This is a genomic window from Rhodococcus rhodochrous (assembly GCF_900187265.1).
Lineage (GTDB): Bacteria > Actinomycetota > Actinomycetes > Mycobacteriales > Mycobacteriaceae > Rhodococcus > Rhodococcus rhodochrous.
The window spans coordinates 4,541,322-4,655,729 of sequence record NZ_LT906450.1; the positions used below are offsets into that span (position 1 = coordinate 4,541,322).

Genomic DNA, 114,408 nt, shown 5'->3' on the forward strand with positions numbered 1-114,408 from the left:
CCGGGCAGGTCGTGCGCGTGTGCGGCCAGTCCATGCTGGGGGCCTAGATGGCACGGATCGAACTGCCCTCGCTGCCGTCGACCTTCGACATCTACAGCCGGGCCGTGCTCGGGGCGCTGCCCGTCGTGGGCGCGTCGGGCGACAGCCTGCCCGACGACGTCCTGGTCCTGCGGTCGCTGAAGGTCGATCCCGACAATCTCGCCGAGTACACCAAGGTGTGCGGGCTGCGGTTCGGCGACAGCCTGCCGCTGACCTATCCGTTCATCCTCACGTTCCCGCTCGTCATGAAACTGATGGTGTCGAAGGGCTTCCCGTTCGCTGCCGTCGGTTCGGTGCACGCCGAGAACGTGATCGAGCAGTTCCGGCCGATCTCGGTCACCGAGCCGCTCGACATCGCGGTGCACGCGGAGAACATGCGCGAACACCGCAAGGGGCTGCTCGTCGATCTCGTCAGCGAGGTCAACGTCGGACGCGAGTTGGTCTGGCGGCAGACGTCGACCTTCCTGCACCAGCAGCGCACGTCGCTGTCGGGTCAGCCCAAGCCGGAGCCGAAGGAGGAGGAGGTTCCCCCGGTCCCCACCTCCACTCTGCGGGTCGACCAGAAGGTCATCGACCGCTACGCTGCGGTCTCCGGTGACCGCAACCCGATCCACGTCTCGACCCTGGGCGCCAAGGCCTTCGGATTCCCGAAGACCATCGCCCACGGCATGTGGAGCGCGGCGGCCACCCTGTCGGCCGTCGAAGGACGGATCCCCGGCAAGGTGACCTACGCGGTGCGGTTCGGGAAGCCGGTCCTGCTGCCGTCGTCGCTGAGCCTGTATGCGCAGCACGTCGCCGACGGATGGGATCTGGCACTGCGGCATCCGAAGAAGCAGTACCCGCACCTGACCGCCACGCTGCGGTAGGGCGGGGAACCACCGAGACTTCGGGCGGGGCGGGACGCGATGGGGGCGTTCCGCCCCGCCCGAACCCTCGTGTGGCGAATACCCTTGTGGCCGAGGCGTTCTCAGTGAGACGGTTCAGTGCATCTGATCGGAACGCTTGCGTCCCGCAAGACCACGCCAGGCGAGGTTCTCGAGCAGATCCGCTGCCTGCTGCACGTCGATCTCACCGCCGGCGATGCGGTCGGCGACGGCCTCACCCGCACCGACGAGTGCGACGGCCATGATCGTGAAGTTCGTGTCGGGTTCCGGATCGCGCGTGCTCGATTCGAGCAGGTGCGCGGTGAGTTCGATCAGCCGGTCGCGGCTGCCCTGCACCTGGGGTGCGAAGGCCTGCTGCGACAACGCCTGACGATAGAGGACCATCCACGACGGCCGGTGCTCGTCGACGAAGCCGAGGAACGACTCGAGCGCGACCCGCAGTTGTTCACGCGGGGCGAGGGTGGGGTCGCCTGCCGGTGTGAGCGCCTCGACGAACCGCTGCCCCTCGCGCGCGATGCACGCCGCGAACAACTCGTCCTTCGACCCGTAGTACAGGTAGAGCATCGGCTTGGAGATCGACGCCCGCGCCGCGATGGCGTCCATGGACGTGTTGTGGAAACCGTGCTCGGAGAACACTTCGACGGCGGCGTCCAGCATCTGTTGCTCGCGGACCGCACGCGGCAGTCGCTTGGTTCCGCCCGCCATGACTCCTCCCAGACTCCTCGAATGAAGTTCTTACTCTACGGTAGGTAGCCTGCGGTCGAAGCAACCTGCGTCATTTCAGCAGTCCAGAGCGCCCTTCGCGCGTGTCACGGTCCGCACCGATTCGTCGACCCATTCGGGTGAGAGCGTGCCCTCCGCGACGACCTGCTCGAGATGGTCGAGCACGGCGGGCACCTCGTCGGTGGTCAGCCACAGCGCCTGGTTCACACCCGCCACCATCGCGGCCTCGACGGCCTCGGTGATGCCGTAGGTGTCGGTGATCGCGCGCATCCCCGACAGGTCGTCGGTGAAGATCACGCCGCCGAAGGCGGGGCCGCCGTAGGCACCCGAGCGGAGCAGGTCCACCGCCGCCGGGCTGATGCTCGCGGGCAGTCCGCCGGTCAGTCCCGGCACGTCGAGGTGGCCGAGCATGACACCCACCTCGGGCGAGACCAGACTGCGGTACGGCACGAGATCGCTCTGCTGCAGTTGTTCGATCGGCGGGGTGGTCACGGCACCGGTGTGCGAATCGCCGGAGGCCGAACCGTGGCCCGGAAAGTGCTTGAGCACCGGCATGATTCCGGCGTCGATCAGTCCCCGCGCGTAGGCGCCGGCGTACTGCGTGACGACCTCGGGATCGTCGGAGAACGAGCGGTCGCCGATGACGGAGTCGTCGGGCTGACTGCTCACGTCGACGTCCGGCGCGAAGTCGACGGTGATGCCCAGCGACTTCAGTTCCTGTCCGCGTTCGAACGCCATCCGGTAGGTCTCGTCGACCGTCATCGTCTGCGCCGTCTCCCGCGCGGACGGGTCGGGCCCGAACAGGTCGCCGACGCGCGACACGCGGCCGCCCTCCTCGTCGATCGTGACCATGAGCGGCAACGCGCTCTGCGCAGCGACCTGCGGCACGAGACGGTCGGTGAGCATCGACGCGTCGGTCCAGCTGCCGATGAAGATGCCGCCGATCTGCTCCGACTCGACGACGGCCTGCGCGTCGGCGGCGCTCGTGACCCCGACGTTGAGCAACTGGGCGAGCTTCTGCCGCAGCGTCAGCCGGGCGAGCAGATCGTCGCCGCAGGTCGCCGACGTCGCAGCTGCGGTCGCCTCGGTGGTCGTGGCGGTCGCGGTGGTGGACGGGGCGGTCGCCGAACTCGACGTCGCCTCGACCGGGTCGTCGCCGCCCGAATCGGACGAACCGCATCCCGCGGTGGTGAGGGCGACCGCGAGCACGGCGGCGACAGTGTGACGGATCCGCATGGTGCCGACGGTAGCGGACGAACCTCGGAGACCCACAGCTCGAACCTCCCCCAGGGACGCTCCGGCGGGTTAAGGTGCACCCGAGCATCCGAATCCGACCCAGGGGGTACGCGGTGGGCGCAGATCTGATCCTCATCGCCTACGACGGTTCCGAGAACTCGAAGCGTGCCGTGCAGTATGCGGGTCGTTTCCTTGAGTCCTGCCGCGCCGTCGTCGTCACCGCCTGGGAACCGATGGTCCGGCAGGCCGCCCGTATGTCCGGCCTGTCCGGCGTCATGCAACCCGACTGGGTGCCCGACGAGGACAGCGAGGACGTCGCATTGTCCGACGCGCGCATCACCAACGACGAGGGCCTCGAGTTGGCCCGCTCGACGGGTCTGCACGCCGAGGGCCGCACCGTCGAGGTCGTCAACGCGGTGTGGTCGGCGATCATCGAGGCCGCCGACGAGCTCGACGTCGACATCATCGTCACCGGTACCCGCGGCACCACCGGTCTGCGGTCGCTGTTGCAGTCGTCGGTGGCCGATCATGTGCTCCGGCACAGTCACAGACCGGTCCTGATCGTGCCGCCGGGTCGCTGACGCCCCGCACCGGGTCACCGGCGCGCCGGGTACAGGCAGGGATATTGTCGATCCACCATGGACGGATTCCTGCTCTCGCGCGCCGAACGCTCGGTGCACGCCACCGGCACCCGCCGGTTCTTCGACGACGTCCACTCCGCCACGCAGGCACTCCGCAGCGGCAAGGCGACGATCGTCGTCGGTGCACTGCCGTTCTCGCGGCACCGTCCGGTGGCCCTCGCGCAGCCCGACGACGTCGAGATCACCGACGGCCCGTGGCAGGCCCCGTCCGACCTGTCGGACCTGCCACCGGTGCGGATCTCCGCCGAGCTGCCACTGCCCCGCGTGCACGTCGAGCGGGTGCGCCGGCTCGTCGAGCGGTTGTCCCTCGGGGAGATGGAGAAGGTCGTCGCCGCCCGGCGGGTCGCGCTCGAGGCCGACGACCCCCTCGACCCGCTCGCGCTCGCGGCCCGCATGATCGAACGCCATCCCGACGCGGCGACGTACGCGCTGGACCTGAGCGCGGCGGGTGAACGCTACTGGGGGCACACGCTGGTCGGCGCGACCCCCGAACTGCTCGTGAGCCGACGCGGTGACACCGTCACGTGCCGTCCCCTCGCCGGGACCGCCGCACGCCGGGCCGATCCGGACGAGGACCGTCGTGCCGGTGAGGAACTGCTGACCTCGGACAAGAACCTCACCGAGCACGGTTTCGTCGTCGACTGGATCCGCACGCGACTGGCCCCGTTGTGCAGCGACCTCGACATCCCCGACAAGCCCGAGCTCACCGCGACCCCCGATGTCTGGCATCTCGCCACGCCGATCACCGGCACCCTCCGCGACCCCGGTACCGACGCGCTCACCCTCGCCCACGTCCTGCATCCCACCCCGGCCGTGGCGGGCACCCCGACCGAGGCCGCGCTGGACGTGATCTCCCGGGTCGAGGGCGACCGGCGCTTCTACGGCGGCGCGGTGGGCTGGTGCGACGAACAGGGCGACGGCGACTGGTTCGTCGCCATCCGGTGCGCGGAGCTCAGTTCCGACGGCCGACGCGCCGTGGCCTGGGCCGGAGGTGGCATCGTGGCCGATTCCGATCCCGTCGCCGAACTCGACGAGACCACCGCGAAACTGCGCACGCTGCTCGGCGCGCTGGGCGTGTAGCGCACCGCCGCGACGGTGAAGATCGACTCGGAGGCTCGCACCGTCCGCCGACGCCTTCCGGGGTGATAGTTTGGCGCGGACCGATAGACAGCGTGGCGGCCGGCGATGACTGCCTGCGTCACTGGAGATGGGGAGACGGAATGGGGAAGTTCCTGGGACCGGGCCTGGGTAGCGTGGTCGTCGGTGCCGTACTCGGCGCCGTGGCGGTCTTCGGCGTGACGGCCGCTGTACAGGAGAATTCGCGCCCTCAGATCGATCGCAGTGGCAACGCCGATTCGTCCCTCCTGAACCAGGTTGAGTACGGCAGCCGCTGACGGCGCCGGCAACGCTTCGAGTTCACGCACGTACCGAGGCGAGACGGAGCTCCCGTCCGCCGAACCGCTGTCCCGTCGGTGGCTGTACGCAGTCACCGCGGTGGCGGTGGTCCTGTCGTTCGCCCAGGTTCCGGGCCTGGTCGTCGCCGACACCAAGTACGACCTGACGCAGAACCCGATCGGCTTCCTCACGCGCGCCGCTCACCAGTGGAGCAGTGTGGCGCCGCTCGGGCAGGTGCAGAACCAGGCGTACGGCTACTTCTTCCCGCACGGATCGTTCTTCGCCGCGGGACAACTGCTGCACATCCCCCCGTGGATCACCCAGCGGGTGTGGTGGGTGCTGCTGCTCGTCGCCGGATTCTGGGGCCTCGTCCGCCTCGCCGAAGCTCTCGGCATCGGGAGCCGTAGCTCCCGCCTGATCGCGGCGACGGTGTTCGTGCTGTCCCCGCGCGTCCTCACGACCCTCGGTTCCATCTCGTCGGAAGCACATCCGATGATGCTGGCGCCGTGGGTGCTGCTGCCGTTGGTGCGGTATCTGAACACGCAGAACCCCGGCTCGGCCCGCCGGCTCGCTGCGCAGTCCGCCCTGGCGGTGGCGCTCATGGGCGCGATCAACGCCGTCGCGACCGCCGCGGCCTGTCTCGTCGCGGCCCTGTGGTGGGCCGCGCACCGCCCGAACCGGCGCTGGTGGCGCTTCACGCTGTGGTGGCTGCCCCTGTGCGTCGTCGCGGTGACCTGGTGGATGGTGCCGCTGCTGTTGCTCGGCCGCGTCAGTCCGCCCTTCCTCGACTTCATCGAATCGTCCGGTGTCACCACCGAGTGGACGTCGCTCACCGAGGTGCTGCGCGGCACCAGCAGCTGGACGCCCTTCGTCTCCCCCGAACGCATCGCGGGCGCCGTGCTCGTCACGCAGCCCGCCGCCGTCCTCGTCACCGGCGCCCTGGCCGCGGCCGGTCTCGCCGGTCTCGCGATGCGGTCGATGCCGGCGCGCGGTCGCCTCACCCTGATCCTCGTGGTGGGCCTCGTCGGCATGGGCGTCGGCTACGTCGGCCAGCTCGACTCGCCGTTCGCCGAGCAGGTCCGGTTGTTCCTCGACACCACCGGTGCGCCGCTGCGCAACGTCCACAAGCTCGAACCGCTCGTGCGACTGCCGATCGTGCTCGGGCTCGCGCATCTGCTGCGCGCCGTGCCGCTGCCCGGATCGGTGCCGTGGACGCGCGCCCGGAACGCCTTCGCACATCCAGAACGCAATCCGATGGTCGCGGTGACGACGTTGATCCTCGTCGCGATGACGCTCGCGACCTCGCTCGCGTGGACCGGCCGGCTCGCCCCGCGCGGCGCCTACGACGAGGTCCCCGAACACTGGCACGCCGCGGCTGCCTGGCTCGAGGACAACACGAGCGAGCGCGGCGAACGCGCCCTCATCGTTCCCGGCGCGCCGTTCGGCAGCCAGCTGTGGGGCCTCACCCGCGACGAACCACTGCAGGCCCTCGCGTCGACGCCGTGGGCCGTGCGCGACGCCGTGCCGCTCGTGCCGCCCGGCGCCATCCGCGCCCTCGACGCCGTGCAACGCGACATCGCCGACGGCCGCCCGTCCGACGGTCTCGCCGCCACCCTGCGCGGCCAGGGCATCGGATTCCTGGTGGTGCGCAACGACCTCGATCCCGACACCTCCCCCGCTGCGCGACCGGCCCTCGTGCATCGCGCGCTCGACGGTTCGCCGGGCATCGAGCGGGTCGCCGAGTTCGGTGACGACATCGTCTTCGACAACCCGGAGGATTTCGTCACCGACGCCGACCTGCGACCGACCTATCCGGCCGTGGAGATCTACCGTGTCGCCGAACCGGCCGCGGCGCCCGTCGGTCCCTATGTCGTGGACGCCGCCGACGTGCCGGTCGTGCAGGGTGGCCCCGAGGCTCTGCTGCGCCGCAACACCGCGCAGCCCGATTTCGTCGGTCCCACACTCCTCGCGGCCGACGCGGCCCGCGCCGGTCTCCCCGTCGACGAGGTGACGGTCACCGACACCCCGACGGACCGCGAGACGGACTACGGGCAGGTCGATCATCATTCGTCGACGATCCGCACGGCCGACGACCCGCGCCGCACCCACAACGCCGTCCCCGACTATCCGGTGCCCGACACCGAACTCGTCCGGGCCGAATGGGAAGGCGCCCGTATCAGCGTGTCGAGCGCGGCGTCGGATGCCACCCAGCTCGGTGGCACGTCGGTGGCGAGCAGCCCGGCCGCGGTGGTCGACGGAGACCCGACGACCGGCTGGCACAGCAACGGACTCGAATCGGCGGTCGGCCAGTGGCTGCAGCTCGACCTCGACCGGCCTATCGAGGCGGGTCTGCTGCACCTGACGACGAGCTCCGGTGCTCTGGGCGATCCCGTCAAGTGGCTCGAGGTGTCCACCGACCGGGGCAGCACGGCGGTGCGCGTCGACAAGCCGGGACGCGAGCAGACGGTCGCGCTGCCGCTGGGCACCACCTCGTGGATCCGCATCACGTCCGTGCACACCGAACGCGGCACGGTCGGCAACCAGTTCGGTCTCACCGAGGTGGTCGTCGAGGACTTCACCGACCGGAACGATCCGCGCCCGATCGACATCCGGCGCCGCATCGTGGTGCCGGGCCCTGCCGAGGACGCCGCGGTACGCGGATGGCAGCTCGGACAGGAGTTCCCCGGCCGCGGCAGCTGCGTCGACACCGACGACCGCGTGCGCTGCGCGCGAGGGCTCGCCACCTCCGCGGAGGAACCCGGCGTGTTCACCCGCACCCTGGATGTGCCGCAGGAGACCTGGGTCCGCCCGGAACTGCTCCTGCGCGCACGTCCCGGGCCTGCACTCGAAGATCTCGTGGACCGCTCGGACCGGGTCGTCGCGCGCGGTGACGCCGACGTCGTCGACCTGCAGGGCTCGGCGTTCGCCCTCACCGACGGTGATCCCCGGACGTCGTGGACCGCGGAGGAGAGCTCGCTCGAAGCGGGTGCGCCGAGGCCGTCGCTCACGTTGGAACTGCCCGAGGAACGACGCGTCACGGGGTTGGACATCAGGGCCGCGCTGGGAGCGCTGCCGGTCGCGCCGTCGCGGGTCGCGGTGAATCTCGGCAACGGACCTCAGGTGCGCGAACTCGACGGTGACGACACGATCGTCGACCTGACCCCGCACGCCACGGACCGGATCGAACTCACCGTGGTGCGCTGGCGCGACACCCTCGACCGCACCGTGCTGGGTTTCTCGAAACTCACCCCTCCCGGGCTCGCCGAGGTGTCGGTGCTCGGCGACGACGGGCCGATCGGCGCACAGGGATCCGTCTACGACGAGACCGTGACCGTCGACTGCGAGCGCGGACCCGTCGTGGAGATCGACGGGCGCAGTTACCGCACGTCGCTCACCGCGCGGGTCGCCGATCTCGCCGCGGGCGTGGAGGTTCCTGCGACGCTGTGCGACACCGACGTCGTCGGCATGAATCCGGGCCGGGTCGACATCGACGTCGATCCCGGCGCGGCCTTCGTCGTCTCGGGCCTGCGGCTCGACGTCCCCGGTTCCGATGCGCCCGTCGCGGAGCCGACGGAACTCGACAAGGGCCGCTGGACGGAGAACCTGCGCGAGGTGACGGTTCCGGCGGGCGACGAGGACCGGCTCGTGGTGGTGCCCGAGAGCACCAACGTCGGCTGGGTGGCCCGCACCCCGGACGGCACCGTGGCGACGCCGGTCGTCGTGGACGGCTGGCAGCAGGGCTGGATCGTGCCGGCCGGCCCGCAGCAGACGCTGACCCTCGAGTTCGCTACCGACCGCTGGTACCGGCTCGGGATCTTCGGCGGGCTGTTGTTGCTCGTCCCGCTGTTCGCGGCGGCCGTGTGGCCCCGCAGGCGCGACGAGGATCCGGGTCCGACGCCGCGCACCTGGGGTTCGTCGGCTCTCGCACTGGCCGGTGTGCTGGTCGCCGCGACGCTCCTCGCGGGATGGGTCGGTGCCGCCGTCGCGGTCGTCGGCGCGGTGGGGATCGGTGCGCTCGTGCTGCGCCGCGGCCCCGTCGTGACGTCACGTGTGCTCGTGGGCACCGCGGGCGGCGCAACGATGCTGGCGATGGCGCTGCTGTCCACCGGGCCGTGGCGATCACCCGACGGATATGTCGGGCACTCGTTCCTGATTCAGTTCGCGGCGCTCGTCGGCGTGGTCGCGGTGGGCCTGGCCGCGGTGCCGCGCCGGGCCTTGTCCCAGCGGTGGAAGGCGGCGCGCGCCGGCTCCTCCACGAGGGCGTAACTGACGGACGCGACCGCCAGGCTCAGCACGACCGTCACCGTCAGCACGAACCAGAAGTGCCCCGCGAAGGCCAGGATCCCGAAGACGGGGAAGACGATCGACAGCACCGCGAGGTGCCAGATGAACAGGCCGTACGACCAGCGCCCGACGGCCAGTGCGACCGGGCTCGCCAGAACGCGGTGCTGCCGGCGCGGCGCGAGGGTCAGCGGGGCGAGCAGCGCGAAGCTCATGATCGCGCCCAGGGCGATCTTGGCGAAGTACTCGGAGGGTGCGAGATCGGTCAGCGTCTCCGGTCCGGCCAGCGGGGTGGCCGCGGCCGCGAAGGCGCCCACCGCGATCGCTCCCATCACCGCGCGTCGCGCCGCGAGCCGGTGGATCCATGTCTCCGGTCCGGTGACGAGTTCGGCGAGGATCATGCCCGCCGCAAACCAGGGCAGATAGCCGGGCAGCCAGTTGGTGTGGTTGATGTGGTCGGGGGTGCCGACCGGAATCCACGCCCACAGCAACGACAGTCCGCTCACGGCGAGCAGCAGCGGGACGCGGTATCGGGCGGCGTCCCCGCGCAGCCCGCTCACCGCCAGCGCCAGCAGTGGCAGCACGAGATAGAAGGCCACCTCCACCGACAGACTCCACATCTGGGTGAGGCCCTCGGTGAGAGTGAGTGGGACGAACACTTGCACGAGCGTGAGATTCGACCACCACACCTTCGCGCCGCCGCCCGCGCCGGGCAGCAACCACAGCACCAGGATCACGACGGTCCAGTAGGCGGGGAGGATGCGGGTGGCGCGGGAGAGGAAGTAGCGGGTCGCCGAGGGGGACGGTCCGAATCCGCGGGCCGCAGCGGCGTGCGGACGCCACAGCAGGAAGCCGGACAGGGCGAAGAACAGGGCGACGGCGAGGTCGAACCGTGCCCACACCCGGCCGATCGGCGAGTCGTGCACTGCGCCGGTCTGGAACGCGACGTGGGTGATCAACACGCCCACTGCGGCGAAGCCGCGCATCCCTTCGAGTGCCGGAAGGAATCCGCTCACGCTGCGGTTCCGGTCGGTGGTGGTGGTCATCGCGCACCAGTGTGCCGTGTCGTCGGAGCGGCGGACAGAGCAGGATCGTCCGGAACAGGACGATCCCGGCAGCGACGAAGATCGACTACGGATCCGTCCCAGCGGTGAGCGGGCGCGCATATTGCCATACCGGGCTGTTAGTGTCTGAGCTCACGTGGTGTTCGCGGGCCGGATGCCAGGCGATCCGTGCAGCCCTGCTGCTGCCGGTGGGGGTACTCGATGACGACCGTTGAGTGAGGAGAAAGCATGGCTGAGCGTTCGAGCTCCGGCCGGATACTGGCAATGATTCTGGTGGGCCTGGGGGCCTTCCTCCTGGTGATCGCGATTCTCGTGCCGACGTACACGCTCGGGAAGCTGAGGACGACACCGCTCGATCTCGAGGTGACCACGGTCGCCGAGGGCACGGGCGACATCCTCAACTCCCGCCAGCTGCTCGCCGGCAACGCGCAGGTCGATCGCGACGTGCCGATCGTCGCGCAGCGCTTCGTCACCGTCGAGGATCCCTCGGATGCCGAGATCATGACGCTGCAGTCCGGTCAGACGGTGCGACGACTCGACATGCAGGGGGACACGGGTCTCGTCTCCGCCATCGTCGACCGCGTCACGGTGAACCGCAAGACGTCCATGCCCGTCTCGGCGGAGGAGTACCCGGATCGTGTGAGCACGGTCCAGGTGAGCGCCGACCAGCCGCCGGTGGAGATCGACAACCGCGAGGGACTGCAGTACAAGTTCCCGTTCGACGTCCAGCAGGAGTCGTACCCGTACTACGACATCAACGCTCGCGAGAACTACCCCATCGACTTCGTCGGTGAGGAAGAGATCAACGGCATGAAGGTCTACCACTTCCATCAGGAGATCGGCCCCGTCGACCTGTCGAAGGCCGACCCCGAGGTCCAGACCTACAAGCTCAGCCTGCCCGCCTCCACCTGGGGTGTCGGTGAGGGCGACGAGCCGATCACGATGACCCGCTGGTACAACAACATCCGCGACCTGTGGGTCGACCCGGTCACCGGTGTCGTCGTCAAGGGCCAGGAGCAGCAGGACCAGTACTACGCCCGCGAGGCCGACAAGCCCGAGGTAACGGTCCTCAACGTGACGTTGCCGTTCGACGAGGAGACGATCGAGTACCAGATCGGCCAGGCCAAGGACGGCCAGGACACCATCTCGCTGTTCGGCCGCACCCTGCCGATCATCCTCGGCATCCTCGGCGTCATCCTGCTGATCGTCGGCTTCGTGCTCGGCATCCGCGGCGGCGGCAACCGTCGTCCGGCCACCGCGACCGGCGGCCCCGCTCCGGCAGGCCCGGCCACGACCACGGTCGGCCCGGCGCATTCGGCCGGCGCGCAGCACGATCACACCGATGACCGCACCGAGGTCATCCCGCGCCAGACCGACCCGAACGCGCAGCAGCGCGACTGGACGACCGATCAGACGCAGGAGATCCCGCGCACCGATCTGCGGAAGCCTCCGACGCAGGAGTGATCGTCCGTTGGACGAATCGAACCGCCCCTCACCGATCCCGGTGGGGGGCGGTCTCGTTCGTGGGTGACCCGTCGGTGGACGGGGCCGCTGCAGCCCCGCGCAGAGCGAGCACCGCGACCACCGCGGCCGTCGCCGCGGCCACACCGACGGCGACGGCGATGAACTGCCGCAGGGTCGACGCCACCGTGAACATCAGCACCGCCTCGAGGACGAGGCCCGCCCACGCGACGAGCGCGAGATGGGTGCGTTCCCCGGCGATCGCCGACAGCAGCGCGCCCTGCAGGACCGCCAGACACGCACCCTGCAACGCGAACAGCCACAGCAGCGACTGCACCGGCCCGTAGGCGTCGCCGACCAGCATCGGGACGATCGGTGCGCAAATCGCCGCGCCGGCGACGAGCACCGCGCCGATCGCGACGAGGACGGTGAGCGCCGACCGCACCGCCGCCGCCGACTGGGCGGGGTTCGCCATCCGCGGATAGAGCACCACACCGACCGCCTGCGGCAACCAGAAGGCGACCTTCGTCGCCACCGCCCCCAGTGCGTACAGGCCGGCCGAGTCGGGGTCGAGCAGCATGCGGGCGAGCAGCAGGTCGAGCGACGTGAGGGCGATGAGGGCCAGCTGCACCTGGGAGGCACGCAGCACCGCCCCGGCGGTCGGGACCGGCTCCGTCCTCCCACCCGACGTCCGGCCCACGAGCACGCTCGCGGCCAGCGCGACCACGCCCGTGCCGAGCGCCCCGGCGAACAGCGCGGCGCCGGGACCTCCTCCGACGGCGAGCACCGCCACGGCCGGCACCACCTTCGCGATGCCCGCGGCGGCCAGGACGACGCTGAGCGCCGCGAACCTGCCCCGCCCCTGCAGCAGACCCTGTTCGGCAGCGAGGAGGACGAGCAGCGGCGCGGTGACGAGCGATCCGAACGCTCCCCCGACGCTCGTGTCGAGCGCCCACGCCACGACGGGCACGAGAAGCATCGCGACGACGAAGGCGAGCACGGCGCAGCGATAACCGAGACGGCGCAACGCCGCGGCACCGGTGCCGTGCACGGCCTCCCGGGCGACGACCGTCTGCAACGCCAGCGCCGGCACCGCGAGGACGAGCTGCGCGGCGAGCAGGCTCGCGAACTCGCCGTATCCGGCGGGCCCGAGCCAACGTCCCGCCGGCAGGTGCAACAGATAGGACGCGAGGTTCGCGGTCATCGCACCGACCGTCACCAGCGTCATGCCGGCGACGGCGGTACCCGTCGAACCACGGGTGGTCTCGGTGCCCTCCGACGCGGGTCGGGGTGTTCGCGGCATCCGCTCATCCTCCCATCCGGAACGACACCGTATTCTGCCGCCATGCCACGCCCGGAGTCGTCCCGCATCTCCACGACGGCGGCTCTCCCGGCGGTCTGGTCCCTCGTCCTGACGGTCGCGGTGCTCGGCCCGTTCCTCGTCTCCCCCGGCTACCTGCTCTTCCGCGACGCGGTGAGCACTCCCCGATCGTTCCCCACCGACTCCGCACTCGGTCTGTCCGACGCCGCCGCCCGCGCGGTTCCGCAGGACGCCCTGCTGGCGTGGGTGAGCACCGTCGTCGACGGTGGTGTCGCGGTCACGGCGCTGCTCGTCGCGTCGTTGTGGGCGGCGGGGTGGGGTGCGGCGCGGCTGGTCGCGGTGGTGCTGCCGACGAGCGGAACCGGTGCCCGGCTCGTCGCGGCGACGGTCGCGATCTGGAATCCCTATGTCGCCGAGCGGTTGCTGCAGGGCCACTGGAGTCTGCTCGCCGGGTACGCCGCGCTGCCGTGGACGATCTGCGCGGCCGTCGCGATCCGGCGGCGGAGACGCGGCGGGTGGGCGTCGTCGGCGGTCTGCCTGGCCGCCGCGGGGCTGACCCCGACCGGGGCCCTGCTGGCGATCGTCACGGCCTGCGCCGTCCTCGTCGCCCCCGGCGGCCGGACGCGGGTACTGCCGCGCGTGGGCGGCACGCTCGCGCTGGGTGTCGCGGTGTCGTTGCCGTGGCTGGTCGCGACGGCACTCGCCGGTGGCGGCACCGAAGCCGACCCGGCCGGTGTGCGCGCCTTCGCCGCCCGGGCCGAACCGCTGCTCGGCACGATCGGTTCGGTGGCGGGACTCGGCGGGATCTGGAACGCCGAATCCGTCCCCACCTCGCGCACCACCGCATGGGCGCTGATGGGCACCCTGCTGCTGCTCGCCGTGGTGGCGTGCGGGGTGCCGGCGCTGTGGCGGCGACGCAGGAATCCGGTGATCGTGGCGGTCGTGGTGCCCGCCGTCCTCGCGGTGCTCGTCGTCGCCCTCGCCGCGACCGGACCGGGACTCGCCGTCGGTGAATGGGCGATGGTGAACGTGCCCGGCGCGGGACTGCTGCGCGACACCCAGAAGTGGGTCGCGTGGGCGATGCCCGCCTACACGCTCGCCGCGGCGGCCGGCACGACCGTCCTCGCGCGGCGCTTCGCGGCGCCCGAACCGGTGTGGGCGCTGGCCGCGATCGCCGTCGTGCTGGTCGCGCTGCCCGACCTGGTGTGGGGTGTGGGCGGGCAACTGCAGCCCGTGCGCTATCCGCCGGGCTGGGAACGGGTGTCGCAGATCGTCACGGTCGACGACGGCGACGTGGCGGTGCTGCCCGCCGGCATGTTCCGGGTCTTCGACTTCTCCGGGCCCGTGCCGGTGCTCGATCCGTCCCCGCGCATGCTGCGCGCCGACGTCCTGCAGACCGGAACCCTGATCGTCGCCGAGGGCAGTGTCGCCGGGGAGGGTCGCCGCGCGGAGGACGTCGAAGCCTTGCTGCTGTCCGGCGCGGACCCGAGTGCGCTCGCCGCGCGCGGGGTGGGCTGGGTGCTCGTCGAGCACGGCACGCCGGGCGAACTCGGCGACTCACAAAGCACACTCGACACGCTCGAACCCGCCTACCGCGACGAGGATCTGAGCCTGTACCGGGTGGAGGGCGTCACCTCGACCCCGTCGCCCCACCGCGCCCTGGCGATCGGGGCGCACGTGGCGTGGTTACTGGTACTGGCCGGCGGCGCTGGGTGCGCGCTCGGGCAGCGGGTCGGCGAGAGTCGACGGCTCGTCGGCGCGCGGGAACAGCCCTGAGACGGTGTGCCCGAAGGTCGTGACGGACAGGACCTCGTGCACGCCCTCCCCCGTGGCCTCCCACGAGAACTCGCCGGCGCGGATGCGGGCCTTGTTGCCGAGCTGACGACGACGGTCGGCGTCGGCGAGCAGATCGGCGACGGCGGCGGTCAGTTCGGCGGGTGAGTCCACGAGCACTCCGGTCACGCCGTCGATGATCGAATCGGTCAGTCCCTTGGAACTGCGGTAACCGATGGTGGGCACACCGTGCTGGGCGGCCTCGACCACCGCGAGACCCCACCCCTCCTTGCGTGAGGGCATCACGTGAACCCAGGCGCGGGCGAGCAATTCGTGCTTGCGCTGTTCGTCGACGTGGCCGTGGAAGGTGACGGCGTCGCCGATGCCCAGTTCTGCGGCCGCATCGCGGAGGTTCTGCTCCCACCAGCCGCCGCCGATGACGTCGAGATGCAGACCGGGGACGGTGCCGCGCAGCGCCGCGACCGCGGCGAGGGCATCCTCGATCTGCTTGTGCGGCACCAGCCGTGAGAGCACGCACACGCTCGGGTGGGCCGTGCGTGTGTCGTCGCCCCCCACTGCGACACCGGTGGGGACGGCGTCGACACCATTGCGGACCACGGCGATCCGTTCCCGGTCGACGCCGAGAGCGCGCAGCTCGTCGGCGGACGGAAGGGAGACGGTGAGGTACTGGTTGCGGCGGTGCACGCGCGGCGACAGGGACGACTCGATCCACCAGCCGAGCTTGGCCATCAGCCTGCCTGCGACCGGCCACTGCTCGCGATGACAGTGGTGCACGAGCACCGTGACGGGGGCACCGGCGACGAGCCGGGCGAAGAACGGGATGCCGTTCTGGGTGTCGATGACGGCGTCGGGACGGATACCGGCGAGGGGGCCGACACCGAATCTGCCCGCGAGGATCGCGGCGAGCGCGCGCGGATAGACGGTGAGCCGTCCCCCACCGCGACTGACGGTGATGCCGTCGATCCGGTCCCGCTCGGGAGCTCCGGGATAGGAGGCGGTCCTCAGGACGACGCGGACGCCGCGCGCCGCGAGTTGCGCCCCGACCTGTTCGAGATACCGCTCGCTGCCACCGCCCTGCGGATGCCCGCTATCGCGCCAGCAGAGCAGCAGAACCTCCCGCACGCGGTGACCCCCCTGTATGTCGACTCGACCACCCGGCCGGGCAGATGTGACTCGGACGATGACAAGGACACAGTAGCGGGTGCCGGTCGGCGACAGGTGAGGGACGAGCGCGGGGCCCGCACTAAGGTGACTGGACGTGCCATCGACGACCCGACCCCGCACCGACGTGACCCGGCTGTTCGCCCGCCGCGCCACACTGCGCCGTTCCGTGGGGTTGCTCGGCAGCTTCCGGTTCGAACAGACGGAACCGGAGAAGTTCTACGGTGGTCTCGCGCGCGACACCGTCGACCTCATCGGCGATCTCTACACGGGGCTGACCGGCGCCGATCTGACGGGCACCACGGTCGTCGACGTCGGCGGTGGACCGGGTTACTTCGCGGATGCGTTCACCGAGGTGGGTTCGCGGTACGTGCCGATCGAGCCCGACCCGTCGGAGATGCACGCCGCCGGTCTGCAGGTGGGCGGTGCGATCCGCGGCTCGGGCCTGGCACTGCCGCTGCGTACCGGATCGGTGGACGTGTGCTTCTCGTCGAACGTCGCCGAACATGTTCCGACGCCGTGGGTGATGGCCGACGAGATGCTGCGCGTCACGCGTCCCGGCGGACTGATGGTGCTGTCGTACACCCTGTGGTGGGGGCCGTTCGGCGGGCACGAGACCGGTCCGTGGCACGCCTTCGGCGGCGAGTACGCGGCCCGGCGCTACGCCCGCAAACACGGCCGGGAACCGAAGAACCGGTACGGGGTGTCGCTGTTCGACGTCGGCGCGAGCGACGGTCTGCGCTGGGCACGTTCGACACCCGACGGTGAACTGCTCGCGGCGTTCCCCCGCTACCACCCGAACTGGGCGTGGTGGCTCGTGAACGTGCCCGGTGTCCGAGAGTTCCTCGTCAGCAACCTGGTCCTGGTCCTGCGGCGACGCTGACCCGTCGCTTAATGTCGTCGCCATGACCGCACTGGCCCTGGACGTCGGCGGCACCAAGCTCGCCGCGGCCGTCGCCGCCGACGACGGCACCCCGCTCGAAGCCCGTTCCGTGCCGGTCCCCCGCAAGGACGTGTGGGACGCGTGCGCGGGGCTGCTCCGGGAGGTCGCGGAGGTCGGTGAGGAACCGGTGACCGCCGTGGGTATCGCCGCGGCAGGACCGGTCGACACGAACGCCGGGACGATCGGCCCGATCAACATCTCCGAGTGGAGTTCCGGCTTCGCACTCGTCGACGCCGTGCGTTCGGTGTTCCCCGAGGCGCGTGTCGATCTGGTGATGGACGGTGCGGCCGCGACCCTCGCCGAACAGCGCTTCGGTGCCGGACGTGACGTCGCCGACCTGCTCGGGGTCGTGCTCGGCACCGGCATCGGCGGCGGTCTCGTGCTCGGCGGCCGGATCGTGCGCGGCCGCACCGGAAACGCCGGCCACATAGGGCACGTCGTCTCGCCCTACGGCACGACGGTGTGCGCGTGCGGAGGCGTCGGCTGCATCGAGACCGTGGCGAGCGGCCCGTCGGCGGTGCGCTGGGCCCGTGCCCACGGCTGGCAAGGCCCCGACGGTGTCGCACTGGCCGCGGACGCCGAGTCCGGGGTCGGCGTCGCCGCCGCGGCACTCGAACGGGCCGGGACGGCGCTGGGGCAGGTCATCGCGTCGGCAGCGGCACTGGTGGATGTGGGACGGGTGGTCGTCGGCGGAGGCTTCGCGCAATCGGGCGGGCACCTGTGGCGGCCGATGCTCGCGTCGGCGGCCCGGCACGCCCGCCTGCGGTTCGTACAGGACCTGCAGATCGTCCCCGCCGAACTCGGCGCACTGGGCACTCTCACCGGCGCATCGATCGTCGCCGCAGGTCACGACTGGATAACCTGACCCGGCACACCGGGCTTTCCGGCCTACCCTGAGGACCACATCGGAGTCCCGGCGGAAACCGGTAGCGGGCCGCCGGGATGCTCTGCGAGCAGATCGGCGGTACCGGATGCGGATTGCTGACATTTTGCGGAACAAGGGTTCGGCGGTGCACACGGTCGGGCCCGACACCACGGTATGCGAGCTCATCGGCGACTTCGCGCGGTTCAACATCGGCGCGATGGTGGTGTGCGAGGGCAGGAGCGTCGCCGGGATCGTCACCGAACGCGACGTCGTACGCGCCCTCCACGAACGGGGCCCCTCGATCCTCGCCGCGCCGGCACACGAACTGATGTCCCGGACGGTGACGACCTGCCTGCCCACCGATTCGGTCGACAGTCTCGCCGAGACCATGACCGAACAACGGATCCGGCACCTGCCGGTCGTGGTGGACTCTCAGCTGGTCGGGATCGTCAGTATCGGCGACGTGGTCAAGAGCCGCATCGACGAACTACAGACCGAACGCGACCAGCTCGCCTCGTACATCCACGACGGTGGCTGACTTGTCGTTCCACGACGGTGGCTGACTTGTCGTTCCACGACGGTGGCTGACTTGTCGTTCCACGACGGTGGCTGACTTGTCGTTCCACGACGGTGGCTGACTTGTCGTTCCACGACGGTGGCCGATCTGTCGTTCCACGACGGTGGATGAAGCCTGATCAGTTCTCGCCGGTCGCATCGTCGGGAGCCGTGTCCCCGGTGGCACTGTCCTCCGCGGCACTCTCGTCTGTGGCACTCGGGCGGTCGAGGATGCTCACGCTCATCCCGTAGGGCAGGAACCGCACCGAACGTCGCGGGTCGGTGTTGCCCTTGAGCGTGCGCAGCGCGTCGAGTTCGGTGCGATGGACCTGGTCGACGCGGGCCACGCCGTCGTCGTCGGTGGTGTAGACGACCCAGACGCCGTCGCCCTTCTCACCGGTGGTCTCGGGCCGCGGCTGCGTGCGCGTCGGCGCTACCGGCGGCTCGAGGAACGAGAAGATGCGGTCCTTCAGTTCCCGCAGTTCCTCACCGGCTTCCCGCACCACGCGGTCGAGATCGTCGGGGTCGAACCCGAACGGATTGTTCTCCGCCATGTCATGTCTCCTGACCGTTGGGCACCCTCCAGTGTGGTGACGGTCGCCGATTCGCGCCACCCGGCTCCTCCCCCGCCCCTACTGTGCAGCCGAGGGAGGAAGAGACATCGATGGTGAACGACACGGATCTGCAGCATCTGCGGCGGTGCGTCGAACTCGCGGAGGAGGCGGTCGCGGCCGGCGACGAGCCGTTCGGGTCGGTGCTCGTCGATGCGGACGGCAAGGTCCTGGCCGAGGACCGCAACCGCGTCGCAGGCGGCGACAGCACCCGGCATCCCGAGTTCGAGCTCGCACGATGGGCCGCCGAACATCTCGAACCCGACCGGCGCGCCACCGCGACCGTCTACACCTCCGGTGAGCACTGCCCGATGTGTGCGGCCGCGCACGGCTGGGTCGGCCTGGGGCGGATCGTCTACGCGGCGTCCTCCGAGCAACTCGTCCGGTGGCTCGACGAGATGGGCGTGCCACCGGCACCGGTCCGTCCACTGCCGATCCGCGAGGTCGTGCCGGATGCCGTCGTCGACGGGCCCGTTCCCGAACTCGAACAGGAGATCCGCCTGCTGCACCGGCGCTGCCACCTCGGGGAGTGAGGCCGTCCGGTCCCATTCGATCTGGTGACCCTCTGGCCTCAGGCTGTAACGTGTTCTAGTGTTCGGGGTCACAGCACCGCGGCGCGCTCGACGGCCGCGCGATCCGAGACGTGAGCACACAGCAACGGATGAGGAAGACATGACCGACTACGACAAGTTGTTCATCGGCGGCGAATGGGTGGCACCGTCGACCGACGAGAGACTCGAGGTGTTCTCCCCCGCCACCGAGGAGCGCGTCGGCTCCGTGCCGGTCGCGGGACCGAAGGACGTCGACGCCGCGGTCGCCGCCGCCCGGCGTGCCTTCGACGACGGGCCGTGGCCGCGCACGTCGCCGGCCGAACGCGCCCAGGTACTCGCCAAGGCCATCTCGCTCATCGAGCAGCGCAACGACGAGATCGCCGGCGTCATCGCCTCCGAACTCGGACAGCCGGGCCCCTCCGTCCAGATGGTGCAGATGACCCCGGCCCTGGGCACGCTGAACTACTATGCCGGACTGGCGGACTCGTTCAACTGGGTCGAGGAACGGACCGGGTCCTTCGGCCGCACCCGCGTCACCCGCGAACCGGTCGGCGTCGTCGCCGCCGTCATCGCGTGGAACGTGCCGCTGTTCCTGTGCGCCAACAAGATCGCACCCGCCCTGCTCGCCGGATGCTCGGTGGTGCTCAAGCCCGCACCCGAGGCTCCGCTGGCCGTGAACCTCATCGCCGAGATCTTCACCGAGGCAGGTCTTCCCGAAGGCGTGCTGTCGGTGGTTCCGGGCGGCGCCGAGACCGGCGAGAACCTCGTGTCCCATCCCGACATCGACAAGATCACCTTCACCGGTTCGACCGCGGTGGGCAAGCACATCGGCGAGATCGCAGCACGCAACCTCAAGCGCTGCTCACTCGAACTCGGCGGCAAGTCCGCGGCCATCGTCCTCGAGGACGCCGACCTCGACTCCACCATCGCCATGCTCGTGATGTCGGGGCTCATCAACACCGGTCAGGCATGTGTCGGCCAGACACGCATCCTGGCTCCGCGCTCCCGCTACGACGAGGTCGTCGAGAAGGTCGCCGGCGCAACCGCATTCTTCCCCGTCGGCCCTCCCGGCGACGAGGCCGCGCAGATCGGTCCGCTGATCTCCGCCAAGCAGCGCGACCGCGTCGAGGGCTACATCGCCAAGGGCAAGGAAGAGGGTGCCCGCGTCGTGATCGGCGGCGGCCGTCCGGCGCACCTCGACAAGGGTTACTTCGTCGAGCCGACGATCTTCGCCGACGTCGACAACTCGATGACGATCGCCCGTGAGGAGATCTTCGGTCCCGTGCTGTGCGTGCTGCCCTACGACAGCGTCGACGAGGCCGTGAAGATCGCCAACGACTCCGACTACGGCCTCGCCGGTTCGGTGTACACCACCGACATCGAGAAGGGCCTCGAGATCGCGTCGCGTGTGCGCACCGGAACGTACGGAATCAACTGGTACGCATTCGATCCCGGTTCGCCGTTCGGCGGCTTCAAGAACTCGGGCATCGGGCGTGAGAACGGCCCCGAAGGACTCGAGGCGTTCTGCGAACTGAAGTCCGTGCTCTACCCGCCCGGCTACGAGGGCTGATCCCCGACGACGAGGGGGAGGATATGTGCGTTCTCGACGGAGAACTCGCACATATCCTCCCCCTCGTTCGTGTTTCGGGAGGACGCGACCTCAGATGTACATCGCGGGATCGATGTACGTCGTCGGATCCACGAGCGGTTCGTGCTTCTTGCGGGACCGGACGGTCGCGGGGATACCAGTGGCGATCGAATCCTCCGGCACGTCGTGGGTGACCACGGCGTTGGCGCCGATCGCGCTGTCGTCGCCGATCACCACCGGGCCGAGGACCTTCGCCCCCGTCCCGACGGTGACACGGTTGCCCAGCGTCGGATGACGCTTCTCCTTCGCCAGCGACCGGCCGCCGAGCGTCACGCCGTGGTAGAGCATCACGTCGTCGCCGATCTCGGCCGTCTCACCGATGACCACGCCCATGCCGTGGTCGATGAAGAACCGCCGGCCGATGGTCGCGCCGGGGTGGATCTCGATGCCGGTGAGGAACCGGGTGAACTGCGCGAGGATCCGCGCAGGTCCCTTCAGGGCGGGCACCTGCCACATCCGGTGCGCGATGCGGTGCGACCAGATCGCGTGCAGCCCCGAATAGACGATGGCGTTCTCCGCGTCGCTGCGCGCGGCCGGATCGTGGCCGCGCGCCGACTGCAGATCCTCCCGGAGAGTGTGCAGGATACCCACGACGGCGATCAGTCCCGGATGTGCTCGAAGAGCGGGGTGGAGATGTAGCGCTCGCCGAAGTCGGGAACGACGACGACGATCAGCTTGCCGGCGTTCTCCGGACGCTTCGCGATCTCGAGTGCGGCCCACACGTTGGCGCCGGCCGAGATGCCGCCGAGGATGCCCTCGTCGGTGCCCAGGCGACGGGCGACCTCGATGGCGTCGTCGAACTTCACGTCGACGATCTCGTCGTAGATCTCGCGGTCGAGAACCTCGGGCACGAAGTTTGCGCCGATGCCCTGGATCTTGTGCGGTCCGGGCTCACCGCCGGTGAGGATCGGCGAGTCGGCGGGCTCGACACCGACGATCTTCACGTCGGGCTTGCGGGCCTTGAGGGTGCGGCCGACACCGGTGAGCGTGCCACCCGTGCCGATACCCGCGACGAAGATATCGACGGCACCGTCGGTGTCGTTCCAGACCTCTTCACCGGTGGTGCGCTCGTGGATCTCCGGGTTCGCCGGGTTGCCGAACTGGCGGGCCAGGATGGCGTTCTCGGTGTTCGCGACGATCTCCTCGGCCTTCGCGACGGCGCCCTTCATGCCCTCGGAACCCGGGGTCAGGACGATCTCGGCACCGTAGGCGCGGAGCATGACGCGACGCTCGGTCGACATCGTCTCGGGCATCGTGAGGATGACCTTGTAGCCGCGGGCAGCGCCGACCATGGCGAGCGCGATACCGGTGTTGCCGGAGGTGCCCTCGACGATCGTGCCGCCGGGCTTCAGCTCACCGGACTTCTCGGCGGCGTCGATGATCGCGACACCGATGCGGTCCTTGACGCTGTTGGCCGGGTTGTAGAACTCGAGCTTCGCGGCGACGGTGGCGCCAGCGCCCTCGGTCAGACGGTTGAGCTTGACGATCGGGGTGCGCCCGACCAGCTCGGTGACGTTGTTGTAGATGCCGCTCATACTGGGCCGATCCCTCCTTGCGGTCGTCGCGACGACCGGGTCGTTTCCGTCACACCATTGCATCATCTGCTGGTACGTGCTGTGCAGCCGGGGAGCCGTGCGCTCACCCGGCCACGCGCATGCGCGGGCACAGTGCAGCGGCGACGGTTTGTCGGTCCGGCGTACACGGGTACTCAACGTCATCGGCCGCCTCGATCTTCCCGACAGCCACTGTGGCGTACGTCCTCGATCCGGCGACCGGCAGATCTGTCCGTCCGTACCGGTGAGGAGACGACGGTGGTCGACTTCAGCAGGGTCGTGCAGAACGCGGGCCGAGTCGTGGAGAACGCTAACAGGGCGATCGACGACGCCGGCCGCTCGGTGGGTGGCTTCGTCCGGCGTGCCGTCGACCGGCCCGTCGACGCCCGGAGACCGCAGACGGTGACCGTCGCGGCTCCGCGCGCACAGGTCATGCAGTTCTGGCGTGATCCCGAGAACCTGAGCAGAGTCTTCGGCGACCACGTGCGGGTGGAGACGGTCGAAGCGAACCGGCTGCGCTGGACATGGGAGGGCCCCGGCGGAACGACGACCTGGGACACCCGCGTCGACGTCACCTCGGAAGGGCTCGCATTCGTCGGTGAGGACGACGCGGACACCCCGGGTCCGCGCGTGGTGCTCGCGGTGTCCGACGCGCCCCGGGGCGGTACCGAGATGACCCTGCGCGCCGAGGTTCCCGTCCCCGATCTCGTCACCGGGGCCCTGACCTTCACCGCGCTCTACCGTGCGCGGGCCCTCATGCAGACCGGTGAGATCCCCACCCTGCAGGGCAGTCCGAGTGCCCGCGAATCGGAAGGAGACGCCTGATGCGAGCGCTGTGCTGGATGGGTGTGAACGAGTTGTCGGTGGAGACGGTCGACGATCCCGGCCTGGTCAACCCGCACGACGTGATCGTGCGGGTCCGACTCACCACGACCTGCGGTTCCGACCTGCACTTCCTCGGCGGATACCTGCCGGGGATGCGGGAGGGCGATGTGATCGGCCACGAGTTCATGGGCGAGATCGTCGACACCGGCCCGGAGGTGACCTCGGTGCGGGTCGGCGACCGGGTGGTCGTGCCGTCGTTCATCGGATGCGGGAAGTGCCCGTACTGCGCCGACGGCCTGCACGCGGTGTGCGACACCACCAACCCGAACGCGGCGATGCAGCAGCCCGTGCTGGGCTATCCCACCGGCGGAATCTACGGCTACACCCACCCGTTCGGCGGGTACCAGGGTTCGCACGCCGAGTACATCCGCGTGCCCTTCGGCGACGTCAACTGTTTCCCGATCCCCGACGGAGTGGGCGACGAGCAGGCCCTGTTCCTGTCCGACGCGGTCCCGACGGGCTACATGGGCGCCGACTTCTGCGACATCTCCCCGGGCGACACGGTAGCGGTCTGGGGCGCCGGCGCCGTAGGCCTCATGGCCGCGGCGAGCGCGAGGATCATAGGCGCCGAACGGGTGATCGTGATCGACCGTTTCCGCGACCGGCTCGACCGTGCCGCGAAGAGGATCGGCGCCGAAACCGTGGACTACACCGAGGTCGACAGCGTCTACGAGACGCTCCGCGAGAGCACCGGCGGACGCGGACCGGACGCGTGTATCGACGCGGTCGGCATGGAAGGTCACGGCACCGGCGTCATGCAGGCCTACGACAAGGTCAAGCAGGCATTGCGGATGGAGAGCGACCGCGCGACCTCCCTGCGTGAGGCGATCCTGTCCTGCGGCAAGGGCGGAGTGGTGTCGGTGCTCGGCATCTACGGTGTCACCGACAAGTTCCCCATGGCGGTACTGACGAACAAGAGCCTGACCCTGCGGACGGCACAGCAACACGGCCAGCGGTACATGCCCACCCTGTTCGAGCACGTCCTCGAAAGCCGCCTGGATCCGAGTTGGCTCATGACGCACGACCTTCCACTCACCGAGGCGGTGCGCGGATACGAGATGTTCAAGAACAAGGAGGACGACTGCCTGCGCGCGGTCTTCCGTCCGTAGATCACTGCAATCGAGAGATCACTGCAATCGAGCGATCGCAGAACACCTGACGGTCAGGGCGTCACGGGTGCGGCGGCCCCGACGAAGGCCACCATCTCGTAGCCGCCGGGGTTGGTCTGGATCGGGATCTCCTTCCAGTTGTTGGCCAACCACACGTTCCCTGCCTGGTCGATCGTGATTCCGGTGTTGCGGACGAGGCCGTCGAAGCCGTAGCCGGTGACGTCCGGGGAGATCGGTGCGCCCGTGGTGGTTCCGGGACGGCAGGCCACCGCCCTGCTGCCGCAGAACTGGGAGACGGCCCGGCCGGCGAAGTTCGCGACCCAGATGTTGTCGTTGCCGTCGACGACCACACCCCACGGAACCCGCAGACCGCCGCCGGTGATGGGGAACGGTGTGAGATTCCCGTCGATCATCGTGAGGCTGCCCTCGAGGGTGGGGGTCAGCGCGGGGTCCGGGCAGGGGATGCCGATGACCCGCGAGTTCGCGACCCACGCGGTTCCCGCGGAATCGACGGCCACCCCGAGGGGCTTCTCGAGACCGGCCCCACCGATGGCCGGAGCGATCGGAGCGCCGGAGGCATCGAGCACGGCGACGGTGTCGCTGCCGTTGCCGGTGACGAACACCCTGCCGTCGGTGCCCTCGGCGAGGGCGAAGGGCTTGGTCACGCCGAGGTCGGTGAGGTTGCGTGCGGCAGCCGGGTTTCCGCCCGGATAGATCGTGACGCTGTCGTTGCCGCAGTTGGCCGTCCAGATGTCGCCGCTGCTGTGGGAGATCAGGCCCTGCGGCCAGTCGATCCCGCCCTGCGTGAACCCGGTGTCGGGTGAGATCGGCTGCCCGTCCGCCGTGAACACCGACAGGCTGTTGTGCGGGGGTTGCCGGTCGTCCGGGCAGCCGGGGGCGGGAGCCGCGAACCCGAAGTTGGCCACCCACACGTTGCCGTCGCGGTCGATGTCGATACCGAAACCTGCCCCGCTCAGTCCGCCGCCGGTGTACGGCGATCCGGGATAGAACTCTCCTGTGGGAGTGAGGCGGATGAGGTTCTCCGCACCGCACACGGGAGTGTCGGTGCCGGGCGCATATTCGTAGTTGTTGGTCACCCAGATGTTGCCGTCGCGGTCGACGGTCATGTTGCCCGGTCCGTCCATCGACACACCGTCGCCGACGAAGCGCAGCGCCAACGTCCATGCGCTCGGCGGGAGGACGCGGTCGGGGACGATCGGGGACGGACCGGCCTTCGACACCGCGAACAACTCGACGACGTTCTGCCAGGGATGACGGGCGGTGTTCACCAGGGCCTGCCAGGTGTCGGAAGCCGGTGCCCCACCGGGCGTTCCGGCGAGCCGCACCAGCTGGTCGCACACCTGCTGCAGGGCGATGCAGTTGGCGACCATGTCGGCGAGAGAACCGAAGGTGGCCAGCGCTTCGGTGTCGGGGCCGTTCGGGGAAGTTCCGAGTACCGGGGCGATGTCGCCTGTGACGGGGTCGACGAGATTGTGTGCCATTCGCGCCGCGTTCTGCAGACCGGGCGCCGGCCCGGCGACCCTCCCGCCCTCGGTGAACTGCGCCAGCGCGTAAGCCGCTGCCACCGTGGTCTTCTCGTCGAGGATGACGTCCGTCGGCGAATCCCCCACGCCCAGTACGCCGCTCAACACCACCGGAGAGCCCGGTTTCTCAGCCACCGCATAGATCACCGACGACGCCGGCTGCGGTGCGTATCCGATTGCGAAATCGCCCGCCGGCCCCGAGGTCCCGCGCCCCAGCAGGGCGGGACCGTCGTCCGACGTCGCGATCAGCGATATCTCGTAGCCGGGCAACGGAACCGCGGACGTGAGGACACGCCCACGGAGTTGCTCGTCGCTCTGTGCGACGGCGGGTCCCGCCAGGAGCCCCCAGGTCAGCGCCGTCGCTCCCACCAGTGCCGCACACTTCCGACCGATACGACCCGAACCACGCACGAGACGACCCTCTCGCCGACGGAAAGCAGTTGCAGTGCATCGTCGAACTACGTCATCGGTCAGCGTGGCACAACCGAGATGTCCGCTGTGGACGATTTCCCGGATTTCACCCCTGCGTCCCAGGACGGCTGCATCCCAGGACTGCGCACCCCGCAGACGGCGAATGCCGCCCCCGGAAACCGGGAGCGGCATTCGTCGTGGTGTAAGGGATCAGCCCAGGCGCTGCTTGAGGGCCTCGAACTCGTCGCGGATACCCGAGGGCACCTTCTCGCCGAGGAACTCGAACCACTCGGCGATGCCGTCGATCTCGGACTTCCACTCCTCGACGTCGACCTTCAGGGCCTCGTCGACGTCGGCGGGATCGACATCGAGACCGTCGAGCGTGAGGTCGGCGGCGGTGGGCACGTAGCCGATCGGCGTGGACTGCGCGCCGGCCTTGTGCTCGATGCGGTCGACGATCCACTTGAGCACGCGCGAGTTCTCGCCGAAGCCGGGCCACAGGAAGCGGCCGTCTTCGCCGCGACGGAACCAGTTGACGTAGAAGATCTTCGGCAGCTTGTCCTGGTCGGCGTTCTTGCCGAGCGTGATCCAGTGGTTCAGGTAGTCGCCGGCGTTGTAACCGAGGAAGGGCAGCATCGCCATCGGGTCGCGACGGACGTTACCGACCTTGCCCTCTGCCGCGGCGGTCTGCTCGGACGACAGGGTCGCGCCGAGGAAGGTGCCGTGCTGCCAGTCGAAGGACTCGCTGACGAGGGGAACCGTCGTCTTGCGGCGGCCACCGAACAGGATCGCGGAGATCGGCACACCCTGCGGGTCGTCCCACTCGGGGGCGAGGATCGGGCACTGCGACATCGGGGTGCAGTAGCGCGAGTTCGGGTGCGCGGCGTTGGTGCCGGACTCGGGGGTCCAGTCGTTGCCCAGCCAGTCGGTGAGGTGCGCCGGGGTCTCGCCGCCGATGCCCTCCCACCAGACGTCGCCGTCGTCGGTCTTCGCGACGTTGGTGTAGATGGTGTTGCCGGCCTCGATGGTCGCCATCGCGTTCGGGTTCGAGTCGGCGCTGGTGCCCGGCGCGACGCCGAAGAAACCGAACTCGGGGTTCACGGCGTAGAGGCGGCCGTCCTTGCCGAAACGCATCCACGCGATGTCGTCGCCGAGGGTCTCGGCACGCCAGCCCGGGATCGTCGGCTGGATCATCGCGAGGTTGGTCTTACCGCAGGCCGACGGGAACGCCGCGGCGATGTAGTACGCCTTGTCCTCGGGCGAGATCAGCTTGAGGATCAGCATGTGCTCGGCCAGCCAGCCCTCGTCGTGGGCCATGGCCGACGCGATACGCAGCGAGTAGCACTTCTTGCCGAGCAGCGCGTTGCCGCCGTAGCCGGAGCCGAAGCTCCAGATCTCACGGGTCTCGGGGAAGTGGGTGATGTACTTCGTGTCGTTGCACGGCCACGGGACATCCTGCTGGCCGGCCTCGAGCGGCGCACCCACGGAGTGCAGTGCCTTGACGAACGGGCGGTCGGTGCCGAGCTTCTCGAGCGCCGCGGTGCCCATGCGGGTCATGATGCGCATCGAGACGACGACGTACTCCGAGTCGGTCAGCTCGACGCCGAGCTTCGGGTCCTCCGCACCGAGCGGGCCCATGCAGAAGGGCACGACGTACAGGGTGCGTCCGCGCATGCTGCCGCGGTACAGCTCGGTCATCGTGGCGCGCATCTCGTCGGGCGCCATCCAGTTGTTGGTCGGGCCGGCGTCGATTTCGTTCTCGGTGCAGATGAAGGTGCGCGACTCGACACGTGCGACGTCCGACGGATCGGAGCTCGCCAGGAACGAGTTCGGCTTCTTCTCGTCGTTCAGACGCGTGAACGTGCCGGCCTCCACCAGCTGAGAGGTGAGACGGTCCCATTCCTCATCGGATCCGTCGGCCCATACGACGCGATCGGGCTGGGTGAGCTCGGCAATCTCCTGGACCCAGGCAAGCAACTCGGCATGCTGGGTCGGGAGCTTGTCGTCGGAACCGTTCAAACCGGGAATGGTCGCTGAGGTCATCAAAACTCTCCTGGGGTGTGCCCGGAACCGGATCCCGCCGCCGACCTGCACGTTCTTTCTGTGCGGACGATGGCAGACCCGGGCTTTCCCCTCTCGGCAGGGGTACCACCTACTTCGTCCGTGGCCGGACAGACGAAGTAGGCGCCGGATGTCCTTTTCATAGAGGTTAACGTCGGAATGCCGACCGGCGTCACTCGGGGCCGGTCGGAAATATCACAGAAACGATTCAGAACTTGCGCACAATACCGTCCCCTCCCCCTGCTGCGCAGCCGGATATGAATCACTTCGACTCTTCTCCGTGGTGTACGTCGTATTCAAGGCTACCTGTGTCCAGTCGGCTCCACCGACCCGATCCGTCGAGCTCACGACAGTATTCCCACACCCCGTAGCGGCCGTCGTCCGCGATCACCGACAGGCGGTCGCTGCTGCCGTCGAGATCGGTGTCGGTGGCCACTACCAGGCCGTCGCCCCAGTCGCCGCCGACTCCCCAGCGTTCGGTGTCGGCGACGACGGTCTCGGCGGCGCCGTCACCGTCGAGGTCCGTGGTCGGGCCGAGGGTGTCGGCCCAGGCGGCCACCTCGGACGGATCGAAGCCGGACGGATCGAACGGATCGGTGAACGGCTGGGGTGCACCACCCGAGCCGGCGAATTCGGCCATCGTCTCCCCTTTCCGACCCGGCCCCCCGCCGGATCGCTCCTATCCGGTTGGACGCACGCGGACGCCCCGTGGTTCCGGGATGTGGCCGAGTGCCGCCAGGTCGCGCTCGCACGCGGCGATGCGGGCGCGTCGTTCACCGCGCCGCCGGGTGATCTCCGCGTCGATCGCCGCGACGCGTTCCCGCACGCGGGTGGCGTGCCGGTCGCGGGTGGCGACCGCGAGCGCGGTGGACTGCAGTTCCGTCTCGTGGATGCGGGTGCGGATCCACGTGTCGAGTTCCGCGCGCACGGTCGCGAGCTCGTCGGCGATCCACCGCCGCATCCGGTCCCGATAGGCGATGCGCCTGCGGATCCGCATCAGCCATCCGGCTGCCGGGACCGCGCACGCGATCGCGACCACCAGCGACATCCAACCCGGCAGGTCGCCGAACGGGGTGACGAGCAGTCTGCCGAGACCGGCACCCGCCGACGCACCGAACACCACCGTCAGCGTGTCCTCCATCGACCGCGCGGTCTCCGGTGGGCGGGACGTGCGCGCGGGTTCCGGAGCCGGCGTGCCCGGTGCGATCCGGGCCGTCTCCTCGACGAGCCGCGCGCACATGTCGTCGACGTGGGCGTCGATCGTCGTGACCACCGCATCCGCGTCCGCGGTCTCGAGCACCTCCACCGCGGCGGTGGACGCCGACCGCACGCGCACCGCGACCTCCTGCAACAGCGTCACCTGCAACCGGCGCAGGTCGGGGCCGGAGGTTGCCGGTGGTGCCGCAGCGGTGAGGCGGGAGCGTTCCGCACGCAGGTCCCCTTCCTCGTCCTCCGCGCTCAGTCGCTCGATCTCCTCCGCGATCATCGGCCGGGTGGCGGCAACGACCGCTGCGCGTGCTCGCCGCGGGTCGTGCGACGACCGGACCGTGGCGGCCAGGACGTCCCGCAGTTCGACGAGTCCGGACGCCGTGAGCAGGGTCTGCCGGACCGCCTCGCTCGCGTCGTCCCGGAGTTCGCGTGCCCTCCGCGCGGCCGCGGCGCTCACGGGCAGGACCACGACGCACGGCAGCCAGGATGCGTGCCGTTGCAGGATCTCGACGTCGGCGTCGCGCACCGCACGCCAGTCGGGGAAACGGTCGATGCCCGTCAGCGCACAGACCACCTCGATCGACTCGGTCGCCACCGCGCGGACGAGGTCGAGTTCGGTGCGGCCGATCGTCGCCGACGGATCGAACACCACGAGGGTGACGGCGCGGCCGTCGTCCGTGAGACTCGTACTGCGGCCGTCGTCCGTGAGGTCGATCCCGCCCAGATGCCGTAACTCCGCTGCCAGCGTGCCGGCGCCGGAACCGGGCACTCCGACGACCCGCACGCCGGTCGCGGCCGGCCGGTGCAGTCCCCTCCATCCTCGCGGGTTCCATCGGCGCAGGACGTCGTCGGCCGGATCCACGATTCCCGGCGGTGTCACCGCGGCCCTACGGCGACGAACTCCACCGGGTCGCGTTCCACCAGGTCGAGGGTCCGTTCGACGAGTTCGCGCACCTGCGGGGTGGCCGGAATACCCGCAACGACCCGGGCGAGTTCCTCGTCGCGCAGGCGGCGGGCCACCACCGCACGCATGGCGAGCGGTTCCGCGAGCCGCCCCTCGCCACGGACCGCGACCACCTGATCCGGCGGCACCCCCATCGCCCGCCCGACGAGGGCACACCCCGCGTCATCCGTCTCGCCCGGCACCACGAGGACGACGCGACGCGGATCGACGGCCGTCGACGCGGCGCGGTCGGCCGGATGGACGACGGCCGGGTCGAGGCGACGCGGCACGACGTAGACGACGAGATCGCCGTCGAGAACCGCATCGGGACCGTCCGGGGTGTCCACTGCCACTCCGGCCACGGCCGCGTCTACTTCCCCACCCTCGATATCGAGCCTGTGGAGCAGTACTCGGCGCACCTGCGTCTCGACGCTCTCCCGGCCGGTCCCCGCCCGCCCCGCGACCTGCACCCGCAGCGCGGCCGTATGCTCGGCCAGCGCCCTGCGAATCAACCGCCCTGCCTGCGCATCGAGTTGTTCGACCTGCGCGGCGAGGTGGTGCCAAAACTCCCCCGTCATGATCCCCCGATCGTCGGCGGAGATTGTCGCAGAGAGACCGCTGACGGGCAGCCGAACGAATGCTTCCCTGAGAAAACACTGTGGCCACTCAGGTCACTCCCGCCACACACTCTCGGAATACGCGACAATGGACGGGTGAACGAAGCCGATCAGCACACCACCGAGACGCTCGACGAGCGCCCGACCCGCGGGAACCGCCTGTACCCCAGGGTGACGAGTTTCCGGTCCCGCCGTGGATCGCTGACCGACCCCCAGCAGCAGTGCTGGGACCGTCGTTGGCCCGAACTCGGCAAGGAGGTGGGCGACGAACCGCTCGACGTCGACGCATGGTTCGGCCGCTCCGCGCCGCTCGTCCTCGAGATCGGATCCGGAACGGGAACCGCCGCGGTCGCCATGGCCGCGGCCGAGCCCGAGGTGAACCTCATCGCCGTGGAGGTCTACAAGCCCGGCATCGCCCAGACACTGCAGGCCGTCGAACGCACCTATGACACCGACGCGCCGATCGAGAACCTGCGGATCCTGCGCGGCGACGCCGTCGAGGTGCTCGAGAAGATGCTGACCTCCGAGTCGCTCACCGGCGTGCGGGTGTTCTTCCCGGATCCGTGGCCCAAGGCCCGTCACCACAAGCGCCGGCTCCTGCAGACCCCGACGTTCGCCCTGATCGCCGACCGTTTGAAGCCCGGCGGAGTGCTGCACGTGGCCACCGACCACGCCGAATACGCCGAGGCCATCGCCGAGGTGGGCGACGCGGAACCGCGCCTTGCCCGCTTCACCGGCACCGCCCCGATCAGCCTCGAACGCCCCGTCACCAAGTTCGAGGACAAGGCACACCAGGTGGGTAGCGCGATCAACGAGTTCGTCTGGGGGAAGATCGGAGCATGAGTGTCCATGAAGAGCTTCCCGGCGTGACCGACTCCTCTGCTGTCGACGGCGTCGAGCCGGTCCGTAAGGTCCTGCTCGTCTGGGACGCCCCCAACCTCGACATGGGCCTCGGCGCGATCCTCGGCGGCCGGCCCACCGCCGCCTACCGTCCTCGCTTCGACGCTCTCGGCCGGTGGTTGCTCGGGCGCACCGCCGAACTGTCGCGTCTGCACTCCGCCACCCTCGAACCCGAGGCCACGGTGTTCACCAACATCGCACCCGGCAGCGCGGACGTCGTCCGCCCCTGGGTCGAGGCCCTGCGTAATGTGGGCTTCGCGGTGTTCGCCAAGCCGAAGATCGACGAGGACAGCGATGTCGACTCCGACATGCTGCGCCACATCGAGCTGAGGCACCGGGAGGGTCTCGCCGGTGTCATGGTGGCCTCCGCCGACGGGCAGGCGTTCCGTGAGCCCCTCGAACGGCTCGCTCAGGAGGGCATCGCGACCCAGGTGCTCGGTTTCCGCGAGCACGCCAGCTGGGCGGTGACCTCCGAGATCATCGAGTTCCTCGATCTCGAGGACATTCCCGGTGTGTTCCGCGAACCGCTGCCCCGCGTCAGCCTGGAATCGCTGCCCGACGAGGGTGCCTGGCTGCAGCCGTTCCGACCGCTTTCTGCTCTCCTGGTGGGGCGCAAGAGCGTCGCCGAATAGGAGACTTACGTGTTCGACCGTTGGGGAGGGCTCGTCTACCGCGCGCGCTTCACCGTCATTGCGGTGATGGTCGCGGGGTTGCTCGCGCTCGCCGGGTACGGGCTGAGCCTGAACGATCACCTCAGCCAGAGCGGCTGGGACGATCCCGGTTCGGAGTCCGTCGCCGCTGCCAAGCTCGCCGACGGCACCTTCGGCCGCGACACCGCGGGCGACGTGCTGGTCCTGTACACGGCACCCGAGGGCAGCACGGTCGACGATCCCGCGTTCTCCGCGAAGATCACCGACAGCCTGAACTCGTTGGTCGCCGAGCACCCCGACGAAATCCTCAAGATCAACGGCGCGTACTGGCCCACCGACAACGCACCGTCGCTGCCGACACTGGCCGACCCGTCGCGCCAGCACGCGATCGCGTCGATCGCCATCGCCGGTGAGGACGACACGGAGCTGACCGGCAACTTCCGCGAGGTCAAGGACGCGTTCTACATCGACGGCGTCGACGTGCAGCTCGCCGGTCTGCAGCCGATCTCCGGCGCGCTGAACGACACGATGGCCAACGACATCAAGCGCATGGAGATCCTCGCGATCCCCGCCGTCGGCATCCTGCTGTTCTTCGTCTTCGGCGGCGTCGTCGCGGCCGCTCTCCCGCTGATCACCGGTGGTCTCACGATCGTCGCGGCGAACGGCATCGTCCGGTTGATCACCAACTTCACCGAGGTCAACTCGTTCGTCGCGCCGGTCGTCTCACTGATCGGCCTGGGTCTGGCGATCGACTACGGCCTGTTCATGGTGTCGCGCTTCCGTGAGGAACTCGCCGAGGGCTACGACACCCCGGCGGCGGTGCGCCGCACCGTCGTCACCGCAGGTCGCACGGTGGTGTTCTCGGCAACGATGGTGGTCACCAGCCTCGGTGGCCTCGTGCTGTTCCCGCAGGGCTTCCTCAAGTCGGTCGCCTACGGCGCGATCTCGGCGGTCTCGCTGGCCGCCCTGCTGTCGATCACGATCCTGCCCGCCATCCTGAGCATCCTCGGCAGGCGCATCGACATGTTCGGCATGAAGCGCTTCGGACAGATCCAGTCGAACGAGCAGGTCGAGAACAGTTTCCTCGGCCGCCTGTGCCGCTGGGTGATGGTCAATCCGATGAAGGTGACCATCCCGACGGTCATCGGCCTGCTGCTGCTCATCATGCCGCTGACCGGCATCAAGTTCGGCGGCATCAACGAGACCTACCTGCCGCCCGAGCACCCCACGCGCGTCGCGCAGGAGACCTTCGACGAGCTGTTCCCCGGCCAGCGCGCCGAGCCGGTCAAGCTCGTCGTCCGCGGCGCCGAGGGCGGCGATCTCAACAAGATCATCACGACGGCGAGCGAGGCCCCCGGTCTCGTCGAGAAGTTCACGATCACCGGCCCCGCCAAGGACGGCGTCCGCGTGCTCAAGGCCGGTCTGACCGACCGCAACGAGTCCGCCGACACCATCGAATACCTGCACGCGGCCGACTGGCCCGAGGGTGTCGAAGTGCTCGTCGGCGGCACCCCGGCCATCGAGCAGGACTCCATCGCGGCCCTGCTCGACACCCTGCCGCTGATGGTCGTGGTCGTCGTGCTGCTGACGACGTTGCTGATGTTCCTGGCGTTCGGCTCGCTCGTGCTGCCGGTGAAGGCCGTATTGATGAGTGCCCTGGGTCTCGGCTCGACGCTGGGCATCCTCACCTGGATCTTCATCGACGGCAACGGCGCCGACCTGCTCAACTTCACCCCGGGGCCGATCATGTCGCCGGTGCTCGTGCTGATCATCGCGATCGTGTACGGCCTGTCGACCGACTACGAGGTGTTCCTGCTCTCCAGAATGGTCGAGGCGAGATCGATGGGGGCGAGCACCACCGAGTCGATCCGGATCGGTACCGCCCACACCGGTCGCATCATCACCGCGGCCGCCCTGATCCTCATCGTCGTCACCGGTGCCTTCGGGTTCTCCGACCTGGTGATGATGAAGTACATCGCGTTCGGCATGATCGCCGCGCTGATCATCGACGCGACCGTCATCCGCATGTTCCTCGTGCCCGCCGTGATGAAGCTGCTCGGCGACGACTGCTGGTGGGCTCCGGCGTGGATGAAGCGCATCCAGGAGAAGATCGGCCTGGGCGAGCCCATCCTCGCCGACGAACTGATGCCCGAGGACGTTCCCGAACTCATCACCGTCGGCATGTTCGGCCCGGCGACCGTCGCGGCCACGGGCGCGCACCGCTTCCCGGCCGGTGCCTTCGAGGGTGGCTCCGACCTCACGCAGCCGCTGCCGAAGATCGCTCCGCCCAGGCCGGCCGCCGAACAGCGCAAACTCCGCGATCTCACGCCGCCGCCGGCGCGACGCCAGGTTCCGGGCCGTCCCCCGGTCCGTCCGGCCGCGCCCGCATCCGGACGTCCGCCTGCTGCTCCTCGCAACGGCGAACGGGTGCCGCCCGCAGCCGGGCGTCCGACGCCGGCGAGCCGTCCGGTGCAGCCCGGTACAGGTCCGGGACGTCCGTCGCGTCCGGTCCCGGAGCCGCGTCGTCGCCCGGAGGATCGGCCGCAGGTGGACGAGCGCAACGGCTCGGCTCTTCCCGAGCGTCGTGCCCCGGAGACGCCCGAACGTCGTGCCCCCGAGGTGCCGCAGCGCGATGCTGCACAGCGGGGTCCGCTCGATCCGACACAGCGGGGTCCGCTCGATGCCACACAGCGGGGAGCTTCCGACCCGTCGTCGCCTTCGTCGGTGCCGCCGCTCCCCCGCCGCCGGCGCGGCGAGGTTCCGCCGCCGCTGCCACAGTCGTTCGTCCGCCCGCCGGCCGTCCCCGGCGATGCGGAGGCTCTGCCCGGCACCCAGGCGTCGCGCCCGGGCGAATCCGGCACCGGTCGTGCACGGGATCCGCAGGCGATCGAGAACTGGCTGTCGCAGTTGCGCCGCACGTCGCCCGGCGGGGACTCGCCCGCGCAGCGTCCTCGGCCTGCATCCGACGCACCGCGTCCGTCCGCATCCGACGCACCGCGTCCGCCGGCACCCGGAGCGCAACGATCCCCGGCACCGGAATCGCAGCGGCCCCAGGGACCGGAAGCGCAACGTCCCCCCGCGCAGGCACCTGCCCGTCCGCCCGCGCCGAGCACTCAGCAACCACCCACACAGGGCATGCAGCCTCCGGCTCAGGGCGTGCAGCCTCCGGCACAGGGCGGTCCTCGTCCACCTCTGCCCTCCCGATCCCGAGGTCAGGAGCAGCCGCCCCGTCCGGCCGGCGAGCGACCGGAAGCACCGGCGGACGAGTCGCAGCCGGAGCAGAACGACGCGGAGTCGCGGAGCCGTGGACGCCACGGCCCCGACAGCGGGCGTTCGATCAGCGTCAGTGAGCTGATCGCCCGACAGCGTCGCGACTGACCTCCCGAACGAACTCGAGGCGACCCGCAGAGCGGGTCGCCTCGAGTGTTTCGGGGGTCAGTTGCCGTTGAAGAACTTCCGCAGACGCGTGGACAGCGGATGGGTGACGTTGAAGCTCCCGCCGCGGACCTTGCCCGTCACCACGACGTGCAACGGCCCGTACGGCGCTCCGCCGCGCACCTTCGACGTCACGCTCGACGCGACGTTCTCGACGCCGTTGACGTCGGCCGTGGCCTCTGCGGGGAGCACGATACTGATCGAGCTGAGGTAGTCGCTCACGTCGATCCGCACGACCTGCGTCTGCATCACCGCCTCGGTGAAGTCGAGGGTCACGGAGGACGCGACGGTGTCGAGGACGATGGCGGGCGGCACGTGCCAGCGGCCCTTGCGTTCGATGCCGGAGACACGACCCTTGATCACGAGAGGAGCGCCCTGGCCGGTCGCGGGGTAGGCGGCTGCACTCGGCGCCGGGTAGCCGGCTGCGCTCGACGCCGGGTAGCCGGTCGCGCTCGGCGCGGGGTAGCGCGACTGCGACATGCCCGGCAGGTTCTGTTCCTGGAACTCGGGTCGGATCTGGATGCCCGGCAGGTCGACGAGCACCTGGTTCAGGTCGCCCCGGGTCTTGGCCGCGAGGACGGTGTCCATCCGTTCGGTGAACTCCCCGAGCGAGAGCATTCCCTGCCCGACCGCCCGCTGCAGAAGTTCGCCGACGTGCTCGCGCTCGGCGTCCGACACCCGCAGATCCCTCGGTTCCATGCCCCCGAGCTTAACGGGACGATCGGTATGCCTCAGAAGTCGTCAGGGGTGTGAGCGGGACGCTATTCGAGGCCCTGTTCGATGACGTAGCGGGTGAGTTCGACGCGGTTGGCAAGTTGCAGTTTGCGCAGTGTCGCCTGGACGTGGTTCTCCACCGTGCGGTGGCTGAGCGTCAGCCGCGCGGCGATCTGTTTCGCCGACAGCCCTTTCGCGACGAGACGCAGCACTTCGGTCTCCCGACCGGTCAGGGTCGGTGGAGGTCGACGGTCGGCGACGTCGTTCGACATCCGGCGGTACTCGCCGAGCACGAGCCCGGCCAGTCCGGGGGTGAAGACTGCCTGTCCCCGCGCGGTCGCGAGGACGGCGTCGACGAGTTCGTGCACCGAGGCGCTCTTCACGAGATAGCCGGACGCGCCGGCCTTCACCGCGCCGAGGACGTCGTCGCGTTCGGAGGACGCCGACAGGACCAGCACCCGGCTGTCCGGGGAGACCTCGAGCACCGCGCGGGTCGCCTCGGTGCCGGTGCCGTCGGGCATCGCCATGTCCATGAGCACGACGTCGGGGCGGACGACCGCGGCACGACGCGCGGCGCTCGCGACACCGTCGGCCTCCGCGACGACGATGAACCCGGCCTCCTCGAGGTCACGTCCGACGGCGTTGCGCCAGATCGGATGGTCGTCGACCACCATCACGCTGACGGTGCCGCGTTCCTCCGTGGTGTTCTCGTGTGCTTCCGCGTTGATCTCGGCCACTCATTCCCCCTTCGGTACCCGGATCTCCCATTCGGTTCCTTCGCCTACGTCGCTGTCGAGCAGTGCGACACCGCCGAGCCATTCCGCTCGCCCGACGATCGACTTGGACACCCCCATGCGTCCCTGTTCACGAGCTTCGTCGAGTCTGCCCGGCGCGATCCCGGCGCCGTCGTCCCGGATGCTGAGCACGATCTCGTCGCCGAGGTCCTCGAGGAGGATGTAGGCGGCGGCACCGTCACCGGCGTGCAGTTGCGTGTTCGACAGCGCCGCGGTCGTCAGCGCCGCGAGTTCCTCCGCGCGATCCCGCGGGATCATGATCGGATCGGCGGGCGCGGACACCGTCGCGGTCGTCCCGGCACGGGCCCGGACGAGCGCGGTGAGGTCGGCGTTCTCACCACCGCGGTCGACGCCGGTGTCCTGTTCGGAGATCAGCTGCCGCAGCGCGGTCTCCTGTTCGCGGGCCAGCTCCGCGAGCTCCGCCGCATCACCGCCCAGCTCGACTCCGCGCCGCTGCACGAGCGCGAGCACCTGCAGGACACCGTCGTGCACCTGGCGGGCGAGTCGGTCCCGTTCCTCGGTGGCCGCTGCCACGCGCACGGCCTGCTCGAGTTGCCGGTGCGCACTGCGCGCGGTGGTGGTGGCGAATCCCATCGCCACACCGCACGCGACGAGCACGGGTGCCGTCGCGTCCCGCCACAGGTCCAGATTGATCTGGTCGCGCACCACCGCGCTGACGACGGACATCAGCAGCGCCGAGCCGATGCCGGTGAGCGGACCACCGAGGATCGCAGCCGACAGCACGGCGTTGGCGACCCACAGCGTGGTGGGCATGGTCTGGTGGTTGCTGTACCAGTCGTGGTCGGCGACCAGCCGGGTCGCCGCCATCAACGCCACGGCGAGGATCTGATCCATCACGGTGACCGTGCGCCGCAGTCGTGCCTCGCGGGAGAGCAGCACCGCCGAGACGAGCGACCACGTCACGAGCACCCCGACGAAGAACCACGACAGGCCCGGACGGGTGTAGTTCACGACGGTCGAGAACTGCGATCCCACCGCATATGCGACGGTCACGAGCCGGAAGACCTGGGCGGCCCGCCACAGGGGCGCATCCGCATCGGGACCGGTCGGAGACGGCCTCATGTGTACGTTTCGCACCTTTCGTCACCGTGGGTGGGGCGAGTGAATCCAACCACTCCACACCCCCAACGGTGACCGCCCCATCCTGTGACCGTCCGCACAGTGGTTTGATTTGAAGTCGTGCTGAGGTCGTACCGAGCTGTCGCCGCCACGTTGCGGAGTCGTTGGCCGCTCTACATGGTCTCGATGGGCGCGTCGAATCTGTTCGGGGCCCTGCTCGTGTTCGCCTTCGTCCGGTACGGCATCCCCATCGCCGAGACCGACGCCATCATCGCGGATCGGGTCCGCAACTTCGCGGTGTTCGCCGTGTACCTGGTCTTCGCCGGCATCGTGAGCCTCAGCGCGGCGGCGATCATGCTGCGCTCGGTCGTCCGGTGGCAGCTCCGCGGCGGCCCACCCACCCGGGCCGAGCAGATGGCCGCCCTGCACGCCCCGCTGCGACAGGCGATCGTGCATCTCGGCCTGTGGCTGCTCGGCGGCGTGCTCTTCGTCTTCCTCACCGCCGAGGAGATGCCCTCGCTCGCGGTGGCGGTCTCGGTCACCGTCGCGATGGCCGCGACCAGCACTTTCGGTTTCACCTACATGCTCGGCGAACGTATCCTGCGACCGGTCGCCGCGCGGGCGCTGAGCGAGGGGAACTTCGACCGGACGATGGCTCCCGGCGTCGGCACGCGCCTGGCCATGACGTGGGGGCTCGGCACGCTCATGCCGGTCGCCGGGATCGTGCTGCTGTGCGTGACGCAGCTGAGCGCCGACACCGACTTCGACGCCGACGCGCTCGCCCTGTCCGTGCTCGCGCTCGCGGTGACGTCGATCGGCCTCGCGCTCGTGTTGTCGCTGCTGACGTCGGCGCAGATCTCCGACCCGATCAAGCAGCTCCGCTGGGCGATCGAACGCGTGCAGCGCGGCGCCTCGGGAGTGCAGGTCGAGGTGTTCGACGGTAGCGAGATCGGACGCCTGCAGGTCGGCTTCAACCGGATGATGGCGGAGTCCGACGAGCGTCGGCGTCTGCGGGAGTTGTTCGGTCAGCACGTCGGCGAGGACGTCGCACGCCGGGCGCTGCAGTACGGCACCGAACTCGGTGGTGAGACGCGCTACGTCGCGGTGTTGTTCGTCGACATGGTGGGTTCGACGGCGACGGCCGCCGAGCGCCCGCCGAGCGAGGTCGTCGAACTGCTCAACGAATTCTTCCGTGTCGTCGTCGAGGTGGTCGACCGTCACCACGGTTTCGTCAACAAGTTCATGGGCGACGCCGCGCTGGTGATCTTCGGCGCTCCCCTCGACCGGCCGGACGCCCCCACGGCGGCACTCGCGGCGGCCCGCGAACTGCGTTTCGCCCTGGACGAGATCACCGGACTCGACGTCGGGATCGGCGTGTCGGCGGGGCTCGCGGTGGCCGGCAACATCGGTGCGGCGGAGCGCTTCGAGTACACGGTGATCGGCGACCCGGTCAACGAGGCATCGCGTCTGACCGAGCTCGCGAAAATGCGCCCGAGCAGGGTTCTCGCGTCGTCGAGTGCGCTGTACTTCGCGGACGACGAGGAGCGCAGCCACTGGGAACTCGGTGACGAGGTGCAACTGCGCGGCCGCCGGCGGATGACCCATCTCGCGTGGCCGGTGCGCTATCCCGGGGCCCCCGGAGAGGCGAACGAGAGGGACGAATCGGGCACTTCGGCGGAGGAATGACAGTCCGTCCCGCGACACCCGTGAACGACGCGGAACGGCCATAGCGCCCTCTCCGTGACCCTGTGGTCGGTTACGGTGAACAGCGTGGCGCAGCCGCACGACGATCCTCCATGCCCCGACGCCACGCCGCGTCGGGGCTCGTTCCGGTGGATCAAGTGGGTGTCGGCGATCGCTCTCGTGGCCCTGTTGACGGTCGAGGCGATCTATCTGTGGCCGACGATGAGCGACTCGTGGCGCGCGGTCACGGAGATGCACTGGGGCTGGTTCGCGGCGGCCGTGCTGGCGCAGATGATCTCCCTCAGCGGCTTCGCGGGAGTGCAGCAGCGACTGCTCCGCGCCGGTGGGGTGCGCGTGGGGCACTGGCGCTCGGCATCGGTGATCTACGGCAGCACGGCGATGGCGGTAACCCTGCCCGCAGGACCGGTCTTCTCCACAGCCTTCACCTACAAGCAGACCCGCAAGTGGGGTGCGACCCCCGTGGTCGCCTCGTGGCAGCTCGCCGTGTCGGGCGTCATCGCGGCGGTGACCCTGGCGTCGGTGGGCATGATCGGCGCCTTCGCGGTCGGCAGCCGGATCAGCCCCGTCACGCTCGTGTTGTCGCTCGCCGGCGCGATCGCGTTGATCTTCGGCCTGCGGTACGTCGCGAAGAACCCCACGTCGATCGAAGCGGCGGGCACGTGGGTGCTCCACCGGGTCAACCGCATCACAAGGAAGCCGAGGGGCACCGGCTTCGACGTCTTCGAACGCACCCTCGCTCAGCTCGAGGCCGTCGAACTCGCTCGTCGCGACGGCGTGGCCGCCGTGGCGTGGTCGGCCGTGCACCGTGCAGCGGACGTCGCGTGCCTCGGACTGGCGTGCTGGGCCGTCGGTGGCTCCCCCTCGTTGGCGGGGTTGTTCATCGCGTTCGCGGCGGCGAAGGCCGTCGGCAGCGTGCCGCTCGCGCCGGGTGGCCTCGGATTCGTGGACGGTACCCTCATCGCGACGCTCACCGCCGCCGGGCTGAGCGCGTCGCAGTCGCTGGCAGCGGTCTTCGTGTACCGGATGGTGAGCTTCGCGTTCGTCGCCCTGACGGGCTGGGCCACCGTCGCCGCGATGTACCGGGGCAACGGGCCGGACGAGATCGATCCGATCGCCGAGCGCGAGGAACACGAGCGCAGCACCCTGGAACGCCGACGGCGACCTCTGGAGAATCCCGAACCGGCGTGATTCACATCACATAGTAGTTGCGTACGCAACCATTTGGTGGCATGGTCGTAGACAAGCAGTTGAATGTTGAATCACTTTGAGGAGAGCCACCATGACGACCGCCACCACCACCTTCCCGGGCCTGACCGCCGGCACCTGGGCCATCGACCCCGTCCACTCGAACGTGGGCTTCACCGTCCGCCACCTCGTCGTCAGCAAGGTGCGTGGCAGCTTCGAGAACTTCTCCGGCGCCATCACCGTCGCCGAGGACGGCACCGCATCCGTGAACGCCGAGATCGACGTCAAGTCCATCAACACCAAGAACGCCGACCGTGACGCGCACATCCGCTCCGCCGACTTCTTCGACGCCGAGCAGTTCCCCGTCGCCACCTTCACCTCCACCGACGTGCGTGCCGACGGTGACGACTACATCGTCACGGGCGACTTCACGCTCCACGGCGTCACCCGCCCGGTCGACCTGAAGCTCGAGTTCAACGGCGTCAACCCCGGTATGGGCCAGGGCCCGGTCGCCGGCTTCGAGGCCACCACCGTCATCAACCGCAAGGACTTCGGCATCAGCATCGAGATGCCGCTGGAAGGCGGCGGAGCCGTCGTCGGCGACAAGATCACCATCACCCTCGAGATCGAGGCCGGCCTGCAGGCCTGACCCCTCTCGCACCGACAGCGCCCCTGCTCCGGCGGGGGCGCTGTCGCGCTCCACACGCTCTACCGGCCCTGATCGTGCTCGAGAGCACGCGCCGGAGGTTCCGACGGGCCCCGCGCCGCCGCTACTCTGGACCCGTGAAGAAGTACACCCCGGCGTTGGCGATCGACGTCGTTCTCGTCGTCGTATTCGCCGTGCTCGGTCGTTCCAGCCACGACGAAGTGCTCGATCTCGTAGGGCTCGCAGGAACGGCATGGCCGTTCCTCGGCGGCCTCACCGTCGGATGGTTCCTCACCGCGTGGCTCTACCGCGACAAGTTCGACGCCTTCGCGGCCGTTCCTACCGGACTCCTCGTGTGGGTGAGCACCCTCGTCGTCGGGATGCTGCTGCGTGCCGTCACCGGCCAGGGCACCGCGACTGCCTTCATCATCGTCGCGACGATCTTCCTGGGCCTGTTCCTGGTGGGCTGGCGCGTCGTCGTCGGACTGCTCCAGCGCCGCAAGGTCGACGCCCACTGACCCCGCCGAGGTCGACCCGCACCGACCCTCCGGTCTCGTTTCTCACAATCGCACCCGAAGTGTGATCTGCGACCGCAGGATACGCGAATTTTTCGCGCTCGCGCCCCGTGCGGTGGAACAGTGGGGACCATGTCCACGCTGGAACCACCTACTCTGACCGGGTCGAGATCCGACCATCGGTTCTTCGGCCAGCCGCTGCCCCTGGCCAATCTGTTCGGTGTCGAGATGTGGGAGAGATTCTCCTTCTACGGCATGCAGGGCATCCTGATCTACTACCTGTACTACTCGGCATCCGAGGGCGGGCTGGGGATCAGTCAGGCGGCCGCGACCTCCATCGTCGGCGCCTACGGCGGCACGGTCTACCTGTCGACGATTCTCGGGGCGTGGATCGCCGACCGGTTACTGGGTTCCGAACGAACCCTGTTCTACAGCGCCGTACTCATCATGTTCGGCCACATCGCTCTCGCAGTGCTACCCGGTTTCGTCGGGGTGGGTGTCGGCCTCGTGCTGGTCGCGTTCGGTAGCGGTGGCCTGAAGGCCACGGCGACGTCGATCGTCGGCGACCTCTACGACGAGCAGGACCCGCGGCGCGACGCCGGCTTCTCCATCTTCTACATGGGCGTGAACCTCGGCGCGCTGGTCGGCCCACTGCTCACCGGCTTCCTGCAGACGCGCTACGGCTTCCACTGGGGCTTCGGTCTCGCCGCGATCGGTATGTTCCTCGGCCTGCTGCAGTACACGATCTACCGCAAGCATCTCGGCGACATCGGCAAGGTGCCGCCGCATCCCCTGCCCGCCGAGACCCGTACGAAAGCGGCCGGGATCGGTCTGGTCGCCGTGGTCCTCATCGCGGTCGCCGCGCTGACCGGCCTCGTCACGACGAGCAACATGTCCGACATCGTCGTCGCCCTCACCATCATCGCGACGATCGCCTACTTCGTCATCATGCTGTCGAGCAAGCAGATCACGCCGATCGAACGCAGCCGGGTGCTGTCGTTCATCCCGATGTTCATCGCGAGCGCGGTGTTCTGGTCGCTCTTCCAGCAGCAGTTCACGATGGTCGCCGTCTACGCCGACACGCGCCTGAACCGCAGCCTGTTCGGATGGGAGTTCCCGCCGTCCTGGGTGCAGTCGATCAACCCGGTTTTCATCATCCTGTTCGCAGGTGTCTTCGCCGCCGTGTGGACCAAACTCGGACCGCGTCAGCCGTCGTCACCCATCAAGTTCGCCGCGGGCACGATCATCATGGGCATCGCCTTCCTGTGCTTCATCCCCATGGCGGGCGGCGGCGCCAACAGCGCTCCGCTGCTCGGACTGGTGTTCATCCTGCTGCTGTTCACCTTCGCCGAGCTGTTCCTGTCCCCCGTCGGACTGTCGCTGTCGACGAAGCTCGCACCGAAGAACTTCCACACGCAGATGGTCGCGCTGTTCTACCTGTCCGTCGCGTGCGGCACGGCCATGGCCGGCACCCTCGCCGGGTTCTACGACGAGAACGACGAGGTGCCGTACTACCTGTGGATCGGCGGAGCGTCGATCGCAGTGGGCATCGTGCTGGCCCTGTTCGCGCCGCGCATCAAGAAGCTCATGCACGGCGTGCAGTAGCCACCGCTGCACAGAGTGCTGTGCAGTAGCACCGCTGCACAGAGTGCTGTGCAGGAACACCACTGCACAGCACTCAGCGGAGAGCGAGCCATACCGCCAACCCGAACCCTGCGAGCGCGACACCCACGCGCAGCAGGTTCGGGGGTATGCGCCGCACGAGCGGCGGACCGCAGTACCCACCGGCGAACGCGCCGACGGCCATCGCGGCCGCCGCACCCCAGTGCACGGGTCCGAAGACGGCGAACCCGATCGCCGCGACCAGGTTGGCGACGCCGAGCAGGTAGCTCTTGAGGATGCTCGCGCGCCAGATCTGCTCGGACGTGCAGATCAGCACCAGCGCGTAGAAGACGACGCCCGCGCCGGCACCGAAATATCCGCCGTAGACCGCGACGACGAAGACCGCCACGGAAAACACTCGCGGCAGGTCGCGGCCGCCGGCCAGGGTGCGGATGCGTGGCTGGAGCAGCAGCGCGAGAGCGGCGAGTGCGACGAAGCCGGGGACGACCGCCTCGAACGAGTCGGGTGGGGCGACGAGCAGGACGGCCGCCCCGACCACGCCGCCGAGCGCGGCGTAGAGCGTCCACCACCACACCCGGGGGCCGGTGTCGACGACCTCCCGCGCCGAATTGGTCAGCGCCCCGACACCGACACCGACCATTGCGACGGTGTTGGTGACGTTCGCCGCGACCGGCGGGAGGCCGACGGCGAGCAACGCCGGATACGAGACGATCGACGCCAGGCCGGTGACGAACCCGACGACACCCGCGAAGAATCCGGCAACCACGAGCAGGGCCAGATCGAGGACGGTCACGGTCGCTCAACGTACCCGGGTGCCGTGGACCGTCCTCCGGCGGATCAGTACGCCGTGGACCGTCCTCCGGCGGATCAGTGCACCATGGACCGGCCTCCGGCCGATCACTCCCCGAGCAGGGGTTCGCCGAGCTTGCGCAGGAAGGTGTCGGCCATCTTGATCGCGCGGTCGCCGCCGTCGGCATCGGCGACGAAGACCGCGAAGGCCAGGTCGCCGCCGGTGTAGCCGAAGAACCAGCGGTCCTCGCCGCTCGCCGCGGCGATACCCGCGAGACCGGCGTGTCCGCGGAGGAAGGACGCCGGACCGTTCTGCACGTTGTCGATCATCATGCCGCGCAGGGCGTCGATCACCGAGCCGGGCAGCGCCTCGGGGGCGTCGTGGACGACCGTCTCCTGGCCCTGCACGATCGTCGGGACAGCGGCACTGCCGCGCGCAACCGAGGCGGCCAGCACCGCTGCGCCGAGCGGCGTGATCAGGTTCTCGTCGGAGTCCGATCCGGCGAACTGGACCACTCCGGACCGGTTGTGGCCGATCTGCGAGGTCTCGAACTCGAAGCCCGGCACGTCGTAGTCGACGCCGAGGCCGAGGCGACGGGCGGTCGAGGCGACGTCATCGGATCCCACGTCGTTCGGATCGACGCCGCGCTCGAGACCGGCCGCGAGCCGGACCGGATCGAGAACGCCGCCGGCCGGGTAGAGACCGTGGGTGATGACGGGACCGAGTTCCATGGCCCAGTTGTTGACGTCGGCGGCGAGGATGCCACCGGTCGAGGGCTGGATGGCGACCACCGCGGCCGGGGTACCTGCGGTGACGACCGCTTCCTTCGCGGCGAGCTGCACCTGGGAGTCGACGGTCGCCTGCAGGTCCGGAGGCGGCGGGCCCTGGAAGCCGGCCACCTGGATCGGGCCCTCCTCGGGATCCTCGAGGGTGACCGCCCAGCCTGCCGTCCGGTCGCGTTCGAGCTGCCAGGCCGAGCGCAGCGAGTCGAGCAGCGGCGTGGAGATCCGTCGATCGGCGCTGATCAGGGTGGGTGTCGTGAGCACCTCGACCCCGGGGATCGACACGATGCCGTCCTCGAGGAACTGGTAATCCTGGTCGCGGAGCTTGACCGCGGTGATCCGGTTTCCGGGGTTCTCCGCCATCCGCTCCTGCATCAGCTGGGCGGTGATGACGGGCGCGACCGGCTCGAGAACCGCCGCGAGACGAGTGGTGGTGTCGACGGGGTCGGGCATCGCCGCCGGGTCGAGCACCACGGCGTTGATGGTCTGTTCCTCCATGAGGAGGCGGCCCGTGCGGTCGAAGATCTTCGGCGGCGCGGCGTCGGTGCGCACGTGGTGGACGGTGCGTCCGCCGGACAGGTCGGGGACGACGACCTCCGGGTCCCAGGACACACGCCAGCCGACGGCGAGCTTCCGCACCGAACCGGTGACCTGATAGGACCAGTCCTTGCCCTCACCGAAATTCCAGCCGGCGGAGAGCGTGAAGTATCCCGAGTCGTCGTTGAGTTCGACGAGCTGGGTGACGTCGTAGTCGACGGTGCCGTCGGACAGACCGTCGTACATCTGCGAGATCGTTTCCTCCGCCGCGTTCGGGTAGGAGGTCAGGGCCGCCGCTGCGCCCGCATCACGATCGTCGAGGGCGGCGACGAAGTCGTCGACGAGGCGTTGCGCCTCGCTTCGAGAATCCGAGAACACAACCGTCGTCAGAGCGACGACAGCCACGACGAGGCACGCGGCCAGCGCGACGATGCGCCCCCGCTTCCCCCGCCAATCACGAAATCTCATATGTAACAACCTTCACTTCAGTCACACGAGATACCAGCACGCGTTGTGCACGAACACATCACAATTGCGCCACGCGTACTACCCCCTCAGCCATCGCCCCGCCGCCTCGACGGCAGGGGCGGAGCCGTCCGCCCCCGACACGAACACCGCAAAGGCAAGATTATCCTGTGATCCGATAAACCAGCCGTGCGCCCCGACGTTGTCACCGTACTCCGCCGTCCCCGTCTTCCCCATCAGATCGGGAATGTCGCGCAACGTGCCGGCTGTACCCTCGATCACAGTCTCGCGCATCATCTCTCGCAGTGCCGCGAGCACGTTCTCGGGCATCGGTTCGGCCTCCCGATCCGCGGTCGCCGGCTGCCCCTCCACGATCGTCGGAACCGGCGTGCGGCCGTTCGCCACCGCGGCTGCGACCAGCGCCATCCCGAACGGCGACGCCGTCACCTGCCCCTGTCCGATCGCTGCCTCCACGCGGGCAGCATCGGTGTCGGCGACCGGCACGTCACCCGTGACCGTGACGAGACCGGGCGTGACGTAATCGATGCCGAGACCGAAGCGTTCCGCAGTGGCGCGCAGGGCGTCGGGCGGCAGGTCCAGAGCGAGCTGCCCCATCGTCGTATTGCACGAGAACGCGAACGCGGTGTGCAGCGGCACCGGGCCGAGATCGAAGTTCTCGTCGTTGGGGATCGTGCGCGAACCGATCGAGGCGATGCCCGGGCACGGCAGCACGGTGTCGGGTTCGGCGAGCCCGGCATCGAGCGCCGCCGCGGTCGTCACCACCTTGAACGTCGACCCCGGCGGATAGAGGCCGGTCGCGGCGATCGGCCCCTCGGCGTCGGCCGCGTCGTTCTGGGCCATCGTGCGGATCGCGCCCGTCGAAGGTTCGATCCCGACGATCACCGCGGGCGTGTCGAAACCTGCGAGGACCTCCTCGGCCCGTCGCTGCAGGTCGAGGTCGATCGTGCTGGTCAGGTCGGGTGCCTCCGGTCCCGCTTCGCCGGCGACCTGGCTCGTCGTGCCGTCCGCCGCGACCCGCCGGATCACCCAGCCGGCCGAGGCATCCTGCCCCTCCTGCCAGAGTTCGGCGAGACCGGACCACACGGGCGAGGCGAGATCGCGCTCGGTGGTGAGCAGGCGGGTCTGCGGCACGAGCGTCACGCCGGGCAGCGCGGCGAGGCGATCCTCGATCGGCGCGAGGTCCTCCTCACGGAGCGTGATCACTCCCGCAGTACCGCCGGCGGCCGCCGCGACCTGCTCGGCGAGGCTCTCCGCCGTGATCGTCGGGACGACCGTGGCCAGCACGGGAGCGACCGCGGCGGGATCGGCGGTGGCATCCAGGTTCACGACGGTGACGACCTGCTCCCCCATGAGCGGCTGCCCGGCCCGGTCGAAGATCGTCGGCGGGGCGCCGACGGTGGTCAGATACTCCAGCGACGCGCCGCCCGCCAGTTCCGGCGACAGCACCGCGGGATCCCAGCGGATCCGCCACGCGTCGGCCTCCGGATCCTCCGTCGCGCTGCCGGTGGTGCGGTACGACCAGTCGCGGCCCTCCCCGAAGGTCCACGTCACGTCGAGGTCGAAGGTGTCGCCGTCGCCCGTCCCCGCGACACTCACGGTCGGATCGTCGTGGCCGAGCCCGGCGAAGAGGGCGTCGATCGCGGACTCCGCGGCCACCGGATCGGTGGTCAGCGCCGCCGCCCCGGAGACGTCGCCGGCGTCGAGAGCGGCAGCGAACTCCTCCGCGATCGTCTCGGGCTGATCGGGGCCGGTCGCACACGCCGACAGCGACAGCACCGTGGCTGCCGCGACACCCATACCAATCAGTCGGATCCGCACGGTCCCGATCATGCCTGCACTTTCGAGCCCGTGCCTGTTATTGCAGGTAGAAGTCGGGGTGAAATATTCGGTTGCATACCGGACGGTGCGGGATCACCATGGTGTTCGCATCCCGTACCCGTCGATCGGAGAAGTCCGTTGCTCCTGTGAGAGGTCCCGTCCCCGCGCACTCGCGCAATCGAGCCTCACCCTTCTGGAGCCATCATGTCTTCATCCGGTATCACGCTGTCCGCACTCTCCTACGTCCATCCGGACGGCACCGTCGCCGTGCAGGATCTCGACGCCGTCGTCCCGGCCGGGCGGATCGGCCTGGTGGGCCGCAACGGAAGTGGGAAGACCACCCTGCTCCGGCTCATCGCGGGTGAACTCCGCCCGACCTCCGGTTCGTCGACGGTGCGCGGACGAGTCGCCTATCTCCCTCAGGACGTGACCCTCGATCCGACGGTGCCGGTCGATTCCGTCCTCGGCATCGGAGAGATCCGGAAGTCGCTGCGACGCATCGAATCCGGATCGTTCGACGATCGGGACTTCGAGGTCGTCGCCGACCGGTGGGACATCGAGGACCGCGCCCTCGCGCTCATGCATCGCGTCGGCCTCGACCGGATCCTGCACGACGCCGGGGATTTCGATCGCACCGTCGGTCAGCTCTCCGGCGGCGAGACGGTGCTGCTCGCCTTCACCGCACGCCTGCTCGACGAGCCGGACGTGCTGCTGCTCGACGAGCCGACGAACAATCTCGACGCCGACGGGCGTGCGCGCCTGCAGGATGCGCTCGACCGGTTCCCGGGCACGGTGCTCGTCGCCGGGCACGACCGGGAACTGCTCGACCGCACGGACTCGATCGCCGAACTGCGCAACGGCGCGTTGCGCCTGTTCGGCGGCGGATTCGGCGAGTACGAACGGATCGTCGCGGAGGAACAGGAGGCGGCGCGGGCAGCGGTGCGGGACGCCCGCAACGACGTGCGACGCCAGGCACGCGAACTGGCGGCGGCACACGTCACGATCGCCCGGCGGCAACGCTACGGGCAGAAGATGTACGAGCAGAAGCGCGAACCCAAGATCGTCATGGGCGCGCGCAAACGGCAGGCGCAGGAATCCGCCGGGCGTTTCCGCCGCGAACACGAGGAGGATCTGACCACTGCACGGGAGAACCTGGACCGCGCGAAGGACGCGGTGCGCGACGATCCGGAGATCCGCATCGACCTGCCCGGGACCGCGGTTCCGCCCGGCCGGCGTGTGGCGGACGCACCGCTCGAGATCGTCGGGCCGGAGCGGATCGCGCTGCGCGGGCCCAACGGATCGGGGAAGACGACCCTGCTGCACCGCATCGTCGAGGCGGAACCCCACGTTCCCTTCGCATTGCTCCCGCAGCGGCTCGACATCTTCGACGACGACCGTTCGGTCGCGGAGAACGCCGAGGATCGGGCGCCGCACCTGACTCCGCAGCAGGTGCGGGCGCGTCTGGCGCGCTTCCTGTTCCGCGGCCGTCACGCCGAGGTCGCCGTGGGAGCGCTGTCGGGTGGGGAACGACTGCGGGCCGCGCTCGCGATCGTGCTCGCGGCCGATCCCGCTCCGCAGTTGCTGCTGCTGGACGAGCCCACCAACAACCTCGACCTGGCAGGCCTCGCACACCTGATCCAGGCCCTGCGCGCCTACAGCGGTGCGCTCGTGGTGGTCTCGCACGACGAACGATTCCTCGAGGAGGTGATGGTGGATCGGTCGGTCGAACTCGAAAGATGAGCCGTTCGGAGATACTGCTGGGATGAGCCACGCGACGAATCCCGCCGACGGCACCCGGATCCGGTTCACCACGGCAGGCCCCGAGGGGGCACCGGTCGTGCTGCTGGTCCACGGCAGTGCCCTGTCGTCGGCGGTGTGGCGGGCCTTCGGCTACGTGAAGGCGCTCGGCGGGGATTTCCGGCTGGTCATGCCCGATCTGCGTGGCCACGGCCGCAGCGACACCCCGCACGACGAGGACGCGTATGCGATGGACGCGATCGTCGGGGACCTGCTCGCCGTACTGGACGCGGCGGGAGCCGACCGGGTGCACTACGTCGGCTATTCGTTCGGCGCCCGTGCGGGTCTCGCGCTCGCCGTCGCCGCCCCGGAGCGGTTGGCGAGCCTGACCCTGCTCGGCGGGAGCGCACGCCCCCAGCAGGGATCGATGGACGCGATGTTCTTCCCCGGCACCGTCGACGTGCTCGAGCGCGAGGGCATGGACGGTTTCATCCGTGCCTGGGAGGAAAGGCGTCGCACACCGGTCGATCCCGCGACGCGCTCGGCCTTCCTGAAGAACGACGCGCAGGCTCTCGCCGCCTATTTCCGCCGGTCGGATCGGGAACCGGGGATCGACGACGAGATGCTCGCCGGCATCGACGTGCCCGTGCTCGCCGTCGTCGGATCGGACGATCGCCTGCGCGTGGAGGACACCCGCGCGTTGTCGCGCACCGTCCCCGGTGCGCGACTCGCGATCCTGCGCGGGGTGGACCATGCCGAGACGGTCTCGGCCGCACTGCCTGCGGTCGAGACCTTCCTCTCGGCACGCGCCGGCCGGAAACCGACCGACACGCGCTGATACTCGGTTCGGGCGCTCAGGCCGGGACGACGACCTGTTCCCGCGGTGTCATCGCCGGCACCGCCCGGGACTGCTGCGCCCTCCGGTGCGGTGCGACCACGGCCTTCTCCTGCGCAGCACGGGCCACCGCCTGCTGCCGGCCTGCTCCGGATGCCTCCGCGAGCAGCGCCGACACCGACCGCTTCATGACCTCGACGGCCTCGGGCACCGACAGGCGCAGTACGTCCCGCAGCGATACCCAGGTGGGCCAGGTCGTCGACACTCCCAGCAGGTTCTCGATGTGGGTGCGGACGGTGTCGTCGACGCCCTCGAACTGGTCGGAGAACAACGCCCTGATCTCGTATCGTGCCCGGTCGAGATAGCGCAGGCGGTTGCGCTGCAATTCGCGCGAGAACGGCGCGCGGATCTCGGACGACCGCGCGAACGGCGCGATGTATTCGAGCAGTTCCGCCCGCTGCCGGCAATAGGCGTCGATCCGTTCGTCGAGCGGCAGCGACGGATCGATCGGCTCGTAGGCGTCGTCCTGGCGCCGCATCAGTTCGGCACCGGTGGCGGCGAACAGCGTCTCGAGATCGCCGAAGTGTCCCCACAACGATCGCAGGGACACCCCCGCCCGCGAGGCGATCTGCGCCCCTGTGGGTTTGAGCTCTCCCGCCCTGATGAGCGCGATATGAGCTTCTATGACGGCCTGCCGGGTGCGCTCTGCGCGAGCGCTCCTGCCGTCCGTCGTGACCGACGGCTTGTCGCCGTCCTTTCGTTCCGCGTACATCGCTCCCCCGATTTCCGCTCGGATTCCCCTCCGGACCGGTCACTCCCCTCGTCGGTGACCGGCATAACTTTTCTCATGGCGAACAATAGTCGACACAGCAGGGGAATTGTCATCCCCCCTCCGGAAATTGTCCTATTTGCGAATATTGAGCGGCCGTATGCAGGGCTTACTGGGCGAGCAATCCCTTCGCGATATGTGTTACTTGAATTTCGTTACTACCGGCGTAGATCATCAGCGATTTCGCATCGCGCGCGAGTTGTTCGACGCGATATTCGGCCATGTATCCGTTTCCCCCGAACAGCTGCACGGCCTCCATCGCCACCTCCGTCGCCGCCCGCGACGAGTACAACTTCATCGCCGATGCCTCCGACAGGCTCACCGGTTTCCCTGCCTGCGCGCGCTCGATCGCGCTGAAGACCATGTTGCGGACGTTCACCCGCGCGATCTCCATCTCGGCGAGCTTGAGCTGGATCAACTGGAACTGCGCGATCTCCTTGCCCCAGAGCTTCCGCGACTTCGCGTACTCGGTGCACAGCTTCAGGCACTGCTCGATGATGCCCAGAGCCAGATAGGCGATGCCGATACGTTCGGTGGCGAAGGACTCGCGCGCGCTGTCCTTGCCGTCGCTGCGACCGCCCTCCTCGGTCTCCCCCAGCAGCCGGTCGCGGGTCAGGCGCACATTGTCGAAGAACAACTCACCCGTCGGCGAGGAGTTCATGCCCATCTTCTTGAAGGGCGGGCTCTGGGTGAGCCCCTCCATGCCCTTGTCCAGCACGAATGCGAGCACCTTGCGGTCGCGGCGATCCACCGAGGGATCGCCTTCGTCGAGCTTCGCGTACACGATGATCACGTCGGCGTACGGACCGTTGGTGATGAAGGTCTTCTGGCCGTTGAGGATGTAGTCCTCCCCGTCGCGGCGCACCGTCGTCTTCATCCCGCCGAACGCATCGGAACCCGAATCGGGCTCGGTGATCGCCCACGCACCGACCTTCTCGAAGGTCACCAGCTCGGGCAGCCACCGCTTCTTCTGCGCGAGAGTGCCGCGGCTGCGGATCGTGCCCGCCGTCAGGCCCAGGCTGACGCCCAGCGAGGCGATGAGTCCGAGACTCACCCCGGCGATCTCGATGTTGAGCAACGCCGCCATCCCCGGAGAACCGCCGGTACCCCCGGACGACCCCGAAGGCTTCTCTCCGCGTTCCTCTTTCGCGAGGGCACGTTCGAGCGACTCGCGGGCCATCTCGTCGATGCCGAAAGTCGCGTACAACTTCCGGATGATGTCGTACGGCGGCAATTCTCCCGACTCGAGACTGTCGACGTGCGGACGGATTTCCTTCTCGATGAATCCGCGAAGTGCGTCGCGGAACATGAGGTCTGTGTCGGACCACTCGTACATGCACCGAACATAGAACAGGTGTCGATTCCGTCCCGGCCTTTCGTCCCACTGGGCATCCGAAAACGCTCCACGTACAGCGTGCCGGTACTAGCCTTCGCCGCAGAGCACTCCGTCGGCGAGAGGGACATCGGAGATGGTCGATTCGAGTGGGTTTGCCGGCACGGACGTCCTCGCCCTGCACATGGGCGACGGCCTGATCGCCGACCGCGCATCCGCGTGGTTCTTCGTCATCGCCGTGATCGGGGTCAGCATCGCCGCCTGGTACGCACGCAGCGACCTGAACAAGAGGTCGGTGCCCACGGCGGCGGCGGTCTGCGCCCTGTTGTTCGCCCTGCAGGTGGTCGACGTTCCGGTGCTGCCTGATGTCAGCGGCCATGTCGTGGGCGGCGCGCTCGCGGCGATCCTGCTCGGCCCGTTCGTGGGTGCGGTCGCATTGACGATCGTCCTCGTGGTGCAGGCCTTCGTCTTCGCCGACGGCGGCCTGTCGGCGCTGGGTGCCAACGTCACCAATATGGTGCTCGTCGCCATCGCCGCCGGTTTCCTCACCGCGACGGCACTGCGCGCACTGTGCGAACACCACGGTGTGCGGCGGTTCGTCATGCTCGGCCTGGTCTCGTTCGTCGCCGGATTCGTCTCGGTCCTCGCCGCCGTGACGGGTTTCGTCGTCGAGTACGCCCTCGGCGGCACCTTTGCGGTGCCGGTGTCGAACATCGGATTCCTCTACGCGACGCACATTCCCGTCGGGCTGGTCGAGGGTGTGGTGACGGCCGCCGTCGTGCTCGCCGTCGCGCGGGTCTCGCCGGAGTCCGTCCAACTCACGCGACTGCCGGTCAATCCTCTCGACGCGACCACGTCTCCGCCCCCGCCTCCGCGTCCGCGCGCTCGCGGGACGCTGTTCATCGGTTTGGCGTTCACCTCGCTCGTGGTCGCGGGGATCGTCGCGCCGCTCGCCGTCGACACCCCCGGCGCTCTCGAGGTGGCCACCACGCGGGGCTGTGAGATCGACTCGTTCGCCGAGGATCTCACGGGCGACTGCATGGCCCGGGACGTCGAGGAACACCGACTCGCCGACAGCGCGCTGGCCGACTACACGATCGACGACCGCCCCGGTTCCACGGGTGTGGCCGCGGTGCTGGGGACGCTCGGCACCTTCGTCCTGGCCAGCGTGTGTTTCCGCGCTCTCGTGCCGCGGCCGGCGAGCACGTCCACCTCCGCCCCGAAGGCACCGCGGAGTACGCCTGCCGGCTAGGTGTCGCGTCCCACGAGCGGCAGCCCGCTCATCCGCCGATCGGTCGACCGAACGAGGGACCCACGTCATGGCACGTCGCACCACCGTCCGTCTCCCCCGTCGTCTCGTGATGGTCGCAGCGCTCGTGCTCGCCGGTGCCGTCGCTGCAACGGGCACCACCGCTGCACAACCGGTACAACAGATCCCGCTGCCGTCGGCGGACCCGTTCTACACCTTCGACGGAGCACTCGACGATGTCGCTCCGGGTACGGTGCTGCGGACGCGGGAGATGCCGTACGCAGCGCCGGATCTTCCGACACCGATCACCACCACGCAGGTGCTGTACCGGACCACCGACCAGCAGGGCGCACCCACCGTCACGGTCGCCACGGTGATCCGTCCCCTGCTGCCCGGTCCGGCGAAACTGTTGTCCTTCCACACCGCCTACGACGGTCTCGGTACCGAATGCGACCCCTCGTACACGCTCACCGGACACGGATCGAGCCGCGCCGCACTCCTCGAACAGGGCGTGATCACCGGCTACCTCGCCGCCGGGTACAGCGTGGTGGTGCCCGACTACGAGGGAGAGGACCTCGCCTGGACTGTGGGACGGCAATCCGCCCATGCTGCGCTGGACGGGATCCGGGCCGCCGAGGCCGTACTGTCGCTCCCGGCGTCCACGCCGGTGGGGATGATCGGGTATTCCGGCGGATCGGTGCCGACGCAGTGGGGTGCCGAGCTCGCGCCCCGATACGCACCGGAGTTGAACCTCGTCGGCGCGGCGGCCGGTGGCCTGCCGGTCGACCTCGCCCACAACCTCCCCTATGTCAGCGGCAGCGCCCACTGGGCCGGTGTGATCCCGGCACTGATCGTCGCGTATCAGCGCGCCTACGGCTTCGATCCCGACACCTTCCTGTCCGATCGCGGCCGGCAGGTCGTCGGGCAGGTCGAGTCGAACTGCATCGGTAACTTCGCCTCCGACTACCCCGGTCTGACCGACGCGGAGATGGTCCGTGCGCCCTACACGTCACTGCTCGACGTTCCCGAGGTGGTCGCCGCGATCGACGACAACATCATGGGAAGTGCAGGCACACCTGCCGTTCCTGTCCTGCTCGCCGTCGGCAATGTCGACGGCACCGGGGATTCGGTCATGATCGCCGACGATGTGGAGGGGCTCGCCCGCGAATACTGCGATCGCGGTGTGGCCGTGTCCTACGACGAGTACGCCGGACGGAACCACGCCGACGCCTTCTTCCCGTTCCAGGCCCAGGCGGCGCAGTTCCTGACGGAACGTTTCGCCGGCCTCGCGGCCGGAAGCGATTGCGATGCGGTCGGGCCGGGCAACGAACTGACGCCGACACCCGTTCCGTGAGTCAGATCCGGTCGACCTCGATCCAGCTCGCCCCACCGAAATGCACGGTGTTCCGGCTGAGATAGGGCGGGACAGGAAGATCGAAATGTACCCACCCCTCGGAGGGGCTGGAACGCAGAAGATCTGTGCGGCTGCCGATATCGAAGCGGAGGGTGTCGCCCGGGAGCAGGCGGGTCGGCGCCGGGGTGAGGGAGAAGTGCAGGTCGACGGGTTCGTTCGGTATCAGGGGCGTGCGGATTCCGGAATCGATGGCGACTTCGGCGCCGGTACAGTGTTCGGCCTCGATCGTTCTCGCCGCGGGCCGGATCGCCCCCATCGACAGCTGGTGACGACGGCCGGCACCGTCCACCCGGGACAACCGGGCGACGACATAGGAGTCGATCTCGTTGCAGCCGAACGACAGATGGGCGGTGATCGCTCCGGTGAGCTGCATCTCGGTCTCGATCGTCAGCTCGAAGGTCAGCGTCTGGACGGCAACGTCGTCGAGGCCACCGAGCACGGGCACACCGATGGGCACCGCCACCCACGTGTTCGATCCGGCCTCCGTCACATCGCGGGAGAGTCGGTGGATGGCGGAATCCTCACCACCCGAGCCGAGGTGGAGCCGCAACGGCGCTGCTTCGCGCGGTGGAAAGGCGTCGGCGGCGCCGAACCGGTCGGCGCCTTCGATCCAGTACCGCACCGGTGCCTGCCCGTCGTAGCCGTTGTCGGTGCCGCGCAGGACGTGGTCGAAGAAGGCGAGCGCTTCCTCCTGCCACGAATAGACGGGCAGATCGTAGGCGGGAGGAGCGAGGATCAACCACTTGCTGTCCTCGGGTGTGGAGGCGTTCTCGAACAGGTCGTAGCTTCCGAACTGGTGCAGGTTGAAGTAACTCAGGTTCTGCACGACGACGAACGGCACCTCGATCTCCCCGAGTCGACCCGCCGGACTGTCCGGGACGGAATCGTGATCGCGGGTCTTGGCATCGAACATCCAACCGGCGTAGATCTCCCGGACCTTCTCGACCGGTGTCGCCGACATGAACTTGCGGAACATCCGGTCGACCTGTTCGTGCACCACCTTCTCGACCACCCCGTGCAGCGGTCCGTTGGTGAGATGACTGATCAGGGCTCGGGTGTCGGGCGACATCCGGGTGTCGTAGTTGTTCTCGGTGAAGTTCGCACCCATCCAGATGTTCATGAAGTACAGCCCCGGCACCCCACCGAAATAGAGCAGGTGACGGTAGAGGTCGGTGCAGATCTCGTTGGCGAAGAAGGCCTTCAGGGCCGGGGGCCGGCGGATCGCGACGGCGGGCTGTGTCATCCCGTAGTAGGACGTTCCGAACAACACGACTTCACCGTTGCACCAAGGATGTTCGGCTGCCCACTCGATGACCTTCGCATGGTCGTCGATGTCCTGTGGGTCGAAGAAGGTGACCTGTTCACCGGTGGAACGGCCCATACCGCGACGTTCCACGACGACGGGCGCGTAACCGCGGTCGGTGAATACCGGTGGGGATCCGATCTCGTTCGATCCGGTCGGGATTCCGGCGGTGTGGTACTCCGTGGAGTACGCGGCGAACGAGACCACGGCCGGATATCGACCCTCCCGCTCCGGCAGGTAGACGTCGGCGTGCAGGGTCACACCGTCGTCGACGGGGATCTGCCGGTCCGGAAGCATGCGTTGCCCGAGACCGTGCATCGCAGGCGGTCCCGGAGTCCATCCGGCGTACTGGATCCCGGACGTGGAAGGGGTCAGGCGCATGTGGGAGCGTCCGGTCATGACGCGAATTCCTGTCGTCCGGTCGAGCACGTCGCGGTGACCCAATTGTGCACCGGCCGCGCACACGCGCACCGGAGTTTCCTGTCACTCGACGACGGGGATATTTTCCGCCCGGCCGTCCGTGACCGCCGGAAACGCTGTCGAAGTCGTTTTCGACGACCGCGCCGGACTACAGGTGCGACCCGATCACGTCCCGGGCCATGTCCCTACCGAACCGGATCGGCTCCACCGAGTGCTCGAACTTGCTGCCGGACAGGGCACCGTCGTAGATCAGCTGCACGCGCCGGGCCACGGCCTCGGGTTCGGACACCCCGGCGAGGTCGAGCAGTTCGACGAGCGTCGTCTTCAGCCATTCCCGGTGCGCGAGTACCGGTTCGAGAGGTTCCTGAGGGAACTCGGTCGCAGCATTGGCGTACTGGCATCCGCGGAAGTTCTTCTTCGGCGCCGACTGCATCGCGAGATCGAAGAAGGTGAGGATCTTCGCGATCGGATCGTCGAGCGGTTCGACCGCGGCGTGCCACCGCTGCCGGTCGCGCTGGTCGAGGTCCTCCAGATAGGCGAGCACCAGTGCATCCTTCGACCCGTACGACGAGTAGAGGCTCGCGCGGGCGACGCCGGCCTCGGCGAGGATGCGGTCGATGCCCACTGCACGGATACCGTGCTCGGCGAAGAGCGTGCTCGCGGTGTCGAGCAGACGTGTGGCAGGTGAGGGCTTGGACGGCGATCGCTCGGCTTTCCCCTTCGGACCGGCCGTGCCCTTCGGAGTGCCGGTTGATTCACTCTCGACGAACGTACGCACGTGCCCAGAGTAACGGACAGGGCGCGATAGACAGACCGTTCTATTCACAGTACGGTGGAGCACGTGACACACAGCCTTCTGACTCGCCGCCTGCACGTGGATCTCGTGCGGGTGTCGACTGCTGCGTGTTGTCGCTCCTCTCTCTGACCGGCCTCGTCTGCGTGCGCCGCATGCCGTAGTCGCCCCGTCCGAAGACGAAACGGCGCCCCGTCGCGCCCGGACCGGTCACAGTTCCAACCCGCTTTCCCGGAAGGTGACCCCATGTCGCTGTATCTCTACGAACTCGTCCCCACCGAGGGCCAGGCCGAAGCTGCCATCAAGGCCTTCGACGATGCTGTCGTCGCCGCCGGCGGCGAACTGATCGAATCGCAGGTCACCACCGGTGGCACGCGCGTCTTCGCGATCGCCGAGTTCGACGCCTGCCGTCCCGCCCAGCTCGAATCGGCCTCCCTCGATGTCGCCGAGATCGTCGGCCCGAACGAGGTCCGTCTCGTCGGCGCCGAGCTCGACCAGATCAAGGCCACCCGCCCCGAGGCCGGTTACCTCGTCGAGTGGGACATCCCCGACACGATCGACATGGAAACCTACCTCGCGCGCAAGAAGGCGAATTCGCCGAAGTACGCCGACGTCCCCGAGGTGAGCTTCCTGCGCACCTATGTCCGCGAGGACATGGACAAGTGCCTGTGCTTCTACAACGCCCCCGACGAGGCAGCCGTCGTGCGCGCCCGCGAGGTCGTCAGCACGCCCATCGACCGTCTCCACTCCCTCGAAGGATAAGCATCCGATGACCGCGGCCATTGACCGGACGAGCGAGGAACAGCGCGTGGCGATCGCAGAATTCGTACGCGATCGCGCAGCTGCTCTCGATCGCGGAGAAACCGATATCCGCACCGACATCGCCCGCACGGGCGAGCTCGGCCTGCTCCGCAAGGGGCTGAGCGGGGAGTGTCTCTCCGAGATGGTCGCGGTCATCGACGAGGTCGCCGCCGAATCGCTCACCGTCGGCTTCTCGCTGTGGGCGCAGCGCATGGCGCTCGAATACATCGATCGCGCACCGCAGTTCCTGCGCGATCGTTACCGGGACGACCTCGCGTCCGGCCGCACGATCGGCGTCACCGCCATGGCCGCGGCCCTCAAGCATCTCGCCGGTCTCGGCGAACTCCCCCTCGTTGCCGATCGGACCGACGACGGCATCACCGTCACCGGTCCGATCCACTGGGCGTCCAACGTCTTTCCCGACTCGGTGATCGTCTTCCCGGCCCGCACCGCCGACGGTGATCGCCTCGTCGCCGTCGTCCGCGCCGATGCCGAGGGCATCACCATCGCGGATTCACCCGAACTGCTCGCGCTCGGCGCCACGTCGTCGACCTCACTGAAGTTCGACGGGGTGCGGATTCCGCAGTCGCACATCCTCACCGAGGATCTCGCGAACTTCTGCGGTTCGATCCGGCCCACCTTCATGATGCTGCAGACCTCGTTCTGCGTCGGCATCGCACGCGCATCGCTCACCGAGGCCGCCGGCCGTCTGCACGGACTGGGCGAGCAGTTCACCGGTGAGTACGAAGAGCTTTCGGCGCAGTACGAGTCGCTGCGCGAACGGCTGTACCGCTTCGCCACCGATCCCACCTCGATCGCTCCTGCGGAGTTCATCCGTCTGCGCCTCGACGGTTCGGTCGTCGCCGTCGCCGCGACCCGCCTCGAGGCGACACTGCGCGGCGGTGCCGGATACGCGACGGCCAGCGCCACCAACCGCCGATTCCGTGAGGCGGCCTTCCTGCCCATTCAATCGCCGTCGGAAGGACAGCTTCGGTGGGAACTGTCGCAGTACGAATAGCGAACGGATACAAGAGTTTCGCCGGTCGCCGTAGCCCGGTCCTCCAGGGGGTGGATCTGGATATCGCGACCGGCGAGTTCCTCGTCGTGCTCGGCAGCAGCGGTAGCGGCAAGTCGACGCTGCTGCGGATCGTCGCGGGTCTCGATCACCTCGATCGCGGTTCCGTCGAGTGGCCCGACACCGAGGGCGACAACCGTCCGCACACCGGGATGGTCTTCCAGCAGCCCTTCCTGATGCCGTGGCTCACCGTGCGCGAGAACATCGCCTTCGGTGGACGGTTCGCCGCGCACCGCGAACGGTTCGACACCGCCTACGCCGATTCGCTCCTCGAGCGTTTCGGCCTCTCCGCGCTCGCCGGCTACTACCCCGACCAGCTGTCCGGTGGTCAGGCCCAGCGCATCGCCGTCATCCGCGCCGTCGCGGTGCGTCCGCGACTGCTGCTGCTCGACGAACCGTTCAGCGCCCTCGACCCGGCCACCCGATCCGATCTGCGGTCGTGGCTCGGCGAACTCGCGCGCGATCTCGGTTTCACGACGGTCCTCGTCACCCACGACATCGACGAGGCGCTCGAACTCGCCGACCGCATCGCCCTGTTCGGAAGTTCGGGTGTGGTGCAGCAGGAATGGACGCTCGGCGGCATGTCTGCGCTCGACCGCGACGCGCTGCGTCCGGCCATCCTGGCGCACTACCGCGATTCGTCGCTGTCCGCGACATGACCGATCCGGGCCTGTTCAGCCGTCGCACCCTCATGCGCGGTGCGCTCGGCCTCGCGGCAGCCGGGGGTATCGCCGGCACGATCGACCTCGCGCGCACCGCGACCACCGACCGCGCCAATCGCACGGGGCAACTGCGCATCGGCTACCTGCCGATCACCGACGCCGCGCCGCTGCTCGTCGCGCACGGGTCGAGCCTGTATCCCTCCGGCGTCGTCGATTCCGCGAAGCCGGTGCTCTTCCGCAGTTGGGCGTCGCTCGCCGAGGCCTTCATCAGCCGGCGCGTCGACGTCGTGCATCTGCTCATGCCCATGGCGGTCCAGTTGCGGTACAGCCTGGGTAGTTCCGTGCGGATCCTCGGCTGGAACCACACCAACGGCTCGGCGCTGACGGTCGCCCCGCACATCACCGACCTGAGCGATCTCGCAGGTCGGACGGTGGCGATCCCGTTCTGGTGGTCGATCCACAACATCGCTCTGCAACAGCTGTTGCGGGCGCACGGACTGACACCGGTCGTGCGGGAGGCGCCGTCGAAGTCCGCCCGTACCGTGGGCCTTGTCGTCATGGGACCGTCCGACATGATCCCGGCCCTGGCGAACGGCTCGATCGCCGCGTTCACCGTCGCCGATCCGTTCAACGCCGCCGCGGAGGTCCGCGGGGTGGGGCGGATCCACCGCTTCCTCGGCGACATCTGGCGCGACCACGCGTGCTGCGCCCTGCTCGTGCACGAGGACCTGATCGAACGCGACCCCGTCGCCGTACAGTCCCTCACCGACTCGGTGGTCTCCGCCCAGTTGCAGATCGGCGCCGACCGTCAGGCCGCGGCCGCGATGTTGTCCGCCGGATACCTTCCGCAACCGTTGCCCGCGATCACGAAGGCCCTCACCTATCCCGACCGAGAGGCCGGCACGGTGCACCCGCAGTGGCAGCCGCAACGCATCGGATACCAGCCGTTCCCCTTCCCGACCTTCACCGCGGCACTGATCGAGGCGATGCACGACACCGTCGTCGACGGCGACACGCGGTTCCTCTCGCGCCTCGACCCTGCGACGGTGCACGACGACCTCGTCGACGACCGGTTCGTCCGCACGTCCCTCACCCGCGTCGACGGCACCGATGCCTTCGGCCTTCCCGCCGATCTCACCCGCACAGAGGAGGTCGATCCTTCGTGAGCGCCCCGACCAGCACGGCGCCGGAGACGGCCCGCACCGTCCGGCAGCTGCCCCTCGTCCCCCAGGCCGTCGCCATCGTCATCGCGATCGCCTTGTGGTGGCTGGTGACGACAGTGCTCGTCGCGCCGGATTCGCTCGTGCGGGACTTCGCCCCGCAGTACGTCTTCCCGGCGATCATCGACCTGTTCGCACGCGGCGTCCTGCTGCCCGACACCCTCGCGAGCCTGTGGCGGTTGCTGGTGGGTCTGCTGATCGCCGCGACGCTCGGCATCCCGCTCGGGTTGCTGATCGGACTCAACCCGTTGGTCGAGCGCGCGACGATGCCCATCATGCAGTTCCTGCGGATGATCTCGCCGCTGTCGTGGGCGCCGATCGCCGTGGCGCTGTTCGGCATCGGCCACCAGCCGGTCTTCTTCCTCATCGCCGCCGCCGCGATCTGGCCGATCGTCATCAACACGGCGGCCGGTGTGCACGGCATCGACCAGGGCTATCTGATGGTGGCCCGCTCGTTCGGTGCGACGCGACTCGAACTGCTCACCACCGTCGTCCTGCCGGCCATCCGCGCGCAGGTACAGACCGGTCTGCGGGTCGGTCTCGGTATCGCGTGGGTCGTGCTCGTCCCCGCCGAGATGCTCGGCGTGCGGTCCGGTCTCGGCTACCAGATCCTCAACGCCCGCGACCAGCTCGCCTACGACCAGGTCATGGCCGTGATCGTCGTGATCGGTTTCCTCGGGTTCTGGCTCGACTGGGCGGCGCGGCACCTGCTGCGCGAACGGCGCAGACCGGTGAGCGTCGAGGAAGCCGACCGCCCGCTCTGACCTGCGATCAGGACTCGAGCGGCGTCAGTACGAAGACGGGGAGCACCCGGTCGGTGCGCTTCGCGTACAGCGCGTAGTTCGGCCACGTCTGCAGCAGCACCTGCCACAGCCGCTCGCGTTCGTCGCCCTCCGCGATCCGCACCGACACCGCGTACTCGTGCCCGTCGTACAGCACCTGCGCCCGGTCGGCCGCGCGCAGGTTGATCGCCCAGGACGGGGCTTTCGGGTGTCCCCAGTTCGACCCCACCACGAGCCATCCCCCGTCGTGCGGCACACACAGCAGCGGTGTGGACCGCGGCACCCCGGTCTTGCGGCCCTTCACGGTGAGCACGAGCGAGGGCAGTCCCGCGATCGCGAGCAGCGTGACCTTGCCGCGCGTGACCCGTTGGATGGTCTTGTCCACCGCGATGATCGGCTGTGAATACCGCGGCAACCACGGCAACGCTCCGATACGGACGGCGACCGGTCGGAGCGGATTCATGCGGTCATCTCCCCCAGGCTGCCAGCAGCGTCCGGGCTGCGGCGACGACGGCCAGCGGCTGATCGATCATCGGATGGTGGCCCGAGGCCGGGAGATCGATCAACAACGCATCAGGACCCAGATTGTCGACCATCCGCCCGTAGAGCGCGTCGTCGATGATGCCGCGTTCGCAGCGGAAGTAGGCGACGGCGCATCCCGGACTCATCGCCTCGAGGCTACGGCGCCCCTCACGTCCCATGCGGAGATTGTCGAATTTCCACGACCAGCCGCCGTCGACCTGCTTCAGCGATCCGCGGGCGATGTGCTCGAGCACGTAGGGTTCGGCGTCGTCCTGCGGCGGCACGAGGCGGAATCGGGCGACGGCGTCCTCCGCCGCGGCGTACACCTTCGGCGGTCCGGCGTTCGCGACGGCTTTCGCGCGCATCTCGAGTTCCTCGGGCGTCATGTCGCGGATCGGCGAATCGATGATCACCACACCGGCGAGTTCGTCGCCGTGGAGATGCGAGGCGGCGAACGAGACGATCCCGCCCATGCTGTGACCGATGAGGACCGGTGGACCGCTGATGCCGCCGGCGCGGGCCGCAGCGACGACCTCCGCGGACCACGCTTCCAGGGTGTAGTGCTCGCGGTGGTCGCTGTCGCCGTGACCGCTCAGGTCGAGCGCGACGACGCGACGTCCGGCGGCGAGCTGCGGGCCGATGTGGTCCCACCACCCCGAATGGGCCATGCCGCCGTGGACCAGCACGATGCCCGGCAGACCGGATTCGCCCCACGCCCGGTAGGCGATGGTCGCACCGGCTGCCTCGACCTTCCCGGTCTCGACGGGTGTGGCCAGGGCGTCGACGAACCACTGAGGAGCAGATCCGTTATTGCTCATTATTCGAACTTATGTCAGATGTGACGAGCGCCAACATCCGGGCCATCAGTTCGATCCGTCGCACCTCGAATTCCGGCTGCGGATGCACCGTCGACGCCAGCGCTTCGCCATCGAACATGTGCACGAGCGACAGCAGGAGGGTGTCGAAGACGTCGGCCGGGAACCGTGCCGCGACAGGCAGCGACCTGCCGAAATCGACGATCTGGGCGTGGTAGCGCTCGGCCATCGGCGTCAGATGCTCCCGCAACGCCGGGTCGGTGCGCGCCGCGCCGAGCAGTTCGTACCAGGCTGCGTTCATCGGGGCCCGGCAGGCGGTGCGCAGCAGCTCGAGGCACACCCGCAGCGACTCGGAGATGTCCGCGTGCTCGTCACCGAGCGCCGCGAGACCCGCTTCGAAATTCGCGAACTGGCGTTCCCGGACGGCGTCGGCCGCCGCGATCATCAGGTCGAGTCGCGTGGGGAAGTGCCGGAACACCCCACCCGACGACACCCCCGAGCGCCGGCACACCTCACCGATCGTGGTCGCGGTGTAGCCGAGCTCGGCGAGGGCAGTGATGGTCGCGTCGAGGATGCGACCGATCGTCTCCTCCCTGCGCTCCTGCTGGGTACGACGTACTGCGGGTGCACTCACGCGACGGGCTCACCCGCCGGGACGCGCATCGGCGCGGGTCCGCGCTCCTCCACCCCGGCGCGCAGGAACCGGCCGGTGCCGACGGTGCGTCCGTAACCGGACACGAACTCGCCGTCGCGGAAGACCACCCGGCCGGCGACCGCCGTCGCCGTCACCGCGCGGTCGTTGCGGTTGACCATGCGGCGGATTCCGCCGAACTCCTCGAGCGGCGACTCGTGATAGGCATCGACGTCGGCGTTCAGCCCGGCAGGATCGACGACGACGAAGTCGGCGCGGTCACCCACCCGCAGGTGGCCGGCATCGATTCCGTAGAAGTCGCCGAGTTCGCCGGTGAGCTTGTGGACGGCTTCGGGCAGCGTGAGGAACGGCCTGCCCGCCTTCTCGGCGTCGTGGACGCGGCGGAGCAGGCAGATCGCGAAGTTGTAGAAGGCCATGTTCCGCAGGTGGGCGCCGGCATCCGAGAACCCGACGGTGACGCCGGGCGTGCGGATGAGCCGGTCGGCGACCTTGCTTCGGTCGTTGGCGATCACGGTGTGCCACCGGAACTTCCGGCCGTACTCGACGACGAGGTCGAGGAAGGTGTCGACAGGATGCAGCTTCCTCTCGCGCGCGACGTCACCGATCGACCGGCCGACGAGCGAGGCGTCGGGGCATTCGACGATCCGAGTGTCGTCGAAGTCGCGGTGCCACACGCGCGGCGAGAACTTCTTCTCGAAGTCCTGCCGGAACCAGCGGCGGTAGGCCTCATCGCGCAACAGGTCGTTGCGGACGAGTTCGTCCTGCAGATGCAGTGCGGCACGGCCCGATCCGAACTCCTCGAAGACGACGAGGTCGATGCCGTCGGAGTACACCTCGAAGGTCGTGGGCAGATGTTGCCAGCGGAAGGCACCCTTGCCGATCCGGTTGGCCGCAAATGCGATCGGACCGAAGATGCGGTTGACCCACCGTTCGGCCTTCGTGTCGGCCGCTGCGAGCACCGACGCCTTCATCGGCTTGCGCCCGATGCCCGTGCTGGCGAGGGCGAAGAACGCGACGTCGTACTTGGTGTTGAGGTTCGGCACTGCCTGCAGGGTACGACCGCGCCGGCGCAAGATCTTGTGCAGGCGGCGGAATTCCGACCACGACGCGTGGGTGGACGGCAGGGTGCGCGAGCGATAGCGGTCGCCGTCCATCTTGTCCCACGGGTTCGTCATCGTCGACACGCCGAGGAAGCCCGCGTCGAGGGCGTCCTCGACGCGCGCGTCGATCTCGGCGAGTTCGGCCCGGGTCGGGCGGTTCGCCGACTCGGTGGAGCGCCCGAGCCCCATCACCGACGCGCGGAGGTCCGAATGTCCCACGAAGGCCGTCACGTTCGGGCCGAGCGGAAGCTTGTTCAGCGCCTCGATGTATTCGCGGGGCGTGTTCCAGGTCTTGGACTTCTCGAGGGCCGAGAGGACGTGCTCGCGCGGGAGTGCTTCGACGCGACTGAACAGGTCGGCAGCGTCGACCGGCGGCACGAAGACCGTCGAGATCGAGCAGTTGCCCATGAGCACGGTCGTGACGCCGTGCCGCACCGACTCGGACAGACCCGGACCCACGAGCACTTCGGCGTCGTAGTGGGTGTGGGTGTCGACGAAGCCGGGCATCACCCAGCGGCCGTGCGCGTCGACGACCTCGGTGTTCGGACCGGTGGGAAGGTCGTCGGAGGTCGCGGTGACGACGACTCCGTCGCGGATGCCGAGGTTGCGGACGACGCCGGGTGCGCCCGTCCCGTCGAACCAGAGACCACCTCGGACGATGACGTCGAAATCCCCATTATTGTGATCTACACCACTCATGGCGCGAGGGTAACACGAGAAAGAGGTCGCGCACTCTCTAAATTCCCGGTCCCGACGGTCTACGGTTCGGCCATGGACCTCGACACCACCCCGGCACTGCTCGTCGACCGCGACATCCTCGACCGCAACATCGCGCGGATGGCGCAGTCCGCCGCCTCACGAGGCCTGTCGCTGCGACCCCACGCGAAGACGCACAAGTGCTCCGAGATCGGACGACGCCAGCTCGGTGCGGGAGCCCGGGGACTGACGGTCGCGACCGTCTCCGAAGCCGAAGTCTTCGCCGACGAGGGTTTCGACGACCTGTTCGTCGCGTACCCGCTGTGGGTCGACGCTGCCCGCGGTGCACGGCTGCGCGCGCTGGCCGACCGGGTGCGCCTGACGGTCGGGATCGATTCCGCGACCGGAGCCCGGCAACTCGTCGAGCACGCCGGCACCGCGATCGGGGTGCTCATCGAGATCGACAGCGGGCACCACCGCACCGGCGTGTTGCCCGAGCAGGCCGGAACCGTGGCGTCGACGGCACGCGAGGCGGGCCTCGACGTGCGCGGCGTCTTCACCTTCCCCGGCCACTCGTACGCACCCGACGCGCCGGACAGCGCAGCACGGGAGGAAGCCGACGCACTGGCGGCAGCAGCGGCATCGCTACGAGCAGTGGGGATCGAGCCGACCGTGATCAGTGGGGGCTCCTCCCCCACGGCACTTCTCGACGTGCCCACGGTTGCAACCGAACTGCGTCCCGGCGTGTACGTCTTCGGTGATGCGCAGCAACTCGAACTCGGCGCGGTGAGCGAATCCGATATCGCGCTGACCGCCCTGGCGACCGTCGTTTCCGCTCGCGACGAGGTGGTCGTGCTCGATGCCGGTTCCAAGGTGCTCGGCGCCGACCGGGCCGCGTGGGCCACGGGGTACGGGCGCATCCTCGGAGAACCGGACGCACGCATCACCGCGCTGTCGGAGCACCACGCGACGGTGCAGTGGCCGGAGGCGTCGACGCGCCCGCGGCTCGGCGACAGGGTGCGAGTGATCCCCAACCATGTGTGCAACGCCGTGAACCTCGCGGACGAGTTGATCACGGTCTCCGGCGACGCGGTAGTCGAGCGATGGAAGGTCGCGGCAAGAGGGTGTAACACGTGATCCCGAGACGGTCCCCACACGATCACCTCGAATTCGGCGTGTAGGTCACGAACACGACACCGATCCTCCCCGCGCGCCGCTACGCTGCGTTGATGCCGCTGAACCCCGACCTTGCCGGACGCATCTTTCCGCCGACGTCCTATCTCGTCGGCCGGGAGAAGATCCGGGAATTCGCCCGCGCCGTCCGATCGACGCATCCGATCCACCTCGATCCGGAGGCAGCCCGGGCCGCCGGCTTCCCTGATGTCGTGGCTCCTACGACCTTCACCACCGTCGTCCAGAGTCCGTCGGTGACACAACTTCTGGAGACGCCGGGTACCGGTCTCGAGCTGCACCGGGTGGTGCACGGGTCGGAGAAGGTCGAGCACCGGCGCCCGATCGTGGCCGGCGACGACCTGACCGCGACGCTCACCATCACGAAGGTCACCGAACGCGCCGGCAACCACATCCTGTCCACGATCTGCGAGATCCGGGACGACACGGACGATCTGGTCGCGGTGGTCACTTCGACACTGCTTCACCGAGGAGACGACGCATGACACTCGGCACCGCACTACGATTCGACGAACTCGAGGTCGGTGCGATCATCGCGAAGACCGAACTGACGGTGACCCGCAACGATCTGGTCCGCTACGCCGGTGCCTCGGGCGACTTCAACCCGATCCACTACGACGAGGTCGTCGCGGCCGGCGAAGGGCTCCCCGGCGTGCTCTGCCAGGGAATGCTCACCGCAGCCCTCGCCCTGCAGACCCTCACGGAACGGCTCGGCGATCCCACCGTGGTCGTCTCCTACGAGACACGGTTCACGCGACCCGTTGTGGTCGACCCGATGCACGGTGCCGTCCTGTCGGTGTCTGCGAGGGTCGCCCGCCGCGACGAGGCGGAGCGCATCGCACGGATCGATATCACCGTATCCGTCGACGACCGGCGGGTGCTCGGCAGGACCCAGGTCCGGCTCGCGTTCTCGTCCTGACTCCGAACGCCGGGAATTCGCCGACGGAACGGACCTCGGTAAGAGAGGATCGACCCATGTCGCGGACACTTCTCGTCGGCTTGGCCGCCGCAGCAACAGCTGTGTACCTCGGGGCATGTGCGTCCCCGTCGAGTCCGTCCGTCGACGAGGGTCCCGCCGGGGTGAGCCGTACCATCGTCGAGCACTCGGCGTCCGAGACGGCCACTCCGCGCGTGACCGGCATCGTCGCGTCCGGTCTCGACACTCCGTGGGGAGTTGCTTTTCTTCCCGGTGGTTCTGCACTGGTGACCGAGCGCAACACCGGCCGGATCGTCGAGATCACCGACGGCGAGGTCCGCGAGGTCGGTCGCGTCGGCGAGACCCTCGCGCAGGGCGAATCGGGACTGCTGGGGATCGCGGTGTCGCCGACCTTCGACACCGACCGCTTCGTGTACCTGTACGTGACAACCGGCAGCGACAACCGGGTACTCCGAGCCGTTTTCGACGGCACCACGCTCGCCGAACCGGAGGTGATCCTCGACGGTATCCCGGCCGGGCGGATCCACGACGGCGGGCGGATGATCTTCGGTCCCGACGGGATGCTGTACGTCGCGACCGGCGAGGCGGGCCGACGCGAACTTGCCCAGGACCCGAATTCACTCGGCGGCAAGATCCTTCGCATCACGGGCGACGGCGAACCCGCGCCCGGCAATCCCGATCCGGCGTCGCCGGTGTACTCGCTCGGTCACCGCAACGTACAAGGACTCGCATTCGACGACCGGGGACGGTTGTGGGCGTCGGAGTTCGGACAGAACGACGTCGACGAGCTGAATCTCGTGACGGCCGGTGCGAACTACGGCTGGCCCGTGGTCGAAGGCGCCGGCGGGTCCGACGAATTCGTCGACCCGGTGCTCACCTGGCCGGTCTCGCAGGCGTCGCCGTCGGGCCTGGCGTGGTTCGAGGGCAGCCTGTGGATGGCGACTCTTCGTGGAGAACGATTGTGGCGCATCGACGTCCAGGACACCGATGTCCAGGACACTGACGTTCAGGGCACTGCAGCCACCGCGACCGACTTCTTCGTCGGCGAGTACGGAAGGTTGCGGACCGTCGTCGCCGCACCGGACGGCTCACTGTGGCTGACGACATCCAACCGGGACGGTCGCGGCAGCCCGGCCGGCGACGACGATCGCATCCTCCGGATCGAGATCTCCTGACGATCAGGGGACGAGAACGACGACCGTCTCGGCGACCAGTGCCGGACGCTCTCCGCCCTCGATCTCGATGGTGTATCCGACGACGAGGTTCGCGCCCTTCGCCGTGCGCTCGAGCGACTTGAACTCCGCGCCGGCGCGGATCCGCGAGCCGACGGGGACCGGCGCGGGGTAGCGAACCTTGTTGCTGCCGTAATTGACCTTCATCTTCAGGCCCTCGAGGGAGAAGATCTGGGTGCCGAGCACCGGCAGCAGCGACAGGGTCAGGTAGCCGTGGGCGATGGTCTTGCCGTACGGGCCGTCCTTCGCGCGCTCGGGGTCGACGTGGATCCACTGGTGGTCGCCGGTGGCCTCGGCGAACAGGTCGATCCGCTTCTGGTCGATCTCGAGCCAGTCGCTGTGGCCGAGGTGCTCGCCGACGGCCTTCTCGACCTCGTCGATTCCGTTGAAAACCCGCATTGTTGCTCCTGTCGATGTGCGGCGACGGTCAGAGACCGGCTCGCCTGAGGGTGACGCGATAGGTGTAGTGCTCGGGCAGAAAGTAACTCACCGACAACTCGGTGGGCACGCCGTCGTCGTTCGAGTACAACCGGTCGACGCGCAGCAGGGGATGTCCCACTTCGCAATTCAGTTCGGTCGCCACCTGTTCGGTGGCGAGCGCGACCGTGATGGATTGCGCGGCCTCGACGATCGGGCTGTCGAGATGCGGTTCGAGCAGTCCGATCATCGTGTTGCGGCTCGACGCACCCGCTTGAAGTTCCGGCGCGTCGAGCACGTGGGCGGCGACGGATTCCGGAAGGTGAACGGTGGTGAGCACGAACGGGATTCCGTCGTGCAGACGCTTGAAGACCGCCGTGTACAGCACGTCGGTGTCGAGGCGCAGCCGGCTCGCGGCGTCGATGTCGACTCCGCGTCGCAGCGGCGAGACGATCTGCATGACCGTGTCGGCCGACAACGCGAGCAGATCCTCGATCGAGCCGAGCTGACGCCGGTAACGCCGGCCCGACTCGTTCGCGAACGTGCCGCGGCCGGGAACGCGGTAGACGATGCCGTCGGCGACGAGATCCTGGAAGGCGCGCCGCACCGTCTGCCGGCTCACGCCGTGTTCCTCGGCGAGTTCGGCCTCCGTGGGCAGCCGCGTGCCGTCGCTGTACCGCCCCGCCTCGACGGCCTCCCGGAGCTGGCGCGCGAGTTGCGCGTAGGCCGGTTCCGTTTCCCGCACCTTGTAGTCCATGACGGACCGATCCTAGCGGCCGGTCGTCACAGTCCGCCGCGTGCTACGAGCTGGCTCGCGATGACGTTGCGCTGGATCTCGTTGGTGCCCTCGCCGACGATCATCAGCGGCGCGTCGCGGAAGTAGCGCTCGACGTCGTACTCGGTGGAGTAGCCGTAACCGCCGTGGATGCGCACCGCGTTCAGGGCGATCTCCATCGCGATCTCCGAGCAGTACAGCTTGGCCATGCCGGCCTCCATGTCGCAGCGCTCACCGCTGTCGTACTTCTCCGCCGCGTAGCGCGCCAGCTGCCGCGCGGCGGTGAGCTTGGTGGCCATCTCCGCCAGGTAGTTGCCGACGGACTGGTGCTTCCAGATCGGCTGGCCGAAGCTCTCGCGCTGCTGCGCGTAGGCGAGCGAATCCTCGAGCGCGGCGGTCGCGACACCCAGGGCGCGGGAGGCGACCTGCAGACGACCGGTCTCGAGTCCCTTCATCATGTGGGCGAAGCCCTTGCCGGGCTCGCCGCCGAGGATCGCGTCGGCGGAGATGCGGTAGTTGTCGAAACTCAGTTCGCACGACTCGACGCCCTTGTAACCCAGCTTGGGCAGGTCGCGCGAGACCGTCAGGCCCGGGCCGTGCTCGACGAGCACCACCGAGATGCCCTTGTGGCGCGGCTGCGCGGTGGGATCGGTCTTGCACAGCAGCGCGATCAGCCCCGAGCGACGCGCGTTGGTGATCCACGTCTTGGCACCGTTGATGACCAGCTCGTCGCCGTCGCGCTTGGCGGTCGTCGTCATCGCCTGCAGGTCGGAGCCGCCGCCGGGCTCGGTCAGCGCCATCGTCGCGCGGATCTCACCGGTGGCCAGCCTGGGCAGGTACTTGCTCTTCTGCTCCTCGGTGCCGAACAGGGTCAGCAGCTTGGCGACGACGGTGTGCCCGCCCATCGCACCCGACAGCGACATCCATCCGCGGGCGAGTTCCTCGGTGACCTGGACGTAGCAGGGCATCGACACCGGCGATCCGCCGTACTCTTCCGGCACGGCGAGCCCGTAGATGCCGATCTGCTTCATCTGCTCGATCCACTTCTCGGGGTACTCGTTGGCGTGCTCGACCTCCTGCACCGACGGCTTGACCTCCCGATCGATGAAGTCGCGGACGGTCTTGACCAGAAAAGTCTCTTCGTCGTTCAGGTAGGTCACGGGGGCACCCTTCGTCGGGGACGGGCCACACGGACCCGGGAAACTTTGTACGGCCATTTTGTGGACCAAGTTCGGGCGTTGTCAACGCGAAGACACTCATTCGACGTCGTGATTGCAGAGTTTTAGCCGATACGAACGACTGCACCTTCCTATGGGCACACCTCTCCGTGGGGTGGCATACCGCCAACAATGGCCGTACATTTGGCGCCGTCATTGCCGACCGAACTCCCCGAGGTCCCCGTGTCTTCCGAGCAACACCTCCGCCGGCGCGCCGTTCTCGTCGCCCCCGGCTCCGACGAACGCAAAGCCGGTAAGGCCCTCGCCTCCGCCGCCGACGAGGTCGTCCTCGACCTCGAGGACGCCGTCACCGCCGCCCAGAAGGACGCCGCCCGCGAGCTCGTGGCTCCGCTGGTCCGCGAGCACGGCGCCACACGCACCGTCTCCGTGCGCATCAACGGACGCGGCACCCCCTGGTTCGAGGACGACCTGCGCGCGTGCGCCGCACTCGGCGACGCCCTCGCCTCGATCGTGATCCCCAAGGTCGAGAGCGCCGACGATCTCGTCGAGGCCGACCGCATCCTCGGTGAATCGACCGTCCCGGTACAGGCCCTCATCGAGACCCCCGCCGGCGTGCAGCGCATCGACGAGATCGTCGCGGGCTCCCGGGTCGCCGGCGTGATCATCGGCTACGCCGACCTCGGCGCCTCCCTGGGCCGCGCCCGCACCGCCGCCCCCGAGCACTGGCTCTACGTGCAGGACCGCGTACTGCACGCCGCCCGCGCCGCCGGTGTCCAGGCGATCGACGGGCCGTTCCTCGGCATCGCCGACGACGACGCCTTCCGCCATTCGGCGCAGTGGGTGTCCGATCTCGGATTCGACGGCAAGTGGGTCATCCACCCCGCGCAGATCACCTCTGCCGCAGCAGCCTTCACACCCACCGACGATCAGGTCGACGCCGCCCGCAAGGTCCTCACCGCACTCGAGGAAGCCGAGAACCGCGGCGCCGGAGCCGCCCAGCTCGACGGCCAGATGCTCGACGAGGCCGTCGCTGTCGCCGCCCGCCGCACCCTGTCGAAGATCGGAGCCTGAAAGCCATGACCACCTCGTACGTCGGCGGACCCTACTTCGACGAACTGACCGTCGGCCAGGTCTTCGACACCGCCCCCGCCGTGACGCTCACCGACGGTCTCGCCGCCGCGCACCAGAGCATTCTCGGTGACCGCCTGCGTCTTCCGCTCGACAAGCACCTCTCGGCCGCCGTCGCGGGTGGGCCGGTCGCGCACGCCGGCTTCGTCACCGACATCGCGATCGGGCAGTCCACCCTCGTCACGCACCACGTCAAGGCCAATCTCTTCTACCGCGGTCTGCGTTTCCGCCGCTTCCCGCACATCGGCGACACCCTCTACACCACCACCGAAGTCGTGGGGCTGAAGGAGAATTCGGCCAAGCCCGGACGCAAGCCCACCGGTCTCGCGGCGCTGCGCATGAACACCGTCGACCAGGACGGCAACACCGTCCTCGACTTCTACCGCTGCGCAATGCTGCCGTTGAGCGAGAATCCCGACCCCGACCGCGTGGTGCACTCCGACGACCTCTCGGCCATCGGGCCGCAGGACGAACCGCAGTGGTCCGCGCCCGCCGACTGGGATCTGAGTGTCTACCGATCGAAGGTGCCGGGTGAGCACTTCGACAAGTCCCTCGCCGGCGCCGTGCTGCAGTCCAGCGGCGACGTCGTCTCGAGCGCACCGGAACTCGCGCGCCTGAGCCTCAACATCGCGGCGACGCACCACGACGAGCGGGTCGGCGCATCCGGTCGTCTCGTCTACGGCGGCCACACCATCGGCCTGGCCTTCTCACAGGCGACGCGCGCCCTGCCGAATCTCGTGACGGTGCTGGGCTGGAAGTCGTGCGACCACACCGGCCCGGTGCAGGAGGGCGACACCCTCACCAGCGACCTGCACGTCGAATCCGCCGAGCCCCTCGCCGAGGGCGGTGGCGTGCTGAACCTGCGGTCGCTCGTCTACGCGCACCGCGGAGATGCCGAGCCGGCTCCCGTCCTGGATTGGCGGTTCACCGCACTCATGGCCTGACGGCCACTGCTGCCGAGACCGACGTCGTGTGCGAAATCCTCCGGGAAATCGCGCACGACGTCGGTTTCGCCGTTACGCGTCGACCCGCTTGACGAGGCGCTCGTAGCGTTGCCGGGCCGCCTGGGTGCTTCCCAGGCCGAGGCCGAAAGCGATCTCCTGCCAGGTCATCCCGCGTTCCCGTGCGATGCGGAGGATCAGCGCCTCGAGTTGGTCCATCTCGGCGCGTGCCTTCGGGACCAGACCGAGCGCGGCGATGACGTCGGCGTCGTCGACCTCGGGTTCGCCGGGGCCGGGACTGTGCACGCCACCCGCCAGAGCCGCGACGAGACGGATGGCGCCGAGCGGGTCGAGCATCTCCGGGTGCGACTGCCTGGCCCGCTGCTCGGGAGTGTTGCCGTGCCGTTCGGCGATCCGGAACAGCCCCGCGTACTCACGGTGCGCGCGTTCGCGACTCGGATTCGGTGGGGTGAAGCCTTCCTCGGACATGAACCCAGGATGGCGTGTGAACAACTCGTTGTCAACAGATTGTTCACATGTCGCGGATCTCGTCCACCAATCCCCAGTCGAGTGCGCGGGAGGCGTCGAGGGGCGCGGCCGTGACGAACAGGTGCAGCGACCGCCACCTGCCGATCCGCCGCGGGATGCTGACCGTCCCGCCGGCCCCGGGGATGAGACCCATCGAGACCTCCGGGAGCCGGAAGACCGTGTCGGGAGTCGCGGCCACCCACCCCGCGAAGGCCGGGATCTCGATACCCGCACCGATGCAGTGACCGTGCAACCGCACCTCGATACGACCGGCGAGTTGCGCGACGAGACGCCCCGCTCCCCCGCGCGTCCGGACGAAGTGCGCGAGCGTGATGTCGGGCGTGCGACCGAACTCGTCGAGATCACCGCCGGCGCAGAACGACGATCCCGCCCCGTCGAGCACGACCCGTTCGATGCTGTCGTCGAGGATCGCGAGTCGCAAGGCGTCGACGAGAGCGTCGCGCAGCACCGTTCCGTAGGCATTGCGACGCTCGGGCCGGTTGAGCGTGATGTGCAGGAGGTCGCCATCGCGGGCGATCAGCACCGGTTCGTCCGAGGGCGGCGGCAGTGGGCGCGGACCGCGTCCGGCGAGCCACGCGGCGAACTCCGGTCCGCCCTGCAACGTCGAGTAGCCGAGCGACTCCACGTCGATCGCTTCCGGGACCGCGAGCGTCTCGGATGCCCGCACGACCTGCCGTGCCACCAGCGCGGCCTGCGGGTTCGCGGCGACGGCCTCGGCGAACGCCGCGATGCTCGCGTCCGGATCCGGCGTCTCCACCACGCCGCGGGACTGCGCGACCGGCGCGTAGGTGAGGTCGAGCGCGTCGATCAACGGACGGACCTCGGAGGGAATCTCGCGGGTCGCGCGGCCGACGAGGATCCGGTCGGCCCGTGCCGCCTGTTCGACGGCACGCTCGAGCAGGGGAAGGCCTCCGTCGAGATCGACGACGACCATCGGCCGGGACACGGCACCGCCCTCACAGAGAAGGGGCTCTCCCGCCGTTCCGTTCGCCAGGTCCGCAGCGGAGAGAAGCATCGTTCGTGCCGTATCCATGTGGTCCGTCCTTGTACTCCACCAGGCCCCATCCGGCACGAAATGTAACATCACGGTCGTGGCCCCCGACCTCGCCGCAGACCCGGTACGCGACTGGGCCGACAGCGGAATTGCCTCTCTGACCGGCAGAGTCGACGGTCCCCCACTGCTCCCATCCGGTCGCGCCGCCACCGTCGCCCGCGAACGCTCCGCGTGGATCTCCGCGGCGTCCGGTGGCGTCGTCGACGTCGACGGTGCGCGCCTGCTGTCCGAACGCGCCGCGTTCACCGGTCATCGTCGCAGTGGAGCGGTCTCCGCCGGAGGTGCATGTCGTCTGCTGCCGACGATCGACGGGTGGGCTGCGGTCTCCTGCGCACGTCCCGACGACCCACTCCTGCTCGGCGCCCTGATCGGCGAGGAGATCCCCGGCGATCCGTGGCCTGCCGTCGCCGACTGGCTCGTCGAACACACCGGGGCGGAGCTGGCCGAGCGTGCCGAACTGCTCGGAATCGCGGCAGGACCTGTCGTCCACGGTGTCGCCGCTCCGCCGACGCCGTCGGAACCCCGTCCGGTCGACGGGTTGCTCGTCGTCGACTTCAGCGCCCTGTGGGCCGGCCCCCTGTGTGCGCATCTGCTCGGTCTCGCCGGTGCGCGCGTCGTCAAGGTCGAGACGCCGTCGCGGCCGGACGGTGCGCGTCGCGGCAATGCCGAGTTCTACCGACTGCTGCACGGCGGGCACGAATCGGTCGTGCTCGACCCCGCCGACGACACGCAACGACGCGAACTCGCGGAACTGGTGGCAGCGGCCGACATCGTGATCGAGGCGTCGCGACCGCGGGCACTCGCCGGTTTCGGCCTCGACGCGGTGAAAGCCGTGGACGACTGCACCACATGGATCTCGATCACCGCGCACGGACGGGATTCGCACCGCGTGGGTTTCGGCGACGACATCGCCGCCTCCGCCGGACTGATCGCGTACGACGCGGAAGGTCCTGTCTTCGTCGGCGATGCGATCGCCGATCCTCTCACGGGTCTCACCGCCGCGGCGCTGGCCATGTCGGCACCACCCGACGGGCGCGGAAAACTCTGGGACATCTCGATGTCCGCCGTCGTCGCGGCGACTCTCGACGAACCCACGACCATCTCGCAACCCGCCATCCGTGACGGCGAACAGTGGGTGCTGCAGACAACGGACGGTGCCGTTGCCGTCGCCGAACCCCAGAGGCGTGAAATCTCCGGTGAGGTCGCCGAATCCGGGCGCGACACCCGGCGCGTACTCACCGATCTGGGCATCCGGCCGTGAGCGTCCTCGTCGTACGCGACGTCGAGGTCGACGGCATCGGCGGAACCGATGTCCTCATCCGTGACGGGGTCGTCGCAGTCCTCGGATCGGAAGTGCCGGTACCCGCGTCGGCCGACGTCGTCGACGGTCGTGGAGGCGCACTGCTTCCGGGCCTGCACGACCACCACATCCACCTGCACGCCCTCGCGGCCGACCGCACATCGGTCCGCTGCGGCCCACCTGCCGTCCACACCGCCGACGACCTCGCCCGCGCACTCGCAACCGCGGCCGGTAACGGATGGATACGGGGTGTCGGGTACTCGGAGGACGTTGCCGGCCTGTTGGATCTGGATTCTCTCGACATGCTGCACGCCGAGCGTCCCGTGCGCATCCAACACCGAAGCGGTGCAGTATGGTTCCTGAACTCCACCGCCGCCGCACTCACGGGACTCGCAACGGCCGATCACCCCGGCGTCGAACGCGACGAGAAGGGACGACCGACAGGACGCGTGTGGCGCGCCGACACATGGCTCCGCGACCGGCTACCCGACTCCGGCCCACCATCGCTCGCAGACGTGGGTGCCGAACTGGCGTCCTACGGCATCACCGGTCTCACCGACGCGACGCCCGACCTCACCCCCTCGACCCTGGAACACCTCCGCGCCTCCCACGTCGACGGGTCCGTCCCGCAGCGCATCCGACTTCTCGGTGCACCACTGGATTTCGTGGACTCGGAGACGTTCGCCGCGGGGCCGCACAAGATCGTGCTCGCCGACTCCGGACTGCCCGACCTCGACGATCTCGCGACGACGATCCGCCGCGTCCACGATGCGGGTCGCGCGGTGGCGGTGCACTGCGTCAGTCGCGAGGCGTTCGCGATCCTGCTCGCCGTTTTCACCGAGGTGGGCACCGCCCCCGGCGACCGTATCGAGCACGGCGCGCTCGTCCCGGCCGAGTCGATCGGCGACCTGCGACGCCTCGGGCTGCAGGTGGTCACCCAACCCGGCTTCCTCGCCGACCGCGGCGACACCTACCTCCGCGACGTGCCCGCCGTCGACCTGCCCGACCTCTATCGGTGCCGGAGCCTCCTCGACGGTGATGTGCCGGTCGCGCTGTCCAGCGACGCCCCCTACGGCCCCGCCGACCCGTGGGCGGTGATCTCCGCGGCGGTCTCCCGTACGTGCCCGACCGGCGACGTCGCCGGGGTGGACGAACGGATCCCTGCCCCGACCGCGCTCGACCGGTGTCTGGCCCCGCTCGACGATCCCGGTGGCACTGCTCGTCGCGTGCGGGTCGGCGCGCCGGCCGATCTCGTCCTGCTCGATCGACCCCTGGCCGACGTCCTCGCAGCACCCACCGCAGAGTTGGTCCGCGCGACCGTCATCGCCGGTCGCGTCGTCCACCACGCCTGATCCGCTACAACGTCGGTCATCCGCTACCGCAATTCGTTGGTTGTCAGGATGGTCGTGAGACATCCTGACAACCAACGCGGGGATCGGAGCGACACAGATGTCCGACCTCATGACCATCCCCGTAGGACGAACCCAACAAGGCCACCGCGCGTTCTCCATGGCCTACAAAATCGAGTTCTTGCGCCGATGGGACACCTGCGTCGAACGCGGCGCCAAGACCCGACTGCTGCGCGAGAACAATCTCGCCCAAGGCACCGTCCGCCGCTGGCTGCAGGCCCGCGATGAGGGACACTTGCAGAAGTCGATGGTCGAAGCAGCAGACAAAGCGAGGGACCGATTGGACAGTCGAGACCGCGCGGAGCTCGCCGAACTCCGCCGCGAAAACGAACGCCTCCGCGACAAAGTCGCCCAGAGCGACGCCGCCGTGGAGATCCTGGGAAAAGCATTCGAGCTCTTGCAGGGGATCCACAAGACCTCGACCGACGAGACCACCGAGATCCCGCCGGCATTGATGAGCGCACGCGAGTACGCGCTGTGGCTCGAGCGCAAAGCGTTGTCCTGACCGACATCGTCACCGAACTGACCGAGGCGGGAATGTCGGTCACCCGGGGATGTGCGCTCGTGGGGATCGCCCGGTCGAGCTATTACCGGCGGGCCCACCACTACCGGCACTATCGGCCGGTCACCGATCCGATCCCGCAGCGACAGCGGCAGCAACCAGCGGCACTGTCGCCGGCCGAGAAGGCCACCATCGTCGCGTTGATCCTCGCCGAGGAGAACGCGGATCAGTCTGTGTGTCAAATCTATTGGCGTTCGTTCGATGACGGATTGGTGGACTGCTCGGAGGTCACGTTCTATCGGGTGGCCCGGGCCGAGAAGCTCACCGGGGACCGGCGTCGCAGCCGCACCGGAGGACCGTCGACGCCCCGCTGCGCACCGGTCGTCGAGGCCATCGACGTCGGGGACCTGTGGTCGTGGGACATCACGACACTCAAGGGGCCCCGCACGCAGGACCAGTTTCGGTTGTATCTGGCAATCGATGTGTACTCACGGTTTCCGGTGGCGTGGCGCATCGAATACCACGAGGACAAGGCCAAGGCGGTAGAGATGTTCACCGAAGCGTTCACCGCGTTCGGGGCGCCGGGGGTGTTGCATGCCGACAACGGGGCATCGATGCGGTCGGGGTTGTTGCTCGATGCCCTCGCCGCGGCGGGGGTCGTGTCGTCGTTCTCCCGTCCGCGGGTCAGTGACGACAATCCCTTCTCGGAGTCATTGTTCAAGACCATCAAGTACGACCTGACATGTCCGGATCGGTTCGATGATATCGATCATGCTCGGCGGTGGACCGAAGACTTCATGAACCGGTATGCGCTCGAGCACCGGCACGCAGGGCTGGGGCGGTACACGCCGGTGTCGGTGTTCCTCGGCAGTGCCGCCGAGGAACACCGACGTCGGCAGGAGCGTCTCAACCGGATCCACGAAAAGTATCCGCATCGGTTCCGGCGTCGACCGGCAGCGCCGGCGTTACCGCAACCGACGGGAATCAACACACCTGATCTGTCTCAGACAGGTTGACAACTTCCGAATTGTCGTAGCGGATGACCAGGACGGTAGCGGATGCGAGCGTCAGGGAACGGTCCACGTGTTGTCGCCCCGCAACAATTGCTGCAGGTCGGCGGCGCCGGACTCCTGCGCGACCCGCACCCGAGCACGCTCGGCGTCGTCGTAGGTCGTCCGCCCGACCTGCCGCACGATCCCCGTGACGACGTAACGGAGGTCCTGGTCCGACAACCGCGACAGCGCGTACGCGTATTCGGGGTCGTCGGTGTGCGCGTCGTGCACGACGATGTCGGCGGCGTCCACCTCGGAGCGTTGCACCACCCGCAGGCCGAAACCCTTTCGGACGACGCAGAGCTCGTTGTCGACGCCGAAGATGATCGGTTCGCCGTGCCGCAGCCGGATCAGGTGCGACGGCGCTTCGTCCTTGCGCAACACGTCGAACGAGCCGTCGTTGAAGATCGGGCAGTCCTGCAGGATCTCGACGAAGGCCGTGCCGCGGTGGTGCGCCGCCGCGCGCAGGACCTCTGTCAGTCCGGCGCGATCGGAGTCGAGAGCACGTGCGACGAAGGACGCCTCGGCGCCGAGCGCGAGCGACAGGGTGTTGAACGGTGCGTCGACCGACCCGCCGGGTGAGGACTTGGTGACCTTGCCGACCTCCGAGGTCGGCGAGTACTGCCCCTTGGTCAGGCCGTAGATCCGGTTGTTGAACAACAGGATCCGCATGTTCACGTTGCGACGCAGGGCGTGGACGAGATGGTTGCCACCGATCGACAGGGCGTCGCCGTCGCCGGTCACGACCCACACCGACAGATCCGGACGCGTCACCGCCAGACCGGTCGCGAGTGTCGGGGCGCGTCCGTGGATCGAGTGCACACCGTAGGTGTCGAGATAGTAGGGGAAGCGCGACGAGCATCCGATGCCGGAGACGAACACGAGATTCTCACGCCGGACACCCAATTCGGGCAGCAGGCTGCGGACCGTCGCGAGGATGACGTAGTCGCCGCAACCCGGACACCACCGCACCTCCTGGTCGGAGGTGAAGTCCTTCGCCTTCTGCGGAACGTCCGTGCGGGGCACACCGTCGAGCGCATCGATGTGCGGGCGGAGTCCGAGATCGTGGCCGAGGAGTCCGGTCATGCTCGTGCCCTCTCTGCTGTGGGGTCGAGTTTCGTCGACGAGGCGACCGCGTCCGGAGTCCGGGATCGTTCGGTGTCGGCGAGTGTTCCGGCGAATTCGGCTTCGATGGCGTCGTGGAGTTCGTCGGCGCGGAAAGCCATGCCCGCCACCTTCGTCACCGGCTGGATGTCGGCGTCGAACCGCGACCGCAGAAGGAACGACAGCTGACCGAGGTTCATCTCCGGGACCAGCACGCGCCGGTAGCGTCCGAGTACGTCGCCGAGGTTCTTCGGCATCGGCGCCAGGTGACGCAGATGTGCTCGGGCCACCCGATGACCGGCGCGTCGAGCACGACGCACGGCCTCCCCGATCGGCCCGTACGACGACCCCCAGCCGAGCACGAGCACCTCGGCGTCACCGGTGGGATCGTCGACGTCGAGATTCGGGACGTCGATACCGGCCACCCGCGCGACCCGTAGTCGGGTCATCAGCTCGTGGTTGGTGTGGTGGTACGAGATGTCGCCTGTGCCGTCGGCCTTCTCGAGTCCGCCGATCCGATGCTCGCGACCTGCGGTTCCGGGTATCGCCCAGTCGCGCGCGAGGGTGTCGGCGTGGCGGGCGTAGGGCAGGTAGCCGGGGTCGTCGTCACCCGGCGACGCGGCGAAGCGCGGGTCGATGCGGGGCAGGTCGTCGATGTCGGGGATCCGCCACGGCTCGGATCCGTTGGCGATCGCGCCGTCGGACAACAGCATGACCGGGGTGCGGTAGGTGATCGCGATGCGCGCGGCCTCGAGTGCGGCGTCGAAGCAGTCGGCGGGTGACTGCGGAGCGACGATCGCGACGGGTGATTCGCCGTTGCGGCCGAACATCGCCTGCATCAGGTCGGCCTGTTCGGTCTTCGTCGGCAGTCCCGTGGACGGTCCGCCGCGCTGGACGTCGACGACGATCAGCGGAAGCTCGGTCATCACCGCCAGACCGATGGCCTCGGATTGCAGGGCGATTCCCGGACCGGACGTGCTCGTGACCCCGAGCGCACCGCCGTAGGACGCGCCGATCGCGGCGCCGATACCCGCGATCTCGTCCTCGGCCTGGAAGGTGTGCACGCCGAAGCGTTCGAGCCTGCTCAGTTCGTGGAGGATGTCGGAGGCCGGCGTGATCGGGTAGGTGCCGAGGAAGACGTCCATCCCCGCCGCGCGACCTGCCGCGACGAGACCGTAGGCGAGGGCGGTGTTGCCGGTGATCTGCCGGTAGGTCCCGGACGGCAGCGACGCGCGGGCCACCTCGTAGGTCGTCGCGAACGCCTCGGTGGTCTCGCCGTAGTTCCAGCCGGCGCGCAGGGCGAGGATGTTCGCGTGCGCGATGTCGGGTTTCGACGCGAACTTGCGCTCGAGGAACGTCTCGACCGGCGCGATGGGCCGCCCGTACATCCACGACAGGAGACCGAGCGCGAACATGTTCTTCGAGCGCTGCGCGTCCTTCTTGCCCACGCCGGCGGGTTCGACGGCTCCGGCGGTGAGCGTGCTCATCGGCATGGCGTGGACGGTCAGGTGCTCCACGGCATCGGTGCCGAGCGGATCGGCGTCGTAGCCCGCTTTGCTCAGGTTCCGTTTGGTGAACTCGTCGCTGTTGACGATGAGGGTGCCACCTCGGGGCAGGTCGCCGACATTGGCCTTGAAGGCCGCCGGGTTCATCGCGACCAGCACGTCGGGCCGGTCGCCTGCGGTGAGGATGTCGTGGTCGGCGATCTGGATCTGGAAGCTCGAGACTCCGGGAAGAGTGCCCTGAGGTGCGCGGATCTCGGCGGGAAAGTTGGGTTGTGTGGCCAGGTCGTTGCCGAAGGCGGCTGCCTCGGCGGTGAACCGGTCACCGGCGAGTTGCATGCCGTCGCCGGAGTCGCCGGCGATGCGGATGACGACCTGTTCGAGTTTCGCGCTCGACGCCATGCGCTCCATCGTGGCCCTCACGCGCGCATGTGCAACCGTTTCTCCCGAAAAATTCTGCCCATCCGCTACAAGATCGGCTTTCCGCTACAGCAATTGCGGTAGCGGAAAGCCGATTCTGTAGCGGATGCGTCAGGAGCGGACGGTATCCCCGATGAAGCTCAGCGCCTGGGGCCACGACACCGCGTAGGCGTCGGCGTTGACGGGATTGCCGTGCCGGTCGCGGGAGGAGAAGCCGTGTTCGGCGCCCGGATAGACGTGGGTGATGGTCGCGCCGGTCTCGCGCTGTTGCAGCGTCGCCTGCAGGTTCGCGAAGGTCTCGGCGCTCATGATCGTATCGGCGCCGGCGTGCAGCACCATGACGGGTGCCGCGACGTGACCTGCCTGTTCGACGGCGTCGATCGTATGGTTCGGGGCGGGCGGCACCGCGATCGACGGGTGGTAGGCGACGACGTTCGCGACGCGCGTGTCGCGGGCGCCGAGGATCAGGGCGAGGCGTCCGCCGAGGCACCACCCGATCACGCCGACCTTCTCCAGGCGTAGTTCACCGAAGGCGTGGTCGAGCAGGGTCGCCATCTCCGCGAGGCACTTCTCGTCGTCGAGGCCCCGCATCAACTCCACGAGTTCCTCGCGCGAGCTGTCGTCGGCGCTCGGTCCGTGCCAGGGATCCCAGACGAGCGCGGTCACACCGGTTCCGGCGATGTCGTGCGCGTACTCGCGGACCTGGGCGTCGATGCCCGTGATCATGGGCAGCAGCAGCATTCCTCCGGTGGCACCGCCGAGCGGCCTGGCCAGGTAGGCGCGCAGACCTGCGATGTGAACGAATTCTGCCTCGATGTCGGTCATCGACCGTCCTTCCACTTGCGTCGTTTGTTCGTCATGATCTTCGTACGAAGTCGTTCAGCGGGCAGCGCATCCACCCGTCGCCGCAGCTCAGGGGCCGTCCGTCCCGACCACCGAAAAAAATGAGAACATCATTTCCGTTTTGCGGTATCGTTCCTCTCGCGCACCGACGTACGGTCGGAGCACGGCAGACGGCTCGCTCGAAAGGGATACAGGCAGATGGCTCGCACCGTATTGGTCAGTGGTGGCACCGGCGGACTCGGCAGCGCCGTGACGAAACATCTCCTCGACACCGGATGGCGGGTCGTGGTGCCGTGGCTGGTCCGTGACGAGCTCGAGCGCGTCGGCACGCATCCGAACCTCCGGCTCGTCCAGGCCGACCTCTCCGACGAGCAACAACTCGAAGACGCCCTGAACCTGGCGTGCGACGACCCCGACGCCCCCCTGTTCGGCGTCGTCAACCTCGTCGGCGGCTTCACCTCCGGACCGCGGGTGCACGAGACCCCGATCGAGGTGCTCGACTCCCAACTCGATCTCAACCTGCGCACCGCCTATTCCGTCAGCCAGGCGGCACTTCCCCACCTGATCCGCCGCGGCGGTGGATCGATCGTCTGCATCTCCACCGCCGCGACGCTCAACCCCTTCCCGGGCGGCGCCTCCTACATCGCTTCCAAGGCCGCGGTGTCGGCGCTGGTCGAGACGATGGCGCTCGAGTACCGCGACGACCACATCCGCGTCAACGCGCTGCTGCCCGTCGTCATCGACACCCCGGCCAACCGCGCCGCGATGCCCGACGCCGACACGAGCCGCTGGTCGAAGCCGGCCGACATCGCGAAGGTCATCGAGTTCCTGATCTCCGATGCGGGCGCCTCCATCACCGGTGGTCTGATCCCCGTCACCAACGTCGGCTGACTGCGTCAGACCGACTGGAGGCGACCGAGTTTCATCGCACGTTCGAAGGCTCGTCGTTCGGAGTAGTTCATACCGCCCCATACGCCGTGCGTCTCTCCGGTGCGCACGGCGTGCTCTCGGCACGCGTCGATCACCGGGCAGGAGCGACAGACCTCCTTCGCCTGCCGCTCGGCCCGGAGCACCGCACCGCGGCCGTCCTCGGGCTGAGGGAAGAACATCGACGTGTCCACCCCGCGGCACCGCGCCGCGACCACCCAGTCACGGTCGCCGGATCCGTACATCGCCGCCTCCTTGCCCATCGGGCCATCGCGGACCCGCACTCGTCGAACGAGTATTTGTACGGCCATTTTTCGGTACCCGTCGGGGATCGTCAATCGCTGAGCAGCACGAATTCATCAGAATCGACGATGCCAGTCGCTTCGGATACCTATAAGTACCGGAAGCTATGGCCGCACATTTGGTGAGCGGACGAAGCTGAGCGGACCGGGCGAGGCGGATCAGCCGACGATGCCGGCCTTCTTCAGGCCCGCGATCTGCTCGTCGGTGAGCCCGAGATCCGCGAGCACCGCGTCGGTGTGCTGACCGAGCCCCGGCACCGCGCCCATCGGCAGTTCGACGTCCCGGAAGTTCATCGGCGGCAGGATGCCGCGCACCGTCCCCGCCTCGGTCTGCACCTCACGCCAGCGATCGCGCGTCGCGAGCTGGGGGTGCTCGATGAGCCCACGCAGATCGCGCAGCTGCGCGGCCGGCACACCGGCGTCGGCGAGCTTCCCGTCGAGCTCCGCACTGGTGAACTGCTTGGTGGCCTGCCCGACCAGCGCATCGACCTCCTCGCGGCGACGCACCCGCTCGAGATTGGTGGCGTAGCGCGGATCGTCGCCCAGTTCGGGCATGCCGAGCACATCGGTGAGCGTGCGCCAGCCCCGGTCGTTCTGCACGCCGATGAGAATCTCGCCGTCCGAGGTGGGGTACTTGTCGTACGGCGCGATCGAGGTGTGCGACAGACCCATCCGCGGCACCTGGCGTCCCTGGTACATCTGCAGGTACATCGGGTAGCCGAGCCATTCGGCGGTCGCGTCGAACATCGACACGTCGATCGTTGCGCCGACGCCGGTGCGGTGCCGGCGCAGCAGCGCCGCCTGGATCGAGGTGAGCGCGTACATGCCCGCGGCGATGTCCGAGGTGGGGATGCCCGTCTTCACTGCCGTCTCGGGTGTGCCGGTGATCGAGCACAGGCCGGTCTCGGACTGCACGAGCATGTCGTAGGCCTTGCGGTCGCGCATCGGTCCATCGGTTCCGTATCCCGACATGTTGACCACCACGAGTTCCGGGTGGTCGGCACGCAGGTCGTCGGCACCGAGTCCGAGACGCTCCACCGCGCCGGGTGCGAGATTCTGCAGGAAGACGTCGGCGCCGCGGATCAGCTTCTTCACCGCGTCGATGCCCTCGGGCGACTTGAGGTCCACGGCGAAGGATTCCTTGCCGCGGTTGAGCCACACGAAGTGGGCGGCCAGTCCCTGCACAGCGCTGTCGTAGGCGCGGGCGAAGTCGCCGTCTCCGACGCGTTCGACCTTGACGACCCGGGCACCGAGATCCGCGAGGTGGCGCGTCGCGAGGGGCGCGGCGACCGCCTGCTCGAGGCTCACCACGGTGGTGCCCTCCAACGGCAGGCCGGCAGAAACCTCCACCTCGCTCCGAGTGGTTCCGTCGCTCGTCACCGTGGTGTTCCTTTCGCGTTCGCGGTTCCGTCCGGCGTATGTCTACCAGGCCGAACACCGACTCCCCGGTAATACCTCTGAGGTATCGATCCGCGTCCCATTGGGTATTGGACTGCAAAGCCGAGCCCTGCCACCCTCTGATGAGACGCAGACCACATTCCACCCGCCTCGTCGGGGGCGTAAGAGACGGAGGGCGCATGAGTTCGTCCACACCCACCGATCAGGAGATCGCGAAGAAGGCCCGCAAGGCCGGCATCGCCTCCTTCATCGGCACCACCATCGAGTGGTACGACTTCTACATCTACGGCACGGCCGCCGCGCTGGTGTTCGGCCAGATCTTCTTCTCGGACGAACTCTCGAGCGGTGTCGCGACCCTCCTCGCGTTCGTCACCCTCTGGGCCGGCTTCCTCGCCCGCCCGCTCGGTGGCGTCATCTTCGGCCATCTCGGCGACCGCATCGGACGCAAGAACACCCTCGTCATCACGCTCGTCATGATGGGCATCGCGACGGTGGGTATCGGCCTGCTCCCGACCTACGCGCAGATCGGGATGTGGGCGCCGGTCCTGCTCGTCTTCCTGCGCATCGTGCAGGGCGTCGCGGTCGGCGGAGAATGGGGCGGTGCCGTCCTCATCGCCAGCGAGAACGCCCCGAAGGGCAAGGGAATCCTGTATTCGGCGTTCGCGCAGCAGGGTTCGCCCGCCGGCAACCTGCTGTCGACGATGGCGTTCTTCTTCCTCGCCGCGCTGCCCACCCCGCAGTTCATGATGTGGGGCTGGCGCATCCCGTTCCTGCTCTCCGGTGCACTGGTCGCCGTCGGCCTGATCATCCGCCTCAAGCTCGAGGAATCGGACGCGATGAAAGCCGTTCTGGCGCGCAAGAAGACGGTCAAGCTCCCGATCAAGGAAGTGCTGCGCAAGCACTGGGTCCTGGTCCTGCTCGGTGCCGGTGCACTGCCCCTCGCCCAGGTGACCTACTTCAAGAACACCTTCGCGCTGTCGTGGGCGACGAGCGAACTCGGCTACGAGCGCGGCACCTTCCTCGCGATCATCGCGATCGCCCTCGTGGTGCAGTTCATCGTGCAACCCTTCGGTGCCGTGCTGGTGTCGAAGATCGACATGCGCAAGGCCATGCTCCTGATGATCGTCCCGGAGCTGTTCCTCATGCCCGCGATGTTCTTCGCGATCCGCACCGAGACCTTCGCGATCGCCGCGATCGGTATGTGCCTCGCGACGATTCCGCACTCGATGTTCTACGGCGCGATCGCCGGCATCCTGGCCCGCGCCTTCCCGGCGAACATCCGTTACTCGGGCCTGTCGCTCGCCTACCAGCTGTGCTCGCTGATCGTCGGTGGTGGCACCCCGGTGCTCGCGCAGTACCTGCTCAACTCGTCGGGTGACGTCACCGGTGTGGCCATCGCGGCGGCCTGCTACGCAGCGGTCTCCCTCGTGTGCACCCTGGCGCTGCTCAAGCGCACCGGATACGACCCGAAGGCACCGTCGGTCGCCGAGAAGTCCGACGCCGACGAACTCGCCCTCGAGCAGTCGGAGGCAGCCGAGCGCGACCGTCGTACGCCGGGCACCGAGGACACCCCTCGCTCCGACGACACCCCACGAGATCGCGTCCATGCCTAGGACGGATCCCTCGCACTCGGGGCCGGCCGGCGCAGTCGCCGGCCGACCCCGGTCACTCCGGAGTCGGCAGAGCTTCCTCGGAGAGGCGGAGAACCTCTCGCAGCGCGGCACTGTCGTCGTCCTCCCGCCACACCAGCCGCACGTCGAGCGGCTCGGGATGATCGGCGAGGGGAACGAACACGACCTCGGGGTTGATGACGTTCGCCGCAACCGACGAGACCGTCATCGAACATCCGACCCCGGCCGAGACCAGGGCGATCAGCGACAGCGAATCCGGGGCACTCTGAACGATTCTCGGCGTGAAGCCGACATCGTGGGCGAGGCGGAGCAGCAGCTCGCGCAGCATCGATCCGGGTTCGGCCGGAAGCATCACCCACGCCTCGCTCGCGAGGTCCTCGAGCCGGACCTCCTCGCGGCCGGCGAGCGGGTGTTCCCTGGGCAGCGCCACGACGAGGTTCTCGCGGGCCACGACGCGCGACGCGATCCCCGGTGGGAAGAACAACAGGCGCACGATGCCGATGTCGAGCTTGCCCGCGGCCAGTTTGTTGAGTGCCTCGCTCGCGTACGCCGAACTGTCGAGCACGAATTCGATACCGGGATGGGTGCGTCGCACGAGCTTCGCCCACCGGCCCACGAGATAGTGCGAGGACGAACCGGCGAAACCGATACGGACCCTGCCGGTCTGGCCCGACCCCGCAGCGGTCACCGCCATCTCGGCCAGCCGGCAGGCGTCGAGGATGTTCCGGGCCGGCTCCACGAGCGCGCGACCGCTCTCCGTCAACCGCACGCTGCGGGTGTTGCGTTCGAAGAGTTCGGCTCCGAGTTCCTTCTCGAGTCTGCGGATCGTGCGGCTGAGCGGCGGCTGGGCCATGTGCAGCCGTTGCGCCGCCCGACCGAAATGCAGTTCCTCCGCCACCGCCAGGAACGCCTTCACCTGATGGATCTCCACGCGTCGATTATTGCGCCTGCGGGCGCCTGATATCCGACACCGAATTACCGACCACACGGAGGACGACCGGTATGCCGGACAAAGTCATGACCATGCGCGAGGCGATAGCCACCTATGTCGAGGACGGCATGACCGTTGCCCTCGAGGGTTTCTCGCACCTCATCCCGTTCGCGGCGGCGCACGAGATCATCCGGCAGGGCAGGCGCGAGCTGACGTTGTGCCGCATGACCCCCGACATCATCTCCGACCAGCTCATCGCCGCCGACTGCGTGTCGAAGCTCGTCGCGTCGTTCTTCGCCAGCGGCTCGGCCGGTTCCCTCCACGAGATCCGCCGGCGCATCGAGAACCACGACCCCGTCGCACTCGAGGTCGAGGAGTACAGCCACTACGGCATGGTCTGCCGCTACCAGGCCGGCGCGGCCGGGCTGCCGTTCTTCCCGCTGCGCTCGTACGCCGGCAGCGATCTGCCGAAGATCAACCCGAACATCCGGCTCGTCGAGGACCCCTTCGGCGGCGGCAGCGTCTACGTCGTGCCTCCGCTGAACCCCGACGTGACGATCATCCACGCCCAGCGCGCCGACCGCTCCGGCAACGTCCAGATCTGGGGCATCGCCGGCGTCCAGCAGGAAGCGGTCTACGCCGCGAGGAAGGCCATCGTGGTGGTCGAGGAGATCGTCGACGACGATGTCATCCGCTCCGACCCCAGCCGCACCCTCGTGCCCGCGCACGCGGTGGACGCTGTGGTGTTGTGCCCGCGCGGAGCGCACCCCTCCTACGCGCAGGGCTACTACGACCGTGACTGCGCGTTCTACCGCCGCTGGACCGCGATCAGCAAGGACCCCCAGCAGCTGCGCACGTGGTTGAAGGAATGGGTCCTCACCACCGGCGACCATGCCGAATACCTCGAGAAACTGGGCGAGGAGTACTGGGCCGACCTCGAGGTCGCCCCGCGCCCCTCCGGGACCGTCGACTACGGGAGCCGAAAGTGACCACCACCGAAACCTTCTCCACCACCGAACTGATCGTCTCCGTCGCCGCGCGGGAGCTGGCCGGCAAGGCCCGGGTCTTCGCCGGGGTCGGTCTGCCCACCCTCGCCGTCGACCTCGCCGCCCGCACCTCGAACCCCGACGTCGAGCTGATCTACGAATCCGGCGTCTGCGGGGCGCATCCCGAGGCGATGGCCGAGGGCATCGCCGATTCCGTCGTGGTCTCCGGCGCCGAATCGGTCGTGTCCATGGCGTCGCTGTTCGGGTACGTGCTGCAGGGCGGCAACGTCGACGTCGGCTTCCTCGGTGCGGCGCAGATCGATCGCTACGGCAGTCTCAACACCAGCATCATCGGTGATTGGGACAAGCCCACCGTGCGCCTGCCGGGTGGCGGCGGAGCCGTCGAGATCATGCCCAACGCCGGCGAGGTGTTCGTGATCATGCGACGCCACGATCCGAGCGCCTTCCCCGCCGAACTGGACTTCTGCACGACCCCGAGTCCGGTGCGCGCCCGTGAGGCGGGCGTCGGCATCATGCCGCGCGGGCGCGGGGTGACGAAGGTGTTCACCAGCCTCGGCGTGCTGTCTCGGCAGGATCCCTTCGACGAACTCGAACTGACCAGCATCCACCGCGGTGTCACCGTCGACCAGGTCCGCACCGCGACCGGCTGGGATCTGAAGGTCTCCGACGAGCTGACGCTGACCGAGGATCCCACCGCCGAGGAGATCGACCTGCTGCGCAACGAGATCGACAAGGTCCGCCTGTATCTGCGGTGATCGCCCGGCCGAGTCCGCCGAAGGCTGTCGATGTCACCGGCGCGGCGGCTGGCAGGATGTCCGCAGCGGACGACGCACCGGATCCTGCTCTCGGCGGTCCCTGTGCGCGTCCGGTGTGATGCCCGGCGGACGGACCGCCGTGATGCGGGAAGGCGGCACGTGATGCACGCGAGCGCGATCCACGACCTCGTGGACGGCACGGTCGTCGCAGCCGTGATGCCCTTGACCGCGGCTGATTCCGGCGGGGGTCGGGACGTCCCCGTCCTGATGCCGTTGTCCGGCCTCGCACACGGCACCGCAGAGAGTGCGGCCGGTCGCGCTGCCGTCGCGCTGGTCGACGAGCACGAGGTGTTCGCCGACCCTCCGACGGTCCTGCGTGGGATCGCCGCTGTGCGCGAGCGCGGATTCGCCGTGGCGGTCCGCATCGCGGAATCGACGTCCCGCGCCACGGTCGTCCTTGCCCTGGTGGAGCCCGAGGTGGTCGTCGTACCGGCCGAGGCGCTCGTCGCATCCGACCTGCGGGCCGCCACGACCCTGCTGTCGTTGCGGGCCCACTGCGAGCGCACGAACTCCGTCGTTCTCGCCGAGGGTATCGACTCCGACCTGCATCGCCGGGCAGCCCTCGCCCACGGTATCGATTTCGGTTGCGGTGCAGCGCTACAGGGTGAGGCCGATCCTTCGTCGCCGCGCGGTGAGCTGTTCCGGCAACCCTCCTGGAGCGCACCGCTCGACGACGCGACCGCCACGCCCTTCCGCATCCTGTCGGCGGGGCGGGAACGCGTGCGGAGCGGCAAGGGGCTGCTGGTCTCCATGAGCGCCGATCTCGAGGCGCGGGCCGGGGAGGCAGGACCCGACACGGTGGCCCTCGGCACCTTCCAACACCACGACCACTTCACCGGAGCTGCGCGCAGGCGATGGATGTCGATGTCCGACACCCTCGCGCACGTGGCGGTCTTCGCGGTCGGTTTCGGCACGAGCGACTCGGGCCCGGACCTCGTCCCGATCGAACCGCACGATCCACTCGTCGAGGAGTGGAACGTCATCCTCCTGGGAGAGTCGTTCGCGTGCGCACTCTCGGCGCTCGACCTGCACCGTCGAACTGCCGGCGGTGAGCGGGAGTTCGAGTACGTCGTCTCCTACGACCGGGAGGCCGTCGCCCGTGCGGCGCGCGCGACCCTGTCCCGTCCCCGACCGGTATCCCTGGAGATCCCGCCGTCGTCCTGAGCCGCTCCCCCGCGGGTCACCCCTCGAAACGAGCCAGGATGCTGTGGGCGCACCGGATGACGGTGCCGCGGTCGTAGGACAGCACGTAGTGGAACTCGCGGTCGAGATCCGCTGCGTCGGTGTGCATGTCGAGCGCGGCGAGCACGCACGCGAAGTGCGGGCCGAGGACGACGACGTTCCATTCGTCGACCATCGGATCGTCCGGGTCCAACGGCGCGTGGTGCACCGCGGAGTCGACGTAGGGATCGATTCCGACGCCGTAGACCCCGGTGTACGCGACCTGCTCGGCGAGCTGCGCCCATCGTGCCCGTGAAGTCGGCGTGAAGTGCTCGGCGCGCTGGAAGGTGCCGAGCACGATCGTCTCCGGTCCGGCTCCCACCGCGTTGGTCTCGAGCAGCTTGCTCATCGACACCAGAAGCCGCTTGAAACTGCGCGTGCGCCTGCGCCCTTCGGACGCCAGGGCGAAGGGGGTGAGTTCGGGATCGTCCGGAACGGCAGGTCGCGGACGCAGCGACATGGGCTCGACGTCCGAATCCGATTGCGAGGCATCTCCGCTCGCAGCCACCGTCGGATACAGCGCGCCCATTCCGTATTCGGCGGCCAATCCCAGAGCGCGGCGGCGATGCAGTTCCGAATCGACACCCTGCGCGATGACGACCGCGCTGCTGGATTCGGTGTACGCGGCGACGGCGTGTGCGATCCTCGCCGTCGAGGCGTCGGCCGCACGCGCGATCAGGGCCGGCGACGTGATGATCACATCCGGTTCGACGAGCGGCAGCAGCGCGAGGGCCTGGACACGCGCTCCCACACCGTCCACCGCGACGAGCATGCCGGCGGTGCGCGCCGCCGCGATGGTGCGCAGCGTCCTGGCAGGGGCGGCGATCAGCGCCTGTTCGGTGATGAGCACGACCGTCGTCGGGCTCCGGCGGTCATCGAGCGCGCCGAGTTCGTCGAGGGAATCGAGATCGAGGGTGACCAGATGCGGCACGGCCGACTCGACGTGCCGGCCGGCCCTGCGCCATTTGATGCGGTCCAGCTGCGACTTCTGGTGCATGGCCCGGGCGGCCTCGCTCAGCGCGGTGGCGTCGTGCAACGATGATCCTCCCGGACCACGCAGTTGCAGTTCGACGGCGGACAGCGCACCGCTGCCGAGCCGGTGGATGGGGGCGAGCTCCGTCTCCACGGTGAGGCCGCCGAACGCGGCCTCCGCGTCGGCGGCAGCGTCGGCAGGAACAGCGCTCATGGATCCAGCATCCCATCTCCGGCCACCGATCGTCCGCTCGGGCCGACGGAGCCGGGAACATAGGATATTTCCGCAGCTCAGAACACCTACGTTATAGAACCGTGATGTTGCGTTATCGTTCCGTTATGGAACGGGTCGTCGGGAAGCGACCTCCGTCGGACAGGCTCTGTGCAAGCCCGAGGCGAGTTCTCACCGCGACCCCGACGTTCTCACCACGACCCCAGCAGGCCGACCGTCTGTTCGTGATCCAGCCCGCACCGGACGGCACGAATCCACGCCGACAGGAGACCGCAATGAGCACACGTACGAGCACCACCCGCAGGATCGTCACCCACACCGGCGCACTCTCACGAGTCGGTGCAGCGACGATCGCCCGAGCACCGCGCTACCGTCTCGACGTCCACTCGCCCTCCCGTCGCTGCAGTGTCCTGCGGGCGAAGGGCGATCTCGACATGACCGCCCGAGCGGAGTTCGCCTCCACTCTCGGCGACCTCGCACACTCGGGCGACCACGTCGTCGTCGACCTGTCCGAGGTGACCTTCATGTACTCCGAGGTCGCCTCGATGCTTGCCGATGCCGTTCACATCCGGCCCGGCCGTTTCCATGCCGTCGCACCCACGCGCCAGGTGCGCATGCTGCTCGACATCCTCGCTCCCGACCTCGACGTCACCGACCGCACCGAGTGCGACACGGCCGGGAGCACGTCCGCCGCCTGACGACGGCGACCGGCGGCGGTCAGCGCGCCGGGCCACCCGTGATCAACGCCCACACCTCCTCGGCCTCACCGGCCGCGGCGAGCAGTTCGGAATCCCACGACGCGACCGTGCCGAATTCGCTGCGCCACGACAGGATCCGGTTGGCGTGCCGATGCAGCTCGTGTTCCATCGTGAAGCCGATCGCGCCGAGCGCCTGATGGGCGTTGCGGGCGACGACGGAGGCCGCATGTCCGGCACACGACGCGGCCGCTGCGATCGCGAAGCGGGTCGACGCGTCACCGAAACCTCCCGCGACAACGGCATCGACCGCACCGTCCGCGGCGGCGTGCACGAGCGAGGCCTCGGTGGCAATGTCGGCGACGAGCGCCTGCACCGCCTGGAACTTGCCCAGCGGACGACCGAACTGCACGCGCGCGGTGGTGTGGTCGACGACGAGCTCGAGGATCCGATCCATCGCACCCGCGGTGGCCAGCGCACGGACGAGCGCGCCCCGGTAGCGGAACTCGTCGACGGTGCCCGCCGGAACGTCACGTCCCGACAGGGTCGACAGGTCGACGCACACGTGGTCGCGGGGCTCCGCCGCCAGGTTGACGGCCTCGACGATCTCGACATCGCCGCGAGCGACCTCGGCGACCTGCCATCCCTGCGGTGACTCCCACAACACGACGATCGAGTCCGCGAACCGGGCCCACGGCACGTGGCGTGCGCGGCCGTCGGCGTCGAGCACCGCGGCGGTACGCACCGCCGGCGCCGCCTCGAGGCCCGCCTGCTCGAGGAGCCAACCCGCGAGCAGATCGTTCTCGGCCACCGGCACGGCAGCAGCAGCGCTGCCGGCGGCCTCGAGCAGCAGGGCGGCCTCGAGCCATCCCGCGCCGCTTCCGCCGCTCTCCTCCGAACCCGTGAGCCGATCGAGGCCGAGCTCGGTGAGGGTGCTCCACAGGGCACGATCGAGTTCGACGACCTCCCCGATGCGGTGGTCGTCACCCGAGGTGAACACCTCGGACAACATCTGTGCGAAATCGCGCAGTTCCGTCGACTGCAGTGCGTCCTGCCCGCTCATCTCATCCCCAATCCTCGTGCGATGACCCCGCGGAGGATCTCGCTCGTGCCGCCGCGCAGTGTGAAGCCCGGTCGTTGCATGACGCCTGCCCGGACGAGCTCGGCCAGATGTGCGTCGGCCGCGGTGTATCCCGCGATCTCGTCGGCGAGATCCGCCAGGTCACCTTCGGTCTTCGTGCCGAGCACCTTCACGACCGACGCCGCGAGTTCGGCGTTCTCGCCACGTTCGAGGGACTCGGAGACCGCGGTTGACATGCGATGCAGGCCCGCCATGCGCCCGATGGTCGCTCCGATGCGGGTGTCCGCTTCGACGCTGCCGTCGGCCACACCGTGCACGAGGGATTCGAGCACCCCGAAGGTCGACAGGAAACGTTCGGGACCGCTGCGCTCGTAACCGAGCTCGCTCGTCACCTGCTCCCAGCCGGCGCCGATCTGCCCGAGCACCAGGTCGTCCGGGACGAAGACGTCGTCGAGCAGCACCTCGTTGAAGTGGTGGTCGCCGGACATCGACAGGATCGGGCGGATGGTCACGCCCGGGGAGTCGAGCAGCACGATGAACTGGCTCAGCCCGTCGTGACGGTGCGCCGGATCGAGCGGTGCGGAGCGCGCGAGGCCGAAGAAGGCGTCGGCGTGGTGCGCCCCGGACGTCCACAACTTGGTGCCGGAGATCCGCCACCCACCGTCCACCTGCGTGGCCTTCGTCTTGACGCTCGCGAGGTCGGATCCGGAGTCGGGCTCGGACATGCCGATGGCCCAGCAGATCTCACCGGCCGCGATGCCCGGCAGGAACCGCTTCTTCTGCTCCTCGGTGCCGTACTTCAGCAGCGACGGTGCGGCCTGACGGTCGGCGACCCACTGGGCGGCGACCGGAGCGCCCACCGCGAGCAACTCCTCGGTGACGACGAAGCGCTCCATGAAGGTCCGTCCGTGTCCGCCGTACTCGACGGGGATCGTCATACCCACCCAGCCGCGAGCGGCGAGCGCACGCGTGAAATCGGGGTTCCATCGCGTCAGCCAGGTGTCGATGCCCGGCGTGAACACGCCCGCGTCGATCTGTTCCTTCAGGAACGCCCGTACCTCGGCACGGAGTTCCGTCAGTGCCGGGTCGGGGGTGCCCGCCCTCGGCACGAGTCGTGCACTCATCGTGAATCTCCTTCTCCACCGGTGATGGTGGGACACAGCAGCGCCAGCGACAGGTCCGCGTAGCGTTCGGCGATCTCGTCCGGGCCGTCCGGGCCCGCGGGGTCGTACCAGTTGGCGATCGCCGAGACCATCGCCAGGATCGACCGGCGGCAGTCGTCGGGATACCTCGTGGTGAAGACACCCTGTGCGACACCGCGATCGATGATGTCGCGGATCCGTCTCCGACCGGCGCGCCGGCGTTCCTCGTACAGTCGCGCACCCTCGGGTTCGAGGTTGCGCACTTCCGTCGCGATCATGCGGCCCTGCTCGGGGAACTGCGTGCGGAAGATGACGTTCCCCCTGACGAACGCGCGGATCTGCTCGACGGGATCGTCGCCGGCGCGGGCGAGTTCGGCGTCGCAGACCGCGTCGTAGGTGTCGACACCGTCGAGCAGGATCGCCAGCAGCAGATCCTGTTTGTTCTTGTAGTGGTAGTACAGCGCGGACAGGCTCACGCCGGCTTCCTGCGCGATCGTCCGGATCGACGACGAGCCGTATCCGTTGCGCACGAATTCCTTCCGGCCCGCCTCGATGAAGACGCGCTGTTTCGGCGACAGCACTCTCACGACAACGCTCCCGTGTCGGCGTACTGCGCGATCAGCTCGCCGAGCCTGCCCTTGACCATCTTGCCCGTCGGCGTGCGCGGCAGTTCGTCGACGAACCGCACGTGTCGGGGGCACTTGAAACGCGAGAGGCGTTCCCGGCAGAACCCGATGATCTCGTCCTCGAGCTCGTCCGATCCCTCTGCGTCGGGGACGAGCTGCACGAACGCTTCGACACGTTCACCGCGGTCCGCGTCCGGCACACCGACCACCGCGACGTCCGCGATCGACGGGTGCAGCGCGAGGACGTTCTCGATCTCCTGCGGGTAGATGTTCACCCCACCCGAGATGATCGTGAACTTGTCGCGCCCGGTGAGGAACAGGTAGTCGTCCTCGTCGAGATATCCGATGTCGCCGGTGGTGTACCAGTTCTCCTCGAAGGGGTGCCTGGTCGACGCCGTCTTCTCCGGGTCCTTGTGGTACTCGAACGAGAAGTCGTCCCGTTCGAAGTAGACGGTGCCGATCTCTCCCGTGGGCAGCCGGTTGCCGTTCTCGTCGCAGATGCGCGCCAGACCGAGTGTGCCCGGGCCACCGGTCTTCCCGACCGTGCCCGGCTTGCTCAGCCATTCCTGCGGGGTGACGAGGGTGTTGCCGATGGCTTCGGTCGCGGAGTAGTACTCGTAGACGATCTCGCCCCACCACCGCATGAGTTCCTGCTTGACCTCGACCGGGCACGGCGCCGCCGAGTGCAACGCGCACCGCATCGACGACAGGTCGTAGCGCTCGCGGACCTCGCGGGGCAGCTTCAACAGGCGCACGAAATGCGTGGGCACCCACTGGCTGTGGGTCACTCGGTACTTCTCGATGCACGCGAGGCTGAGCTCGGGATCGAACCGGTCCATGAGCACCACGGTGCCCCCGAGCGCCTGCGTCGACACGCCGTACCGCAAGGGAGCGGCATGGTAGATCGGTGCCGGCGACAGGTAGACGGTGTTCTCGTCGAAACCGAAGCGGCGCACCTGCTTCAGCAGCGGAGGACCGGGCTCGTCACCGACCTGCGCACCGGTGAGCGCGGGCTTGATGCCTTTGGGGCGCCCGGTGGTGCCGGAGGAGTACAGCATGTCGCTGCCACGGGGCTGGTCCGCCATGTGAGTGACGGGAAGACCGGCCACCTCCTCCTCGTACACGAGATGCCCGGGCACCCGCCCGCCGAAGGCGACACGATGCGTCACCTTCGGGGTGAGCGGCGCGATCGCCTCGGCGAGCTCGGCGAGAGGCGCCGAGACGACGAGCACCTTCGCGTCGCAGTCGTCGACGATGTAGGCGGCCTCGCCCGGAGCGAGGTGCGTGTTGACGAAGGTGATGTACACGCCCGACCTCACTGCACCCCAGTACAGTTCGAATGCCGTGGCGTCGTTGACGGTGACGACCGCGATGTGGTCCCCCCTGCCGACGTCGTGTGCGCGCAGCCAGTGCGCGAACCGGACGGACGCGTCCTCGAGTTCCCGATAGGTGAGCGTCCGGCCGGTCGCGGCCTCGTGCACGGCGGGCCGGTCCGGGGCGACCGCGGCGTAACGGCCCGGGTACATGCCTACAGCCCCAGGTCCTTGGAGATGATCGTCTTCATGACCTCGCTGGTGCCGCCGTAGATCCGGGTCACGCGGGTGTCGGCGTACAACCGGGCGATCGGGTACTCGGTGATGTAACCGTATCCGCCGTGCAACTGCAGGCACTTGTCGATGACACGACCGGAGACCTCGGTGCAGAACAGCTTCGCGCGGGCCGCGTCGGCGACCGTCAGTTCCTTGCGATCGAGCAGTTCGAGGCAGTGGTCGACGTAGACACGCGCGGCCTGGGTCTCGGCCGAGCACTCGGCGAGCACGAACTTGGTGTTCTGGAACGAGGCGACCGGCTTGCCGAACACCTTGCGTTCCTTGGTGTATGCGATCGCGTGCGCGATGGCGGCCTCGGCGAAGCCGACCTGGTTCAAAGCGATGCTCAGACGCTCCTGCGGCAGGTTGTGGGTGAGGTACCCGAAGCCCGCACCCTCCTCGCCGAGGAGGTTCTCGACCGGCACCTTGACGTCGGTGTACGACAGCTCGGCGGTGTCCTGCTGGTGCAGACCGATCTTGTCGAGCTTACGGCCCACCGCGAAGCCCTCACTGTCGGTGGGCACCGCGATGATCGACAGTCCGCCGCGGCGGTTCTCGGGATCGAACGGGCTGGTGCGGCAGACCGTCAGGATGAGGTCGGCGGTGACGCCGCCGGTGATGAAGGTCTTCGCGCCGTTGATGATGTAGTGCTTGCCGTCCTCGGACAGCTTCGCCGAGGTCGCGATGTTGGCGAGGTCGGAGCCGGTGCCGGGCTCGGTCATCGCGATCGCGGTCATGATCGAGCCGTCGGCGAAGCCGGGCAGCCAGCGCTGCTTCTGCTCCTCGGTCGCGTATTCGAGCAGGTAGGGCAGGATCAGGCAGGCGTGCACGGTGTAGGAGCCGAACGAGACTCCGGCGCGCGCAACCTCTTCGAAGACGATCGTGTTGAACTTGAAGCTGGACTCGCCGCCTCCGCCGAACTCCTCGGGCACCTGGATGCCCAGGATGCCGAGTTCGCCCAGCCGACGGAAGAACTCACGGGGCGGGCGGCCCATCTCGTCCCATTCCTCGCGATGCGGCGCGACCTCACGTTCGATGAAGTCGCGCACCATCTTCCGGAACTGCTCGTGTTCTTCGGTGAAGATCGTCCGCTGCATGGCTTGTCCTCTGGGGTGTGGGGGAAGGAGAGGGAAGGTCAGTTGCCGGTGAAGTTGCCGGTGCGTCGTTCGAGGAACGCCGAGAGGGCTTCGCGGTGGTCCTCGCTGTGGTGCGAGAGCGCCTGGAGGGAGGCCGACAGTTCGAGGAGCGTGTCGAGATCGACGCGCTGGCCCTCGCGCAGCAGCTTCTTCGTCATACGCAGTGCGTTCGGGGGGTTGACGGCGACGCGGGCGGCGAGCGCGTTCGCGGCGTCGAGGAGCTGCTCGGGTTCGACGACCTGCGAGACCATGCCCCAGTCGAGGGCCGTCGCGGCGTCGACGCGGTCGCCGGTGAAGGCCATCTCGGCGGCGCGCGCCGCACCGACCGCGCGGGGCAGCAGCCAGGCGCCGCCGTCGCCGGGGATGATGCCGAGCTTGACGAAGCTCTCCGCGAAGAACGCCTTCGTCGAGGCGATCCGCATGTCGCACATCATCGCGAGGTCGCAGCCGGCGCCCACTGCGGGGCCGTTGACGGCGGCGATGATCGGGACCTCGCAGTGGTAGATGGCGCGGGGCAGGCGCTGGATGCCACGGCGGTAGCCCTCGCGCAGGGCGTGGGGTGCGCCGCCGAACATGCCGCGGCGCTCGTCCATGTCCTTGACGTTGCCACCGGCGGAGAAGGCGGATCCGGCGCCGGTGAGGATGACGACGCGGGTGTCGATGTCGCGGTTGGCCTCCTCGACGAGCTCGACGAGGCGGTCGACGACGTCGTCACCCGAGATCGGGTTGCGCGCCTCCGGAAGGTTGATCGTCCAGGTCACGACGTTTCCGTCGCGCGTGCTCAGTACGACGTCCTGCGAAGTTGCCATTGAGGTCGCGGTCCTTCCGGTAGCCAGTGTGGCTCGCACCATAATTTGGTCGAACGATCGTTCAAATTACGGGGCGGGTCGGATCCTGTAAAGACCGAACGGCCTCCTGCCTCAGTCGGGCAGGCTCACGTTCGATTCGGCGATTCTTATGGCTACTTCCTCGGGGAAGATGTTCCGGAAGACGAAGGGATCGCGGCCGAGCACCCAGCCCGGCGCCAGCGCGGTCGCGTAGCGCTCGAAATATCCGAGCTGCTTCCCGAACAACACGAGCTCCTCGGGGGTCGACGTGTTCCACTTGCGTCCGAGCGAGACGAGCGCGCCGATCAGCTCGCTGAGCCGCAACTCCCCCACGTCCTGACCGAGCAGCGGACCGAAGATCTCGGCGACCTGCCGGCCCACCGCCGCGTCGTCGAGGTCGAGGTCGGCGGCGACACCGAGTGCCCGCACGCTCTGCGCGACCGCCGTGAAGTCCCCGTCGAGCAGGGCGGCGCGGAACAGTGCCCGCAGCAGCGCGCGCCACTTCTCGGGCAGTTCGCCGACGATGCCGAAGTCGAGCAGCGCGACACGTCCGTCGTCGAGCAGCCAGAGATTGCCCGCGTGCACGTCGCCGTGGAACGGACCGTGGCAGAGCACCGCCTCCATCCACACCTTCACACCGCGGCGCACGAGCAGGGAGGTGTCGAGATCGTCCTGGCCCGGCACCACCCGGTCGACGGGCTTGCCCTGCAGGCGCTCCATGCAGATCACCCGCGGACCGCACCACTGCCAGTACACCTCGGGCACCGTGACGAAGGTGTTGTCGCCGAAGGCGGAGATGTTGCGGCGGAAGCGATCCTGACGATCCGCTTCGACCGCCGCGTTGAGCTCGGTCATCGTCGCGTTGTAGAGATCGCGGATGATCCCCGGAGTGTTCGCGATGCGGAAGAACTCGAAGAGCTGCAGCAGCTTCGCGCCCATGTAGGCGGCGCGCAGATCCACGAGCATGCGGTGGGCGATCCCCGGTCGCTGTACCTTCACCACGGCCCGGCGGCCGTCGCGCAGCACGCACCCGTGCACCTGGGCGACGGACGCCGCGGCGAGCGGCACGTCGTCGAACGACTCGAACATCTCGTCGATGCGGTGTCCGAGATCCTCCTCGATCACCGCGCGGGCCTGCTCGGAGGGGAAGGTCGGCACGTCGTCGAGCATGCGTAGGCACGCGTCGGCGAGGGCCGCGGGGAACAGTCCGGGTGACGACGCGATGAGCTGGCCCAGCTTCACGAAGGTCGGTCCGAGATGTTCGAAGGCGTCGACGGTGCCGTGCGCGGCCGCTTCGACGACGCTGTGCTGCCGGGGCCGGACGGTCCACCGCAGCACCGCCCACACCACGAAGGCGATCAGGACGGCGGCGACGACCACGGCCCGTCCGAGCTCGGCCGGGCCGAACCGGTCGAGCGGAGGCCGCTCGACGTCCAGGACACCGGGTGGAAGACCTTCGGCGAAGGGGCCGACGGGCCCGTTGCGCTCGGGCCTGCTGTGGCCCTGCGCTCCGGATACGCCTTCGCGCAGCGTGTACTCGTGCACGACCTGTCCCCACTCCGTCCACCACGCGCTCACCTCGGCGCGACTTCGTGCACGGTACCTGCAACCGGCGCCCCGATCGAGACCCGGCGATCATCTGTCTTCTGTCGGTGCCCCCGACTACTCTCTGACGGGTAGCGGATTCGGGTCCGACCAGCCGGGGGTATCGCGCTCATGACCGAACAACTGCTCGAAGAATCTGCCGGTTCGACATCGACGTCGACCGATTTCATGGAACTCGCCGAGCCGTTCCGACGCGAACTGCTCGCACACTGTTACCGCATGAGCGGGTCGCTGCACGATGCGGAAGACCTGGTCCAGGAGACCTATCTGCGCGCCTGGCGCGGTTACGAGAACTTCGGGGGCCGCTCCTCACTGCGCACGTGGCTGCACCGTATCGCCACCAACGTGTGCCTCACGGCGCTCGAAGGTCGTAGCCGCCGGCCGTTGCCCACCGGGCTCGGCGCGCCCAGTTCCGATCCCACCGACGATCTGGTCACCCGCCCTGAGGTGCCGTGGCTCGAGCCGTTCCCCGTGGGGTATGCCACCGACGATCCGTCGGATCCCGCCACCATCGCGGCATCCCGCGATTCCGTCCGCCTCGCGTTCGTCGCTGCTCTGCAACACCTGTCCGCACGCCAGCGCGCGGTCCTGCTGCTCCGCGAGGTCCTGCAGTGGCGCGCCACCGAGGTCGCGGCCGCGCTCGACACGTCGACGGCGGCGGTCAACAGTCTTCTGCAGCGGGCACGTGCGCAGTTGAAGGACGCCCAGGTCCGCGACGACGACCTCGCCGAACCCGACAGCGCCGAGACCAAGGCGTTGCTGCAGCGCTGGGTCGACGGCTTCGAGAAGTACGACATCGATTCGCTCGTCGAGATGCTCACCCAGGACGCCGTCTGGGAGATGCCGCCCTTCGAGGGCTGGTACCAGGGCCCCGACGCGATCGTCTCCCTCATCAAGCACAAGTGCCCCGCGAAGGGCCCCGGCGACCAGGTACTGCTTCCCACCGTGGCCAACGGCCAGCCGGCATTCGGGCTGTACATGCGCGGGGAGGACGGCCGCCACCACCCTTTCCAACTGCAGGTGCTCGACATCGTCGACGGTAGGGTCACGCACGCCACCGTCTTCTTCTCCGACGACACCACGGCCTTGTTCGCCCGGTTCGGGCTGCCGGAGGACCCGGCAGCCCGCTGAACAACACGGTAGGGCCTACGCGGTGGTGTTCTCCTCGGCGTCCTCCGGTGCCCACGCCTGCGACGCGGCAGCCATATCCATCCACATGACCTCCCAGACGTGGCCGTCGAGGTCGCGGAAGGCCCGTTGATGGGCGAAGTCCCCCATCTCCTCCTGCGCCTTCTGCGCGCCGGCCGTCACCCACTCGCTGCCACCGGCCGCGAGCGCGCCGTCGACGATCGCGTCGACACCCTCCCGGCTGTCGGCCGACACACACATCAGCGCCTCGCGGGCCTTCGTGGTGTCGCAGATGTCGTCGTTGATGAAGTCGCGGAATCGCGGCTTCTCGAGCAACATCACGTAGGTCTGCTCGTTGATCTCCAGGCACGCGGTGTTCTCGTCGCAGAACATCTCGTTGAAGGTGAATCCGAGCTTGTCGAAGAATGCACGGGAGGCGGCGACGTTCTCGACGGCGAGGTTGACGAACAGCATGCGCGACATGGTTTCTCCTGTGTTCGGCTCGTCCTGTGCGGGACGCGGTCCGGATGTCACGGATACAGACCGGCCGCCCCGCGAGAACTCATCGCGCACCCGGAGATTTCTCGGAGCGATGTGGTCGTCACTGCTTGCCGAGCATCCAGACCGGGCCCGTGATCAGCCAGATCACCGTGATCGTGGCGAGGGTGGGGAAGATTCCGTACAGCGCCGAGGCCTGTTCGCCGTTCGCGACGGTCGACCCGAGTCCGAGTACGGCGGCCGCGCTGATCCCGGCCGCGAGCAGCCATCGCCCGAAGTCCGCACATTCCTTGCGGAAGGCCTCCGGACCTTCATTCGGAGCGGGTTCCGGTTTCGCACCACCCGCGAAGTGGTAGGCGAACCGCCGGTCGGCCCACCGGACGACGCTCGGGCCGAAGGCGACACTCACACCGAGATAGATGCCGGCCACACGGTGGACCCAGCCGACCTCCGCGCCGTTGTGCAGATCCACGGCGACGGCCGCGAGCAGGACGACGTCGATCAGCGGGATCAGGGCGAGCAGCACCGCACCCGTCCTGCCGAGCCGGAGCAGATACCGGAACACGAGTCCGGCCGCGAGCACGACCCAGAACGCGATCTCGCATCCGACGATGAAAGCGGCGATGTGGCTGAACATGACCTCAGAATCGCGCGCACATCCCCACGCGCGCGTCGCCCGATGGGCGGCAGATGCCTCATCACTTCGGGTGACCCCGACCCTGATCCTCCCCCGGTTGTGGTCGAATCGTTGCTGTGGACAACCGTGAATCCGAGATTCGAGTGGGATTCGTGAACCCGCGGTACAACTCCCTGCTCGTCGCCCTCGCGTACTTCGCGGGTGGCGCACTGTTGTACGCCCTGGATCTCGGTGTGCTCGTCGAGGACCGGCCGCCGCAGCCGCTGTGGGTGTGGCTGGTTCTGCTCGCGTGCGTGTGTGCACCGATGACGATGCGTCGCACGCGACCGCTTCTCGCACTCCTGGTGGGCACGGTTCCGGTACTGGTCGACCTCGTCGTCGGTCCTTCGCTGCCGGTCTGGATCGCATACGGCGACCTGCTGTATGCCGCAGCGCTCTTCGGCTCGGCGCGCACCAGCCGCTTCCTCGAACGCGCCCCGGTGGTCCCGATCGTCGTCGGCGCCGTCGCGCTCGGTGTGTACTTCGGAGAACTGCGCATCGCCGTATGGGCCGTGTCGATCGCCGCGCTCGTGATCGTCGTCCCGATCTGGTGGGCCCGATCCGTCCGCACACATCGGGACGCCGCCGAGATCGAACGGGCACGCGCCGAGGCCCTCTCGCGGGTCGCGGAACTGGACCGTCGCGCCGCCATCACCACCGAGCGGCAGCGTCTGGCCCGCGACCTGCACGACGTGGTGGCCGGGCACCTGTCGTCGATCGCGATCCAGAGCGAGGCCGCGCTCCGCCTCCGCGACTCCGATCCCGACAGAGCGCTGACCGTGCTCGAGTCCGTGCGCTCCGGCAGCGTGGCCGCCCTGCAGGAGATGCAGTCGATGGTGCGCCTGTTGCGCAGCGACGACACCGACGACGAGATCACCACGGCGGGTCGTCTCGCCGACCTCGAACCGCTCACCGCCTCCGCACGTGCCGCCGGCACCTCCGTCCGGATCGACGGTCGTCCACCCGCAGACCTCGACGCGGAGGTCGATCTCACGGCCTACCGCATCGTCCAGGAGACCCTGACGAACGCGGTCAAGCATGCACCCGGACGGCCGGTGACCCTTCGTTTCGACGACACCGACGGCCGCCTCGGGATCGAGGTGGTGAACCCGATCGGCGACTCGGAGCCCGCAGACCCGTCACCGGTCCGCGGCGTCGGGAACGGCCTGCGCAACATCGCCGAACGCGCCGCCGCGGTGGGTGGGCACGCCCGCTCGGGTCGCGACGGGAACGAATGGAGGACATACGTGCAACTGCCGCTCGCGAGGAGGAGCACGACGTGACGATCAGGGTGTTGCTCGCCGACGATCACAGCGCCATCCGCGCGGGCCTGCGGCTCCTGCTCGATACGAGCGAGGACATCGAGGTGGTGGGCGAAGCCGCCGACGGCGCGGTCGCGGTGTCGCAGGCGCGCGCGCTCGACCCGGATGTCGTCCTCATGGACATCCGCATGCCACATGTCGACGGGATCGCCGCGACCCGCACCATCACCGAGGAGACGAGCGCTCGGGTGCTGGTGCTGACGAGTTTCGAGATCGACGAGTACGTCTTCGAAAGTCTTCGTGCCGGGGCGGCCGGATATCTCCTCAAGACCGCCTCGGCGGATGCCATGCTCGACGCGATCAGGGCGGTGCACTCCGGGGAGTCCGTGCTCTCACCGCAGGTCACCCGAACCGTCATCGACGCGTTCGTCTCGAAACCCGCTCGGCGGGAAGGTGTTCCGGACGGGCCGGATTACGATGCCCTCACCGCACGCGAACAGGAGGTCTTCGCGTGTCTGGGCGAGGGACTGTCCAACCGCCAGATCGCCACCCGTCTCGGCATCGGTGAGAACACGGCGAAGACGCACGTCGCCCGGGTGCTCCACAAACTCGGACTGCAATCGCGGATCCAGGCGGCCATCCTCGCCCGGGACATGCCCGATCATCGGCTCTAGGATCAGGGATGCACCAGGATTCGACAACCGACTCCGAAAGCGCGGGAAAAGCAATGACCGGCAACTCCGATCACGACGACCTGCTGCTCAGCGACGCCGAACGCATGCACGCGTTGAACGCACTCGGCGAACACTACGCCGCGGGCCGGCTCGACAGCGCCGAGTTCTACGAACGATCCGGGGAGATATCCTCGGCGCGAACGTTTTCGGCGTTGCTCCCGTCGTTCCGAGGGCTGCCCGGCGGTGTGCCCCTCGAACAGGTCGACGGTCACATCCGGATGATTCACGACTCCTCCGCGCCGGCGGTCCGACACGACAGCTCCCCTGCGGCGGCGTCCCAGTCTCCGGAGGACGAACTGGCCTCGCTCCGCGAACGCGGCAGCATGGTGGAGACGCTGGACTGGATCATCATCGGCGTCACGCTCGTGACCTTCCTCGTCCTGCAGATCGCTCTGGACTGGAGCTACGCGTGGATCGTGTGGCCGTCGCTGATCGTCACGCTCAGCGTTCCGCGGTTGATCCTGAAGTACAGCGACGACGACGAGAAGGTCTACGAGGAGCTCAAGAAGTCGGAGGCCGCCGAGCGGAAGAAGCGGCTCGAGGAGGCGTCGAAGAGGATCCGGGAACTCGAGGGTCGTCGCGGTCCGGAGACGCCACGGAGCTGAAGCGACCGACGGTCACGGAGCCGAAGCGACCGACGGTCACGGAGCCGAAGCGACCGACGGTCACGGAGCCGAAGCGACCGACGGTCACGGAGCTGAGCCGAGGGGCGACCGCGAATCGGGGCGAACCGCTCCCCGACTGCTCCTCGCTGCGCTGTTCCTGGTAGAAGCAAGGAATGGCAATCGAGACCGCACAGTTCGCCGTCGACCGTCCGGGTCGTTTCATGGGCGTCGGCATCGAGGTCGCCGACGACGCGTCGGTCTCGGTCACCCAGTCCGTCGGATCGCACCTGTTCGACCACCGCGGGCAGACCACGCTCGCCTCCATCGGCGTCTTCACCGACGTCGCCGCGGGCGCACCCGCCGGCATCGCGCGGTTCGCGGAGACCGGTGAGCGACCGCAGAGCGTGTTGTCGCACGTGACGGCGACGCTCGCCCACCCCTTCCCCATCTCGGGGACCCTCGTCGGTCACGGCAGCAGCCTGTTCTTCGACGAGTCCACCGCCGTGTCGGGCACCGACGTGCGCGACGAGCAGGGTGCTCTCGTCGCGCACCTGGTCGGCCGATCCATCGTCGTCGGGCGTACGCCGATGGATCTCGGCACGGAAGAACCGGAGACCGCACCTGAGCGGGACGATCCGGAACCGTGGTCGGATGCGGCGATCCTGGCCGAACTGCCCGGCCTCGACATCGTCACGGGCATCTCCACCGGAACTCTTCCGCGGGGACCGCTCGCCGGTCTGCTCGGACTCGAGGTGACGGCCGCCGAGCGCGGCGTCGTGCAGGCCCGTCTGTCGCCGCGCGAGTGGATGGCCAACGTGATCGGTTCGGTGCAAGGCGGTGTGCTCGTGTCGATGGCGGAGGCCGTCACCGGCCTGGCCGCGCAGACGCTGACCGGCATCGATCAGGACTACCGCGTGCTGGAGATCGGTCTCGATTACCTCCGCTCCCCGGCAGTCCCCGGGCCGGTCATCGAACTGCGGTCCGAAGCGGTGCGGGCCGGACGGCGACTCGCGTCCTTCGAGACGACGCTGTGCGCCGCCGACGGCACCGTCTACGTGCGCGCTCACGCCAACGTCCGGTTGCTCCCCCGCACGTAGTGGAATCGGACGTGTCGGCCGGGGAGGCAGCGTCCGATCATCCCGCTCGGCGCGCGGCCGTCACCGCCGCCGCGCCGAGTCTCGGGAACCGGCCGTCGGAGATCGTGGTGAAGGTGTTGCCCATGCGGTTGGTGACGAACGCGACCGACAGCCCGGTCTCCGGGTCGGCGAACGCTCCCGAGCCGCCGAACCCGTAGTGCCCGACCGACCGCAGCGGTTGCTGCCGCAGGGCGACCCAACCCGGGTGGTAGCCCAGCCGCCAGTTGGGCCGGATACCGAGGACGTAGTCGCGTCGCCGGGTCTGCACTTCGAGCAACTGGTCGACGGTGTCCTCCTTCAACAGGCGGGCACCGTCGATCGCTCCGCCGTTCGCGATCGCCGCATACATGCGGGCCAGGGCCCGCGCGGTGAACACACCGTTCCATCCCGGCATGACGGCGTCGTGCGCGGACGGACTGCGCATCAGCTCGTCGAAGCCCTCCGCCATGCCCGCCTCGGCGAGACCCCGCACCCCCGGCGCGCGCGACAGCACCGCCGACGCCGTCGTCCACGGCGCCGGCAGGAAGTTGACCTTGGGGAACACTCGGGCGATGCGGTGCCGTTGGTCCTCGGGCACGTGGTACCAGAACTCGTCCGTGCCGAGCGGCTCGGCGATCTCGGTGCGCACGAGTTCCTGGAAGGGCACCCCGGTCACGCGCGATGCGACCTCGGCGACGAGGTTGCCGTAGGTGACGGCGTGATAACCCGGCCCGTGGAAACGTCGTGGATCGGGTGGGGAGGCAGCGAGCGCGGCGGCCACCGCCTCGGAATCGAGCAGTCCTTCCCTGCCAGGCACGAGACCGCGGGACCTGTGCAGTCCGGCGCGATGCGACATGAGCTGTCGCAGGGTGATCGTCTCCTTGCCGGCCGCGGCGAATTCCGGCCAGTACTCGGCCACGGCTGCGTCGTAGTCGAGCAGGCCACGCTCGGCGAGGCGGTGCACCACCGTGCTGGCCACCCCCTTGCCGGTGGAGAACGACAGCACCACGGTGTCGCGACTCCACCGCTTGTCGCGTGCGGCCCAACCCGCCCAGATGTCGAGGACGGGTTCGCCGTGCAGGTAGCAGGCGAGAGCGCCGCCGCCCTGGCTCGGCTTGTAGAACATCCGGAAGAACAGATCCGCGACAGGCATGAAGCGGGGATCGACCAGCATCTGTGTGGACGGGGTCGCCGCGGGCGGCTCCGTCGTGGAACCTTCGGTCATGAGGGCGATGTTAGGAGTATGTAAACGCTCCCGAGGGTGTTCTCCCACTTCCGCGGCGGTCCGGTCCGCGGGTGACTGCACGACCTGCCCATCCGGTGTAAGGATGGGGAGCATGACCCTCGCGCAGAACTCGGAGATTCGCTCCGGCATCGATCTCGGACACGTCGACGAACGGGTCCGCCCCCAGGACGACCTCTTCGAACACGTGAACGGCCGATGGCTCGCCGAACACGAGATCCCCGCCGACCGCGCGCTCGACGGAGCCTTCCGCACGCTCGCCGACAAGGCCGAGGTCGACGTGCGGACCATCATCGAAGAGGCCGCGGCGTCCGGCGCCGAGCCGGGCACCGACGCCCAGAAGATCGGCGACCTGTACACCTCGTTCATGGACACCGCGACGATCGAGGCCGCCGGTCTCGATCCGATCCGCGAGGAACTCCGGGCGGTCTCCGGCGCTGCCGACCGCGCCGCGCTCGCGGCAGTACTGGGCGGGTTGCAGCGCGCCGGCGTGACGGGTGCGCTTGCGCACTACGTCGACACCGATTCGAAGAACTCCGAGCGGTACCTGATGCACGTCTCGCAGGGCGGTCTCGGGCTGCCCGACGAGTCGTACTATCGCGAGGACCGTTACGCCGAGATCCGCGACCGGTACACCGCCCACATCGGCCGCATGTTCGCCCTCGCCGACCTGCCCTACGACGCGGCGAAGGTGGTCGCGCTCGAGACGAAGCTGGCCGCCGGGCACTGGGACGTCGTCAAGCGTCGCGACGCCGACCTGAGTTACAACCTGCTCACCCTCGACTCGCTGCTCACCGATCTCCCGCAGTTCGACTGGACGGGATGGATCACCGCGACCGGCGCGACCACCGACCAGTGGGCCGAGATCGTCGTCCGTCAGCCGAGCTTCCTCGAGGTGTTCACCGCGCTGTGGGCCGACGAGGACCTCGACGACTGGAAGGCCTGGGCGGTGTGGCGGGTGCTGCGCGCGCGGGCTCCGTACCTGTCCGAGGCGTTCGTCGACGAGAACTTCGCGTTCTACGGCCGCACGCTCACCGGTACGCAGGAGATCCGCGACCGCTGGAAGCGCGGCGTGTCGCTCGTGCAGGACCTGCTCGGCGAGGCCGTCGGCAAGCTCTACGTCGAACGGCACTTCCCCGCCGAGGCGAAGACGCGCATGCAGGTGCTCGTCGACAACCTCACCGAGGCGTACCGGCAGTCCATCACCGACCTCGAATGGATGAGCCCGGCCACGCGCGAGGCCGCGCTGCGCAAGCTCGAGAAGTTCACGCCCAAGGTCGGCTATCCCGATACCTGGCGCGACTACTCCGCTGTGACGATCACCCCGGACGACGTGGTGGGCAACTACCGCAGCGGGTACGCCGCGGAATACGACCGCGATCTCGGCAAGCTCGGTGGTCCGGTCGATCGCGGCGAGTGGTTCATGACCCCGCAGACGGTCAACGCCTACTACAACCCGGGGATGAACGAGATCGTCTTCCCCGCCGCGATTCTCCAGCCCCCGTTCTTCGACCTGCACGCCGACGACGCCGCGAACTACGGCGGCATCGGCGCGGTCATCGGCCACGAGATCGGGCACGGCTTCGACGACCAGGGCGCGAAGTACGACGGCGACGGCAATCTGGAGAACTGGTGGACCGATTCGGACCGCGAAGAGTTCGGTAAGCGCACCGCCGCCCTCATCGCGCAGTACGACGAGTTCGAGCCGAAAGCCCTTCCCGGACAACGCGTGAACGGCAGCTTCACGATCGGCGAGAACATCGGTGACCTCGGCGGCCTGTCGATCGCGTTGAAGGCCTACGAGATCGCGCTCGACGGCAAGCCCGCGCCCGTCATCGACGGCCTGACCGGGCTGCAGCGCGTGTTCTTCGGATGGGCGCAGGTGTGGCGTACGAAGGTTCGCGACGAGGAGGCGTCACGCCGTCTCGCCGTCGACCCGCACTCGCCGCCGGAGTTCCGCTGCAACGGCGTGATCCGCAACATCGACGCGTTCTACGACGCGTTCGAGGTCAGCGAAGGTGACGGGCTGTATCTCGATCCTTCGGAGCGCGTGCGCATCTGGTAGCTCCACGCACGACACTGCCCCGACGCGGAATGCGTCGGGGCAGTGTTCGTTCTCAGGTTTCGTTCTCGGGCTGCCGCCTACCGGATCAGCCGAGGTGCGAGCTCGGCACCGGAACGCCGCGCGCGTGGAACCACGGGATGGGGTCGACCTTGGCGCCGCCCGGCTGCCACACCTCGTAGTGCAGGTGCGGTCCGGTGGACTGGCCGCGGTTGCCCATCGTGGCGATCTGCTCGCCGGCGCGGACGTGCTGGCCGACCGAGACGAGGGACCGGTCGATGTGGCCGTAGACGCCGGTCGTGCCGTCGTCCTGCGCGATGCGCACCCACAGGCCGAAGCCCGAGGCCGGACCGGAGTCGATCACGACACCGTCGGTGACGGAGACGATGGGTGTGCCGATCGAGTTGGCGATGTCGACACCGTTGTGGTTGGTGCCCCAGCGCGGGCCGAAGCCCGAGGTCAGCGTTCCCGCAGCGGGGAAGGCGAGTGCGGGACGACGCGCGGCCTCCTCGCGAGCGGCCTGCTCGGCGGCCTCGCGAGCGATCCGCTCGGCCTCGGCACGCTGCGCCGCCTCCTGGGCAGCGATCGCCTCGGCGACACGCTGCGCTTCCCGCTCGGCGGCGCGGTTCAGCTTCTCGGTGTAGTGCGATGCGTCGACACCGACGACCTTCAGCACCTGGGGTGCGGTCGAGAGGTTCTCCCCGGCGCCGGTCCAGGCGGTGGCGGACTCGACGCGGACCCGGTCGCCTGCGGCGTTCGCGACCGTCGTTCCGCCGACGGTGACGGCGCTCGCGAGGACCGCGACTGCCATCCACCTGCCGGCACGGGTTGCGCGCCGTCGCAGATCGGTGGCTTCTCGGGTGGGGGTGGATTCAGGATTTCGGATCACAGCAGTTTCCTCTAGGACAGGCCCTGGGTAACGAAAGGGTCACGATTCCATCACAGAGTACTTCGACCTTTGACGAACTCAGCGTGTCGCCTTGACTCCAAACCGACCGGTATCGGACAAAAGGCGCCCGATTTGCCCCACTCGATTCACATCGACACCATCGACCTCACGCGTCGGACGCAAAACCGGGGTAAACAGTGAGTGACGTCACGCCATCGGATAACGGGGAAACGGTTTCCGATGGGGTAAAGAGGCCGTTCCGGGCAGTCCTACCGCACCGCGAAACGCAGCCCGAAATTGTCGAACGTCGCGGGCAGCGGACGCGCCGGATCCGGCTTCACATCCGACACCACGGTGAACTCGGTGGAGCGGAGCAGAGTCGCGAGGAAAGTGCTCGCTGCGAACAGCACGATGCTGCGCCCGGGGCACACCGTCGGCCCGGCACTGAACGGCACGAGCGCGGGATGCCGCTCGGCGCGGCCGTCGAGCCAGATCTCGGGTTCGAAGGTGTCGGCGAACGGCAGGTCGTCGGCGCGGTGGAAGGCCGACGACAGGATCACGAAGCCCGTACCGGCGGGAATCGTCGAGGTGCCACCCGCACCGTCGCTCCACGTGGTCTCCTCCACGGAATCCCGGAGGATCACGGGAGTGGTCGGCCACAGCCGGGTCGTGTCCAGCACGCAGGCGCGCAGGTACTCGTAGACCTGCGGTGTCCCGGCTTCGGTCCCCGACAGTTCCGACTCGACACGCAGACGCTGCTCGGAATGGGTCGACAACACCGCCAGGGTTCGGGCACTGACCATGCCTGCGGCGTCGAAGGCGAACAACCAGTGCGGCATCTGCCCGATCGGGTCGACGGACGCCGGCGCCGCGAGATCCCGGACCACCCCGGCCAGACTCTCGGACGGAGCCGCCGTGACATGACGGTGCAGGTTCTGGGTGAACCGATCGCGCAGACGGTGCCGGAGCGGATGCGCGAACGACCAGTTCCCGTTCGAGCGCAACGTCCACAGCTGGTCGGTGATGCTCTCGTCGTCGCGGGCCGCGTCGCCGAACGCGAGTCGACGGACGAGCCGCCACCAGGTCTTCACGAAGTCGGGAGCGTCGAGTTCACCGCGAGATT

Annotated in this window: 106 protein-coding genes (2 of these 106 running past the window's edge); 55 read left to right on the forward strand and 51 right to left on the reverse strand. The window is 68.7% G+C overall.

Translation table 11 applies throughout. The annotated features are described in order from the left end of the window. Both CKW34_RS20695 and CKW34_RS20700 read left to right on the forward strand, forming a co-directional pair. On the forward strand, positions 1–47 hold the 3' portion of the coding sequence (locus CKW34_RS20695; RefSeq protein WP_059383865.1) for a 3-oxoacyl-ACP reductase. It extends 1,300 nt beyond the left edge of the window; the window shows 47 of its 1,347 coding nt (coding positions 1,301–1,347); its start codon lies off the left edge, out of view; it ends in the stop codon at positions 45–47. Next, entirely contained in the window at positions 48–905 is an 858-nt protein-coding gene (locus CKW34_RS20700; protein WP_059383790.1) for a MaoC/PaaZ C-terminal domain-containing protein, read from the forward strand. Positions 906–1,019: 114 nt separating this feature from the next. On the opposite strand, the gene CKW34_RS20705 is transcribed toward CKW34_RS20700, so the two are convergent. Then, entirely contained in the window at positions 1,020–1,628 is a 609-nt protein-coding gene (locus CKW34_RS20705; RefSeq protein ID WP_006552668.1) for a TetR/AcrR family transcriptional regulator, read from the reverse strand. 75 nt (positions 1,629–1,703) lie between these two features. Further along, positions 1,704–2,882 carry a glycoside hydrolase family 3 N-terminal domain-containing protein gene (locus tag CKW34_RS20710; protein ID WP_059383864.1) on the reverse strand — a complete coding sequence of 393 codons (1,179 nt, stop codon included), beginning with the start codon at positions 2,880–2,882 and terminating at the stop codon, positions 1,704–1,706. 113 nt (positions 2,883–2,995) lie between these two features. On the opposite strand from CKW34_RS20710, the gene CKW34_RS20715 reads away from it, so the two are divergent. From CKW34_RS20715 to CKW34_RS20730, 4 genes are all read left to right on the forward strand, one after another. Further along, the gene (locus CKW34_RS20715; protein ID WP_016695522.1) at positions 2,996–3,463 is read left to right on the forward strand and encodes a universal stress protein; all 468 of its coding nucleotides are present in this window, start codon (positions 2,996–2,998) and stop codon (positions 3,461–3,463) included. Between the two features lie 57 nt (positions 3,464–3,520). Continuing rightward, the gene (locus tag CKW34_RS20720; protein WP_059383789.1) at positions 3,521–4,603 is read left to right on the forward strand and encodes an isochorismate synthase; all 1,083 of its coding nucleotides are present in this window, start codon (positions 3,521–3,523) and stop codon (positions 4,601–4,603) included. 140 nt (positions 4,604–4,743) lie between these two features. Then, positions 4,744–4,917 (forward strand): DUF2613 domain-containing protein, encoded by a 174-nt coding sequence (locus CKW34_RS20725; RefSeq protein WP_006552672.1) that lies wholly within the window; start codon positions 4,744–4,746, stop codon positions 4,915–4,917. Then, positions 4,898–9,184, forward strand: a complete 4,287-nt coding sequence (locus CKW34_RS20730) for an alpha-(1->3)-arabinofuranosyltransferase (protein WP_059383788.1) — start codon at positions 4,898–4,900, stop codon at positions 9,182–9,184. The genes CKW34_RS20725 and CKW34_RS20730 overlap by 20 nt, the downstream gene beginning before the upstream one ends. Here CKW34_RS20730 and CKW34_RS20735 read toward each other — a convergent pair. Then, a complete protein-coding gene (locus CKW34_RS20735; RefSeq protein ID WP_059383787.1) occupies positions 9,073–10,245 on the reverse strand; it encodes an acyltransferase family protein in 1,173 nt (390 codons plus the stop codon). The genes CKW34_RS20730 and CKW34_RS20735 overlap by 112 nt on opposite strands. A gap of 246 nt (positions 10,246–10,491) precedes the next feature. Between CKW34_RS20735 and CKW34_RS20740 the strand changes: the two genes are divergently transcribed. Then, the gene (locus CKW34_RS20740; RefSeq protein ID WP_162232231.1) at positions 10,492–11,727 is read left to right on the forward strand and encodes a PorA family protein; all 1,236 of its coding nucleotides are present in this window, start codon (positions 10,492–10,494) and stop codon (positions 11,725–11,727) included. A 28-nt stretch (positions 11,728–11,755) separates the two neighbouring features. On the opposite strand, the gene CKW34_RS20745 is transcribed toward CKW34_RS20740, so the two are convergent. Continuing rightward, on the reverse strand, positions 11,756–13,027 hold the full coding sequence (locus CKW34_RS20745; RefSeq protein WP_059383785.1) for a lipopolysaccharide biosynthesis protein: 1,272 nt from the start codon (positions 13,025–13,027) through the stop codon (positions 11,756–11,758). A gap of 42 nt (positions 13,028–13,069) precedes the next feature. Between CKW34_RS20745 and CKW34_RS20750 the strand changes: the two genes are divergently transcribed. Further along, on the forward strand, positions 13,070–14,821 hold the full coding sequence (locus tag CKW34_RS20750) for a hypothetical protein (protein ID WP_059383784.1): 1,752 nt from the start codon (positions 13,070–13,072) through the stop codon (positions 14,819–14,821). Here CKW34_RS20750 and CKW34_RS20755 read toward each other — a convergent pair. Beyond that, the gene (locus CKW34_RS20755; protein ID WP_059383783.1) at positions 14,732–15,961 is read right to left on the reverse strand and encodes a glycosyltransferase family 4 protein; all 1,230 of its coding nucleotides are present in this window, start codon (positions 15,959–15,961) and stop codon (positions 14,732–14,734) included. The genes CKW34_RS20750 and CKW34_RS20755 overlap by 90 nt on opposite strands. A gap of 166 nt (positions 15,962–16,127) precedes the next feature. Here CKW34_RS20755 and CKW34_RS20760 point away from each other — a divergent pair, with 166 nt between their 5' ends. The 3 genes from CKW34_RS20760 (at position 16,128) to CKW34_RS20770 (ending at position 18,346) form a co-directional block, all read left to right on the forward strand. Next, entirely contained in the window at positions 16,128–16,883 is a 756-nt protein-coding gene (locus CKW34_RS20760) for a class I SAM-dependent methyltransferase (protein WP_059383782.1), read from the forward strand. 22 nt (positions 16,884–16,905) lie between these two features. Beyond that, positions 16,906–17,808 (forward strand): ROK family protein, encoded by a 903-nt coding sequence (locus CKW34_RS20765; RefSeq protein WP_059383781.1) that lies wholly within the window; start codon positions 16,906–16,908, stop codon positions 17,806–17,808. A 106-nt stretch (positions 17,809–17,914) separates the two neighbouring features. Further along, complete coding sequence (locus CKW34_RS20770) at positions 17,915–18,346, forward strand: CBS domain-containing protein (protein WP_059383780.1); 432 nt, start codon at positions 17,915–17,917, stop codon at positions 18,344–18,346. A 157-nt stretch (positions 18,347–18,503) separates the two neighbouring features. Here CKW34_RS20770 and CKW34_RS20775 read toward each other — a convergent pair whose 3' ends face one another. Then, on the reverse strand, positions 18,504–18,917 hold the full coding sequence (locus CKW34_RS20775; RefSeq protein WP_059383779.1) for a hypothetical protein: 414 nt from the start codon (positions 18,915–18,917) through the stop codon (positions 18,504–18,506). 110 nt (positions 18,918–19,027) lie between these two features. Between CKW34_RS20775 and CKW34_RS20780 the strand changes: the two genes are divergently transcribed. Together CKW34_RS20780 and CKW34_RS20785 are read left to right on the forward strand one after the other, a co-directional pair. Next, positions 19,028–19,507, forward strand: a complete 480-nt coding sequence (locus CKW34_RS20780) for a nucleoside deaminase (RefSeq protein WP_059383778.1) — start codon at positions 19,028–19,030, stop codon at positions 19,505–19,507. Positions 19,508–19,646: 139 nt separating this feature from the next. Next, positions 19,647–21,095 (forward strand): aldehyde dehydrogenase, encoded by a 1,449-nt coding sequence (locus tag CKW34_RS20785; protein ID WP_059383777.1) that lies wholly within the window; start codon positions 19,647–19,649, stop codon positions 21,093–21,095. A gap of 90 nt (positions 21,096–21,185) precedes the next feature. Here CKW34_RS20785 and epsC read toward each other — a convergent pair whose 3' ends face one another. Both epsC and cysK read right to left on the reverse strand, forming a co-directional pair. Continuing rightward, positions 21,186–21,764 carry a serine O-acetyltransferase EpsC gene (gene epsC, locus CKW34_RS20790; protein WP_059383776.1) on the reverse strand — a complete coding sequence of 193 codons (579 nt, stop codon included), beginning with the start codon at positions 21,762–21,764 and terminating at the stop codon, positions 21,186–21,188. An 8-nt stretch (positions 21,765–21,772) separates the two neighbouring features. Then, positions 21,773–22,708 (reverse strand): cysteine synthase A, encoded by a 936-nt coding sequence (gene cysK, locus CKW34_RS20795; RefSeq protein ID WP_059383775.1) that lies wholly within the window; start codon positions 22,706–22,708, stop codon positions 21,773–21,775. A gap of 276 nt (positions 22,709–22,984) precedes the next feature. On the opposite strand from cysK, the gene CKW34_RS20800 reads away from it, so the two are divergent. Next, complete coding sequence (locus tag CKW34_RS20800) at positions 22,985–23,551, forward strand: SRPBCC family protein (RefSeq protein WP_059383774.1); 567 nt, start codon at positions 22,985–22,987, stop codon at positions 23,549–23,551. Continuing rightward, complete coding sequence (locus tag CKW34_RS20805; protein WP_059383773.1) at positions 23,551–24,720, forward strand: zinc-dependent alcohol dehydrogenase; 1,170 nt, start codon at positions 23,551–23,553, stop codon at positions 24,718–24,720. The genes CKW34_RS20800 and CKW34_RS20805 overlap by 1 nt, the downstream gene beginning before the upstream one ends. 53 nt (positions 24,721–24,773) lie before the next feature. Here the strand turns inward: CKW34_RS20805 and CKW34_RS24720 are convergent, their stop codons facing one another. From CKW34_RS24720 to CKW34_RS20830, 5 genes are all read right to left on the reverse strand, one after another. After that, positions 24,774–26,633, reverse strand: coding sequence for an NHL repeat-containing protein (locus tag CKW34_RS24720; protein ID WP_059383772.1), 1,860 nt, complete (start codon positions 26,631–26,633; stop codon positions 24,774–24,776). 252 nt (positions 26,634–26,885) lie between these two features. Next, positions 26,886–28,718, reverse strand: a complete 1,833-nt coding sequence (locus tag CKW34_RS20815) for a phosphoenolpyruvate carboxykinase (GTP) (protein ID WP_059383771.1) — start codon at positions 28,716–28,718, stop codon at positions 26,886–26,888. A gap of 280 nt (positions 28,719–28,998) precedes the next feature. Further along, positions 28,999–29,376 carry a DUF6802 family protein gene (locus CKW34_RS20820; protein WP_059383770.1) on the reverse strand — a complete coding sequence of 126 codons (378 nt, stop codon included), beginning with the start codon at positions 29,374–29,376 and terminating at the stop codon, positions 28,999–29,001. A gap of 39 nt (positions 29,377–29,415) precedes the next feature. Further along, positions 29,416–30,807 carry a hypothetical protein gene (locus CKW34_RS20825; protein ID WP_231921763.1) on the reverse strand — a complete coding sequence of 464 codons (1,392 nt, stop codon included), beginning with the start codon at positions 30,805–30,807 and terminating at the stop codon, positions 29,416–29,418. A gap of 14 nt (positions 30,808–30,821) precedes the next feature. Next, positions 30,822–31,466 (reverse strand): hypothetical protein, encoded by a 645-nt coding sequence (locus CKW34_RS20830; protein WP_059383768.1) that lies wholly within the window; start codon positions 31,464–31,466, stop codon positions 30,822–30,824. Positions 31,467–31,601: 135 nt separating this feature from the next. Here CKW34_RS20830 and trmB point away from each other — a divergent pair, with 135 nt between their 5' ends. The 3 genes from trmB to CKW34_RS20845 are packed head-to-tail and all read left to right on the forward strand — an operon-like array spanning position 31,602 to position 36,433. Further along, positions 31,602–32,348 (forward strand): tRNA (guanosine(46)-N7)-methyltransferase TrmB, encoded by a 747-nt coding sequence (trmB, locus tag CKW34_RS20835; RefSeq protein WP_080968363.1) that lies wholly within the window; start codon positions 31,602–31,604, stop codon positions 32,346–32,348. Then, entirely contained in the window at positions 32,345–33,037 is a 693-nt protein-coding gene (locus CKW34_RS20840) for an NYN domain-containing protein (RefSeq protein WP_059383767.1), read from the forward strand. Before trmB ends, CKW34_RS20840 begins: the two co-directional genes overlap by 4 nt. Before the next feature lie 9 nt (positions 33,038–33,046). Further along, on the forward strand, positions 33,047–36,433 hold the full coding sequence (locus CKW34_RS20845) for an MMPL family transporter (RefSeq protein WP_059383766.1): 3,387 nt from the start codon (positions 33,047–33,049) through the stop codon (positions 36,431–36,433). A gap of 57 nt (positions 36,434–36,490) precedes the next feature. On the opposite strand, the gene CKW34_RS20850 is transcribed toward CKW34_RS20845, so the two are convergent. The 3 genes from CKW34_RS20850 to macS form a co-directional block, all read right to left on the reverse strand. Next, positions 36,491–37,189, reverse strand: coding sequence for a DUF1707 SHOCT-like domain-containing protein (locus tag CKW34_RS20850; protein WP_059383765.1), 699 nt, complete (start codon positions 37,187–37,189; stop codon positions 36,491–36,493). Between the two features lie 62 nt (positions 37,190–37,251). Continuing rightward, positions 37,252–37,878, reverse strand: coding sequence for a response regulator (locus CKW34_RS20855; RefSeq protein ID WP_059383862.1), 627 nt, complete (start codon positions 37,876–37,878; stop codon positions 37,252–37,254). Positions 37,879–37,941: 63 nt separating this feature from the next. Further along, positions 37,942–39,081, reverse strand: coding sequence for a MacS family sensor histidine kinase (gene macS, locus CKW34_RS20860; protein WP_059383764.1), 1,140 nt, complete (start codon positions 39,079–39,081; stop codon positions 37,942–37,944). A gap of 174 nt (positions 39,082–39,255) precedes the next feature. Between macS and CKW34_RS20865 the strand changes: the two genes are divergently transcribed. The 5 genes from CKW34_RS20865 (at position 39,256) to CKW34_RS20885 (ending at position 44,733) form a co-directional block, all read left to right on the forward strand. Beyond that, positions 39,256–40,764 (forward strand): adenylate/guanylate cyclase domain-containing protein, encoded by a 1,509-nt coding sequence (locus tag CKW34_RS20865; protein ID WP_059383763.1) that lies wholly within the window; start codon positions 39,256–39,258, stop codon positions 40,762–40,764. Positions 40,765–40,848: 84 nt separating this feature from the next. Further along, complete coding sequence (locus CKW34_RS20870) at positions 40,849–41,970, forward strand: lysylphosphatidylglycerol synthase transmembrane domain-containing protein (protein ID WP_226950006.1); 1,122 nt, start codon at positions 40,849–40,851, stop codon at positions 41,968–41,970. Positions 41,971–42,061: 91 nt separating this feature from the next. After that, positions 42,062–42,616 carry a YceI family protein gene (locus CKW34_RS20875; protein WP_059383762.1) on the forward strand — a complete coding sequence of 185 codons (555 nt, stop codon included), beginning with the start codon at positions 42,062–42,064 and terminating at the stop codon, positions 42,614–42,616. A 134-nt stretch (positions 42,617–42,750) separates the two neighbouring features. Continuing rightward, positions 42,751–43,131 (forward strand): DUF3054 domain-containing protein, encoded by a 381-nt coding sequence (locus CKW34_RS20880; RefSeq protein WP_016694523.1) that lies wholly within the window; start codon positions 42,751–42,753, stop codon positions 43,129–43,131. Between the two features lie 129 nt (positions 43,132–43,260). Continuing rightward, entirely contained in the window at positions 43,261–44,733 is a 1,473-nt protein-coding gene (locus tag CKW34_RS20885) for a peptide MFS transporter (RefSeq protein WP_059383761.1), read from the forward strand. Between the two features lie 73 nt (positions 44,734–44,806). Here the strand turns inward: CKW34_RS20885 and CKW34_RS20890 are convergent, their stop codons facing one another. From CKW34_RS20890 to CKW34_RS20900, 3 genes are all read right to left on the reverse strand, one after another. Beyond that, complete coding sequence (locus CKW34_RS20890; protein WP_059383760.1) at positions 44,807–45,544, reverse strand: sulfite exporter TauE/SafE family protein; 738 nt, start codon at positions 45,542–45,544, stop codon at positions 44,807–44,809. A 104-nt stretch (positions 45,545–45,648) separates the two neighbouring features. Next, complete coding sequence (locus tag CKW34_RS20895; RefSeq protein WP_059383759.1) at positions 45,649–47,328, reverse strand: NTF2-like N-terminal transpeptidase domain-containing protein; 1,680 nt, start codon at positions 47,326–47,328, stop codon at positions 45,649–45,651. 78 nt (positions 47,329–47,406) lie between these two features. Then, positions 47,407–49,176 carry a penicillin-binding transpeptidase domain-containing protein gene (locus tag CKW34_RS20900; RefSeq protein WP_059383758.1) on the reverse strand — a complete coding sequence of 590 codons (1,770 nt, stop codon included), beginning with the start codon at positions 49,174–49,176 and terminating at the stop codon, positions 47,407–47,409. Between the two features lie 192 nt (positions 49,177–49,368). On the opposite strand from CKW34_RS20900, the gene CKW34_RS20905 reads away from it, so the two are divergent. Continuing rightward, on the forward strand, positions 49,369–50,904 hold the full coding sequence (locus CKW34_RS20905) for an ABC-F family ATP-binding cassette domain-containing protein (RefSeq protein ID WP_059383757.1): 1,536 nt from the start codon (positions 49,369–49,371) through the stop codon (positions 50,902–50,904). A gap of 22 nt (positions 50,905–50,926) precedes the next feature. Continuing rightward, positions 50,927–51,739, forward strand: a complete 813-nt coding sequence (locus CKW34_RS20910) for an alpha/beta fold hydrolase (protein WP_059383756.1) — start codon at positions 50,927–50,929, stop codon at positions 51,737–51,739. Positions 51,740–51,755: 16 nt separating this feature from the next. Here CKW34_RS20910 and CKW34_RS20915 read toward each other — a convergent pair whose 3' ends face one another. Together CKW34_RS20915 and CKW34_RS20920 are read right to left on the reverse strand one after the other, a co-directional pair. Further along, a complete protein-coding gene (locus CKW34_RS20915) occupies positions 51,756–52,346 on the reverse strand; it encodes a hypothetical protein (protein WP_059383755.1) in 591 nt (196 codons plus the stop codon). 328 nt (positions 52,347–52,674) lie between these two features. Continuing rightward, on the reverse strand, positions 52,675–53,901 hold the full coding sequence (locus CKW34_RS20920; RefSeq protein ID WP_059383754.1) for an acyl-CoA dehydrogenase family protein: 1,227 nt from the start codon (positions 53,899–53,901) through the stop codon (positions 52,675–52,677). 133 nt (positions 53,902–54,034) lie between these two features. Between CKW34_RS20920 and CKW34_RS20925 the strand changes: the two genes are divergently transcribed. Both CKW34_RS20925 and CKW34_RS20930 read left to right on the forward strand, forming a co-directional pair. Continuing rightward, on the forward strand, positions 54,035–55,150 hold the full coding sequence (locus CKW34_RS20925; RefSeq protein ID WP_059383753.1) for an energy-coupling factor ABC transporter permease: 1,116 nt from the start codon (positions 54,035–54,037) through the stop codon (positions 55,148–55,150). Positions 55,151–55,217: 67 nt separating this feature from the next. Then, a complete protein-coding gene (locus tag CKW34_RS20930) occupies positions 55,218–56,501 on the forward strand; it encodes a lipase family protein (protein WP_059383752.1) in 1,284 nt (427 codons plus the stop codon). A gap of 1 nt (position 56,502) precedes the next feature. Here the strand turns inward: CKW34_RS20930 and CKW34_RS20935 are convergent, their stop codons facing one another. Both CKW34_RS20935 and CKW34_RS20940 read right to left on the reverse strand, forming a co-directional pair. Next, positions 56,503–58,263, reverse strand: coding sequence for a CocE/NonD family hydrolase (locus CKW34_RS20935; RefSeq protein WP_059383751.1), 1,761 nt, complete (start codon positions 58,261–58,263; stop codon positions 56,503–56,505). Positions 58,264–58,432: 169 nt separating this feature from the next. Then, entirely contained in the window at positions 58,433–59,062 is a 630-nt protein-coding gene (locus tag CKW34_RS20940; RefSeq protein WP_059383750.1) for a TetR/AcrR family transcriptional regulator, read from the reverse strand. Between the two features lie 96 nt (positions 59,063–59,158). On the opposite strand from CKW34_RS20940, the gene CKW34_RS24950 reads away from it, so the two are divergent. The 6 genes from CKW34_RS24950 to CKW34_RS20965 all read left to right on the forward strand — a co-directional run bounded on the left by CKW34_RS24950 (position 59,159) and on the right by CKW34_RS20965 (position 63,599). Then, positions 59,159–59,209, forward strand: coding sequence for a hypothetical protein (locus CKW34_RS24950; RefSeq protein WP_367880875.1), 51 nt, complete (start codon positions 59,159–59,161; stop codon positions 59,207–59,209). A gap of 114 nt (positions 59,210–59,323) precedes the next feature. Next, positions 59,324–59,839: a DUF4242 domain-containing protein gene (locus tag CKW34_RS20945; protein WP_016694511.1), complete on the forward strand. Its 516-nt coding sequence runs from the start codon at positions 59,324–59,326 to the stop codon at positions 59,837–59,839. 7 nt (positions 59,840–59,846) lie between these two features. Further along, positions 59,847–60,896, forward strand: coding sequence for an acyl-CoA dehydrogenase family protein (locus CKW34_RS20950; RefSeq protein ID WP_059383749.1), 1,050 nt, complete (start codon positions 59,847–59,849; stop codon positions 60,894–60,896). Beyond that, positions 60,872–61,612, forward strand: a complete 741-nt coding sequence (locus CKW34_RS20955) for an ABC transporter ATP-binding protein (RefSeq protein ID WP_059383748.1) — start codon at positions 60,872–60,874, stop codon at positions 61,610–61,612. Before CKW34_RS20950 ends, CKW34_RS20955 begins: the two co-directional genes overlap by 25 nt. Beyond that, entirely contained in the window at positions 61,609–62,781 is a 1,173-nt protein-coding gene (locus CKW34_RS20960) for an ABC transporter substrate-binding protein (protein ID WP_059383747.1), read from the forward strand. The genes CKW34_RS20955 and CKW34_RS20960 overlap by 4 nt, the downstream gene beginning before the upstream one ends. Positions 62,782–62,828: 47 nt before the next feature. After that, the gene (locus CKW34_RS20965; protein WP_228525861.1) at positions 62,829–63,599 is read left to right on the forward strand and encodes an ABC transporter permease; all 771 of its coding nucleotides are present in this window, start codon (positions 62,829–62,831) and stop codon (positions 63,597–63,599) included. Positions 63,600–63,606: 7 nt separating this feature from the next. Here CKW34_RS20965 and CKW34_RS20970 read toward each other — a convergent pair whose 3' ends face one another. From CKW34_RS20970 to CKW34_RS20985, 4 genes are read right to left on the reverse strand one after another with little or no spacing between them, the layout of a single operon-like run. Continuing rightward, complete coding sequence (locus CKW34_RS20970) at positions 63,607–64,080, reverse strand: nitroreductase family deazaflavin-dependent oxidoreductase (protein WP_059383745.1); 474 nt, start codon at positions 64,078–64,080, stop codon at positions 63,607–63,609. 4 nt (positions 64,081–64,084) lie between these two features. Further along, positions 64,085–64,957: an alpha/beta fold hydrolase gene (locus CKW34_RS20975; protein WP_059383744.1), complete on the reverse strand. Its 873-nt coding sequence runs from the start codon at positions 64,955–64,957 to the stop codon at positions 64,085–64,087. Further along, a complete protein-coding gene (locus CKW34_RS20980) occupies positions 64,947–65,588 on the reverse strand; it encodes a TetR/AcrR family transcriptional regulator (protein WP_059383743.1) in 642 nt (213 codons plus the stop codon). The genes CKW34_RS20975 and CKW34_RS20980 overlap by 11 nt, the downstream gene beginning before the upstream one ends. Continuing rightward, the gene (locus CKW34_RS20985) at positions 65,585–67,405 is read right to left on the reverse strand and encodes an N-acyl-D-amino-acid deacylase family protein (RefSeq protein WP_059383742.1); all 1,821 of its coding nucleotides are present in this window, start codon (positions 67,403–67,405) and stop codon (positions 65,585–65,587) included. Before CKW34_RS20985 ends, CKW34_RS20980 begins: the two co-directional genes overlap by 4 nt. A 72-nt stretch (positions 67,406–67,477) precedes the next feature. Here CKW34_RS20985 and CKW34_RS20990 point away from each other — a divergent pair, with 72 nt between their 5' ends. The 4 genes from CKW34_RS20990 to CKW34_RS21005 all read left to right on the forward strand — a co-directional run bounded on the left by CKW34_RS20990 (position 67,478) and on the right by CKW34_RS21005 (position 70,705). Next, positions 67,478–68,539 carry an alanine racemase gene (locus CKW34_RS20990; protein ID WP_059383741.1) on the forward strand — a complete coding sequence of 354 codons (1,062 nt, stop codon included), beginning with the start codon at positions 67,478–67,480 and terminating at the stop codon, positions 68,537–68,539. Positions 68,540–68,631: 92 nt separating this feature from the next. After that, positions 68,632–69,078, forward strand: a complete 447-nt coding sequence (locus tag CKW34_RS20995; protein ID WP_059383740.1) for an FAS1-like dehydratase domain-containing protein — start codon at positions 68,632–68,634, stop codon at positions 69,076–69,078. Further along, a complete protein-coding gene (locus CKW34_RS21000) occupies positions 69,075–69,512 on the forward strand; it encodes a MaoC/PaaZ C-terminal domain-containing protein (RefSeq protein WP_059383739.1) in 438 nt (145 codons plus the stop codon). Before CKW34_RS20995 ends, CKW34_RS21000 begins: the two co-directional genes overlap by 4 nt. Before the next feature lie 56 nt (positions 69,513–69,568). Further along, positions 69,569–70,705: a PQQ-dependent sugar dehydrogenase gene (locus CKW34_RS21005; protein ID WP_059383738.1), complete on the forward strand. Its 1,137-nt coding sequence runs from the start codon at positions 69,569–69,571 to the stop codon at positions 70,703–70,705. Positions 70,706–70,708: 3 nt separating this feature from the next. Here CKW34_RS21005 and CKW34_RS21010 read toward each other — a convergent pair whose 3' ends face one another. Genes CKW34_RS21010 through CKW34_RS21020 form a run of 3 tightly spaced genes read right to left on the reverse strand, consistent with a single transcriptional unit; the run spans position 70,709 to position 73,114 of the window. Then, positions 70,709–71,161: a MaoC family dehydratase gene (locus CKW34_RS21010; RefSeq protein ID WP_016694499.1), complete on the reverse strand. Its 453-nt coding sequence runs from the start codon at positions 71,159–71,161 to the stop codon at positions 70,709–70,711. A 28-nt stretch (positions 71,162–71,189) separates the two neighbouring features. Continuing rightward, the gene (locus tag CKW34_RS21015) at positions 71,190–71,936 is read right to left on the reverse strand and encodes a GntR family transcriptional regulator (protein ID WP_016694498.1); all 747 of its coding nucleotides are present in this window, start codon (positions 71,934–71,936) and stop codon (positions 71,190–71,192) included. 26 nt (positions 71,937–71,962) lie between these two features. Then, a complete protein-coding gene (locus CKW34_RS21020; protein WP_059383737.1) occupies positions 71,963–73,114 on the reverse strand; it encodes an acyl-CoA dehydrogenase family protein in 1,152 nt (383 codons plus the stop codon). 213 nt (positions 73,115–73,327) lie between these two features. Between CKW34_RS21020 and CKW34_RS21025 the strand changes: the two genes are divergently transcribed. Continuing rightward, complete coding sequence (locus tag CKW34_RS21025) at positions 73,328–74,203, forward strand: HpcH/HpaI aldolase/citrate lyase family protein (RefSeq protein ID WP_059383736.1); 876 nt, start codon at positions 73,328–73,330, stop codon at positions 74,201–74,203. A 5-nt stretch (positions 74,204–74,208) separates the two neighbouring features. Then, complete coding sequence (locus CKW34_RS21030) at positions 74,209–75,204, forward strand: MaoC family dehydratase (protein ID WP_059383735.1); 996 nt, start codon at positions 74,209–74,211, stop codon at positions 75,202–75,204. Positions 75,205–75,276: 72 nt separating this feature from the next. Here CKW34_RS21030 and CKW34_RS21035 read toward each other — a convergent pair whose 3' ends face one another. After that, positions 75,277–75,690 carry a hypothetical protein gene (locus CKW34_RS21035; protein WP_059383734.1) on the reverse strand — a complete coding sequence of 138 codons (414 nt, stop codon included), beginning with the start codon at positions 75,688–75,690 and terminating at the stop codon, positions 75,277–75,279. A 43-nt stretch (positions 75,691–75,733) separates the two neighbouring features. Further along, the gene (locus CKW34_RS21040; RefSeq protein ID WP_059383733.1) at positions 75,734–76,783 is read right to left on the reverse strand and encodes an enoyl-CoA hydratase/isomerase family protein; all 1,050 of its coding nucleotides are present in this window, start codon (positions 76,781–76,783) and stop codon (positions 75,734–75,736) included. Positions 76,784–76,841: 58 nt separating this feature from the next. On the opposite strand from CKW34_RS21040, the gene CKW34_RS21045 reads away from it, so the two are divergent. From CKW34_RS21045 to CKW34_RS21060, 4 genes are all read left to right on the forward strand, one after another. Continuing rightward, positions 76,842–78,065, forward strand: coding sequence for a CoA transferase (locus CKW34_RS21045; RefSeq protein ID WP_059383732.1), 1,224 nt, complete (start codon positions 76,842–76,844; stop codon positions 78,063–78,065). Then, the gene (locus CKW34_RS21050) at positions 78,062–79,456 is read left to right on the forward strand and encodes an amidohydrolase family protein (RefSeq protein WP_059383731.1); all 1,395 of its coding nucleotides are present in this window, start codon (positions 78,062–78,064) and stop codon (positions 79,454–79,456) included. Before CKW34_RS21045 ends, CKW34_RS21050 begins: the two co-directional genes overlap by 4 nt. A 109-nt stretch (positions 79,457–79,565) precedes the next feature. Further along, on the forward strand, positions 79,566–80,018 hold the full coding sequence (locus CKW34_RS21055; RefSeq protein WP_059384853.1) for a hypothetical protein: 453 nt from the start codon (positions 79,566–79,568) through the stop codon (positions 80,016–80,018). After that, the gene (locus CKW34_RS21060) at positions 79,991–81,031 is read left to right on the forward strand and encodes a DDE-type integrase/transposase/recombinase (protein ID WP_226949771.1); all 1,041 of its coding nucleotides are present in this window, start codon (positions 79,991–79,993) and stop codon (positions 81,029–81,031) included. Before CKW34_RS21055 ends, CKW34_RS21060 begins: the two co-directional genes overlap by 28 nt. Positions 81,032–81,082: 51 nt before the next feature. Here CKW34_RS21060 and CKW34_RS21065 read toward each other — a convergent pair whose 3' ends face one another. From CKW34_RS21065 to CKW34_RS21075, 3 genes are all read right to left on the reverse strand, one after another. Then, complete coding sequence (locus CKW34_RS21065) at positions 81,083–82,153, reverse strand: 2-oxoacid:ferredoxin oxidoreductase subunit beta (RefSeq protein ID WP_059384101.1); 1,071 nt, start codon at positions 82,151–82,153, stop codon at positions 81,083–81,085. Further along, entirely contained in the window at positions 82,150–84,084 is a 1,935-nt protein-coding gene (locus CKW34_RS21070; RefSeq protein WP_059384100.1) for a 2-oxoacid:acceptor oxidoreductase subunit alpha, read from the reverse strand. Before CKW34_RS21070 ends, CKW34_RS21065 begins: the two co-directional genes overlap by 4 nt. A gap of 120 nt (positions 84,085–84,204) precedes the next feature. Then, positions 84,205–84,918 (reverse strand): dienelactone hydrolase family protein, encoded by a 714-nt coding sequence (locus CKW34_RS21075; RefSeq protein ID WP_059384116.1) that lies wholly within the window; start codon positions 84,916–84,918, stop codon positions 84,205–84,207. Between the two features lie 216 nt (positions 84,919–85,134). On the opposite strand from CKW34_RS21075, the gene CKW34_RS21080 reads away from it, so the two are divergent. Further along, positions 85,135–85,827, forward strand: coding sequence for an SDR family NAD(P)-dependent oxidoreductase (locus CKW34_RS21080; protein WP_059384099.1), 693 nt, complete (start codon positions 85,135–85,137; stop codon positions 85,825–85,827). A 5-nt stretch (positions 85,828–85,832) separates the two neighbouring features. Here the strand turns inward: CKW34_RS21080 and CKW34_RS21085 are convergent, their stop codons facing one another. Together CKW34_RS21085 and CKW34_RS21090 are read right to left on the reverse strand one after the other, a co-directional pair. After that, the gene (locus tag CKW34_RS21085; protein WP_370670871.1) at positions 85,833–86,108 is read right to left on the reverse strand and encodes a WhiB family transcriptional regulator; all 276 of its coding nucleotides are present in this window, start codon (positions 86,106–86,108) and stop codon (positions 85,833–85,835) included. Between the two features lie 216 nt (positions 86,109–86,324). Then, positions 86,325–87,545 (reverse strand): CaiB/BaiF CoA transferase family protein, encoded by a 1,221-nt coding sequence (locus CKW34_RS21090; RefSeq protein WP_059384097.1) that lies wholly within the window; start codon positions 87,543–87,545, stop codon positions 86,325–86,327. Positions 87,546–87,742: 197 nt separating this feature from the next. Here CKW34_RS21090 and CKW34_RS21095 point away from each other — a divergent pair, with 197 nt between their 5' ends. After that, complete coding sequence (locus CKW34_RS21095) at positions 87,743–89,176, forward strand: MFS transporter (RefSeq protein WP_059384096.1); 1,434 nt, start codon at positions 87,743–87,745, stop codon at positions 89,174–89,176. A 52-nt stretch (positions 89,177–89,228) separates the two neighbouring features. On the opposite strand, the gene CKW34_RS21100 is transcribed toward CKW34_RS21095, so the two are convergent. After that, positions 89,229–90,125: a LysR family transcriptional regulator gene (locus tag CKW34_RS21100; protein ID WP_059384095.1), complete on the reverse strand. Its 897-nt coding sequence runs from the start codon at positions 90,123–90,125 to the stop codon at positions 89,229–89,231. A 71-nt stretch (positions 90,126–90,196) separates the two neighbouring features. On the opposite strand from CKW34_RS21100, the gene CKW34_RS21105 reads away from it, so the two are divergent. From CKW34_RS21105 to CKW34_RS21115, 3 genes are all read left to right on the forward strand, one after another. Then, on the forward strand, positions 90,197–91,114 hold the full coding sequence (locus CKW34_RS21105; protein ID WP_059384094.1) for a CoA transferase subunit A: 918 nt from the start codon (positions 90,197–90,199) through the stop codon (positions 91,112–91,114). Then, positions 91,111–91,887 carry a CoA-transferase subunit beta gene (locus tag CKW34_RS21110; protein ID WP_059384093.1) on the forward strand — a complete coding sequence of 259 codons (777 nt, stop codon included), beginning with the start codon at positions 91,111–91,113 and terminating at the stop codon, positions 91,885–91,887. The genes CKW34_RS21105 and CKW34_RS21110 overlap by 4 nt, the downstream gene beginning before the upstream one ends. A gap of 162 nt (positions 91,888–92,049) precedes the next feature. Then, positions 92,050–93,111 carry a DICT sensory domain-containing protein gene (locus tag CKW34_RS21115; RefSeq protein WP_059384115.1) on the forward strand — a complete coding sequence of 354 codons (1,062 nt, stop codon included), beginning with the start codon at positions 92,050–92,052 and terminating at the stop codon, positions 93,109–93,111. Positions 93,112–93,127: 16 nt separating this feature from the next. Here CKW34_RS21115 and CKW34_RS21120 read toward each other — a convergent pair whose 3' ends face one another. Next, on the reverse strand, positions 93,128–94,354 hold the full coding sequence (locus CKW34_RS21120; protein ID WP_059384092.1) for an EAL domain-containing protein: 1,227 nt from the start codon (positions 94,352–94,354) through the stop codon (positions 93,128–93,130). A 293-nt stretch (positions 94,355–94,647) separates the two neighbouring features. On the opposite strand from CKW34_RS21120, the gene CKW34_RS21125 reads away from it, so the two are divergent. Beyond that, positions 94,648–95,070, forward strand: coding sequence for an STAS domain-containing protein (locus CKW34_RS21125; protein ID WP_059384091.1), 423 nt, complete (start codon positions 94,648–94,650; stop codon positions 95,068–95,070). A gap of 19 nt (positions 95,071–95,089) precedes the next feature. Here the strand turns inward: CKW34_RS21125 and CKW34_RS21130 are convergent, their stop codons facing one another. From CKW34_RS21130 to CKW34_RS21160, 7 genes are all read right to left on the reverse strand, one after another. Further along, on the reverse strand, positions 95,090–96,130 hold the full coding sequence (locus CKW34_RS21130; RefSeq protein WP_059384090.1) for an acyl-CoA dehydrogenase family protein: 1,041 nt from the start codon (positions 96,128–96,130) through the stop codon (positions 95,090–95,092). Then, on the reverse strand, positions 96,127–97,272 hold the full coding sequence (locus CKW34_RS21135; RefSeq protein WP_059384089.1) for an acyl-CoA dehydrogenase family protein: 1,146 nt from the start codon (positions 97,270–97,272) through the stop codon (positions 96,127–96,129). The genes CKW34_RS21130 and CKW34_RS21135 overlap by 4 nt, the downstream gene beginning before the upstream one ends. Continuing rightward, on the reverse strand, positions 97,269–97,877 hold the full coding sequence (locus CKW34_RS21140; RefSeq protein WP_231921764.1) for a TetR/AcrR family transcriptional regulator: 609 nt from the start codon (positions 97,875–97,877) through the stop codon (positions 97,269–97,271). The genes CKW34_RS21135 and CKW34_RS21140 overlap by 4 nt, the downstream gene beginning before the upstream one ends. Continuing rightward, positions 97,874–99,442, reverse strand: coding sequence for an acyl-CoA synthetase (locus CKW34_RS21145; protein ID WP_059384087.1), 1,569 nt, complete (start codon positions 99,440–99,442; stop codon positions 97,874–97,876). The genes CKW34_RS21140 and CKW34_RS21145 overlap by 4 nt, the downstream gene beginning before the upstream one ends. Before the next feature lie 2 nt (positions 99,443–99,444). Beyond that, complete coding sequence (locus CKW34_RS21150) at positions 99,445–100,602, reverse strand: acyl-CoA dehydrogenase family protein (protein ID WP_059384086.1); 1,158 nt, start codon at positions 100,600–100,602, stop codon at positions 99,445–99,447. Between the two features lie 38 nt (positions 100,603–100,640). Next, a complete protein-coding gene (locus CKW34_RS21155) occupies positions 100,641–101,450 on the reverse strand; it encodes a crotonase/enoyl-CoA hydratase family protein (protein WP_059384085.1) in 810 nt (269 codons plus the stop codon). Between the two features lie 111 nt (positions 101,451–101,561). Continuing rightward, positions 101,562–102,998, reverse strand: coding sequence for an ABC1 kinase family protein (locus tag CKW34_RS21160; RefSeq protein ID WP_059384114.1), 1,437 nt, complete (start codon positions 102,996–102,998; stop codon positions 101,562–101,564). Between the two features lie 186 nt (positions 102,999–103,184). Between CKW34_RS21160 and CKW34_RS21165 the strand changes: the two genes are divergently transcribed. Further along, positions 103,185–104,204 (forward strand): sigma-70 family RNA polymerase sigma factor, encoded by a 1,020-nt coding sequence (locus CKW34_RS21165; RefSeq protein ID WP_059384084.1) that lies wholly within the window; start codon positions 103,185–103,187, stop codon positions 104,202–104,204. A gap of 15 nt (positions 104,205–104,219) precedes the next feature. On the opposite strand, the gene CKW34_RS21170 is transcribed toward CKW34_RS21165, so the two are convergent. Continuing rightward, positions 104,220–104,684 carry a VOC family protein gene (locus CKW34_RS21170; RefSeq protein ID WP_059384083.1) on the reverse strand — a complete coding sequence of 155 codons (465 nt, stop codon included), beginning with the start codon at positions 104,682–104,684 and terminating at the stop codon, positions 104,220–104,222. A gap of 118 nt (positions 104,685–104,802) precedes the next feature. Beyond that, on the reverse strand, positions 104,803–105,336 hold the full coding sequence (locus CKW34_RS21175) for a hypothetical protein (protein ID WP_059384082.1): 534 nt from the start codon (positions 105,334–105,336) through the stop codon (positions 104,803–104,805). Positions 105,337–105,452: 116 nt separating this feature from the next. Here CKW34_RS21175 and CKW34_RS21180 point away from each other — a divergent pair, with 116 nt between their 5' ends. The 4 genes from CKW34_RS21180 (at position 105,453) to CKW34_RS21195 (ending at position 109,073) form a co-directional block, all read left to right on the forward strand. Further along, positions 105,453–106,658, forward strand: coding sequence for a sensor histidine kinase (locus tag CKW34_RS21180; RefSeq protein WP_059384081.1), 1,206 nt, complete (start codon positions 105,453–105,455; stop codon positions 106,656–106,658). Next, positions 106,655–107,311 (forward strand): response regulator, encoded by a 657-nt coding sequence (locus CKW34_RS21185; protein WP_059384080.1) that lies wholly within the window; start codon positions 106,655–106,657, stop codon positions 107,309–107,311. Before CKW34_RS21180 ends, CKW34_RS21185 begins: the two co-directional genes overlap by 4 nt. A gap of 53 nt (positions 107,312–107,364) precedes the next feature. Continuing rightward, positions 107,365–107,976: a DUF1707 SHOCT-like domain-containing protein gene (locus CKW34_RS21190; RefSeq protein ID WP_059384079.1), complete on the forward strand. Its 612-nt coding sequence runs from the start codon at positions 107,365–107,367 to the stop codon at positions 107,974–107,976. Positions 107,977–108,149: 173 nt separating this feature from the next. Beyond that, positions 108,150–109,073, forward strand: coding sequence for a PaaI family thioesterase (locus CKW34_RS21195; protein ID WP_059384078.1), 924 nt, complete (start codon positions 108,150–108,152; stop codon positions 109,071–109,073). Positions 109,074–109,110: 37 nt separating this feature from the next. Here CKW34_RS21195 and CKW34_RS21200 read toward each other — a convergent pair whose 3' ends face one another. Next, on the reverse strand, positions 109,111–110,316 hold the full coding sequence (locus CKW34_RS21200) for a serine hydrolase domain-containing protein (protein ID WP_059384077.1): 1,206 nt from the start codon (positions 110,314–110,316) through the stop codon (positions 109,111–109,113). Between the two features lie 112 nt (positions 110,317–110,428). Here CKW34_RS21200 and CKW34_RS21205 point away from each other — a divergent pair, with 112 nt between their 5' ends. Continuing rightward, a complete protein-coding gene (locus CKW34_RS21205; RefSeq protein ID WP_059384076.1) occupies positions 110,429–112,399 on the forward strand; it encodes a M13 family metallopeptidase in 1,971 nt (656 codons plus the stop codon). Between the two features lie 85 nt (positions 112,400–112,484). On the opposite strand, the gene CKW34_RS21210 is transcribed toward CKW34_RS21205, so the two are convergent. Next, positions 112,485–113,207 carry a M23 family metallopeptidase gene (locus CKW34_RS21210; RefSeq protein WP_059384075.1) on the reverse strand — a complete coding sequence of 241 codons (723 nt, stop codon included), beginning with the start codon at positions 113,205–113,207 and terminating at the stop codon, positions 112,485–112,487. 347 nt (positions 113,208–113,554) lie between these two features. After that, a protein-coding gene (locus CKW34_RS21215; RefSeq protein WP_059384074.1) for a cytochrome P450 crosses the window boundary here: on the reverse strand, positions 113,555–114,408 show its 3' portion. Its footprint extends 481 nt past the window's final position; 854 of the gene's 1,335 nt are visible here — the last part of the coding sequence; its start codon lies beyond the right edge, outside the window; its stop codon occupies positions 113,555–113,557.

Coding starts and splice junctions, on each gene's coding strand:
- CKW34_RS20700 (WP_059383790.1), top strand. CDS start 48: ATGGCACGGATCGAACTGCCCTCGCTGCCGTCGACCTTCGACATCTAC.
- CKW34_RS20705 (WP_006552668.1), bottom strand. CDS start 1,628: ATGGCGGGCGGAACCAAGCGACTGCCGCGTGCGGTCCGCGAGCAACAG.
- CKW34_RS20710 (WP_059383864.1), bottom strand. CDS start 2,882: ATGCGGATCCGTCACACTGTCGCCGCCGTGCTCGCGGTCGCCCTCACC.
- CKW34_RS20720 (WP_059383789.1), top strand. CDS start 3,521: ATGGACGGATTCCTGCTCTCGCGCGCCGAACGCTCGGTGCACGCCACC.
- CKW34_RS20725 (WP_006552672.1), top strand. CDS start 4,744: ATGGGGAAGTTCCTGGGACCGGGCCTGGGTAGCGTGGTCGTCGGTGCC.
- CKW34_RS20735 (WP_059383787.1), bottom strand. CDS start 10,245: ATGACCACCACCACCGACCGGAACCGCAGCGTGAGCGGATTCCTTCCG.
- CKW34_RS20740 (WP_162232231.1), top strand. CDS start 10,492: ATGGCTGAGCGTTCGAGCTCCGGCCGGATACTGGCAATGATTCTGGTG.
- CKW34_RS20745 (WP_059383785.1), bottom strand. CDS start 13,027: ATGCCGCGAACACCCCGACCCGCGTCGGAGGGCACCGAGACCACCCGT.
- CKW34_RS20750 (WP_059383784.1), top strand. CDS start 13,070: ATGCCACGCCCGGAGTCGTCCCGCATCTCCACGACGGCGGCTCTCCCG.
- CKW34_RS20765 (WP_059383781.1), top strand. CDS start 16,906: ATGACCGCACTGGCCCTGGACGTCGGCGGCACCAAGCTCGCCGCGGCC.
- CKW34_RS20770 (WP_059383780.1), top strand. CDS start 17,915: ATGCGGATTGCTGACATTTTGCGGAACAAGGGTTCGGCGGTGCACACG.
- CKW34_RS20775 (WP_059383779.1), bottom strand. CDS start 18,917: ATGGCGGAGAACAATCCGTTCGGGTTCGACCCCGACGATCTCGACCGC.
- CKW34_RS20780 (WP_059383778.1), top strand. CDS start 19,028: ATGGTGAACGACACGGATCTGCAGCATCTGCGGCGGTGCGTCGAACTC.
- CKW34_RS20785 (WP_059383777.1), top strand. CDS start 19,647: ATGACCGACTACGACAAGTTGTTCATCGGCGGCGAATGGGTGGCACCG.
- cysK (WP_059383775.1), bottom strand. CDS start 22,708: ATGAGCGGCATCTACAACAACGTCACCGAGCTGGTCGGGCGCACCCCG.
- CKW34_RS20805 (WP_059383773.1), top strand. CDS start 23,551: ATGCGAGCGCTGTGCTGGATGGGTGTGAACGAGTTGTCGGTGGAGACG.
- CKW34_RS20815 (WP_059383771.1), bottom strand. CDS start 28,718: ATGACCTCAGCGACCATTCCCGGTTTGAACGGTTCCGACGACAAGCTC.
- CKW34_RS20820 (WP_059383770.1), bottom strand. CDS start 29,376: ATGGCCGAATTCGCCGGCTCGGGTGGTGCACCCCAGCCGTTCACCGAT.
- CKW34_RS20830 (WP_059383768.1), bottom strand. CDS start 31,466: ATGACGGGGGAGTTTTGGCACCACCTCGCCGCGCAGGTCGAACAACTC.
- CKW34_RS20840 (WP_059383767.1), top strand. CDS start 32,345: ATGAGTGTCCATGAAGAGCTTCCCGGCGTGACCGACTCCTCTGCTGTC.
- CKW34_RS20850 (WP_059383765.1), bottom strand. CDS start 37,189: ATGGAACCGAGGGATCTGCGGGTGTCGGACGCCGAGCGCGAGCACGTC.
- CKW34_RS20855 (WP_059383862.1), bottom strand. CDS start 37,878: ATGGTGGTCGACGACCATCCGATCTGGCGCAACGCCGTCGGACGTGAC.
- macS (WP_059383764.1), bottom strand. CDS start 39,081: ATGAGGCCGTCTCCGACCGGTCCCGATGCGGATGCGCCCCTGTGGCGG.
- CKW34_RS20865 (WP_059383763.1), top strand. CDS start 39,256: ATGGTCTCGATGGGCGCGTCGAATCTGTTCGGGGCCCTGCTCGTGTTC.
- CKW34_RS20875 (WP_059383762.1), top strand. CDS start 42,062: ATGACGACCGCCACCACCACCTTCCCGGGCCTGACCGCCGGCACCTGG.
- CKW34_RS20885 (WP_059383761.1), top strand. CDS start 43,261: ATGTCCACGCTGGAACCACCTACTCTGACCGGGTCGAGATCCGACCAT.
- CKW34_RS20895 (WP_059383759.1), bottom strand. CDS start 47,328: ATGAGATTTCGTGATTGGCGGGGGAAGCGGGGGCGCATCGTCGCGCTG.
- CKW34_RS20900 (WP_059383758.1), bottom strand. CDS start 49,176: ATGATCGGGACCGTGCGGATCCGACTGATTGGTATGGGTGTCGCGGCA.
- CKW34_RS20905 (WP_059383757.1), top strand. CDS start 49,369: ATGTCTTCATCCGGTATCACGCTGTCCGCACTCTCCTACGTCCATCCG.
- CKW34_RS20910 (WP_059383756.1), top strand. CDS start 50,927: ATGAGCCACGCGACGAATCCCGCCGACGGCACCCGGATCCGGTTCACC.
- CKW34_RS20920 (WP_059383754.1), bottom strand. CDS start 53,901: ATGTACGAGTGGTCCGACACAGACCTCATGTTCCGCGACGCACTTCGC.
- CKW34_RS20925 (WP_059383753.1), top strand. CDS start 54,035: ATGGTCGATTCGAGTGGGTTTGCCGGCACGGACGTCCTCGCCCTGCAC.
- CKW34_RS20930 (WP_059383752.1), top strand. CDS start 55,218: ATGGCACGTCGCACCACCGTCCGTCTCCCCCGTCGTCTCGTGATGGTC.
- CKW34_RS20935 (WP_059383751.1), bottom strand. CDS start 58,263: ATGACCGGACGCTCCCACATGCGCCTGACCCCTTCCACGTCCGGGATC.
- CKW34_RS20945 (WP_016694511.1), top strand. CDS start 59,324: ATGTCGCTGTATCTCTACGAACTCGTCCCCACCGAGGGCCAGGCCGAA.
- CKW34_RS20950 (WP_059383749.1), top strand. CDS start 59,847: ATGACCGCGGCCATTGACCGGACGAGCGAGGAACAGCGCGTGGCGATC.
- CKW34_RS20960 (WP_059383747.1), top strand. CDS start 61,609: ATGACCGATCCGGGCCTGTTCAGCCGTCGCACCCTCATGCGCGGTGCG.
- CKW34_RS20970 (WP_059383745.1), bottom strand. CDS start 64,080: ATGAATCCGCTCCGACCGGTCGCCGTCCGTATCGGAGCGTTGCCGTGG.
- CKW34_RS20975 (WP_059383744.1), bottom strand. CDS start 64,957: ATGAGCAATAACGGATCTGCTCCTCAGTGGTTCGTCGACGCCCTGGCC.
- CKW34_RS20985 (WP_059383742.1), bottom strand. CDS start 67,405: ATGAGTGGTGTAGATCACAATAATGGGGATTTCGACGTCATCGTCCGA.
- CKW34_RS20990 (WP_059383741.1), top strand. CDS start 67,478: ATGGACCTCGACACCACCCCGGCACTGCTCGTCGACCGCGACATCCTC.
- CKW34_RS20995 (WP_059383740.1), top strand. CDS start 68,632: ATGCCGCTGAACCCCGACCTTGCCGGACGCATCTTTCCGCCGACGTCC.
- CKW34_RS21000 (WP_059383739.1), top strand. CDS start 69,075: ATGACACTCGGCACCGCACTACGATTCGACGAACTCGAGGTCGGTGCG.
- CKW34_RS21005 (WP_059383738.1), top strand. CDS start 69,569: ATGTCGCGGACACTTCTCGTCGGCTTGGCCGCCGCAGCAACAGCTGTG.
- CKW34_RS21010 (WP_016694499.1), bottom strand. CDS start 71,161: ATGCGGGTTTTCAACGGAATCGACGAGGTCGAGAAGGCCGTCGGCGAG.
- CKW34_RS21015 (WP_016694498.1), bottom strand. CDS start 71,936: ATGGACTACAAGGTGCGGGAAACGGAACCGGCCTACGCGCAACTCGCG.
- CKW34_RS21030 (WP_059383735.1), top strand. CDS start 74,209: ATGACCACCTCGTACGTCGGCGGACCCTACTTCGACGAACTGACCGTC.
- CKW34_RS21035 (WP_059383734.1), bottom strand. CDS start 75,690: ATGTCCGAGGAAGGCTTCACCCCACCGAATCCGAGTCGCGAACGCGCG.
- CKW34_RS21040 (WP_059383733.1), bottom strand. CDS start 76,783: ATGGATACGGCACGAACGATGCTTCTCTCCGCTGCGGACCTGGCGAAC.
- CKW34_RS21055 (WP_059384853.1), top strand. CDS start 79,566: ATGACCATCCCCGTAGGACGAACCCAACAAGGCCACCGCGCGTTCTCC.
- CKW34_RS21065 (WP_059384101.1), bottom strand. CDS start 82,153: ATGACCGGACTCCTCGGCCACGATCTCGGACTCCGCCCGCACATCGAT.
- CKW34_RS21070 (WP_059384100.1), bottom strand. CDS start 84,084: ATGGAGCGCATGGCGTCGAGCGCGAAACTCGAACAGGTCGTCATCCGC.
- CKW34_RS21075 (WP_059384116.1), bottom strand. CDS start 84,918: ATGACCGACATCGAGGCAGAATTCGTTCACATCGCAGGTCTGCGCGCC.
- CKW34_RS21080 (WP_059384099.1), top strand. CDS start 85,135: ATGGCTCGCACCGTATTGGTCAGTGGTGGCACCGGCGGACTCGGCAGC.
- CKW34_RS21085 (WP_370670871.1), bottom strand. CDS start 86,108: ATGTACGGATCCGGCGACCGTGACTGGGTGGTCGCGGCGCGGTGCCGC.
- CKW34_RS21095 (WP_059384096.1), top strand. CDS start 87,743: ATGAGTTCGTCCACACCCACCGATCAGGAGATCGCGAAGAAGGCCCGC.
- CKW34_RS21105 (WP_059384094.1), top strand. CDS start 90,197: ATGCCGGACAAAGTCATGACCATGCGCGAGGCGATAGCCACCTATGTC.
- CKW34_RS21115 (WP_059384115.1), top strand. CDS start 92,050: ATGCACGCGAGCGCGATCCACGACCTCGTGGACGGCACGGTCGTCGCA.
- CKW34_RS21120 (WP_059384092.1), bottom strand. CDS start 94,354: ATGAGCGCTGTTCCTGCCGACGCTGCCGCCGACGCGGAGGCCGCGTTC.
- CKW34_RS21125 (WP_059384091.1), top strand. CDS start 94,648: ATGAGCACACGTACGAGCACCACCCGCAGGATCGTCACCCACACCGGC.
- CKW34_RS21130 (WP_059384090.1), bottom strand. CDS start 96,130: ATGAGCGGGCAGGACGCACTGCAGTCGACGGAACTGCGCGATTTCGCA.
- CKW34_RS21135 (WP_059384089.1), bottom strand. CDS start 97,272: ATGAGTGCACGACTCGTGCCGAGGGCGGGCACCCCCGACCCGGCACTG.
- CKW34_RS21145 (WP_059384087.1), bottom strand. CDS start 99,442: ATGTACCCGGGCCGTTACGCCGCGGTCGCCCCGGACCGGCCCGCCGTG.
- CKW34_RS21150 (WP_059384086.1), bottom strand. CDS start 100,602: ATGCAGCGGACGATCTTCACCGAAGAACACGAGCAGTTCCGGAAGATG.
- CKW34_RS21155 (WP_059384085.1), bottom strand. CDS start 101,450: ATGGCAACTTCGCAGGACGTCGTACTGAGCACGCGCGACGGAAACGTC.
- CKW34_RS21165 (WP_059384084.1), top strand. CDS start 103,185: ATGACCGAACAACTGCTCGAAGAATCTGCCGGTTCGACATCGACGTCG.
- CKW34_RS21170 (WP_059384083.1), bottom strand. CDS start 104,684: ATGTCGCGCATGCTGTTCGTCAACCTCGCCGTCGAGAACGTCGCCGCC.
- CKW34_RS21175 (WP_059384082.1), bottom strand. CDS start 105,336: ATGTTCAGCCACATCGCCGCTTTCATCGTCGGATGCGAGATCGCGTTC.
- CKW34_RS21190 (WP_059384079.1), top strand. CDS start 107,365: ATGACCGGCAACTCCGATCACGACGACCTGCTGCTCAGCGACGCCGAA.
- CKW34_RS21195 (WP_059384078.1), top strand. CDS start 108,150: ATGGCAATCGAGACCGCACAGTTCGCCGTCGACCGTCCGGGTCGTTTC.
- CKW34_RS21200 (WP_059384077.1), bottom strand. CDS start 110,316: ATGACCGAAGGTTCCACGACGGAGCCGCCCGCGGCGACCCCGTCCACA.
- CKW34_RS21205 (WP_059384076.1), top strand. CDS start 110,429: ATGACCCTCGCGCAGAACTCGGAGATTCGCTCCGGCATCGATCTCGGA.
- CKW34_RS21210 (WP_059384075.1), bottom strand. CDS start 113,207: ATGGCAGTCGCGGTCCTCGCGAGCGCCGTCACCGTCGGCGGAACGACG.